Annotated in this window: 116 protein-coding genes and 2 pseudogenes (2 of these 118 only partly in view); 77 read left to right on the top strand and 41 right to left on the bottom strand. The window is 49.1% G+C overall.

Annotation, left to right across the window (positions count from 1 at the left end; genetic code table 11):
- The 5 genes from ACU70B_RS13270 to ACU70B_RS13250 form a co-directional block, all read left to right on the top strand.
- Positions 1-74: the end of an enoyl-CoA hydratase/isomerase family protein gene (locus ACU70B_RS13270; protein WP_447183997.1), read on the top strand. The gene continues 913 nt to the left of window position 1, outside the view; 74 of the gene's 987 nt are visible here — the last part of the coding sequence; the start codon falls outside the window, past its left edge; it ends in the stop codon at positions 72-74.
- 328 nt (positions 75-402) lie between these two features.
- Entirely contained in the window at positions 403-1,407 is a 1,005-nt protein-coding gene (locus ACU70B_RS13265; protein WP_447183996.1) for an MBL fold metallo-hydrolase, read from the top strand.
- 284 nt (positions 1,408-1,691) lie between these two features.
- On the top strand, positions 1,692-2,336 hold the full coding sequence (locus tag ACU70B_RS13260; protein WP_447183995.1) for an adenylate kinase: 645 nt from the start codon (positions 1,692-1,694) through the stop codon (positions 2,334-2,336).
- Positions 2,337-2,380: 44 nt separating this feature from the next.
- A complete protein-coding gene (locus ACU70B_RS13255) occupies positions 2,381-3,553 on the top strand; it encodes a methyl-accepting chemotaxis protein (protein ID WP_447183994.1) in 1,173 nt (390 codons plus the stop codon).
- A gap of 101 nt (positions 3,554-3,654) precedes the next feature.
- Positions 3,655-4,629, top strand: coding sequence for a protease inhibitor I42 family protein (locus tag ACU70B_RS13250; protein WP_447183993.1), 975 nt, complete (start codon positions 3,655-3,657; stop codon positions 4,627-4,629).
- A gap of 35 nt (positions 4,630-4,664) precedes the next feature.
- Here the strand turns inward: ACU70B_RS13250 and ACU70B_RS13245 are convergent, their stop codons facing one another.
- A complete protein-coding gene (locus tag ACU70B_RS13245) occupies positions 4,665-5,315 on the bottom strand; it encodes a DUF1836 domain-containing protein (protein WP_447183992.1) in 651 nt (216 codons plus the stop codon).
- 163 nt (positions 5,316-5,478) lie between these two features.
- Here ACU70B_RS13245 and ACU70B_RS13240 point away from each other — a divergent pair, with 163 nt between their 5' ends.
- Positions 5,479-7,239 carry a B12-binding domain-containing radical SAM protein gene (locus ACU70B_RS13240; RefSeq protein ID WP_447183991.1) on the top strand — a complete coding sequence of 587 codons (1,761 nt, stop codon included), beginning with the start codon at positions 5,479-5,481 and terminating at the stop codon, positions 7,237-7,239.
- 50 nt (positions 7,240-7,289) lie between these two features.
- Here the strand turns inward: ACU70B_RS13240 and ACU70B_RS13235 are convergent, their stop codons facing one another.
- Complete coding sequence (locus ACU70B_RS13235; RefSeq protein ID WP_447183990.1) at positions 7,290-8,078, bottom strand: enoyl-CoA hydratase/isomerase family protein; 789 nt, start codon at positions 8,076-8,078, stop codon at positions 7,290-7,292.
- A gap of 78 nt (positions 8,079-8,156) precedes the next feature.
- On the opposite strand from ACU70B_RS13235, the gene ACU70B_RS13230 reads away from it, so the two are divergent.
- A complete protein-coding gene (locus tag ACU70B_RS13230) occupies positions 8,157-8,891 on the top strand; it encodes an endonuclease/exonuclease/phosphatase family protein (RefSeq protein ID WP_447183989.1) in 735 nt (244 codons plus the stop codon).
- Positions 8,892-9,120: 229 nt separating this feature from the next.
- Here ACU70B_RS13230 and ACU70B_RS13225 read toward each other — a convergent pair whose 3' ends face one another.
- Together ACU70B_RS13225 and ACU70B_RS13220 are read right to left on the bottom strand one after the other, a co-directional pair.
- A complete protein-coding gene (locus ACU70B_RS13225; RefSeq protein WP_447183988.1) occupies positions 9,121-9,399 on the bottom strand; it encodes a Spo0E family sporulation regulatory protein-aspartic acid phosphatase in 279 nt (92 codons plus the stop codon).
- A 77-nt stretch (positions 9,400-9,476) separates the two neighbouring features.
- Positions 9,477-9,692: a hypothetical protein gene (locus ACU70B_RS13220; protein WP_447183987.1), complete on the bottom strand. Its 216-nt coding sequence runs from the start codon at positions 9,690-9,692 to the stop codon at positions 9,477-9,479.
- A 206-nt stretch (positions 9,693-9,898) separates the two neighbouring features.
- On the opposite strand from ACU70B_RS13220, the gene ACU70B_RS13215 reads away from it, so the two are divergent.
- Positions 9,899-10,264, top strand: a complete 366-nt coding sequence (locus ACU70B_RS13215) for a hypothetical protein (protein WP_447183986.1) — start codon at positions 9,899-9,901, stop codon at positions 10,262-10,264.
- A 31-nt stretch (positions 10,265-10,295) separates the two neighbouring features.
- On the opposite strand, the gene ACU70B_RS13210 is transcribed toward ACU70B_RS13215, so the two are convergent.
- The 4 genes from ACU70B_RS13210 to ACU70B_RS13195 are packed head-to-tail and all read right to left on the bottom strand — an operon-like array spanning position 10,296 to position 15,117.
- Positions 10,296-11,351, bottom strand: coding sequence for an ABC transporter permease subunit (locus ACU70B_RS13210; protein WP_447183985.1), 1,056 nt, complete (start codon positions 11,349-11,351; stop codon positions 10,296-10,298).
- Complete coding sequence (locus ACU70B_RS13205; protein ID WP_447183984.1) at positions 11,338-12,375, bottom strand: ABC transporter permease subunit; 1,038 nt, start codon at positions 12,373-12,375, stop codon at positions 11,338-11,340. Before ACU70B_RS13205 ends, ACU70B_RS13210 begins: the two co-directional genes overlap by 14 nt.
- A complete protein-coding gene (locus ACU70B_RS13200) occupies positions 12,366-13,940 on the bottom strand; it encodes a sugar ABC transporter ATP-binding protein (protein WP_447183983.1) in 1,575 nt (524 codons plus the stop codon). The genes ACU70B_RS13205 and ACU70B_RS13200 overlap by 10 nt, the downstream gene beginning before the upstream one ends.
- A gap of 37 nt (positions 13,941-13,977) precedes the next feature.
- On the bottom strand, positions 13,978-15,117 hold the full coding sequence (locus tag ACU70B_RS13195; protein WP_447183982.1) for a DUF3798 domain-containing protein: 1,140 nt from the start codon (positions 15,115-15,117) through the stop codon (positions 13,978-13,980).
- Positions 15,118-15,530: 413 nt separating this feature from the next.
- On the opposite strand from ACU70B_RS13195, the gene prxU reads away from it, so the two are divergent.
- Positions 15,531-16,124 (top strand): thioredoxin-dependent peroxiredoxin, encoded by a 594-nt coding sequence (gene prxU, locus ACU70B_RS13190; protein ID WP_447183981.1) that lies wholly within the window; start codon positions 15,531-15,533, stop codon positions 16,122-16,124.
- An 84-nt stretch (positions 16,125-16,208) separates the two neighbouring features.
- Here prxU and ACU70B_RS13185 read toward each other — a convergent pair whose 3' ends face one another.
- The 3 genes from ACU70B_RS13185 to ACU70B_RS13175 all read right to left on the bottom strand — a co-directional run bounded on the left by ACU70B_RS13185 (position 16,209) and on the right by ACU70B_RS13175 (position 19,563).
- Positions 16,209-17,747, bottom strand: coding sequence for a DHA2 family efflux MFS transporter permease subunit (locus ACU70B_RS13185; protein WP_447183980.1), 1,539 nt, complete (start codon positions 17,745-17,747; stop codon positions 16,209-16,211).
- 13 nt (positions 17,748-17,760) lie between these two features.
- Positions 17,761-18,861 (bottom strand): HlyD family secretion protein, encoded by a 1,101-nt coding sequence (locus ACU70B_RS13180; protein WP_447183979.1) that lies wholly within the window; start codon positions 18,859-18,861, stop codon positions 17,761-17,763.
- A gap of 72 nt (positions 18,862-18,933) precedes the next feature.
- Positions 18,934-19,563: a TetR/AcrR family transcriptional regulator gene (locus tag ACU70B_RS13175; protein ID WP_447183978.1), complete on the bottom strand. Its 630-nt coding sequence runs from the start codon at positions 19,561-19,563 to the stop codon at positions 18,934-18,936.
- Positions 19,564-19,882: 319 nt separating this feature from the next.
- Here ACU70B_RS13175 and ACU70B_RS13170 point away from each other — a divergent pair, with 319 nt between their 5' ends.
- The 6 genes from ACU70B_RS13170 to ACU70B_RS13145 all read left to right on the top strand — a co-directional run bounded on the left by ACU70B_RS13170 (position 19,883) and on the right by ACU70B_RS13145 (position 24,541).
- Positions 19,883-20,713 carry a DUF2889 domain-containing protein gene (locus ACU70B_RS13170; RefSeq protein WP_447183977.1) on the top strand — a complete coding sequence of 277 codons (831 nt, stop codon included), beginning with the start codon at positions 19,883-19,885 and terminating at the stop codon, positions 20,711-20,713.
- Positions 20,714-21,030: 317 nt separating this feature from the next.
- On the top strand, positions 21,031-21,423 hold the full coding sequence (locus ACU70B_RS13165; RefSeq protein ID WP_447183976.1) for a GntR family transcriptional regulator: 393 nt from the start codon (positions 21,031-21,033) through the stop codon (positions 21,421-21,423).
- Positions 21,424-21,425: 2 nt separating this feature from the next.
- On the top strand, positions 21,426-22,337 hold the full coding sequence (locus tag ACU70B_RS13160) for an ABC transporter ATP-binding protein (protein ID WP_447183975.1): 912 nt from the start codon (positions 21,426-21,428) through the stop codon (positions 22,335-22,337).
- An 89-nt stretch (positions 22,338-22,426) separates the two neighbouring features.
- Complete coding sequence (locus tag ACU70B_RS13155; protein WP_447183974.1) at positions 22,427-23,437, top strand: ABC transporter permease subunit; 1,011 nt, start codon at positions 22,427-22,429, stop codon at positions 23,435-23,437.
- 39 nt (positions 23,438-23,476) lie between these two features.
- Positions 23,477-23,707, top strand: coding sequence for a hypothetical protein (locus ACU70B_RS13150; RefSeq protein ID WP_447183973.1), 231 nt, complete (start codon positions 23,477-23,479; stop codon positions 23,705-23,707).
- Between the two features lie 102 nt (positions 23,708-23,809).
- Positions 23,810-24,541, top strand: coding sequence for a peptidoglycan-binding domain-containing protein (locus ACU70B_RS13145; protein ID WP_447183972.1), 732 nt, complete (start codon positions 23,810-23,812; stop codon positions 24,539-24,541).
- A gap of 116 nt (positions 24,542-24,657) precedes the next feature.
- On the opposite strand, the gene ACU70B_RS13140 is transcribed toward ACU70B_RS13145, so the two are convergent.
- Positions 24,658-25,176, bottom strand: coding sequence for a nitroreductase family protein (locus ACU70B_RS13140; RefSeq protein ID WP_447183971.1), 519 nt, complete (start codon positions 25,174-25,176; stop codon positions 24,658-24,660).
- Positions 25,177-25,285: 109 nt separating this feature from the next.
- Positions 25,286-26,290, bottom strand: a complete 1,005-nt coding sequence (locus ACU70B_RS13135) for a hypothetical protein (RefSeq protein WP_447183970.1) — start codon at positions 26,288-26,290, stop codon at positions 25,286-25,288.
- 179 nt (positions 26,291-26,469) lie between these two features.
- Here ACU70B_RS13135 and ACU70B_RS13130 point away from each other — a divergent pair, with 179 nt between their 5' ends.
- Positions 26,470-27,570, top strand: coding sequence for a sigma-54 interaction domain-containing protein (locus ACU70B_RS13130; RefSeq protein ID WP_447183969.1), 1,101 nt, complete (start codon positions 26,470-26,472; stop codon positions 27,568-27,570).
- A 288-nt stretch (positions 27,571-27,858) separates the two neighbouring features.
- The gene (locus ACU70B_RS13125; protein ID WP_447183968.1) at positions 27,859-29,589 is read left to right on the top strand and encodes a methyl-accepting chemotaxis protein; all 1,731 of its coding nucleotides are present in this window, start codon (positions 27,859-27,861) and stop codon (positions 29,587-29,589) included.
- A 49-nt stretch (positions 29,590-29,638) separates the two neighbouring features.
- Here the strand turns inward: ACU70B_RS13125 and ACU70B_RS13120 are convergent, their stop codons facing one another.
- The 4 genes from ACU70B_RS13120 to ACU70B_RS13105 form a co-directional block, all read right to left on the bottom strand.
- On the bottom strand, positions 29,639-30,199 hold the full coding sequence (locus tag ACU70B_RS13120; RefSeq protein WP_447183967.1) for a DUF502 domain-containing protein: 561 nt from the start codon (positions 30,197-30,199) through the stop codon (positions 29,639-29,641).
- A 40-nt stretch (positions 30,200-30,239) separates the two neighbouring features.
- Complete coding sequence (locus ACU70B_RS13115; RefSeq protein WP_447183966.1) at positions 30,240-30,395, bottom strand: hypothetical protein; 156 nt, start codon at positions 30,393-30,395, stop codon at positions 30,240-30,242.
- Between the two features lie 105 nt (positions 30,396-30,500).
- Positions 30,501-32,765, bottom strand: a complete 2,265-nt coding sequence (locus ACU70B_RS13110; protein ID WP_447183965.1) for a PAS domain S-box protein — start codon at positions 32,763-32,765, stop codon at positions 30,501-30,503.
- A 140-nt stretch (positions 32,766-32,905) separates the two neighbouring features.
- Positions 32,906-35,254: a sensor domain-containing diguanylate cyclase gene (locus tag ACU70B_RS13105; protein ID WP_447183964.1), complete on the bottom strand. Its 2,349-nt coding sequence runs from the start codon at positions 35,252-35,254 to the stop codon at positions 32,906-32,908.
- Between the two features lie 232 nt (positions 35,255-35,486).
- Between ACU70B_RS13105 and ACU70B_RS13100 the strand changes: the two genes are divergently transcribed.
- Both ACU70B_RS13100 and ACU70B_RS13095 read left to right on the top strand, forming a co-directional pair.
- Positions 35,487-36,095 (top strand): queuosine precursor transporter, encoded by a 609-nt coding sequence (locus ACU70B_RS13100; RefSeq protein WP_447183963.1) that lies wholly within the window; start codon positions 35,487-35,489, stop codon positions 36,093-36,095.
- On the top strand, positions 36,077-36,271 hold the full coding sequence (locus tag ACU70B_RS13095; protein ID WP_447183962.1) for a helix-turn-helix domain-containing protein: 195 nt from the start codon (positions 36,077-36,079) through the stop codon (positions 36,269-36,271). The genes ACU70B_RS13100 and ACU70B_RS13095 overlap by 19 nt, the downstream gene beginning before the upstream one ends.
- Here ACU70B_RS13095 and ACU70B_RS13090 read toward each other — a convergent pair.
- The 4 genes from ACU70B_RS13090 to ACU70B_RS13075 all read right to left on the bottom strand — a co-directional run bounded on the left by ACU70B_RS13090 (position 36,221) and on the right by ACU70B_RS13075 (position 37,198).
- Positions 36,221-36,349 (bottom strand): hypothetical protein, encoded by a 129-nt coding sequence (locus ACU70B_RS13090; RefSeq protein ID WP_447185797.1) that lies wholly within the window; start codon positions 36,347-36,349, stop codon positions 36,221-36,223. The two genes, ACU70B_RS13095 and ACU70B_RS13090, sit on opposite strands and share 51 nt — an antisense overlap.
- Before the next feature lie 36 nt (positions 36,350-36,385).
- Positions 36,386-36,616 carry a YvrJ family protein gene (locus ACU70B_RS13085; RefSeq protein WP_447183961.1) on the bottom strand — a complete coding sequence of 77 codons (231 nt, stop codon included), beginning with the start codon at positions 36,614-36,616 and terminating at the stop codon, positions 36,386-36,388.
- Positions 36,617-36,708: 92 nt separating this feature from the next.
- Positions 36,709-36,933: a DUF2922 domain-containing protein gene (locus ACU70B_RS13080; protein WP_447183960.1), complete on the bottom strand. Its 225-nt coding sequence runs from the start codon at positions 36,931-36,933 to the stop codon at positions 36,709-36,711.
- 40 nt (positions 36,934-36,973) lie between these two features.
- Positions 36,974-37,198 (bottom strand): DUF1659 domain-containing protein, encoded by a 225-nt coding sequence (locus tag ACU70B_RS13075; RefSeq protein ID WP_447183959.1) that lies wholly within the window; start codon positions 37,196-37,198, stop codon positions 36,974-36,976.
- Between the two features lie 305 nt (positions 37,199-37,503).
- On the opposite strand from ACU70B_RS13075, the gene ACU70B_RS13070 reads away from it, so the two are divergent.
- Entirely contained in the window at positions 37,504-38,259 is a 756-nt protein-coding gene (locus tag ACU70B_RS13070; protein ID WP_447183958.1) for an SIR2 family NAD-dependent protein deacylase, read from the top strand.
- Between the two features lie 92 nt (positions 38,260-38,351).
- Entirely contained in the window at positions 38,352-38,882 is a 531-nt protein-coding gene (locus ACU70B_RS13065) for a hypothetical protein (RefSeq protein ID WP_447183957.1), read from the top strand.
- A 119-nt stretch (positions 38,883-39,001) separates the two neighbouring features.
- Here ACU70B_RS13065 and ACU70B_RS13060 read toward each other — a convergent pair whose 3' ends face one another.
- The 6 genes from ACU70B_RS13060 to ACU70B_RS13035 all read right to left on the bottom strand — a co-directional run bounded on the left by ACU70B_RS13060 (position 39,002) and on the right by ACU70B_RS13035 (position 45,658).
- Positions 39,002-40,999, bottom strand: coding sequence for a methyl-accepting chemotaxis protein (locus ACU70B_RS13060; protein ID WP_447183956.1), 1,998 nt, complete (start codon positions 40,997-40,999; stop codon positions 39,002-39,004).
- 306 nt (positions 41,000-41,305) lie between these two features.
- Complete coding sequence (locus ACU70B_RS13055; RefSeq protein ID WP_447183955.1) at positions 41,306-42,352, bottom strand: glycosyltransferase; 1,047 nt, start codon at positions 42,350-42,352, stop codon at positions 41,306-41,308.
- Positions 42,353-42,368: 16 nt separating this feature from the next.
- The gene (locus tag ACU70B_RS13050) at positions 42,369-43,031 is read right to left on the bottom strand and encodes a PIG-L deacetylase family protein (protein WP_447183954.1); all 663 of its coding nucleotides are present in this window, start codon (positions 43,029-43,031) and stop codon (positions 42,369-42,371) included.
- A gap of 164 nt (positions 43,032-43,195) precedes the next feature.
- Positions 43,196-43,975 (bottom strand): enoyl-CoA hydratase/isomerase family protein, encoded by a 780-nt coding sequence (locus tag ACU70B_RS13045; protein ID WP_447183953.1) that lies wholly within the window; start codon positions 43,973-43,975, stop codon positions 43,196-43,198.
- A 147-nt stretch (positions 43,976-44,122) separates the two neighbouring features.
- Complete coding sequence (locus ACU70B_RS13040; protein WP_447183952.1) at positions 44,123-44,284, bottom strand: hypothetical protein; 162 nt, start codon at positions 44,282-44,284, stop codon at positions 44,123-44,125.
- A 288-nt stretch (positions 44,285-44,572) separates the two neighbouring features.
- Positions 44,573-45,658, bottom strand: a complete 1,086-nt coding sequence (locus ACU70B_RS13035) for an HD-GYP domain-containing protein (RefSeq protein WP_447185780.1) — start codon at positions 45,656-45,658, stop codon at positions 44,573-44,575.
- A gap of 229 nt (positions 45,659-45,887) precedes the next feature.
- On the opposite strand from ACU70B_RS13035, the gene ACU70B_RS13030 reads away from it, so the two are divergent.
- The 11 genes from ACU70B_RS13030 to ACU70B_RS12980 all read left to right on the top strand — a co-directional run bounded on the left by ACU70B_RS13030 (position 45,888) and on the right by ACU70B_RS12980 (position 60,209).
- Positions 45,888-47,888, top strand: coding sequence for a hypothetical protein (locus ACU70B_RS13030; RefSeq protein ID WP_447183951.1), 2,001 nt, complete (start codon positions 45,888-45,890; stop codon positions 47,886-47,888).
- A 396-nt stretch (positions 47,889-48,284) separates the two neighbouring features.
- Positions 48,285-49,172: a branched-chain-amino-acid transaminase gene (gene ilvE, locus ACU70B_RS13025; protein ID WP_447183950.1), complete on the top strand. Its 888-nt coding sequence runs from the start codon at positions 48,285-48,287 to the stop codon at positions 49,170-49,172.
- A gap of 162 nt (positions 49,173-49,334) precedes the next feature.
- Entirely contained in the window at positions 49,335-50,996 is a 1,662-nt protein-coding gene (gene ilvD, locus ACU70B_RS13020; protein WP_447183949.1) for a dihydroxy-acid dehydratase, read from the top strand.
- A gap of 101 nt (positions 50,997-51,097) precedes the next feature.
- Positions 51,098-52,786 (top strand): biosynthetic-type acetolactate synthase large subunit, encoded by a 1,689-nt coding sequence (gene ilvB, locus ACU70B_RS13015; RefSeq protein ID WP_447183948.1) that lies wholly within the window; start codon positions 51,098-51,100, stop codon positions 52,784-52,786.
- Positions 52,783-53,268 (top strand): acetolactate synthase small subunit, encoded by a 486-nt coding sequence (gene ilvN, locus ACU70B_RS13010; RefSeq protein WP_447183947.1) that lies wholly within the window; start codon positions 52,783-52,785, stop codon positions 53,266-53,268. Before ilvB ends, ilvN begins: the two co-directional genes overlap by 4 nt.
- A 51-nt stretch (positions 53,269-53,319) precedes the next feature.
- Entirely contained in the window at positions 53,320-54,333 is a 1,014-nt protein-coding gene (gene ilvC, locus ACU70B_RS13005; protein WP_447183946.1) for a ketol-acid reductoisomerase, read from the top strand.
- Between the two features lie 197 nt (positions 54,334-54,530).
- Positions 54,531-55,790, top strand: coding sequence for a 3-isopropylmalate dehydratase large subunit (leuC, locus tag ACU70B_RS13000; RefSeq protein WP_447183945.1), 1,260 nt, complete (start codon positions 54,531-54,533; stop codon positions 55,788-55,790).
- Positions 55,791-55,822: 32 nt separating this feature from the next.
- Entirely contained in the window at positions 55,823-56,332 is a 510-nt protein-coding gene (leuD, locus tag ACU70B_RS12995) for a 3-isopropylmalate dehydratase small subunit (protein ID WP_447183944.1), read from the top strand.
- Positions 56,325-57,395 (top strand): 3-isopropylmalate dehydrogenase, encoded by a 1,071-nt coding sequence (leuB, locus tag ACU70B_RS12990; protein ID WP_447183943.1) that lies wholly within the window; start codon positions 56,325-56,327, stop codon positions 57,393-57,395. The genes leuD and leuB overlap by 8 nt, the downstream gene beginning before the upstream one ends.
- A gap of 38 nt (positions 57,396-57,433) precedes the next feature.
- Positions 57,434-58,996, top strand: coding sequence for a citramalate synthase (gene cimA, locus ACU70B_RS12985; protein ID WP_447185779.1), 1,563 nt, complete (start codon positions 57,434-57,436; stop codon positions 58,994-58,996).
- 139 nt (positions 58,997-59,135) lie between these two features.
- On the top strand, positions 59,136-60,209 hold the full coding sequence (locus tag ACU70B_RS12980; RefSeq protein WP_447183942.1) for a nucleotidyltransferase family protein: 1,074 nt from the start codon (positions 59,136-59,138) through the stop codon (positions 60,207-60,209).
- Positions 60,210-60,286: 77 nt separating this feature from the next.
- On the opposite strand, the gene ACU70B_RS12975 is transcribed toward ACU70B_RS12980, so the two are convergent.
- The gene (locus ACU70B_RS12975) at positions 60,287-60,841 is read right to left on the bottom strand and encodes a hypothetical protein (RefSeq protein ID WP_447183941.1); all 555 of its coding nucleotides are present in this window, start codon (positions 60,839-60,841) and stop codon (positions 60,287-60,289) included.
- Positions 60,842-61,031: 190 nt separating this feature from the next.
- Between ACU70B_RS12975 and ACU70B_RS12970 the strand changes: the two genes are divergently transcribed.
- From ACU70B_RS12970 to ACU70B_RS12890, 17 genes are all read left to right on the top strand, one after another.
- Positions 61,032-62,273, top strand: a complete 1,242-nt coding sequence (locus ACU70B_RS12970) for a BaiN/RdsA family NAD(P)/FAD-dependent oxidoreductase (RefSeq protein ID WP_447183940.1) — start codon at positions 61,032-61,034, stop codon at positions 62,271-62,273.
- A gap of 113 nt (positions 62,274-62,386) precedes the next feature.
- On the top strand, positions 62,387-63,289 hold the full coding sequence (locus tag ACU70B_RS12965) for an AAA family ATPase (protein ID WP_447183939.1): 903 nt from the start codon (positions 62,387-62,389) through the stop codon (positions 63,287-63,289).
- 65 nt (positions 63,290-63,354) lie between these two features.
- Complete coding sequence (locus tag ACU70B_RS12960; RefSeq protein WP_447183938.1) at positions 63,355-64,566, top strand: vWA domain-containing protein; 1,212 nt, start codon at positions 63,355-63,357, stop codon at positions 64,564-64,566.
- A gap of 37 nt (positions 64,567-64,603) precedes the next feature.
- Positions 64,604-65,284 carry a phosphoribosylaminoimidazolesuccinocarboxamide synthase gene (locus tag ACU70B_RS12955; protein WP_447183937.1) on the top strand — a complete coding sequence of 227 codons (681 nt, stop codon included), beginning with the start codon at positions 64,604-64,606 and terminating at the stop codon, positions 65,282-65,284.
- A gap of 195 nt (positions 65,285-65,479) precedes the next feature.
- Entirely contained in the window at positions 65,480-66,622 is a 1,143-nt protein-coding gene (locus ACU70B_RS12950) for an acyl-CoA dehydrogenase family protein (protein WP_447183936.1), read from the top strand.
- Between the two features lie 62 nt (positions 66,623-66,684).
- Positions 66,685-67,971 carry an FAD-dependent oxidoreductase gene (locus ACU70B_RS12945; protein ID WP_447183935.1) on the top strand — a complete coding sequence of 429 codons (1,287 nt, stop codon included), beginning with the start codon at positions 66,685-66,687 and terminating at the stop codon, positions 67,969-67,971.
- Positions 67,968-68,252, top strand: a complete 285-nt coding sequence (locus ACU70B_RS12940; RefSeq protein WP_447183934.1) for a ferredoxin family protein — start codon at positions 67,968-67,970, stop codon at positions 68,250-68,252. Before ACU70B_RS12945 ends, ACU70B_RS12940 begins: the two co-directional genes overlap by 4 nt.
- Positions 68,253-68,434: 182 nt before the next feature.
- Positions 68,435-69,193 (top strand): electron transfer flavoprotein subunit beta/FixA family protein, encoded by a 759-nt coding sequence (locus tag ACU70B_RS12935; protein ID WP_447183933.1) that lies wholly within the window; start codon positions 68,435-68,437, stop codon positions 69,191-69,193.
- A gap of 5 nt (positions 69,194-69,198) precedes the next feature.
- On the top strand, positions 69,199-70,125 hold the full coding sequence (locus tag ACU70B_RS12930) for an electron transfer flavoprotein subunit alpha/FixB family protein (RefSeq protein WP_447183932.1): 927 nt from the start codon (positions 69,199-69,201) through the stop codon (positions 70,123-70,125).
- A 193-nt stretch (positions 70,126-70,318) separates the two neighbouring features.
- Complete coding sequence (locus tag ACU70B_RS12925) at positions 70,319-72,244, top strand: serine protein kinase (protein ID WP_447183931.1); 1,926 nt, start codon at positions 70,319-70,321, stop codon at positions 72,242-72,244.
- 93 nt (positions 72,245-72,337) lie between these two features.
- Entirely contained in the window at positions 72,338-73,510 is a 1,173-nt protein-coding gene (gene yhbH / locus ACU70B_RS12920) for a sporulation protein YhbH (RefSeq protein WP_447183930.1), read from the top strand.
- A 1-nt stretch (position 73,511) separates the two neighbouring features.
- A complete protein-coding gene (locus tag ACU70B_RS12915; RefSeq protein ID WP_447183929.1) occupies positions 73,512-74,864 on the top strand; it encodes a SpoVR family protein in 1,353 nt (450 codons plus the stop codon).
- Positions 74,865-74,960: 96 nt separating this feature from the next.
- The gene (locus ACU70B_RS12910; protein ID WP_447183928.1) at positions 74,961-75,611 is read left to right on the top strand and encodes a deoxynucleoside kinase; all 651 of its coding nucleotides are present in this window, start codon (positions 74,961-74,963) and stop codon (positions 75,609-75,611) included.
- A gap of 127 nt (positions 75,612-75,738) precedes the next feature.
- The gene (locus ACU70B_RS12905; protein ID WP_447183927.1) at positions 75,739-76,179 is read left to right on the top strand and encodes a hypothetical protein; all 441 of its coding nucleotides are present in this window, start codon (positions 75,739-75,741) and stop codon (positions 76,177-76,179) included.
- A 104-nt stretch (positions 76,180-76,283) separates the two neighbouring features.
- Positions 76,284-77,861 (top strand): spore germination protein, encoded by a 1,578-nt coding sequence (locus tag ACU70B_RS12900; protein ID WP_447183926.1) that lies wholly within the window; start codon positions 76,284-76,286, stop codon positions 77,859-77,861.
- A complete protein-coding gene (locus ACU70B_RS12895) occupies positions 77,851-78,945 on the top strand; it encodes a GerAB/ArcD/ProY family transporter (RefSeq protein ID WP_447183925.1) in 1,095 nt (364 codons plus the stop codon). Before ACU70B_RS12900 ends, ACU70B_RS12895 begins: the two co-directional genes overlap by 11 nt.
- Entirely contained in the window at positions 78,938-80,071 is a 1,134-nt protein-coding gene (locus ACU70B_RS12890; RefSeq protein WP_447183924.1) for a Ger(x)C family spore germination protein, read from the top strand. Before ACU70B_RS12895 ends, ACU70B_RS12890 begins: the two co-directional genes overlap by 8 nt.
- Before the next feature lie 35 nt (positions 80,072-80,106).
- On the opposite strand, the gene ACU70B_RS12885 is transcribed toward ACU70B_RS12890, so the two are convergent.
- On the bottom strand, positions 80,107-80,583 hold the full coding sequence (locus ACU70B_RS12885) for a hypothetical protein (protein ID WP_447183923.1): 477 nt from the start codon (positions 80,581-80,583) through the stop codon (positions 80,107-80,109).
- Positions 80,584-80,775: 192 nt separating this feature from the next.
- Here ACU70B_RS12885 and ACU70B_RS12880 point away from each other — a divergent pair, with 192 nt between their 5' ends.
- From ACU70B_RS12880 to ACU70B_RS12830, 11 genes are all read left to right on the top strand, one after another.
- Positions 80,776-81,492, top strand: a complete 717-nt coding sequence (locus tag ACU70B_RS12880; RefSeq protein ID WP_447183922.1) for a CPBP family intramembrane glutamic endopeptidase — start codon at positions 80,776-80,778, stop codon at positions 81,490-81,492.
- A 177-nt stretch (positions 81,493-81,669) separates the two neighbouring features.
- Positions 81,670-81,972 carry an FmdB family zinc ribbon protein gene (locus ACU70B_RS12875; RefSeq protein WP_447183921.1) on the top strand — a complete coding sequence of 101 codons (303 nt, stop codon included), beginning with the start codon at positions 81,670-81,672 and terminating at the stop codon, positions 81,970-81,972.
- Between the two features lie 150 nt (positions 81,973-82,122).
- Positions 82,123-82,395, top strand: coding sequence for a late competence development ComFB family protein (locus tag ACU70B_RS12870; RefSeq protein ID WP_447183920.1), 273 nt, complete (start codon positions 82,123-82,125; stop codon positions 82,393-82,395).
- 7 nt (positions 82,396-82,402) lie between these two features.
- Positions 82,403-82,897: a ribonuclease HI gene (gene rnhA, locus ACU70B_RS12865; RefSeq protein WP_447183919.1), complete on the top strand. Its 495-nt coding sequence runs from the start codon at positions 82,403-82,405 to the stop codon at positions 82,895-82,897.
- Positions 82,898-82,939: 42 nt separating this feature from the next.
- A complete protein-coding gene (locus ACU70B_RS12860) occupies positions 82,940-83,470 on the top strand; it encodes an acyltransferase (RefSeq protein ID WP_447183918.1) in 531 nt (176 codons plus the stop codon).
- Positions 83,461-84,108: a YkgJ family cysteine cluster protein gene (locus tag ACU70B_RS12855; RefSeq protein WP_447183917.1), complete on the top strand. Its 648-nt coding sequence runs from the start codon at positions 83,461-83,463 to the stop codon at positions 84,106-84,108. The genes ACU70B_RS12860 and ACU70B_RS12855 overlap by 10 nt, the downstream gene beginning before the upstream one ends.
- Positions 84,109-84,296: 188 nt before the next feature.
- The gene (locus ACU70B_RS12850; protein ID WP_447183916.1) at positions 84,297-85,484 is read left to right on the top strand and encodes an ABC transporter substrate-binding protein; all 1,188 of its coding nucleotides are present in this window, start codon (positions 84,297-84,299) and stop codon (positions 85,482-85,484) included.
- Between the two features lie 133 nt (positions 85,485-85,617).
- Positions 85,618-86,493 carry a branched-chain amino acid ABC transporter permease gene (locus tag ACU70B_RS12845; RefSeq protein ID WP_447183915.1) on the top strand — a complete coding sequence of 292 codons (876 nt, stop codon included), beginning with the start codon at positions 85,618-85,620 and terminating at the stop codon, positions 86,491-86,493.
- A gap of 12 nt (positions 86,494-86,505) precedes the next feature.
- Positions 86,506-87,399, top strand: coding sequence for a branched-chain amino acid ABC transporter permease (locus tag ACU70B_RS12840; RefSeq protein ID WP_447183914.1), 894 nt, complete (start codon positions 86,506-86,508; stop codon positions 87,397-87,399).
- Positions 87,381-88,145, top strand: coding sequence for an ABC transporter ATP-binding protein (locus tag ACU70B_RS12835; RefSeq protein ID WP_447183913.1), 765 nt, complete (start codon positions 87,381-87,383; stop codon positions 88,143-88,145). Before ACU70B_RS12840 ends, ACU70B_RS12835 begins: the two co-directional genes overlap by 19 nt.
- Entirely contained in the window at positions 88,142-89,020 is an 879-nt protein-coding gene (locus ACU70B_RS12830) for a DMT family transporter (RefSeq protein ID WP_447183912.1), read from the top strand. Before ACU70B_RS12835 ends, ACU70B_RS12830 begins: the two co-directional genes overlap by 4 nt.
- A 164-nt stretch (positions 89,021-89,184) precedes the next feature.
- On the opposite strand, the gene ACU70B_RS12825 is transcribed toward ACU70B_RS12830, so the two are convergent.
- A complete protein-coding gene (locus tag ACU70B_RS12825) occupies positions 89,185-90,153 on the bottom strand; it encodes a SpoIID/LytB domain-containing protein (RefSeq protein WP_447183911.1) in 969 nt (322 codons plus the stop codon).
- 316 nt (positions 90,154-90,469) lie between these two features.
- Between ACU70B_RS12825 and ACU70B_RS12820 the strand changes: the two genes are divergently transcribed.
- The 3 genes from ACU70B_RS12820 (at position 90,470) to ACU70B_RS12810 (ending at position 94,601) form a co-directional block, all read left to right on the top strand.
- Positions 90,470-90,928, top strand: a complete 459-nt coding sequence (locus ACU70B_RS12820) for a tRNA (cytidine(34)-2'-O)-methyltransferase (RefSeq protein WP_447183910.1) — start codon at positions 90,470-90,472, stop codon at positions 90,926-90,928.
- A gap of 80 nt (positions 90,929-91,008) precedes the next feature.
- Entirely contained in the window at positions 91,009-93,309 is a 2,301-nt protein-coding gene (locus ACU70B_RS12815; RefSeq protein ID WP_447183909.1) for an ATP-binding protein, read from the top strand.
- Positions 93,310-93,701: 392 nt separating this feature from the next.
- Complete coding sequence (locus ACU70B_RS12810) at positions 93,702-94,601, top strand: GGDEF domain-containing protein (protein WP_447183908.1); 900 nt, start codon at positions 93,702-93,704, stop codon at positions 94,599-94,601.
- 62 nt (positions 94,602-94,663) lie between these two features.
- Here the strand turns inward: ACU70B_RS12810 and fdxA are convergent, their stop codons facing one another.
- Positions 94,664-94,837 (bottom strand): 4Fe-4S ferredoxin, encoded by a 174-nt coding sequence (fdxA, locus tag ACU70B_RS12805; RefSeq protein ID WP_447183907.1) that lies wholly within the window; start codon positions 94,835-94,837, stop codon positions 94,664-94,666.
- Between the two features lie 290 nt (positions 94,838-95,127).
- Here fdxA and ACU70B_RS12800 point away from each other — a divergent pair, with 290 nt between their 5' ends.
- The 9 genes from ACU70B_RS12800 (at position 95,128) to ACU70B_RS12760 (ending at position 106,004) form a co-directional block, all read left to right on the top strand.
- On the top strand, positions 95,128-95,772 hold the full coding sequence (locus ACU70B_RS12800; RefSeq protein WP_447183906.1) for a thiamine diphosphokinase: 645 nt from the start codon (positions 95,128-95,130) through the stop codon (positions 95,770-95,772).
- Positions 95,773-95,880: 108 nt separating this feature from the next.
- Complete coding sequence (gene cdaA / locus ACU70B_RS12795) at positions 95,881-96,708, top strand: diadenylate cyclase CdaA (RefSeq protein WP_447183905.1); 828 nt, start codon at positions 95,881-95,883, stop codon at positions 96,706-96,708.
- The gene (locus ACU70B_RS12790; RefSeq protein WP_447183904.1) at positions 96,705-97,685 is read left to right on the top strand and encodes a CdaR family protein; all 981 of its coding nucleotides are present in this window, start codon (positions 96,705-96,707) and stop codon (positions 97,683-97,685) included. Before cdaA ends, ACU70B_RS12790 begins: the two co-directional genes overlap by 4 nt.
- Positions 97,642-99,294: an NAD(P)/FAD-dependent oxidoreductase gene (locus ACU70B_RS12785; RefSeq protein WP_447183903.1), complete on the top strand. Its 1,653-nt coding sequence runs from the start codon at positions 97,642-97,644 to the stop codon at positions 99,292-99,294. Before ACU70B_RS12790 ends, ACU70B_RS12785 begins: the two co-directional genes overlap by 44 nt.
- Before the next feature lie 40 nt (positions 99,295-99,334).
- Positions 99,335-100,687, top strand: a complete 1,353-nt coding sequence (glmM, locus tag ACU70B_RS12780; RefSeq protein ID WP_447183902.1) for a phosphoglucosamine mutase — start codon at positions 99,335-99,337, stop codon at positions 100,685-100,687.
- Between the two features lie 401 nt (positions 100,688-101,088).
- A complete protein-coding gene (gene glmS / locus ACU70B_RS12775) occupies positions 101,089-102,906 on the top strand; it encodes a glutamine--fructose-6-phosphate transaminase (isomerizing) (RefSeq protein WP_447183901.1) in 1,818 nt (605 codons plus the stop codon).
- A gap of 288 nt (positions 102,907-103,194) precedes the next feature.
- Positions 103,195-103,980, top strand: a complete 786-nt coding sequence (locus ACU70B_RS12770; protein ID WP_447183900.1) for a TetR/AcrR family transcriptional regulator — start codon at positions 103,195-103,197, stop codon at positions 103,978-103,980.
- Positions 103,981-104,071: 91 nt separating this feature from the next.
- Complete coding sequence (locus ACU70B_RS12765) at positions 104,072-104,428, top strand: PaaI family thioesterase (protein ID WP_447183899.1); 357 nt, start codon at positions 104,072-104,074, stop codon at positions 104,426-104,428.
- A 112-nt stretch (positions 104,429-104,540) separates the two neighbouring features.
- A complete protein-coding gene (locus tag ACU70B_RS12760; RefSeq protein WP_447183898.1) occupies positions 104,541-106,004 on the top strand; it encodes a potassium/proton antiporter in 1,464 nt (487 codons plus the stop codon).
- A 673-nt stretch (positions 106,005-106,677) separates the two neighbouring features.
- Here the strand turns inward: ACU70B_RS12760 and ACU70B_RS12755 are convergent.
- From ACU70B_RS12755 to ACU70B_RS12725, 7 genes and pseudogenes are all read right to left on the bottom strand, one after another.
- Positions 106,678-107,004: a hypothetical protein gene (locus ACU70B_RS12755; protein ID WP_447183897.1), complete on the bottom strand. Its 327-nt coding sequence runs from the start codon at positions 107,002-107,004 to the stop codon at positions 106,678-106,680.
- A 96-nt stretch (positions 107,005-107,100) separates the two neighbouring features.
- Positions 107,101-107,458 (bottom strand): annotated as a pseudogene (locus tag ACU70B_RS12750) (DUF3849 domain-containing protein).
- Complete coding sequence (locus tag ACU70B_RS12745) at positions 107,397-107,558, bottom strand: hypothetical protein (protein ID WP_447185796.1); 162 nt, start codon at positions 107,556-107,558, stop codon at positions 107,397-107,399. The pseudogene ACU70B_RS12750 and the gene ACU70B_RS12745 overlap by 62 nt, the downstream one beginning before the upstream one ends.
- A gap of 89 nt (positions 107,559-107,647) precedes the next feature.
- Positions 107,648-108,085: a PIN domain-containing protein gene (locus tag ACU70B_RS12740; protein WP_447183896.1), complete on the bottom strand. Its 438-nt coding sequence runs from the start codon at positions 108,083-108,085 to the stop codon at positions 107,648-107,650.
- Positions 108,082-108,297 (bottom strand): type II toxin-antitoxin system Phd/YefM family antitoxin, encoded by a 216-nt coding sequence (locus ACU70B_RS12735; protein WP_447183895.1) that lies wholly within the window; start codon positions 108,295-108,297, stop codon positions 108,082-108,084. The genes ACU70B_RS12740 and ACU70B_RS12735 overlap by 4 nt, the downstream gene beginning before the upstream one ends.
- An 89-nt stretch (positions 108,298-108,386) precedes the next feature.
- Positions 108,387-108,584 carry a hypothetical protein gene (locus ACU70B_RS12730; RefSeq protein ID WP_447183894.1) on the bottom strand — a complete coding sequence of 66 codons (198 nt, stop codon included), beginning with the start codon at positions 108,582-108,584 and terminating at the stop codon, positions 108,387-108,389.
- Positions 108,581-108,817: a hypothetical protein gene (locus tag ACU70B_RS12725; protein WP_447183893.1), complete on the bottom strand. Its 237-nt coding sequence runs from the start codon at positions 108,815-108,817 to the stop codon at positions 108,581-108,583. The genes ACU70B_RS12730 and ACU70B_RS12725 overlap by 4 nt, the downstream gene beginning before the upstream one ends.
- Before the next feature lie 105 nt (positions 108,818-108,922).
- Here ACU70B_RS12725 and ACU70B_RS12720 point away from each other — a divergent pair, with 105 nt between their 5' ends.
- The 4 genes and pseudogenes from ACU70B_RS12720 to ACU70B_RS12705 all read left to right on the top strand — a co-directional run.
- Positions 108,923-109,069, top strand: a complete 147-nt coding sequence (locus tag ACU70B_RS12720) for a hypothetical protein (protein WP_447183892.1) — start codon at positions 108,923-108,925, stop codon at positions 109,067-109,069.
- Entirely contained in the window at positions 109,020-109,766 is a 747-nt protein-coding gene (locus ACU70B_RS12715) for an SLC13 family permease (protein ID WP_447183891.1), read from the top strand. The genes ACU70B_RS12720 and ACU70B_RS12715 overlap by 50 nt, the downstream gene beginning before the upstream one ends.
- 83 nt (positions 109,767-109,849) lie before the next feature.
- Positions 109,850-110,833 carry a porphobilinogen synthase gene (gene hemB / locus ACU70B_RS12710; protein WP_447183890.1) on the top strand — a complete coding sequence of 328 codons (984 nt, stop codon included), beginning with the start codon at positions 109,850-109,852 and terminating at the stop codon, positions 110,831-110,833.
- Positions 110,834-110,886: 53 nt separating this feature from the next.
- Positions 110,887-111,499, top strand: a pseudogene (locus tag ACU70B_RS12705) (aminotransferase class III-fold pyridoxal phosphate-dependent enzyme); the annotation flags it as partial.
- A gap of 301 nt (positions 111,500-111,800) precedes the next feature.
- On the opposite strand, the gene ACU70B_RS12700 reads toward ACU70B_RS12705, so the two are convergent.
- Together ACU70B_RS12700 and ACU70B_RS12695 are read right to left on the bottom strand one after the other, a co-directional pair.
- The gene (locus ACU70B_RS12700; RefSeq protein ID WP_447183889.1) at positions 111,801-112,463 is read right to left on the bottom strand and encodes a poly-gamma-glutamate hydrolase family protein; all 663 of its coding nucleotides are present in this window, start codon (positions 112,461-112,463) and stop codon (positions 111,801-111,803) included.
- A 253-nt stretch (positions 112,464-112,716) separates the two neighbouring features.
- Complete coding sequence (locus ACU70B_RS12695; protein WP_447183888.1) at positions 112,717-112,893, bottom strand: hypothetical protein; 177 nt, start codon at positions 112,891-112,893, stop codon at positions 112,717-112,719.
- Between the two features lie 377 nt (positions 112,894-113,270).
- On the opposite strand from ACU70B_RS12695, the gene ACU70B_RS12690 reads away from it, so the two are divergent.
- Complete coding sequence (locus tag ACU70B_RS12690) at positions 113,271-114,836, top strand: class I adenylate-forming enzyme family protein (protein WP_447183887.1); 1,566 nt, start codon at positions 113,271-113,273, stop codon at positions 114,834-114,836.
- A 278-nt stretch (positions 114,837-115,114) separates the two neighbouring features.
- Here the strand turns inward: ACU70B_RS12690 and ACU70B_RS12685 are convergent, their stop codons facing one another.
- Positions 115,115-115,343, bottom strand: the end of a protein-coding gene (locus ACU70B_RS12685) for a class I SAM-dependent methyltransferase (protein WP_447183886.1). The gene runs 1,427 nt beyond the window's last position; the window shows 229 of its 1,656 coding nt (coding positions 1,428-1,656); its start codon lies beyond the right edge, outside the window — the gene reads right to left on this strand; it ends in the stop codon at positions 115,115-115,117.

The following is a 115,343-nucleotide window of genomic DNA, read 5'->3' as shown; positions in this document are numbered from 1 at the left end:
GCTTGCTCGGCCAGGCTAAAACCCAGGCTCGGATGGCCCACATACTTAAGACGGGTAAAGCCTTGCGTAACTAGAACAAGGCAGGCTTAGTTTTGCCTTTGTCCAGGCAGCCAATGCTTAATCATTTTAGATCGGGTTAGAAAAATATAGATAGGGCAGATGGGCCAGTTGCTTGTGATTGCATAACTTCTGTTTAGGAGGTTGGCATGGTATTGTGATTGGCCCAGCCTAATATAAAGTTAGCTGAAAGATTTTAGATCGTCATAAAGCTTTCGGCTTTGCCTGAAGTATCCCGAACCGGAATATATCCAGAGACGTGTGAAGTGTCGGTTGATTGAACGAGTTTCGAATTAATCAGGGTAGGGTATGGCGATATATACCGATAAGAGGAGAAGGTTCAAAATGAGTATGGTAAAGCAGGTATTCTCTAATATATACCGATTGGAAATACCACTGCCGGATAGTCCATTGCGTTCACTTAATTCCTATGTAATTACGGGGTCTCATAGAAATCTGATTATTGATACAGGTTTAAACCGGCCAGAATGTAAACAGGCTATGGAAGAAGGTTTGCAGCAACTAGGTATAGATTTAAACGTAACCGATATTTTTTTGACTCATTTCCATGCTGATCATTCCGGCCTGATTTCTTATTTTGCTTCTCCGAATTCTGTCGTATATGGCAGCCTGGAGGACACAAACGTAATCAAGGGAATAATGGAGAGTAAAGGGCAATCTTATTGGCAGAATTATGTTCGTTTTGCTGAAATAAATGGCTTCCTTGATGCCGGTTCGGTTGTGGCCAGCCATCCTGGTATTAAGTATATGAAAGATAATGATTCCTCTGCCATCAACTGGTTGGCTGTTAAAGATGGGGATGAAATAAATATAGGTGATTACCATTTTACCTGCCTGGCTACTCCCGGACATACAGCCGGACATTTTTGCCTTTATGAAAAAGAATTTAAGTTGTTATTTGCGGGTGATCACATAATGTCCAAGATAAGTCCTAATATAGAACTGTTTGCGGATGACATCAACCCACTATGGGATTACCTGGAGAGCCTGCAGATAGTTCGCAACCTGGATATTGATGTTGTTTTTCCCGCACATCGTTTCACTATCTATAACCACCGATATAGAATTGATGAGTTAATTCAGCACCACCGGGAACGTGGTGAGGAGATATTAAGTATTATGCAAAATCTGCCCCAACAAACCGCTGATGCATTCCGGATTGCCTCTTTTATTAAATGGGATATCAAATATGACGATTGGGATGATTTCCCCCCCGCTCAAAAGTGGTTTGCTACCGGGGAATGTATTGCCCATCTGAGGTATTTGGAGCAAAACGGTCAGTTGAAGAAAATCTGCAACAATGATGCAATCAAGTATTCTTTACCATAAATAGAAGAAGAGCCGTGCTCAAATCCAAAGGTGCTCCCATTAATCGGCCTTCTCCCCGGAGGTAACCAGAAGGGGATTACATTATACCCATTTAGGGTTTATATAAAAGTTCCTTCTTGAAACGCAGCTAGAAGGCTCTCTGCGCCTTCTAGCTGCTCCTCCCCTATATAATTGCCAGACTGTTTTGGACAAGGGTAAGCAGGTAGTTGGCATCAGCGGTGATCATAAAATGGTTGGAAAGTAACCCCGGGCTATCAAAATATTAATTTAGGAGATGGAAATAAATGAATATTATCCTTATGGGACCACCGGGTGCAGGTAAAGGGACACAGGCAGCAATGATGGTTAAGCGCTTCGAAATTCCGCATATTTCCACCGGTGATATGTTTCGGCAGGCGATAAGACAGGGAACAGAGCTAGGGTTAAAGGCCAAGGCTTTTATGGAAGAAGGTCAACTGGTTACTGACGAGGTAACTATCGGTATTGTACAGGAGCGATTAGCAGCTGATGATTGTAAGGCGGGGTTTTTATTGGATGGATTCCCTCGAACCGTTGCCCAGGCGGATGCTCTGGCGGAAATAATTAATACTCTGGGAATGAAGCTGGATGCTGTAGTTAATATTGAAGTACCGGATGAGATTCTGTTCTTTCGGATGACAGGCCGCAGGGTCTGTAGTCAGTGCGGGGCTACCTATCACCTGGAATTTAATTCTCCCCGGAATGAAGGTTGTTGTGACCGGTGCCAGGGTAGCCTGTATCAGCGTGATGATGACAGTGAAGCGACGGTATCGAATCGATTGGCAGTATACTCCAGCCAAACCGAACCCCTGGTTAGATATTACTGGCATCTGGGATTGCTCAAAACGATTAACGGCAATCAGGAGATGGAAGAGGTATTTGCCGACATTTGTAAAGGTCTGGAACGATAATCGTTTAATTGGCTACGCGCTCTTCTGCAGAAAGGAGATTGGTAATGCGGGACAGAATCACCTTATCAGACCTGGAAGCAATAAAACACCTGGCCCCATATTTACTGGAGAGTTATGAACAGGGAGCCATTATTCTGACCTCTGACAGGGAGGTAATCAATGCCAATTACAGCTCCGAAAAATTGAATATATCGGCATTTCAAAAAAATGAAGCGGTCAGCAAGTACGAATGGATTGTGGAGTGTCTTAACACCGGTAAAACGATTAGGCGAGATATATCAAGGTCAACTTATGGTACCCGACTGCAAATTAACGTTTTCCCCGTTTTTATTGATAACAATCAACCTGAGTTGGTAGGAACCCTAAGTGTAATATTACCCATGGAGCCGGTATTAGCCCGGGCTTTTCCTGATTTTGCCCCTATGTTGGCGGAAATGTTTCCTGAAGGTGCCTTTATTTACATAACTGGTCGCAATCATGTCAGCCACCGGCAATCATCAGCTAGATTTGATTTGCCTGATTTGCAATTACGGGCACCCATAAGGGAAGGCGACATCGCCAGTGAAACTTTAAAATCGGGCAAACCGGTAGTAAGAGAGTTAGATGCATCTACTTATGGAGTACCAGTGATGATGTTAAGCTATCCGATTGTCGAACCTCGAGGTAATGGGAGAATAAAAATAACCGGTACCTTTGGTATTGCATTGCCCAAAGTAGCTTCTTATAAACTTAGGGATATGGCTGAGCGACTTGACTTTGCTATGCAGCAAATAGGCCAGGTGGTTCAGCAACTGGCTGAGTTGGCGACAGAGGTATCTACGAATTCGCAAAAAACCAATCAGGATATGAAGGATATTTATGTCATATCAGAGAGAATCAATGAAGTACTGAGCCTGATAAAAAACATTGCTGATGAGACCAAGATGCTGGGTTTAAATGCTGCAATTGAAGCAGCGCGGGCTGGTGATTCGGGTCGGGGCTTTGGGGTAGTGGCGGCAGAAATCCGCAAGCTCTCGGACGAATCTCGACAGACCGTTTTGGAGATTAAAGCTTTGACCCAGAAGATAGAAGAAAAATTGAACGAAGGGACTGTTTCAGCATCCGTTCTTCTTCAGTCAAGTGAGGAGCAGGCGGCAGGCGCCCAACAGCTTAACGCATCAGTGCAACAAATCCTGGCTCTAATTCAAGAGATTGAAAGTATTTCCCGTATAGTTTAACCGGTTATAATGGATGATCCCGTTTCCATACTCTAAATGTGAAAGTGGAACGAATCCCCTTTCGTAATAAGAGAAAAGAAGGAAGGGAGGCGATCGACGCTTTGAAACGAATTATTTGCTGCTTTTTGGTTTTGCTGTTGGTTATGCTGGGTGCTTCACCCGCCCTGGCCCAGCTACCGGGTGATTTTGTAGACGTACAGGGGCACTGGGCCGAGAAAGATATTGCCGTAATGAGTAATTTAGGACTGATGAGTGGCATTGGTGAAGATGGTCGGGAAAACAAAGTTTTTGCTCCGGGTAATACAGTAAATAGGGCGCAGCTGGCATCGGTACTGCAGCGTATATTAGAACTGGACTTCGGCAAGCTGCGCTTTGCCAAGCAACCCCAGGCCGGCGATTATTACCGGGATGTAGACAACCAGGCCTGGTATGCAGATGCGGTAATGCTTTGCGCGATAAATCAGGTGTTCGATAGTGGCGATAATTTCTATCCTGAACGGGCGGTAACCCGAATAGAGGTTGCCCGGGCCGTCTATCGCGGGATTAACGCCAAAGGCCTTAATATACCCATGATTATGCTTATGCCCTGTTACCAGGATATGAAGGGATTGTCGCAGGAAGACACCAATGCCCTGGTATTTACCAGCAACACCGGTCTAATGAAAGGAGATAACCAGTATTGGAGGCCCCATGATACGGTTACCAGGGCGGAACTGGCCCGGGTAATGCATGGGTTAATCAGGCTTATCGCGGTTACTGAAAGCAATAACGGCCGGGAATATAGCCTGGCTCCCGGCCACACCCTGAACCTGATGCTTAACAGCAATCCCACTACCGGCTACCGCTGGACCGCATCTTATGATGAAGAGATGTTGGCCCTGGTGGGCAAAGACTACCAGACCGATACCCAATCAGGCAATCTCGTAGGGCAGGGGGGCCGTGACTTCTGGAGGTTCAAGGCGCTCAAAGCTGGAAGCACGGAGATTAAAATGACCTATGCCCGGTCCTGGGAGAGCGTGCAGCCCTTAAAAACCTTTACCCTGAAAGTGATGATCACCCCTGAACAGGTTAAATAGGGAATAATTAAGGCCTCCGCCATGGAGGCCTTTTTTTAAGGATTTTCGTTTGCAGATCTGGTGTTGGATTTACCCTTAGCGGGGGCATCATTCTTAAAATGACGGTCAATAATAGTTTCAGCCAGCCGCTTCTGCAAGGCAGCCTGGGAGACCAAAAACATGGCCATCAAAAACCACTCGGTCAACTCCCTGGTTTCGTCATTCATACCGCCGGTTTTCTCCCGGATGATATCCCCCTGCTTCTCACATGTCTGCTTTAGCTGCTCAGCCTGCTCGTTATTTATCTCTTGCACCAGGGTATAGACTAAATCGATCCAGATATTGGAGCCGGCATCCTCTGCTTCATTATGTTTATCAACCGGCTTGCGGAGAATACTAAATAGTAAGGAAATATCATTGATGGATAAAACCTGTTTGGAATTATAGAGCAGCAACAATAATGCGATATGCTGGCGGGAGTATTTTTTTCGCCGGGGTGGTATCAGTATTCCCGCTTTGGCATAATTATTGATCATGGTTTTGGTCAGCAATTTATCTTTGCTGTGCCTTTTTTGCAGAGAAAGCTTTTTCTCGAAAAAGTCGGTTACCTGGTCTATGTAAAGCTCAATATCCGGTATATCATTAAGGGAAACAGGTTGATCGGGAATTATTTCGTCAATCAGGGAATACAGCTCTTCCTTTTGCAAAGGATGACCTCCGTTCTAATTTTTATCTATTTATATTTAAACAAATATAATAAAACATTGCAATTGAAAACCGTGTGATATAGTATATAAACATATAATATATAGTTTTAAATACTAGGTCATACCATTAAGATAACTACGATGACGGACGGGAGGTCTGAATATGAAAATTACCCTTATTGAACCCAAGGCTCCGGGAAAACACGTTTACAGTAATGTCAACATGCCTCGTCTGGGATTGCCTATACTGGGAACCCTGTTAAAACAGGCCGGACATGAGGTAAAGCTTATATTGGGCTCGCGCCGGGATATACATTTATCTGATATTACCAGTGCCGACTTGGTTTGCCTATCGACCACTACTTCCACGGTAATAGAAGCCTATCACCTGGCGGACTTTGCCCGCGACCGGGGCAAGCCGGTAGTGATGGGCGGCGCCCATGTGAGTTTTATGGCGGAAGAAGCTCTTAAGCACTGTGACTATGTTTGCCGGGGTGAAGCCGATCTGACTTTTATCCCCTTAATATCCTGTATCGAGCGGGGTGAACCGCCCGCAGACATTCCCGGGGTGTCTTTTCGCCGGGAGGGAAGCGTCGTACATAATCCGGCGGCAGACTGGGTGGATATGAACCGGGTGCCCTTTCCTGACCTGAGCCTCTTTGACGGGCTTAAAATGTCCACTTACCCGGTAATGACTTCCCGGGGTTGCCCGTTCGATTGCACTTTCTGCAGTGTCACCCAGATGTTCGGCCGCAAATACCGCTGCCGGGAAACGTCGGCGCTGCTGGAGGAGCTCAAGCAATACCGGGGCAAGCAGGTATTTTTCATTGATGACAACTTTACCGCCAATCCCCGCCGTACCAAAGAGCTGCTTCGGGAGATGATAAAACACGACGTCAAGCCATCCTGGTGGTGCACCCAGGTAAGAACCGATGCAGTTCGGGATAACGAACTGCTTCAGCTTATGCATGACAGCAACTGCCGTATGGTTTTTGTGGGGATGGAATCGGTCAATCCGGAAACACTGAAGAGCTACAATAAAAAGCAGGAAGTGGAGGACATTGTCTACTGTGTTCAGCGTTTTCATGAGCTGGGCATTATGGTCCACGGGATGTTTGTTTTCGGGGCCGACGAGGACAGCCTGGAGACTATCCGGGAAACCCTGGACTTCGCTCTGCAAAACCGTATCGATACGGTGCAGTTTCTTATCCTAACGCCTTTACCCGGCACCAGGACTTTTACGGAACTGGAACAGGGAGAGAGATTGTTGACCCGCGATTGGAATCTCTATGATGCCCATCATGTGGTGTTTCAACCTGCGCAAATGTCACCTTATGAACTACAGAAGGCAACCATTCGAGCTTTTAAAAATTTCTATTCAATATCTAATATCTTCCGTAACCTCTTTACGACTGGATTTCGTTCGGTGGCATTTCGGGCACTGGGGTACTGGATGGTGCGGAGCTGGGAGAGAGAAAACCGCTGGTACTACCGGTTTTTGCAGGCAATTTCTAACCCGCAGCCCGCAGCCACTTGGGGAAGCCGGATTTCAAAAAGCATTGAAAGATTCAGGCTGCGTAAATTAAAGTATATTTGCAGCGAGAGATTCATGGAAATAGAGGTAGCCCAGGAACAGGGACATTATAGGGTGGACTTGAAGGGGTATTTAAATGATTTTTCACTGGCGGAGACCTTCAGAACCATCTCCGGGCAGATACCGCGGCTATATCAGAATATCACCATTAATCTGGACGAGGTCTGCTTTGCTTCGGAAAAAACGGTGATAAAGTTTATTGACAAACTCAACGAACTGACCAGCCGCGCCCGGAATATCGAGGTTATAGTTGCCCCTGGGAACAAGTACCTGGTGCAGGTTCTGCAAAAATATGATTTGCAGATTCCCCAGTTCAGCATTTCGGGATAATGCTGACAGCAGGGGAGAGGCCTTCACTGATGGCACTCCCCTGTTTTGATTCAGCAGCCTTTAAAAACCGGGGGCCTTTTTTCCCGGGCTGCGGCTACCCCTTCTTTCATATCCGCGGTGGAAGCGCATAACATCTGGGAGAAGGATTCGAGGGCCAGGGCGCTGTCCAGGTCGGCGTCCAGGTTGCGGTAAATGGAGCGCTTGATCAGGCGGGCGGCAATTGGCGGATTATGGGCGATGCGGCGGGCAAAGTCCAGAGAAAAATCCTGCAGCTTTTCCGGGGCAACTACATGGTTAAGGAGACCGATGCGCAGAGCTTCATCGGCGCCGATGGGCTCTCCCAGCAGGCAGAGTTCCAGGGCCTTGGCTGTTCCCACCAGCCGGGGCAGGGTATAGGTTCCGCCCATTCCCGGATGAATGCCGATTTTTATAAATGACATGGACATTCTGGTATCACTGCTGGCTATGCGCATATCGCAAGCCATGGCCAGACACAGGCCGGCCCCGATGGTATGTCCCTTTATAACAGCAATCGTGGGGATTTCAAGGCTGGACAGAGAGAGGAAAGACTTGTAAAAATTGATCACCGTAGGCTGGGCCTGAGCCGGGGGTTTATTAAACATCTCAAAAGTGTCCTGCAAATCTCCTCCCGAACAAAAGGATTTTCCCTGCCCGGCTACGATCAGTACCCTGACATCAGGGTCTTTCTGCACTATGGCGGCAGCTGCGGCGAATTCCACCGCCATTTGCGGTGTCATGGCGTTTATGATCCGGGGCTGGTCAAGGGTCAAAATAGCAACATGCTCTTTCTTCTCCAAGAGCAGGGTTTCAAACTGCAAGTCGCTCAACTCCTAACTGACAAGAATAAAGGTTAAATCCTGCAATATAATTTCAATAAAGACCGGGCAAAAACCTTTTTGGGGGTCAAGAAGATAAAGACGGGAACCAGTATTTCTGCCGTTACTTATAATATCCAGCATGGGCGGGGGATAGACGGGCATTTAGATTTGGAGCGCGCGGCTTATGTTCTGGCAGTGCTTAGTCCGGATATAGCGCTGCTGCAGGAAGTGGATTACCGGCGTCCGGCCACCCGCATGAGCTGCCAGGCCAGAGAGCTGGCTCGGCAGCTCAATATGGATTATGCCTATGGAGCGGTGAAGCGCTATCGGCCAGGATCTTACGGCAATGCCATTCTGTCCCGCTATCCTATCCGCAGCATAAAGAATCACGTTCTCCCAGGTGAGGACGACCAACGCTGCTGTCTGGAGGTAAGGATAAAAACCCCTCAATATAATTTTACCTGCTTTAATCTTCATCTGGGATTGAAGTCAGCCGAACGCTGTCACCACCTGGAAGAGGTGGTCTTGCCCCGGCTGCAGGCTGTAAACGGGCCGGTTGTGCTGGGCGGGGATTTCAACTCCCGGCCTGAGTCTGCAGAAATAAGCTTGCTCAAGGGCTGTTTGCTGGATTCTTTTCAGGCCAATTCCGGGGAATACCGGTTCACCTTTCCAGCCGACCAGCCCCGCAGCCGCATAGATTACATATTTCTAAACCGCCGCTGGCAAATAGACGACTACCGGATAATTCCTCATACCCTGGCCTCCGACCACTTGCCGGTTATAGTCAAGGCTACCTGCAAGTTATTTGCCTGAAAGGGCAAATAGTTATTCGGGTTGACGGAGTTAACCGGCATCGGAAGGCCAACAACCTGTTCTGATTGTATCCTCTTATAGCTCGGCACGAAACGAACAGTATTCAGGCAAGTCGGCGAGGAAACCGGAAAGCGGCCGATAACCTGTCCAGCCGGGGCCTACCCAGGCTTAATCGGGGCAAACCGGGGTATGAGTTCTTGCCGGATAAACGGATATTACATTTACCATCCTATTTCTTATAATTCACGAAATAAATTCGGTATAACTCATTAAGAGCCTCGTCCAGGGCCTGGCTGGCTGCCAGAACCTCAGGGTCGGTAAAGCTTTCTTTCAGGGTCACGAGGTTTTCCAGGCGTTCACGCAGTGACTCCACCAGGTTTATGATTGCGGTGTAGTCTGGCCAAAGGCTTTTCTGCTCCTTAATTATTTCAGCCAAGATTTGATTGATTTTGTTGATATCGTCTTCCCAAGGACTTATTTGTTCTGCTTTCGCCGGTGATGATACCATTCTCCCACATTCTCCCCTCACGCTTAAACCTAAAAGCCTTCACAAGCCTTAATAAACTGGAAACGCCAGCGGCAGGATTACTTATCATCCATGAAAAGATAATCTTCTACTGCCAGTCCTTCCTGCTTACATAAGGAATAGATTCCACTCCATAACTTGGCTCCGCCTTGTTTTTCACCTCGCATAATTCGAAACAAATAGGAATAGTCAACTCCCAAATGGCGAGCCAGTTCGGGAATAGTCCAGTTCTTGGTTTCTGCCAGCTGCTGTAAAGCAGAACAGTTTGCCCTCATAATCACCAGCCCCAATTTTGTTTACTGACAATATTTAATCAAGTTTATCATGCCTGCAGACAACAGTCAACCATTTATGGCACTTTTTAACACAAATCGCTCAGAGCAAATTGTCTGCAGGCAATATATGGGGTAGAATTATAGAAAGATTTTAGGGGGAATTAGAACTGGATTTCGACAAGGAGCAATTTGCTGGTTTACTTAATATGGCAAAAGGTGATAGATCTATTAACAGATATGGAAGTGATTCCGGAGTGGACCCGGGCTACATATCGCGACTGCTGCGCGCTATGGTGGAAAACGCCCCCAGCGCAGTGATTATTAAAAAGCTGGCCGACGCAGCTTTCAACGGTGTTGGGGTTCAGGATCTGCTGGCCGCAGCGGGATATCTTGACCTTTTGCCGGGTGGAACCGATAGCGACCATAATCATTTCTCCGGGTCTGAACAGCATCAACAATGGGAAAGGGTAATCGAGGAAGCAGCTCGATACGATATTTCACCGGAAGAAGCTTTGGATTTTATCAGCTCATTGGGCAAATCAATGGCTCGAATCAGGAAAAAGGAAGGTTAAAACCAGATGCTGATGCTGCAAGAGGTCCGTTCTACCGGTCAACTGGAAAAGGAGGACGAACAGTAGAGCCTGCTCTATTTTGGTTTAGAACCAGGGCCAGGGCTATGGTGCCATAGGCTATAAAACTGCGGAAGTATTCGCCCAGAGCTGCATTGCCAAACAGGTTCTGACCAGCCTGGGGCGAAACAATAAATAACGAATGGAAAAGGAAGATTCCCAGAATCACATGCCGCACCCGGGCCTGCTTGATGCTGGCCCCACCGGCCAGCAGAGCGGCAGCGGCGAAGATATCGCTTTGCCGGTGGGCGGTATAAACATTCAGCATGCCCATGTTCTGTAAAAATAGGATCTGCCCCAGGCAGGCCAGCACGGTCGACACCATCATGGCCTGAATTCTAACGGCATCCACATCTATTCCCAGAGCAGCCGCTTTAGCCATATCTTCACCCACCAGCCGGAACTTCTGACCGGTACGGGTATTCATAAAACAGGCCACTGTCAGACAGAGAAAGAGGACCAGACAAATCATAAACCAGGGTAGTTTTATACTGCCGATCGAGCAGAGCCATATTTGCTCCATCAGATTGCGAAAGGCAATGAGGTCTACCATATTGCGGATACCGATGCCGCGGGAGAGCAATATTTCCTGATTAATCGGTTTGATCAGGGTTCCGTACCCCAGCAGGAATATCAACTGGTAGAGGCCGTTAGCCAGGAAGCCGATGATAATAGTGGTAATCATCTCTTTACCTTTGACCCGGTTGAGTATCCGGCCCAGCAAATAGCCAAGCAGGATGGCGATAATTAAAGCCATCAGGCTGCCCAGCAGCAGCCCGGGCATACCGGGGATCTGCAGTATGATGACAGCAAGTATGCCTATTTGGGCGCTGATAGCTCCGATACTAATGGCAAAATTAATGCCCATACCGGCAGTGATGGGAACCAGCAGGGCCAGAACCAGTACCCCGTCACGAATAAAGCGGGTGATGGTTTCATTAATCACAAATACGCCGCTCATCCCGGAGCAATACCAGCCGGTAATGGCCAGGCAAAGAAAGATCAGGGGCATGGGGTTAATCCTGCGCATGGCTCCTCCTTTCCCCCTGGTAAAGCAGAGCATAAAGGATTATACCGTTGGCGATGATTACCCGCATGATCTCTGATACTTCGGGAATCAGCAGGTTATTGGCAATGGGACCGGTAAAAACATAAACGGCGTGAAAAAGGAAGGTGCCGATAATAGCCTGGGCAATGGAAGCGCGCCCGCTCAGGCTGCCTCCCAGCAGGACTGCGGAAGCGGCAGGGAAGGCCATCATCAACGGCGCTTCATAAAGCTCGATAAAGCCATAACTCTGGGCGTAAAAACATATACCCAGGGCGGCCAGGACCGTAGACATAATAATGGCCAGGCTGCGGATACGGTTGACCCGGATGCCGTTAAGGGCGCAGAATTTTTCGTTTTCGCCCACGGCGGCAAGAGCCAGTCCGGTTCTGGTTTTAAAAAAGTAGCCCAGCAGCAGGGCTATCAGAATGAAGCAGGCCAGAAACCCAAATGGTATAACCATTGGTCCCCAGTGAATAACTCCCATACCATTTAAAATACGGGCAAAGTAAGCGGTAAGGCCAATGGTGGGCCGCATGCCCTGTCCGCCGATGGGCCAGAGCATAGCCGGATTGCGGAAAGGGGCGGTCGCCCAGAAGAAATTCATTACCATTACTACCGAGAAACCGATAAATACCCCGGCAACTTCCTCCCGCCCCCGCACCCGGTTTAGAATGAGGGCATAGAGATAACCGAAAACAATAGCAGTTAATGAGGCTGCCAGGAGGGCTGCACAAAATCCGCCGAATCCGGAGAAACGGTAATTAACGGCCAGGCACATTCCGATTAGACCGGCTTCGATACCGACCGGAAGGCCATAGTTGATACCTACCCCGGCTTTCAGCATGGGTAAAAGGGATAATACCAGTATGCCGTTCATAGCCAGCCGAACCATGGAGTCACTCAGCAACCCGGTAACCGGGATATCGGCATAGATAGCCAGAACCACCAGCAGGGCTAAAAACAGGATTATGATTAGCTGGGGGAAAGTCGGGCGATTTAACAACATGACGATTTACTCCACTCCCCGGAAAAGGCCAGAGCAAAGTCCAAATCACTGGAACTGGGTGATAAAATGGCTTCGGCCCTGCCTTCATATAAAACCAGAATGCGGTCACAGATCCGCTTTAATTCACCCAGCTCGCTGGATGCTATGACTATGGTGGTGCCCAGTTCCCGGTTTACGGTTAACAGATATTCCAGTATCAGTTCTTTGGCGCCAATATCTATACCCCGGGTGGGTTCAGCCACCAGCAGCAGTTTCGGTTCCAGCGCCAGGGCCCGGGCCAGGCATACCTTTTGCTGATTCCCCCCGCTCAGCCAGCCTGCTGGTTGAAAAATACTGCGGCAGCGAATATCTAATACTTCTGTCATTTCCTCAGCATAGGCCCGGGCTTCTTTCCGGTTTACCCGGCTTAAGGCCGAACAGAATTTGTGAACCAGAAACCGTTTTCCGGTTTGCAGAGCGGTAAAGATTATATTATCCATAACCGAATGCTGCAGGAGCAAACCGGTTTCGCGCCTTTCTTCCGATAAAAAAGAAATCCCCCGGGCAATAACCTCGTGGGTCAGGGCCGGGTCAAGCGGCTGGCCGTCAAACTGCAGACAGCCGGAAGCCGGGTACAACCCCATCAAGCCGTTACCGAAGGCCAGTTTGCCATTACCCGATAAACCTGCCAGACCCAGGATTTCACCCTGGTATATATCCAGATTCAAGTTGTGTAACGGTTCACCCGGCATGGATACGCTGAAATCCCGGCAACCCAGGAGAGGGTGGGGGGTGATATGCCGTCCCCCGGTTTTTACCGGGCTAACCACCCGCCCCACAATGCTCGCCGCAATATCGGCAACCCTGTAGTTTTCTGGTTCGTAACGAGCCACGATCTCACCGTCACGGAGCACCGATATACGGTGGCAGATATTCATGACCTCCTCGAGACGATGGGACACGAAAATCACGCAGGTACCTCTTTGGGACATTTCCTCAACGGCCTGGAGCAGGCGGGCAGCATCATCCGTTCCCAGGGCGGCCGTAGGTTCGTCCAGGATTAATACCCGCAGAGATTCCTTGCTTATTTCCCGTGCCAGCTCTATGAACTGGCGGCTGTTAACCGAAAGCTCTCCGACCTTTAGCCTGCTGTCGATATTCATGCCCAGGCGCTGCAGAATCTGCTCGGCCCGGGCATGGGTGCGCCGCCAGTCAATCAAGGCCAGGGCTGAGCCCTTAAGTTTACGGGCTACCGGGAATACCGCTTCTCTCCCGGGAAAAATATTTTCGGCTACGGTCAGGGACGGGAACAGGGCAAACTCCTGGTGAACCATCCCTATACCCAGATTTATGGCATCGGTGGGGCAAGTAATATCGACCCTGCGGCCGTCCAGCCGGACTTCACCCTGGAATCCGCCCGACTTGTGGATACTGGCTGCGCCCATAATAATATGCAAAAGGGTGCTTTTCCCGGCCCCGTTTTCGCCTACCAGGCCATGGATTTCTCCCGTCTGTACTTCCAAATTGACCGCTTTTAATACCGGGTAATCATTATATAATTTAGTGATATTGTGCAGTTTCAACATAGCAAGGTAGAACCGCCTTATGTTTGTGCGCGCTGGTTTAATAGATGATAGAATCCATGATGATCAGGTAGTAATTTTTGAGTTCAGGTTTCATCTGGTTAAAGGCGACATTTACCCCGGCTACCTCATGGGCCACGGTCTTAAGCTTTTCCACATCGATATGGTCTTTATCCATATCACCGGCTATCATGGCCCGGGCAATCTCTACCGAAAACTCGGGGAAGAAGACCCCTACCGGAACCGGCCAGGTGGATAGGCGTCCGGAGACACCGGCGGCAGCAGCCTTATCCTTTATCATCTGGTTAATCTTATCAAAGTTACCGGCATCATTGCCGCTGATTTCCAGCCCCATAGCGGCGGGAAAACCCTGGGTGGGAGTGGGGCAGCATTGTTCAGCCATGATGAACCCCAACTTGAGGGCCTGGGCAATGATAACATCCTGCATGGGGCAATTGCTTCCAAAAATACAGGTGTCTTTGCCGTATTTGGCGATTTGACGGGGGATATCTTCCTGCAGGAACTGCAGCATGGGGCTGGGGCCGGCACCGGTCTGCGGGTCCGGGGTGCTGATGTCGACAAAGGTCATTCCCAGTTTTTCGCTGGTTTCCTTCATCTTGTCCCTGCGGCTGGCCAATAGTTCTTTGGCCATGTGGGTGGGAAATGAATAGTGGATAAAGGTTTTGGCCCCCATCTTGTGAGCTTTGGCGGGGATACTTTCACCCCGGGCCAGCCAATCGGTATCCAGGCAGAGGTCTATATACTTTGCCATCATGTCGGGGTCATCCCATATGGGGGCAGTTATAACAATCAAATCCGGCCGGTTTTCCTTTAGCTTTTGAATAGCAGGCAGGATTCCGGAATAACCGGCACAGATTATAACCGCCTTAATATCTTTGTCATTACCCAGGCTGGTAATCTGGGAAACAGCAGTTTCCTGCTCGGCGGAGAAATTCTCCGGTAATACAATATGCTTTATCATACCGGGGTATTTTTCCATGGTCCTTTGGGCGCCGCGAAACTCATCTTCACTGGCTGAAAGTGTCGGGGTGACCATCCCTATCCTGTACTCCGCAGTTGGGCCTGATTTACCGCCGGTTGATTTGGTACCCGAACTGCAGCCGGTCAAGCTTAATATAAGCATCACGGATATTAAAAACATGGATATCCTTTTTTCCAAAACTATCTCTCCTCCCCGATTAAGAAGTTTTTTCCCGCAAAACTGTTAACCATGGCCCCCTTCCCGGATGCTTTTTTGAAAAAGCACAATGTCAGATGGTGCTGCTAGTATTATATTATAGCATTAATAGTATTAAATAATATTATTGAATATATTTCTCCGTTATTACGGCCAATTAACTGCAAAAAAAAGAATTTCCCAGCTCTTGGAGAGGTATTGACAAAAATCTTTTGGCTGTTGAAAACAGACGGCAATCAATATATTAGCCGTTGTGGATTCATTACTTTCGCTAATTATTATACCTGCCTGCGTTTATACCCGACCGGGGGGCGGATTTTTGGTTCTTCACCTGTGTTAATATAAGCATAATAAATAGCTGGCTTAATCAGGCTGGCAGCAAGGGAGGTATGTGTATGTTAGTCACGAGGCAGGCTCCTGATTTTACTGCCGAAGCATTTCACCAGGGCAAAATCAAAAAGGCAAGTTTATCTGATTATAAAGGCAAGTGGGTAGTGCTTTGCTTTTATCCCGGAGACTTCACCTTCGTTTGACCGACCGAACTGTCACACATAGCAGTTGGCTATGACGAACTCAAGCAACTTGAGGTTGAGGTTCTGGCAATGAGTGTTGACAGCCCCTTTTCCCACAAGGTATGGAATGAAACCGAGCTCAGTAAAATGGTGGATGGAGGGATTCCCTTCCCCATGCTCAGTGACCGGGGAGGAAAGATTGGGACCTTATATGGCGTATACGATGAGCAAGCAGGAGTAGATATCCGCGGCCGCTTCCTGATAGACCCCGACGGCATAATTCAGGCGGCAGAAATTTTAGCTCCGCCAGTCGGAAGAAATCCGGGAGAGCTTAAGAGGCAGATAAAGGCTTTCCAGCATAACCGGACCACTGGTGAAGTGATGCCATCCGGATGGCATCCGGGAGGACAAACCCTAAAGCCTTCAACGGCACTGGCAGGCCGGGTATGGGAAGCCTGGCAGCCGCCTAAAGAATAGAAACAAAATGTAAGGGGCTCGTCAAGGGCCCCTTATTTAGTATTGATGCCTGTACCTGCTTAAAGGCGACAGCACCAGCTTGGCTTATTTTGCTTGGCGGCCTTTAAAGAAACAGGCTAAAATCAAGGCGATGACGCACATGGCGGTGGCGACCAGGAAGCAGTCGCCCATAGCCGTGACCATGGATTCCTTAACCGCCTGACGGACGATCATGTTGCCGGTCAGGGCTGGTACGGACTGAAGCGGCATGCCCAGGCCGATAGCCAGGGACTGCATCTCCGCCTGCAGGTGCAGGAACTCATTGCTGTTCAGATTGATAGCCGGGGCCAGGTTAACCAGATACACGGCCTGGCGGTTTTGCAGGATGGCGGCGAACATGGCGATACCGAAGGCCGAGGCGACCTGGCGGATAACGTTATTAAGGGCCGAGGCCCGGCCTACCAGATGCGGGGGGACGGTATTCATACCGGCGGTGGTGGAGGGCATGAAGCAGAACCCCATACCGAAGCCGCGAATGACCAGCCAGAAAATCATAACGGCAAAGGGAGTCAGGGCATTAAAATTGTGCAGCATGTAGGTGGTTACTACCAGAATCGCCAGTCCTCCGGTTACCAGCGCCCGCGCTCCGTAGCGGTCGAAAAGCCTCCCGCTGAAAGGCATAACCGCACCGGAGGCCAGAGCGGCCGGGAAGAGAATAAGGCCGGTGCGCATGGCGGTTTGCCCCAGTATGCTCTGCAAAAGCAGAGGCATAAGAAATATTACGGCATACATGCCGATGGAAATAAGCGAACCTACAACGATGGCAATAGCGAAGATGTAATTCTTAAACAGCCGCAAATCCAATACGGGTTCATCATGGTGCAGCTCATTATATATAAATATGGTCAGGGAAAAGGCGGACAGGAAAAGCAGGAACACTATGTAAGGAGAGGTCCAGCCGTATTTATTGCCCTGACTGAGCGCCAATAACAGACAGAAGAAGCCGACAGTGGAGGTTAAGATGCCGATAAAGTCAAAACTATGTCCTTTTATCAGGGGAGTCTCTTTTAAACGGGCAGCGGCCAGGAAGAGGTTTAATATGCCTACCGGTACATTAACGTAGAAAATGAAACGCCAGGAGATATAATCTACCAGGTAGCCCCCCAGGGTAGGCCCCACTGCCGGTGCGGCCATAACGGCGATTCCCCAGACGCCCAGTACCATTCCCATCCTTTCCCGGGGATAGTTCTGATAGAGGATGGCCATGCCCAGGGGCTGCATAATGCCTCCCCCCAGTGCCTGAAAGACCCGAAAGACGATCAGGCTGTTGACACTCCAGGCTATACCGCACAAAAACGAACCTATGACAAAGAGGGAGAGGGCGGCAAAATAAATGCGCTTGTAGCCGAAACGGTCTCCCAGGTAGCCGGAAACCGGCATGATGATGCCCAGAGTGAGCATGTAAGCGGTTACTATCCATTGGGCCTGGGCCGGAGATGAGTTGAAAACGCTGATCATTTTGGGCAGGCTGACATTGACTATGGTACCGTCCAGTATGGCCATAAAGGTACCGATTACTATGACGGTAAGGACAGAAAAATTAAGCTTTTCCTCCGCCCCCGTTCCGACTGCTGCTTTATCCATAGGAGATACTCCTTTAATCTGCGGTGTAAATCTTGACTACGGCTGAGGTACCGGGTTTTAAGACCAGCCCCTGGCTGTTAACGCTTATTTTAACCGGAATCCGCTGGCTGACCTTGGTAAAGTTGCCGGAGGCGTTTTCCCCGGAGAAAAGTGCGAAAGTGCTCTGGGAAACTTCCCCTACGGTTTTAACCTTGCCGGTAAAGACTTTTCCGGGATAGGCGTCGATACGAATTTCCACCCGCTGTCCCTTTTGCAAGCGGCTGATTTTTTTCTCTTCAATATTGGCGGTGACCCAGATATTGCCGGGGCGGGCCAGGGAAAGCACTGTCTGCCCGGGGGAAAGGGTTTCACCGGGCTGGGCCGCGGTGCGCACTACCAGACCGGTAAGCGGGGCTTGCAGTACCGAATTGTGGTAATTAAAAGCGGCAGCCTCATAAGCGGCCTGAGCCTGGCGGATTCCGGCCAGCATAACCGGTTCCTGGGTTTTACCTGCAGCAGCCTGCTGCTGCTCGCTGTCCCGCAGGCCGGTCTGGGAGGACTGCAGGCTTAGACGTGCGCTTTGCAGTGCCGTTTCCGCTTTTTGATAATTGGAACGCGAGGCATTGAGGGTTTCTTCAGCAATGGCTCCGTTTTTAAAAAGTTCCTCATTTTTGCTCAGAATCCGCTGTGCGTCTTCCCGGGAGATTTCTGCGGTCTTGACTGCGGTAGCGGCGATGGCCACCTGGTCACGGGCTTTTTCCACCAGGATAGATTTGGACTGCAGGTCATAGGGTAGACGCGCATAATTGGCCTGAGCTGTATCCAGAGCAGCCCGGGCCTGTTCCGTGGCGATGCGGTACTGCTCATTGTCCAGGCGGGCCAGCACCTGGCCTTTTTTAACCTGATCGCCCTCATCTACCAGCAGCGCATCCAGCCGTCCCCCCACCCGGAAGCTGATGTCACTAATATCAGTGGTTACTTTGGCGTTATCGGTGCTTATAGTGGTTTGCAGCAGGTGCCACCAGTAAAACCCTGCTCCGGCAGCCGCCAGGCAGACGAGAAGCATTATCACCATAAACTTGCGTTTTTTTGGTGCATCCTGGGTTATATCTGCGACCGGCTTATCCTCTTCCATGTAAATACCTCCCCTTGCATCCTGATTAGCAGTCTTTCATTAAGTAATACGCTCCGCTCCCTGATTAAAAAATTACCCCTTATCCGGCAGGCGGCATGGCTCAATTAATCCTTCCCACAGCAGGGCTTTAATCAACGTCAGGTCAAATTCCCGGTCATTGCTCATTGACTGGCTTTCGATATGGTTAATCATCAGACCTTTCATCATGCTTTCCAAGGCGCGGATAAACTCCCGGTTTTCTACCCGGAACAACAAACCGCTATCCCTGGCCTTGTCGATTATCTTCGCCACCAGTTGGTTGCGGTGCTGGTGCTTCTCTCTAATCTGGTTTAAAAAGGCGTTATTAAGATCACCGTCGCTCTGGCGAAAGAGCAGAGCCAGCACCAGATTGCTGTAATCGGTATAGAAGTCATACTCCAGTTCTATCAAGTGTTCCAGAGCTTGGAAAGAATCTCTGCAACCCATGCATTGTTCCTGTAAATCACTGCAAAGCTGGTCTATGCCCCGGCAGATGATATAAACCAGAATCTCCTCCTTGCCGCTGAACAGCTTATAGAGGGTGCCCTTGCCAAACTCGGCTTTCCGGGCTATTTCGTCCATACTGACCCGGTCAAAGGAATGGTGGGCAAAAAGCTCGTAGGCTGCATTGCCGACGAAATCCTTTTTAAAATTCTTTTCAATCTCTTTACGAGACAACTTCATAATCGGACCTCCAAAGTTCAAAAAAATGACTTATAAGTATTAGTATAATACTTAAATTACAATATTAAAACTGCTTATCTGGTTTTTAATCAGAAATGAGCAGAATCACCAAAATACTGCCAAATCAGGCAGGGCATAGCAGCTATTTTAATCTATCATATAGCCAAGATCGGAAGGCTGGGATAAAGTAAAGGGTGAACCATTTAAAGAACAGCGGGTATCAGGGGGGAAGAATCTGAAGGGCGTGGCTAATATTTATGAAGCCTTTCACCAGGTTTATTATGGATAAATGGAACAATGATGAAAGGAGCGGGAGGTAATGGACTTTCTTATACAGCGTTTCTGGCATACCTCAGTCCTTCGGGATGATGAACATTACTTAACAGCTAAAACCAGCTATATGGATTCTCTAATGGAACGCCTGGCGGTGATGCGGTTGGAAGTCAGCACTTTTATGATAAGTGAGGCCTGGCTGGGGCGTTTGGGTGGGCCTGGAGATATGGGCGAAAAACGTGAATATATTGACAGCATGAAGGGCGTAAAAGCCTACCTGGGCAGCGGCTCACAGTTAAGGCGGGCTCTGCATGGAATTAAGGATGAGCACGAGCGGTCACTGTTCAATGATTCGGTTATAGGGGTGGTACAGGCTGAGACCTTTCTTTACCGGGAAAGGGGTTATGATAATGCCGCCAAGTACAACCAGGCCTGGGAAGATTTTTACGTCGGCTCTTGCCGATATTATAGCAACCTGCATAGAATCAGTACTTCCTGGGGAGATTATATAGGTTTCCCGGGGAGGGAGGAAAACCTCTTTGACCGCTGCAAGAGCCAGCAATTATACCGGGATGATGAGGGCTCTTACGTAATAAACGGCAGCCTGATCGATTCTTTTCATCAGGTTAACACCAGCTTAAAACTGGATAACGGCATGAAAGTCATCGCAGCCCGCAGCGAGTTACTGAAGGTTCCCGACGAGGTATGCCGGGAGTCAGCCGACCAGATGGCGAATGTTACGGGGCTGCTGCTGCCGGGAATAGCAAAGAAAGAATTGGCCGGCTTACTTGGGGCGGGGCAAGGATGTGTGCATTTAATTGATTTGCTTTACGACAGCGTAAAAACCCTGGAACTATATTTAAAACAATCATCTTGATCCGCTCCGTCAGGCTAAACCTTTGCAGGCACATAGGGCCAACTGATTGATTCCGGCCGCATATGCTGACTGGTTTGCCTGTAACCGGGTCAACGGTTCTCGGAAAGATTACCCGCAGTAAGTATTGGCCGAGGCAGGGCATGCAGGAAACGGCAGAACAATTCGCTCCCACCGTTATAAACATCTGTTTTAAAATGGCTAAAGCATAACGCTTGAGCGGTATAGCAAAATAAACCGGCGATGTAGCCTTGACGCAGGAGAACCCAATTGTTATATTTGTACTATATCAAGTAGTACAAACGAGAGAAGGTGGTCGCTTGTGGCTTGACCTAAACCCACGTTCCAGTACTCCCATTTACCAGCAGCTGGTGGATGGCATAAAGGAAATCGTGGCCCGGGGAATAATGGTTCCCGGGGAGCGAATGCCCACGGTTCGTGAACTGGCTTCCGAGCTGTCCATAAATCCTAATACCATTGCCAAAGCTTATCAGAAATTGGAACAGGAAGGGATAATCGAAACCATGCGTTCCCGGGGAACTTTTGTGGCGGGACGTTCGACTGTCCGCGATAAAGGAATGGTCAAGAAGCAAGTGTCCGCTCTGGTGGAAAAGGTGTTGGTGGAAGCTTATCATCTGGGATTAAATCGAGAAGACATTATACAACTTTTTAAAGCCTGCCTGGATGACTGGGAAAGAAGGGGAGGAGAATAATCATGGATCTGGCTATAGAAACACAGGCTTTAAGCAAATCCTTTGATGGACTTAAGGCGATTGATGAACTCTATCTGGCGGTTCCCGCCGGGTCCATTTTCGGACTGATTGGTCCCAATGGAGCAGGCAAATCAACTTTGATTCAGATGCTGACCGGCATAATCCGCCCGGATAGCGGAGAAGGGTTTATCCTGGGGCAGAGTATCCGGAAAAAGGATGGCGGCATAAGAAACCGGGTGGGTTATGTGCCTGATGTACCGGTGATGTATCCCGGTTTTACGGTGGCGGAGATTTACCGCCTGGGCAGTAAACTATACCCGTTCTGGGATTGGGAGCGCTGCCGGGAACTGCACCGGAGCTTCCGTTTGTCTGAAGGCCAGCGTATACGTAATCTCTCCCGGGGCCAGAAAGTGCAGGTGGCTTTGATCATGGCCCTGGCTCTGCGGCCTCACCTGCTGCTGTTGGATGAACCTACCGCCGGCCTTGATCCGGTAGTACGACGCGCTTTTCTGCAAACCGTTATTGAAGAAGTTGCCAGCCAAGGAACTACTGTGTTTTATTCTTCCCACAATCTGAGCGACCTGGAGCAGAGTGCGGATCACATCGCCACCCTCTACCGGGGACGGGTGTTGTTCAGCCGTACTCTCGATGAGTTGAAGGAATCGGTGCATCGTCTGCAGTTGATTTTTACCGGGGAACCTCCGGAAGAGGCGATTAAAACACTGCCGGGGATAGTGGATTGCCAGAGAAGCGGGAGGGTTATGACCATCACCATAACCGGTCACCTGGATAGTATTTGCCCCGGGTTGGCGGTATTGGAGCCGGAACTGGTCAAGGAATTAAATCTCGACCTGGAAAGTATTTTTATAGCTTTCATGAAATCAGAGGGGTACTATTTGGGAAGTGAGAAATAGAGAAGTGAGGGGCGGCCAGTGAAAGTAGCAGATGATGGGCTCAAAAGTAAGCGGCCCGTATTCGCAAATAACTGCGGGGAGGCGGTGAGATGAGGATAATGCGAGGTCTGTTGTGGAAAGAGTGGCGGCAATACGGCTGGATTTTCGGGCTGGCTTTTATAGTTATCAGCCTGGAGCCGGTTTTGGTTCCGATAAGCTACTGGATATACCGGGTGGGAGACCGGGCAGATGCCTGGTCATACGGGATCAAGGCTATCTTGGCGCCAGGCCTTTCGACTACCGAAACTACAGCTATGATTGTGGCGGTGCTCTTGGCAGCGCTGATGCTGGCCGGGGAGCGGGGCGGCGGGCTTAATTACCTGGCAAGCACCCCGGTAAGCCGGCGGCAAATCATAGAGGCCAAGTTTATCAGCGGCAGTCTGGCCCTCGCGGCCATTATGGCTGCCATAAGCCTGTTTCTGCTGATCGCGGGTCATCTGTTGCCGGCCCAGTACAGTACCCGGGAGGTATTGCTATGGTCGGTCCTGACTACTGCTGCTCTGCTTTGCCTGTTCAGCCTGGCCCTGCTGGTGGCCTCGTTTTCCCGGGGAGTTCTGTCATCGGCTCTTTTTACCGCCGTTATCATGGCTGCACCCTGGATGCTGGCCAGCCAAATACTGTACATGATTCGGCTGTTTTGCCAGGTATCCGCTGTTCTGGAGCTTAAAGCCCGCTATATAGCAACCTATCTTTTTATTCCTGACTACATAAGCCGGGACGGCCGTTATATCTGGAACAGCAACCCGGTTATAGACCGGGTTGCACCCGATTATCCGCTGGAAGTTGTCATTCTGCTGTTGGCTGCACTGCTTTTCCTGGGGCTGGCAATAAAAATATTCGAAAAGAATCCCCTGGAGCGCCAGGGCGAGCTATTGCTTTTCGGCAATTTCAAGCAAATCGGGCTGCTGTTTTTCTCATTCCTGGGAGCCATGGGATGGGCCGGGGAAGTGGGTACGTCACTATTATCATTTTTAGCCTATTTCTTTGTCATGTGGCTGGGAATATACCTGGCTATGGTTCTTATAGTGCGGATAATGGCCTGGGTGCTTCAGAATCGCTGAAAGTGCTGCCGAAGGTTACCGGATATGGAGGTAGCCGCAGTGATTTTTGAAAGGGCTTCCCTGCAGACGGGCGGCCTGGTTTTTGCCGCCAGCCCGGCACGCAAGATCGGAATTGCCATCGTAGCCTTGTATATCTCCTGCTTGCCGGTATTTACCCGGGTCGGGACACTGTTGATATTTGCCTTTTGTTTTACATTGCTGGCCGGGTTTATTTATATAGATTTCGAGTATCTGCGGCGTTTTCTGCATCACGGCCGGCAATTACCGTGAAAAAAGATAACTGGTCAAGAGTTTTGCAAAATATTAATTTAATATAACCATAACAGTCCTGATTTCATAAGCTATAACAAGGACTATTATGGAGGTGAACCTATGGCTGACGATTTTGTTCTGGGAAGCCGGATTTTGAGGCGGGGCGACACCGGCAGCGATGTTGAATTGACCCAGAACTTTCTCAAGGTACTGCCTGAGCCCATCGGCACCCAGATTAGTATGGCGGAGAAGGGGACGTTTGGCCGGGAAACAGATATGGCAGTGAAGAAGTTTCAAAAATATTTCGGTCTGACGGTTGATGGCGTGGTAGGGAAAAATACCTTTCTTTTTTTAGGGGTGCCGACCGGATCTTATCTTCCTCCGGGCGCTCCCTTGTTCGGAGCTCGCACTCTGCAGCGCGGCTCCTTCGGTTATGATGTCTGGGTCTTGCAAAACCGCCTGGCCACAACCGCTAAAAAATTTACCCAGGCCCTGGGCGGACCGGCAGACAAAAGCTTTGGCTCCAGAACCGAGGCGGCGGTAAAAATGTTTCAACGGGATGTACACTTAATGGCCGACGGGGTCGTTGGCCCCAAAACTTTCTTCCAGTTATATAATTTTGCCGGTATGGGAGCAAGGATACTGCAGAGAAATCGCGGGGATCGTAATCGGGGTTATGATGTTTACTGGCTGCAGCGCAGTCTTAAGGATCAGGGTTATTATGAAGGCAAACTGGATGCCATCTTTGGCCCGGCTACGGAAGAGGCGATAAAACAGCTGCAGGCGGCGGTGGGGATAAAAGCGGATGGGATTGTTGGTGCCCAGACCTTTTACCATCTGGCCAGCTTCTGAATGTTGACCGGGAGCCTTTAATGAGCTGAGGACATGAAAAATCGCGGTTACTGAATAGGTAGCCGCGATTTCTTCAAAAAATACGGATTTGAATAGGCGCCTGGTTAATCATGGTTTTACCATTTATCCCAGCGCACTATCTCTTCCAGAGGACGGCGGGGAGGTAATGACGGATTTTCTGCAGCCTTGCCTAATGGTACCAGGGAAACGACCCGGAAAGCATCAGGAAGACCAAGCACTTCCCTTACGGCAGAGTCCTTAAAGCCCCCCACCCAGCAACTGCCATAGCCTAGGGCAAAGGCAGCCAGAAGCATATTCTGGGTAGCATTGGCGGCATCCAGACGACTGTAGTAATTGCGGCCCGCATCTCCGTAATGAGATGAGCGCTCCGGGTCAACGCAGACGGCAATAACCACTGGTGCCTGGGCTATCAAATCCTGACCCAGGGCAGCCTGATGCAACCGTGACTTTACCTCCGGGTCTCTAACCACAATAAAATAGCAGGGCTGTAGGTTCCCGGCCGAGGGAGCCATCCGTCCCGCCTCCAATATTTTCATAATATCCGCATCATTTACCGGGTCGCTTCTATAATTCCTTACACTGCGTCTTTGGCTAATAACTTCAAAACAATCCAATCTGTATCCCTCCTGGTCAAATATACTTAAACCCAATCCTGGCTAAATTATATCAGGATTTTGATTAATTGTTATAGCATTAAGCAACCTGGAGGAAAGGAATCAGAGGTTACTGTGAACCAGAGGGGGAGCGGCTTTGGGACAGCTTTTTTTCCAGGGCTTTAAAGTTATTCATGGCAATTTCACCCTTGATAGCTACCAGGTTCATCTCTTGGCTGCTTATAGCAGATTTTAAATCCCGCAGGGAAAAATCCACCCGCTGGGCCAGCATTTTATCCTGCTTGCCCACCCGGGGCAGCAGCATCGACCAGGGATCTTCGGTGGCATCGATTTTTTCACGGGCAGTGTCCCATTTTTCACGGCTGGCCTCAGCCATCGCTGCCATAACTCCATATTGTACCTGATAAAATTCGACGGGTTGGGGTATGGCATAAATCCGGGCCAGTTCCCCGTACTGTCCGTAGAGTTCTATAGCAGCCGTAAGGCTTTCTTCCAAGCGCCGGCTGCTGACAGCAAGGGTTAAATTGTCCAGAGTTCGTTCAAAACCATCCCGTGAGCTCGGGGACAACCCTGCTTCGGCGGCTTGCGGTTCCAGCATGTTCCAATTGCTATGCAGGTTTTTAAGGCTTTGCATTTCCTTCTGCCATGAGGCCATTCCCTTTTGCCCTCCACCCTGGGACGGCTGCTGGCCGCCGCTTTTCGAGGAACTGCTGCTCTTACCGCTCTGGGAGCCGCCGCTCTGGCTGCCTTGTCCTCCCTTGGAGCTCCCTGCGCCCTGGCTCATTTGCCCGCTTTGCCCCCCATCCTGAGAAGCCTGCTCCAGGCCAGGAACCTTCTGTAGTTTAGTTTTGCGGTCTAGTTCTGCAATAATCGCGGTAACGTCCTTAAGAATATCCTCAGCCGCAGCAGGAGCTTTTGGTTTTTGGCCGGTATCGGAAGACTGGGGTTTCTGGGAAGCGGACTGTTTCTTTCCACAGCCGACAGGTATCAGTATAATAATCAACAGTATGACCAGCAGGGTAAAAGTAGCTTTTCTCCCGGGCAACTCAATCACCTCAATCTTACTTACTGCAATGGTTAAGATGCGTAATACAAAGATACGAACATGCTTCAAGTTTATGGTTTCCTTAAAAGCCCTTTTGCATGCGGCTTGCCGATAAAAATACATTCCTTGGGCTGTTTGCCTGGCAGACTATGGACATATTAATACATATTGGCTACAGGTATTTAGGAGGCGGATGTATAATAAATCTACTCGTTACAACAAATTACGACCGCTTGGGAGGGTTTGGAATGAAAAATGGAGTAAAATACCAGGAAGGATTAAGAGCCGCAGAGGAAAATTGGTCTGCGGATATTCAGATAAACAATTCGCATCCGAAGGAACTTCGGAATTTTCATGTCCGATTGGGTTCGGAAGAGGTGGTTATTAACTCTAAGGCGATGCAACAGGTTTTCAACTATGCGTCCAAATTGCATGAGGACAGAGGTATTCCCGTTTTTATAGAAGGGGAGACCGGAACCGGTAAGGATATAGTGGCCCGATACATACATTTGGGAGGCGTCAGTATATCCGCCCAACCATTTGTTGCAGTTAATTGTGCCGCCTTGACCCATAGCATCTTTGAAAGTGAATTGTTTGGTTACGAACCTGGAGCATTTACCGGAGCCGTTGTTGGAGGGAGAAAAGGAAAACTGGATATGGCCGAGGGAGGGACCCTCTTCCTGGATGAGATTACCGAGATGCCGGTGAATACCCAGGCCAAGCTGCTTCGAGTACTGGAGGAAAAGAAGTATTACCGGGTAGGGGGAGTACAGCCCATTAACACCAATACAAGGATTATATGTGCCAGTAATCGTGATATAAAGAACAGTATCCAGCGGGGATTATTCCGCCAGGATTTATACTACCGCCTTGCGGTGGGGCATCTTTATATTCCCCCCTTAAGGGAGCGCTGCGAAGACATCATTCCTTTAACCTCACTATTTCTTCTGAAATTTGCTCGTGCAAAGGGAAAACGTTTTCAGAGTATTGCTGCGGAAGCCGCTGATGTCCTGGTGTCTTATAAATGGCCCGGGAATGTAAGGGAAATGCGTAATGTCATCGAATGGGCAGTATTGCTTTACGACGATATTGAGCTTAAGCCCAAGCATCTTAACCCTTTGTACAGGCACACCAAGTATAAGACTGTGGATGAAAACGCAGATCAAATGGTATTAAGCAGCCACGATTTTCTATTGCCGCAGGAAGGCTTCAATCTTCAAGAGTTTTGCACCACAGTCGTTATGAAGGCATTGGAAATGAACGGCGGAAACAAAACTACCACCGCAAAATACCTGGGCATTTCACGAAGCTCTCTTTATACCTGGCTAAGGAAAATAAATAGTATTTAATTCCTGTATAAAACAGGACAATTGTCTGATTTTCATGCACCAAATCTTACATTTAGTAGATCAAATCTTATTCAGCATCTCTTTTAGCCCGCGTGATAAGCCTGCTGCAGGCATCCTAGGCCTTTTGGCATGAAACTTGCTATTAAAACTGGGGCAGTACTATAAGATCATATTTCAGGACCAAGCTGACCCGGTGGCTGCCCATACCCTGTTAAGGGCAGCAAGGCTGGAAGCTGGGCAGGTTCGGAAGTACGGTTAAGTCAAATATATTATATGGGAGGTTTGGATATGTACCGGTTCGACAATATCAAAACTTTAGGCAAACTAATATTGGGCTTTTCACTTATTGCGGCATTGATCGTTGTGGTCGGTTATATGGGGATGCGTAATATGAAACTTATCAACATGGGAATGACAGGTATGTTCAATAACAACCTCGTTCCCATAGAATACCTGGGTGAAGCCAGAGGTAATCTGTTTTCTGTGCGGGGAGATTTGTGGAAAGCTATCGCTGGAACTACCGAACAAGATAAAAGTGAGGCCTTGCGGGAGACTAAACAGGACTTAGCCAAAGTTAAAGAGGCATTGAATAACTACAATACAACCGATTTAACCGCTAAAGAAAGGGATTTGTTGAAAAGCTTGAATGAAACGCTTGAGAGCTATGAGGCGAGAACCGTTGAACTGGAAACGATGATTATGAATGGTGCCGGGCAGAACGAATGTGCACAATTTCTTATGGTAAAGGCCAAGCCGGAAAGGGAAAAGAGTGAGGCTTGTATGGCTGAACTTGTTGATTTTAACAGAAAACTGGGCGAGAAGGCCAATAATGATGGTGATAATATCTATTCCAGGTCGGTCAAGGCCATGTATACGTTTATTGTAATGGCATTTTTGCTGGCTTTAGGTTTAGGGTTTATTATCGGCAAGCGTATTGCCATCCCGTTAAATGGCGCCACTAAGATTGCCGGAAAAATTGCTGGTGGTGACCTAACGGTGGTTATTCCGGAAAAAAGCCTGGGACGTAAGGATGAGATCGGACAATTGGCCAATGCCATGCAGGATATGATTAAACAACTGAGAACCGTGGTGACCGGGATAGGCGATCATTCCCGGGGCATTGCCGCCTCCGGCAGGCAGCTTGCTGCCGCAACCGAAAATATTTCGGTGGATATGCAGGAAGTTACGGCCTCAACTGAGGAAATTGCCGCAGGTATTGAGGAAGTATCAGCATCATCACAGGAGGTCAATGCTTCCACGGAAGAGGTGGTGGCTTCCTTAAATGAGCTGGCTGCTCAGTTGGGCATGGGCAACCGCAAAGCTATAGAAATTCAGGATCGAGCCTTGAAGCTGAGACAGGATACGGAAAATTCAAGTGAATCAACGCATGATATTTATCAAAAAATCGAGGGGCAGGTTAAAAAGGCGATTGAAGATGCTTATGTAGTAGAGCAAATTTCCGCAGTGGCAACCAATATTGCATCCATTGCCTCCCAGACCAATCTGCTGGCTCTAAACGCGGCCATTGAAGCAGCTCGGGCCGGAGAGCAGGGCCGCGGTTTTGCCGTGGTAGCCGAGGAAGTACGCAAGTTAGCTGAGGAGTCGTCACATGCAGTTGATAATATTCAGCACTTGACCAAGCAAGTAGAGCAGTCCATAAACAGCCTGATACTGCATACCAAAGAATTATTAACATTTATTGACAGCGATATAGCGATGGATTATCAATCTATGGTCGCTATGGCGGAAAAATACGGGGAAGACGCAGGGGCCTTTGAAACCATGACCGATACCGCCGACCAAATGGCCCGGAGGGTACTGGATGCGGCCGGTGAAATAAGCCGGGCCATTGAAACAGTAGCTTCCACCATGCAGCAGAGCAGTGCCGGAGCCCAAGATATTGCCCGGGGAGCCCAGAATACCAATCAGCTTATTGCCGAAACCAGCATTTCTGCCGAAAAGCTTTCCGAGACCGCCGCTCAGCTCAATGAAATAGTTCAACAATTTAAACTATCATAACCGTTAATTAATGAAGGGGGGATTCAAACTCCTCCCTTAAGTCCGGGTTCTAGACCCCGGCAACGCCACCGGATACAATGAAGGTCATAAGGTCTGCGCTGGCGGTGTCCAGAGGACGTACTTGATCCCGGGGAAAGACCAGCAGTTGTCCGGCAAAATTATATGACTGCGGTATATAGACCGATATGTATTCGTCAAGCCCGAACTTGCCCAGCGAGTCGCAGGTAATGAAACCCAGTACATGGGCGCTGCTGTCTGATCCCAGCTTGACCAGTACCGGACGGTTAAAGCTTTTCTTCTCACCCGCAAAGGCATTGAGCAGATCCTTGATCGAGCCATAGAGGAGTTTAACCAGCGGGAGACGGCTCATAAGGCGGTCAAACAGCAGCAACAGCTTTTTGGTCAGGAAGTTGGAAACCAGGAAACCGGTCAGCGTGATAATTATTACAGTAGCCAGAAATCCTACTCCGGGAATAATGCCGATTCCGGGAAGGGGGATTTTAAGCAGGCCGTCAATTTTGACAAAAAGAATGTAGACCACGTAAAGGGTTACCAGGATAGGAACCATGAAGAGCAGTCCGTTCAGGAAATAGTTGGCCAATCTTTTCATACCAAGTCCTCCTCAACTGCAGGTAAAAGGGTGAGAATTTTTAAAGCTTATCGGCGATGGAACTGAAAAGCCATACGGTTAAAATTCCGATTAACAGGAATCCTGTCCCTACTGCCAATCCAAGTTTATTGTCGGCCAAGAATGATTTTATTTTCTGCACCACATTATCACCCTGCATCATATCAAGATTATACACGCTACTAATTCTTCATATTCCAGAGTTATTCCTGCTAACTCATCGCCAGCCATGGGCAAAAACCTGGGATTTTTCGTTGTCAGTGCTGCCTGTATATTTTTCCTCTTATTTGCCGCGTTGGGAAGCAGAATGCTGGCAATTTATAAAAATTTGGGCCAACTCCGGGTCAAACTGGCTATTGGCACAGCGTGATATTTCCTCTAGGGCTTCTTCGTGGCTTATTCCTGATTGATAGGGCCGGCCATTTACCATAACGTCATAGGCGTCAGCGATACTGAGTATCCGGGCATTGAGCAGGATTTCCTTGCCTTTTTGCCCCAGCGGATAGCCGTGTCCGTCCCAGCGTTCATGATGCATTAAGATGGCCTCAGCTATAGGTGACAATTCAGGGGAAGAGAGGGCGATGCGGTATCCTATTTCGGGATGTTTTTTTATGGTCTCCCATTCATCAGGGGTAAGACGGTCAGGTTTATCCAGGATATTGTTGGGAATAGCGATCTTACCTATATCATGAAGAGCAGCGAGCAGAGTCAGGTTATCGAGCTCGTTTTGAGGCAGACCCAATACCCGCCCCATATTAACAACGATTCTTCTCAATCGGCGGGTATGTTCCCTGGTTTCGTGACTCTTCATCCAAAGGGTTTTTTCCAGTGAAACAATAAAGCTGCTGCGGTTGCTCTTGCTTTCCAAAAGTTTATTGCGGTACATTCTGTCTTCAGCTTCCTTAAGGACATCCAGGGTATTTTGCCAGGCGTGTTCTTTGGTAGCCACCCCCAGGGAAATGCTTATTTGCAGAGGATAACTCCCGGCTTTACGGCAACTGCTTTTAATGCGATAGTACAATTTGAGGGCATATTTTTCACTGGTTCGAGGAAGCAGGATGGCAAATTCATCTCCTCCCCAGCGCGAGATAATATCTTCTTCCCGGCAGGTATCTTTCAGAAGCCGGGCTACCTTGATCAGGAGTTCGTCCCCATCCTGGTGGCCAAAGGCGTCATTTACCAGCTTTAAACCGTTAACATCTCCGATAATTATACTCAAGGGCAACTGCCGGTCGGTGTCCAGGCGTTTTAATTCATCCTCGAAAAAGGCCCGGTTATAAAGGCCGGTCAATTTGTCATAAAAGCTTAGATAGCGAACTCTCTCCTGATCCTGTTTTTGCCGGGTAATATCCCGGACCGACTCGATAGCGCCTACTTTCTTACCCTCCTCGTCGTAAAGCGGAGACGCAATAGCATAGAGCATTGCCCCGTTATGACCAATAATCGGACAGAATGTTTCTGTAGCCAGGGTCTCCGCGCCGATCTGTTCCACCTGCTCATATCTTGGCCATAGTTTCTTATCCAGGGTCAATACCATATCAAGCAGAGTGGGACGTGCAAATCCGTAGAAGGGCACGGCATATTCATAACGTCCTTTTCCCAGCATGTCTGCAGCCTTTACTCCAGTTATATCCTCCATGGCCCGATTCCATGCAATTATTTTGCCATCCTGGTTTACTACGGCGGTGGGGTCGGGGAGAAAACTGACTATATTATCCAGCAATTGATAGGATTTACGCAGGGCCTCTTCCGCCTGTTTGCGCTCGGTGATATCATAGAGAACAGCCATAACCGCCGGTTTACCCTGATATTCAAAATAACTGGATGAATTATCTACCCATAGTTCGGGGTTCTTGGGAGTGCAAACCTTGAACTCGTAGCGGGATGGCGGGTTCAGGCCCTGCTGGCGCGCCCGGGTTCTTACCCGCACCATTTCCCGGAATTCAGGGTCAATCAAGTCCCAGCAATTCATACCCAGCAGTTGCTCCCGGGAAAATCCGCTGAGCCCCAGAAGGGTAGAATTTACCCACACCAGTTTATCATCCTGAAAGATATGAACCGAGGCAGGTACAGTTTCCGCCAGCTGACGGAAATTAAGCTCGCCCTGGCGGAGCACGTCTGCTTGCTTGCCGGTCTCGCGAGCTACCGAGAATACCAGCCTTTCCCCTCTATTATTGGTAACCGGCCGGCTGACAACTTGCAACCATAGGTAGGAGCCGTCATTCTTTAAAAACCTGAATAGGCTGCCGGCCTCTCTCCGGGGTAAGAGATTGACATGAGCCTGACGCATATTTTCTTGATCATGAGGGTGTATGAAGTCAAGCAAATTATAACCGAGTACCTCCTCTTTCTCATATCCCAGTATTTCTTCAGTCCTGGCGTTGATATAACAGCAGGTCATATCATCGGTCCGGTGAATGAGCACAATATCAGGGGCTTTTTCCACTATCAACTGAAAAATGGCTCTCTGGTCCAAGCTATTATCAAAATTACCGGAGAACGAAGATTTTCCCCGGTATCGTACCTTTTGTTTTTTACTGTTTTCCATATATTCACCCCGTTTAAAATCCTGAACCAAGAAGTACAGAGCGGCAGCCTTACTGGTAATCGTATAGTATGAATAAAATTCGCCATATTACAGCAATATCCTGCATAATTTGGGTAATTTTATAATTATACATAGCCAGGCTAAAAATCCTGACCTTTACGGTCTCTTTTATTGTCATACATTCTGGCATCAGCTATATTGATGGCTTCCAGCAAACGGGGGGAATCGAGCGGACAGGCAGCTGCTCCGAAATCGGCAAAAATATCAATATCTACTCCGGCGGGTCTTTGCCGGCTAATTTCCTGGTTAACCCGATAAAGCGCTTTTTTGGCCTGCTGCAGTGAGGTGTTGGGGAAGAGCACAATAAACTCGTCCCCTCCGTAACGTCCTACTGAGTCGACAGAGCGAATAGTCTTCAGTATGGCATTGGCCGTGGCTTTTAGTACCTCGTCACCAGCGGCATGACCGAAGCGGTCGTTTATCAGCTTGAAATTCCCTAAATCCAATATGGCTACACTGGCCTCGCCTCCGTAGCGTTTGATTTTTTCGTCTTCTTCTTCAATCCGCTTCATCAAATACCGGCGGTTCCAAACGCCGGTCAGCGGGTCGATCAGAGCCTCCCGCTCTATGCGGGTGATGAGGCTGTTTAGCTCCCAGAATACTGCCAGATAATTGCCGATAATGAGAGCAAACTCCACATCCTGGTTGGTAAATGGCTGATTCCGGGCCAGGCAAAATATGCCATAGAGTTCGTTGCGAAAACCTATAGGGGTGAGAAACTGGTGGCATCGTCCTGCTTCGGGCTCGACTATTTTCATGGTTTTTGCAGCTGCTGCCTGCTGCAGCAAATCAGGGCTAAATATTTCAATATCCGGTTCCGGTTCCTGATAATGATTCTGTACCAGCAGTTCAAAATCGCAGCCCTGCTCACCTTTGATGGTACGGTAAATAGCTGTGGAACAAAAATCCATTTCCGCCAGCATGTCGGTGATGAGATGGGAAATCATGCCGGCATCCCGCTCTAATAGACTCTTGTTAACCAGTTCATGCAGGGCCCGCAGACGGTTAGCTTCTTGGTTAAGTTTATTTTTGGCGTCCATTTCTTCCAGGTGCAGGGCAATATGTGAGGCCAGCATGTTCATCAGTTCAAAATCAAGTTGAGTAAAAGCGTTTTTTTCCATATGGTCTATAGCCACCAGTCCCCATTTGAAGTTCTTATAAATGACGGGAGCGATAATAATTGATTGGATTTCACTATGATAACGGTCAATAGCGTTTACTTCGGCTTGGACATTGCCGCTGTAGAACGGTTCGCCGGTGGATATGGCCTGCTCCAGTATGGTTCCTTTGCGGCTCAGCATAGATTCCAGATTACGGGAAGTAAGGTCTCCGGTAATCTCCTTGATGGTAAAGGATGGAGCCTCTTTGGACTCCCGCGCCGCAATCAGAAAATTACGATAGTTTATAATAAAAGGCAACGAGCGGCTTATTACCGTAAAATCATCGGCAAAAGACCAGGATTCGCTCAGGTAGCGGAATATATTGAATAAAGCCTTCTGACCGTTGGACAGCTTTTCCACTTTGGCCTTTTGCACCTGTTGCTCTTTATTGGCCGAACGGAGCTCGGCCAACAGTTGCTGAGCAGGCCGGTAAACGAAGAAATAGATCAAGAGCAGGGTAATCGTTAGGGACAGTACTATAATCAACATATTTTTAGCGGTACTGTTGCGAACCGATTTGTAGAGTATGGAATCGTCTATGGTAAGGAGCAGTATGGCATTGCTTTGAAGGATATCCCCATAAAAAGAAGTGTGATTATTATGGGTAATGAGTTGATGGTCTATTATTTCCTGCTGCCGGGGCTTAAATTCCGAGCGGGTTAAAATGCTGGCCTTGTAATCGGTAAGATTTAATTCCGCCATAACCTGGGAGGGGTCGTAGACCACCAGGTCGCAACCCAACAGCCGGTCTCCGTCCCGGAAGGGCGAATGGACTATAAGCAAAGGCTTGCCGTTGTATTTGATAAAGGATACTCCGGAGTAGGTTTTATCGGACAGATCCAGGCTGTTTATGAAATCATTATCGCCGTAGGTGTTAAGAATATGGTTATCTACCAGGCGGATGGCTAAAAGACAATTTTTAAGGTGGGAGGCTCCGGAGTTGTACTTTAACTGGGTGGAGGACTTGAGCTCGGTATAATTTATTTCACCGTTCATGTAGGCTATAATTTTGTCGCGCACCATGGAACGGCGACAGAGTCCTTCGGTGCCTTGAATACAGTTTTGTACGAAATTATTAAGGCTTATAAGGTACATTTGGGCTTCAGTTCGGAAATTAGACCGTTCGCTGTCAATCAGTTCATTCTGAACCGGAAAAACTACTGCCAGTAGTGACAAGGCCAATAACAGTACTGTTCCCGCCAGCGCCGCCTGAAACTTATTGAATAATTCTTTCAGAATTATATCCCTCCTGAAGGTTATTTTTCCCAAGGAGCCAATATACAGGCTTACTTAAAACGGAATTGATGTAAAAACCTTACCTTAATCTATTCTAAACTTGTGACATTTTTCCTGCCTGTTGGGGTAAAGTATACCGCAATCGTCAGCAGAATACCGGAGTCACTTCATTGGCCCATAGCCGTAAAAGCAAAAACAGAGTGGCAAAACAGGCTTTTTTAAGATAATCTCTTATAAGATTAACAGATGAGAAGGGATGAAACGATTGAGTAGACGAGAGATTATTTCCATTGCTTTTGTAGTAAGCCTGCTGGTCAGTAATATCCTGGCGGTAAAGCTAACCGCGATTGGCCCCTTGGTGCTGCCGGCCGCAGTTATCATTTATCCTTTCTGTTTCATGCTGGGTGATGTTATTACAGAAGTATGGGGTTATCATTATGCCCGCAAGGTGATAGTAATCGGCTTTGGCGCCAATTTGACCATGGTCTTTTTCACCTACCTCGGAGGATTACTGCCGGCGGCACTGGTATGGCCCCATCAGGATGCCTATATGTCCATATTTGCGATGGTGCCCCGAATAGTGGTTGCCAGTTTTATAGCTTATTTGCTGGGGGAGCTGGTTAACAGCTATACCTTGGAAAAGATTAAATCCCGGACCGGTACCCGCCTGCTCTTCGTAAGGACAATAGGCTCCTCGATAGTAGGACAGTTTCTTGATACGGCAGTATTTATAACGATTGCTTTCTATGGTGTTGTCCCGAACCGGGTACTGTTAATTATGCTCCTGAGCCAGTACTTCTTCAAGATAGGTCTGGAAGCCCTTGCCGGCACCCCGCTGGCTTACCTGATGGTAAAATGGGCCCGGGCTTGCTGATACCGATGTGCTGGGGGATTGGTGAGTCTATCCGGTGGTTGGGTATGTTAAGAAAAAACCGTAAAGATATTTTGCTGAACAAATATGGAGGTAATATCAGTCAAGTAGCGAAAACCATGAGAATTTCACGTAATACTGTCTATCGTAAGATGAAAAAGTATAAGTTTGGTCTGTAAAGGGAGCAAACAAGTGGGGACGGCGCCGGCGATATTAATATTCATATCGCCGGCGCCGTCCCCACGATATCCCGCCAAATAGTCCCTGGCCTCCTGATCCCACTTTGTGGCCCTCTATGCAGGTGGCGGATTGACAGTAAAAGATTCCGTATTCCTGTGGGAAGGGGTGACCGGTGTGGTTGGCGGCATACAGCAGTCTCGCATGGGCAGGGTAATTATAGCTTCGCGGAGTTGGGCGATTGCGTTAGTCAACTGTCCCAGTTTCGCCTCCACCCGGATTAAAAGGTAGGCCGAAACTGCAATCGGAAAGCCTGTGTTGCCGATAAGATTAAGCCAATCATCCACCGCTGGCACTTCCTTTCATATCATAAATGTCCTATCTGTTTGGATAAGGAAAAGCAGGCGGGCAGGATTCCTGCCCGCAGAGAAGACTGAATCTAAACCAGGTCGATTTCCTCAACATTTTTGGTTATTATCCTGGCTGCAGCTTTTCCGGTCAATGCCCCGCCGCTGCCGTTGAATATATTTTTAGCGATGATATTGCCCATGGCGGTAGAAATATCGGCGGCGTTAAGATCCTGACGGGCGTCATAGACCCGCAAACGCTGGGTGCGGTTAAGTTCGGTGGCAAAATCCATTTCGAGAGTTCTCTGAGTAGACATAGGGGTTCCTCCTTTCTATAAAATTTGATTTACCTGCGGCTTACTGGTTCTTAATTTCCACGATATCCCTACGCTGTACGGAAAGACCGGTTTTGTCCTGCAAACTGAGCAGATCCTGGGCTACTGCGAAGAGATCCGCGTTGGCTGCATCCGGTTTTACCTTGGTAAATGCCCGGTTTTTGCTGAGTTGCTGACCTGAGGCGCCAGTCCCGTTATCCATTACCAGAACCAGGTCAGTGGCGATGGTATTTGCGGTTATGGCCATGCTCCTACACCTCCTTTACTTTATTCCACCCGGGCTGAGCCGGGCTTCTGGACATAATTTTAGGCGGCAGTAAGGAAAAAGGGTAATAGCGGGAATTGGAGAAGTAGTGTTGAATTGCCGCAGGCAATAACAGAGCCGGCAGTTTGCCGGATTAGTTCCAAGAATAATTGCAGATAGGAGGGCAGGAGTTCAATAACCGATTATTAGTTCCTGAAGCCGGTGCTAAACCTTTAAGATAATAGGGGGAGGATTTTGACGCCTGCAAGTATAAGATAATGGCTAAGAAAAGCTTGGGAGGGATAGAGATGAATAATGATGTACTGGACAGGACCGTATCTGTGCTGGCCAACTCCAATAATACGGTAGTGGTAACCGGTGCCGGCATCAGCACTGAAGCAGGAATACCTGACTTTCGTGGGGAGAAAGGGATTTACCGAACCCTGGGTGAGGAGCGGGTAATGAGCATAATAAACATCAGTACCTTTCAAAGAACCCCGGAAAAATTCTATGAATTTTACCGCCAGTATTTCGTTTTTCCGCCGGTAGAGCCCAGTCTGGCCCATAAGGTACTGGCCGCCATGGAGAAAAAGGGAAGAGTTAAGGCGGTTGTCACCCAAAATATTGATGGTTTGCATGAGAAGGCAGGCAGTAAAAATGTTATCCCGGTACACGGTAATGCTGACCGCTTTGTCTGTACCCGAACCAGGTGCGGCAAATATTACAGCAGCGACCAGGTGCGGGAGATGAAGGAACCAGTTCCGGAATGCCCCCAATGCGGCGGGATACTAAAACCTGATGTAGTGCTTTTCGGGGAACCTATCCAAAACTACGTTGATGCCCGGGAACGGATAATGGCGGCCCGGGTACTGGTGGTAATCGGTTCCTCGCTGACGGTCTACCCTCTGGCCGGATTTGTTAAAGAATTCAGTACTTTCTACCAGGATCTGATTATTATCAATAAAGGCCCTACCCACATGGATCATGCCGCCTTGGTCAAGATTGAAGTAGGCAATGCCGGTACCGGTGAAATACTCCGGGAAATTGACCGGCGGATGGGTTAATGCAATTATCAAGAAATCTTAAGAGTTTCCTGAAATTTTTTTGAGCTTCTCCTGTTATAGTTTTACCGTAAACAAAAAAAGGAGGTTTTAGGATGAAGACTAAAAAGTATGTCCAAGCTAGTATTTTAGCGCTGTTGGCAGTCTTTGTGCTGGGAGTAGCCGTTCCAGCCATGGCTGGGGGAAATAACCCGGCTGCTGCCGGTGAATACGGTAAAGCTGGAGTAAGCAGAGGGGCAAGGACTATGGTTGCTGCCCTGGCCGAACTCGCGGGCAAGGATGTCAGTGATGTCCAGGCGCAGAGACACGGGGGCAAAACCATCTTGGATATAGCCAAAGACAATGGAATTGATGAACAGACGCTGGTGAACCAAATCAGCGCCAGGAATCAGGAAAGATTGAAGGCCAATCTCGATGCCGGCCGTATTACCCAGGAGCAGTATGACTCGTGTATGAACAATATGCAGCAGAACATCAAAGAGCGACTGGAAGGCCCGGAATCCGGCCGAGGCTGTTGCCGGGGGGCTGGCTTTAGAAACGGCGGAGCCGGTCAGGATGGCTGTAACGGTGGTCAGGGCATTTGCGGCAACCGCCCGATAATAAACAACGGCAGTTCCGCCCGATAAGGAATGCAGTACCCGGCCCCATAGGCCGGGTACTGCAGATGATATACGGTAAAAGCAGCCGCCATATACATAACGAATCTGTCAGTCTAGGCCTCCTGCTTGAGGCAACCCATCTGCTATCAAACCTGGAACCGCTCAACCAGTAGGTTGAGTTTTTCAGCGTTTTCAGCCATTCGTCGTGAAGCTTGACTGATTTCGATAGCTGAACGGGCTGCCATTTCACTGCTCCGGGCGATTTCCTGAGTACCGGCGGTGGACTGGGCTAATGTAGCCGTGGTTGATTCGATAGCTTTGCCGATTTCAATCATGGCCTGCATTATCTGGCGAATGTTGCTGCTTATATCCCGGGTTAAGGAACTGAGCATGTCTGCGTCATCTTTATACTGCTGGCCTATATTGAGCATACGGGAATAATCGCTTATAACCGCATGATTAATGAACTCTAGCAGTTCATTGGAGTTGTTGATGAGGTTGTTAATAGCTTCCTGTACCTGGGAAGTAAGGCTATGTATTTCACTAACTGTTGAAGCTGAATCTTCAGCCAGTTTTCTGACTTCCTCGGCAACGACGGCAAACCCCTTGCCCTGCTCACCTGCACGGGCAGCTTCAATGGCGGCATTCAGAGCCAGGAGATTGGTCTGGTCAGCGATGGCGGCAATGTTCTGTGCCAGTCCGGTGATTTGCTCTACGACTGCAGCATTGGCTATAGCCTGCAGGAGCTTCTGGCGAATACTATCGTAGATGTCCACTGCTGTTTTTTGCGCTTGTTCGGCCCCTTCCTGCACCTTTAGAGCCCGCTGTTCGATTTCCTGAGCATTGGCATGACCCAGTTTGGCTTTACGGTTTACCTCGGTGAGAGCGGCAGCCACTTCCTGGCCGGAAGCGTTGATCTCTTCAGCTGCCGCGGACACCTCCTGCATGCCGGCGGCTATTTCCTCAGTTGAGGCTGATACCTGCTGCATGCCGGCGGCTATGTCTTCACCGGAGGCTGCCAGTTGCTGGCTGGATGCCGCTACTTCCTGAGAATTAAGGTTGATATCGGTAATCATGCTCTTGAGGTTTTTGACCATGTAGTCCAATCCGCGGGACAGGTAACCGATTTCGTCCCGTTGCTGCAGGTATGCATCCTCAACCTCCACCGTGAGGTTGCCAGCCGCGATACTGCGGGAATGGTCGGCCACTGCTTTTATGGGCTTAGCCAGCCTGAAACCCAGAATACTGGCTACTGCTATACCCACCAGCAGAAAAATCACAGTAATCAGCAGCACAGTGATTTTCATTTTCTGCAAACCGGCCAGCACTTCCGAGCATGGTGCAGTGACTGCTACCGACCAACCGGTTCCTTGAACCGGGGCAAAGCCCATAAATTTTTGGCTGCCATCAGTCCATAGGTATTCACCGTAACCCCGCTCACCATCGACCATTTTCTGGGCCAGAGCTGTAAGGGGAAGCAATCCCGGGTCCTTTTCTGCCTCTTTAAACGGATTGTACTGATCTATGACCATATCGGTCTTGGGGTGGGCGATAACGTTTCCATCACGGTTCAGCATATAGGCATATCCGGTTTGAGCAAACTTAACCTCAGCCACCATCCTGCTCATAATGGAACTGTCTACTGCCGCCGCAAGTACGGCAATGACCCTGCCATCAGCAGCTTTGACGGGAGAGACCAGCATAACGATAACGCTTCCGTCTATTCTGCTTACTATGGGATCGGAAAAGGCCGATTGACCGTTAAGGGCTTTTTGAAAATAGTCCCGGTCAAACAAGTTGGCGCTGGAGCCGGCCGTTGTATGTACCTCTCCGGCAAGATTGGCTACCCCCATCATCGAATATCCCAGGCGTTTATTTTCGGCCTGCAATGCACGTATTTGCCGGTTCGCGTCCATGCTCTTGATCTCATCCATGGCGGCTATAGTTTCCATAACCATGATGCAGTTATTCAGCTCGCTGCTTATCAGTTTGGTGGTATCCTCGGCCCGGGCCACGACATTTTCTTCTATATTATTCATAAGGGCGGCTGACGCCCTGGTGTACGCAAAATAACCTAATCCGCCACAGAAGAGAATTACAACTGCACTAAAATATACAGTGAGTCTTAAAGCGATACTTTTCAATATAACCCCTCCCTTAAATGTCTGTCTGTTGGTTTCTCTGGCCCGGAAAAGCTTGCCTCACCTCCATATTTACCGGGTTATCAGGCGATTGAGCCGGTGGCAGCTACAGCGACAATGGCAGGATTATCGCGAAAGCGAATCATAGGGGTTGGTGTTCAAGGATTAGTGGTAAAGCATGCGGTTTGAGTGTGAATGATGTGATTTCTGGTCAATAAATAGTCGTATATATAAAAAAATTATACCTAAAAGTCCCAATTATAGCAATGATTTCGGGCAACACCGGGATTGCCCCCAAAGTAATGAAGGTCAATTCCCGGGTAAAAGCCTTTGGTATATGGCCTCATAACCACAGAGCTCTTTCTGCAGGGAATATTTTTTCTCCACCAGGCGACGTGCATTTTCCCCCATCTGCCGGCATAGCTGCCGGTTGGTTATCAGGATACGGGCAGCAGCAACCATATCCGCTTGGCTCTGGATATAATAACCTTCCCGGCCATTTACAATTATGTTTAAGTTACCCGGCACAGCTGTGAGCAGACAGGGCTTGCCCAGGCTCATAGCCTCCAGAGCCGCCTGGGGCTGTCCCTCGCCATAGGAAGTATTGAGCACTACATCGGCCAGCGACATCATGCCGTACATTTGGTCATGGGGAAATTCCCCCGGATATACTGTCCAAGGCAGGCTTCGGATACGCTTTTGAATGAACTCACTGTATTTCTGATCGATAACGGCGCCGAGAATAAGTAAGCGCAGGTTAGGGAATTCAGGATGCAGTTTTTCCAGGGCGTCAATAGCAAATTCCAGGTTTTTGACTGGCCTCAGACCGCTGGGCAGGAGGAACACAAAGTCATTTTCGTTCAATCCCAGTTCGTTACGGTCGGGACCTTTCCTTTTTTCCAGTGAAACTCCCTGGGGAATAGTAACCAATTTGGACGCGCTCTTCGGGTAGAACTGTTGAAAAATGGTTCTGAAGTAATCGTCAAAAACAACAATATACTTAACCGCATTTAAGGTTTCTGCTATTTCCGGTTTAAAGCTAGACTGGATGTCATAATTTAAATCGGTGCCGGTAGTAGTCAGGACCAGAGGGAGTTGAGCGATATCAGGAAAAACGGATAATACCCGGCTGAAATAAGTTATATTAAGTCCGTGAATCAATGAATAGCGCTTCTCTTTTAAAGCCCCGGACAGTATGCATTGCCAGTCATCTGACTCCAGAGACAGCAGGTCTATGGTCCATCCCCGCTTCTGCAGGCCGGTTTGCAGCCTTTCACTGGTAAGCTTGTTGCCCCGCGATTTTTTATGGAAAGGAGTTATCATAAGAATGGTGGAATTCATAAGGTGTGATGCCATGAACGAACTTTATCTCCTATGCTGAATATTTTATAAGCTGAAAGGCTTCGCAGTAATCGCCTTTTCCCGTCATTATCCCCCGGTAGCGATTAAGTCCTTTAACTGCTTCGTCATATCGGTAGTATTCCAATTGGGAATGGTGCTGCTGTATAGCTGCCAGCTTCCTGTCGATGAAATCGCTGATATCTTCGGCGTAAGACACTTCTTCGATGGGAGTCCAAACTTCATAACCAAGAATAGTCTCTACCGGCCATGGTTCCTTTCCGCATTCGGGGAAAAAAGGCTCTGCCGCCCTTTTACAAGCTTCCCGCAATAGATGGTGGGTTTCTTTATGATCGCGGCAGCCGTCGCGATCATGCGGAATGTATACCATGTGGGGTTTTATTGCCCGGATGAGGGTAGTAATCCGGATAAGGTTTTCTTTGTTAATTTCGATATAGCCGTCGGCCATTCTCAAAAAAAACAGGTTGTTTATCCCCAGCAAGGCAGCTGCCTGGCGGGCTTCCGCTTCTCTTATTGCAGCCAGTTCGTCCTTGCCGTATCGTATTCCCCCGGCATCACCTGAGGTTATATACATAATAGCAACCTGATTGCCGTTCTGGCAATGTTTGGCTATACTGCCGCCGCAGGCTATAATATCATCATCCGGATGGGGCGCTACAACCAGAATTTGCTTCATTTTAAGTACCTGCCTCCCTTTTTGGCTTTGTCTAAAATGTTAACATAAATCCCGGAGCCATAATAGAAGCTGATGGCCTTACTCTATATAATATCCCAGGGCCCAACAACGGTTCCAAGAAAAAAGCCCGAAGGCCGATAAGCCTCCGGGCCCGATTATTTTGTTTATCCTTTTTGTGCTGCTGCCAGCTGTAAATTGTGGGCGATAATAAAGGCCTGGTTGCGGTTTTCCATATGTATGGCAGCTTCCAGGCCGGCACAGTCTATGTTCTGATTAATGGCCTCTTTAGTCAGTTTGATAACCAGGGGATCTTTGCCGGCAATGACCCGGGCAATTTCCATTGCCGTTTCCATCAACTTTTCCTTTTCCACACAACGGGAGGCAAATCCAAGCTGCATGGCTTCGTCGGCCTTCATAAAACGGCCGGTAAGCATTAACTCGTAAGCTCTGCCGGCCCCAATCAGCCGGGGCAGAAAATAGCTGGAACCCATATCGGCTCCGCCGATGCCTACATTGATAAAGGCCGCATTGAATCTGGCATCAGGGGAAATGATGCGAATATCCGAGGCCAGGGCAAAGGACATACCCGCGCCGGCAGCAGCACCATGTACGACGCAGATAATCGGCTGGGGAATCTGGCGCATGGCTATTTCAATTTTACCCAGGTCATACTGGAAGTCATAAAGAACAGGAGCCTTCATCATATCCGGTTGAAAGACATCAGCTACGTCCATTCCGCCGCAGAACCCTTTTTCCCCCTCGGCTCTGAGTATCACCACCCTGGTTTCCAGATCATGCTGCAGTCTGGTCCAAAGGTCAACCAGATCCTTGACCATCTGACGATTCATGGCATTCAGTTTTTGGGGTCGGTTGAGACTGACCACCAGTATCCTTGAATCCAAACTCTCCGTTTTCAATGTCTCATAAGTATTGTAATCAACCATAATACACCCTCCCACTAATATTTGTTAATTTGATAATACCATAATATTATTACGTTAACGTTTATTATTTGACGAAAAATTTAAAACCAATAAAAAATGGTTTACCGGTCGGTAAACCATTGAAGATTAAAAAAGGAGGAAAAGCAATTAGTCCATGGGGCCGCCTTCCCAGTATTGTCTGATTTTACGAAGGGCATAACCACCGAAAAAAAGGCCGTTCAGAAAAGCCAATGGTATTGCCATGGCCCCGAAGTAGTGGAACTTTTGTTTTAAGTCTTCTTTACCGTCGCTAGTGCGATACCTGGTCATTTTTATCCCTCCTTCTATATTCTATTTTGAACATAAGCCCAGCTAAATATATCAGGATAACATTTCAATTTTTTTTCATCACGGAGGGGAAGACTTTTATAACCAATAAATAAATTAAAGTTCCGCCGATGGTTAAAATTAACATCAGGGTTAATATTTTTGTCAACATTTGCATCACCATTCATAGCTTGCGATGAGAAAACGAATTTTATTCAATTTGCTGTTCAGCTATTCTGCTGCCCGGCAGAGCCTCTGGAAGAATAACAACCTGAAAAGCAGAGCGAGTTGTCAGGACTTGCCCTTAAGACTTTCAATTTCGGCTTCGCCAAGGGACCTGGTAATCAAAACGGTGGAGAGCTTGGACAAATCTACCTCGTGCACATTGGTAAGCCTTTTTTTGCCGGCATTAAAAACTATCCTCACTACGGGCCGCGCAGGGTATTCACGGTTAACGTCGACTACTATGCCTATGTCACCGGTGTTTAGCTCCACAACGGTACCGACAGGATAGACGGCAACATTGGAGATGAGCGCTGTGACACAGGCCGGATCCAGATAAATCCCGGACATCCGTTTTAAAATAGTCAAGGTCTGGTTAAGTGAGTAGGATGGGCGGTAAGGCCGGTCAGCCAGCAAGGCATCATAAATATCAGCGACGGCAACTATCCGGGCATATTTGTGTATATCCTCACCGGCCAGGCTGCGGGGGTAGCCTTGGCCGTCCCAGCGCTCGTGATGTTGGAAGGCTATATGGGAAGATAAAAGCGAGACCTCGTTGTAGTCGCGCAGAATTTCGAAACCATATCGGGGATGTCGTTTTATTTCCATGAACTCTTCCCGGGTAAGGTCTCCCGGTTTATTCAGGATATCGATGCTGACTCTGATTTTCCCGATATCGTGCAAAAGAGATCCCAGACCCAGCTCGCTTAACTGTAGATGATTATAACCCATGGTGATTCCGGTCATCACGGAAAGAATGCATACGTTTACCGAATGGGCGAAGGTGTAATCATCAAAGGTACGTATGTCTGATAAATTAAGCATTATATTGCGGTTCATCAACAGTTCATCAATAATCCCGTCAACGGTCTGCTTTACTATTTGAATATTGAGACTGTGCTTTTTTTCCAATCTGGCAAAGCTGTCCCGCATCACCTTGGTAGTTTCAATCCGGGTTTCCTCCGAAACCACATCTTGAATATCAAAATCGCCGAATATTTCATCTCTTATATAAACTGAATTAACGCCTATTTGATCGAGCCTACCGATATAGTTAGCGGTTAAAACCATACCGCTGTGTAATAGAATCCTGCCGTCACTGGTGAATATAGCCCGTGCTACCACCATACCAGGTTGCAAATCTTTAACCAGCATGCGTTTCAAAAAAATCACCTTGCAATGTATGTATAGTCTTTTGCCGTTGTTCGTATAGATTCTGTATTTTTTGCCGATTTCCTGCAGATTTTTAAATTATCCTATCAGCGATATTTATACGGACGGGGTTTTTCAATCTTTATGACCGGCGATGGGTTCTATAATTGCTATATTAAGCTTAACATGATACATTAAAATCACAGTTAGAAATAGAATAGCGAGGAGCTATATGAAACGTAAAAAACCTTATATCCCGAGGCCGGTTTTGAAAAATCTGGCTGATGATATAAAAAAATCGGTGGTCAGCAGTGAGGGCTGTTTGTCCATTCTGGATATGGTTGAGGATATACCGTATGATATTCGTCCTCAGGTGGTAGATGGCCTATCTGCCTTTCACGAGCCGGCTATGGTAGCATTTTTTTATCTCCTTAAAGCGGAATATGGAGCTGAACTGGCTATAGTATGTGACCGGGTCCTGGAAAAATACCGCATGGCGGGAATGGATATCAGCCCGCCCGCTTTTTTCGAAGGGGAATTTATTAAGACTTATGCCAGCGCCAGCCGCCACACTGGCCGTATGACCCTTGATGTGGCCTGGGATACCGGAGGGTCAGGGATTCATATGGAATGTTTTTATCTCACTTTTAATCCTGACGGAATACACAGTTTTTTCATCATAGACAATATACCTTTAGAGCAATACGAACGAGACCGCAAAACCACTGCGGAAATGGTTGAACTCAACCTGGAAGAGACCTGCTATCTGCTGTATGAAGCTTTCAATCTTAATGTTACCCATATGAGCAGGCCTGCCCTGGGAAGATTTATGTATCAAAAATACCTGGATCAAAATATAAACCAGAGTTATGAATGGGTTAAAGAACTGATGAGGAAAGTGTCGGCCCGATTAACGCCGCGGCAGGTGATAAACAGCTTTTTTAATGCCCTCAGTCAAAATGATTTTGCCTATATTTTTTCTATAGTATCCGGACGCCAATTATCTCCATCCCTTTTTCTCGAACGCTTTGCCGAATTGCTAAATCCGGATGCAATGCTGCTGGAGGGGCAGGCCAATGAGGTACAGGGCTCCAGGCATACCGCCCGGGTCAAAGCCCAAACCGTAAGGGTAGAAAACCACAAATTCTATTACAGTGAGTATAGCTTTTATCTCTTATATGAACTGGGCTACTGGGCTATCGGGGATATTGAAAGGCATAGTTTTAACCTCGTTGATCCCTCTTCGGATCAATCCCCTCTGAGCAGGCAGGTCTTGTGCCGGGTATTTGAAATCGTTGATCTGGAAGCACTTTTTGAGGTTCTGGATCGGGTGGACAATATCCGGGAAGTTGAAGAATTGCCCTGCGGCACCCATTTGCGCATCAGTTACTTCGATGATAATTTCAACCACGGCATATCCTTTATGAGCGGTGTTATAGCCGATGTGGTTATAAACGGCGACGAGCTCATAGTTATTTCCCAGAACCGGGCGACCATAGCTGATATTCATGATTTTCTGAACTCGGAGCCGGATTCCGCGGTTGTGGTTCGGGGTGACTATGAGATAAGCCTGATGACGGCCTACACCTATCTCGGAGGGCAGTATATGAGTTTTGAGGATTTGCTGTTCAGCCCGGAGGAGCAAAATATTTATGATGATGGCATGCGTTTTGTAACCACCAGGTATTTAATAAAAGATCGCAGCCGGGTATTGGAACGCTTGGATGTCTTAAAGACTCTTAAGATTAAGCTGAACCAGGAGTGCACGGTTTATTATCAGATAGTAAAAGAAAGCGGCGGCAATAATTTCCTGGCCGAATACCTGCTGGGGCCCAACTGGGTTAACGTATCTACTTTCGGGGAGAGGGATATGAGCCTGGCCCGGCAGGAGTTCGAGGAACAGATGTATGAGTATTTGGAGTTCGATGGGATGGAAGTGAGCAATGAAGGCTTTTTTGATGTGTTAACCAGCGATGTGAAAAAAGAGCATCCGGGATTGGAACCGGCTTTAAAGGATATATATCTGGACAAATGGTATCATAGCCACTTGCTCCCCTTAAGTGGCATGAGCCCTTTTGAGGCTTGTCAGACCGAAGAAGGGAGCAGGCTGTTGTGGGCCATGTTTAAAAATCTTAAACAAAAGAGTAAAACTCCCTGCCTCCAGTACAGGAAAAATATCGACCTTAAGGAGTATATTCGTAAAGTGGAGCAAAAAAAAGAAGGCAAACAATAAAAGAGTGTATTGACAGCACCTCATCCTTTAAATATACTTTATAGATAACTAAGCAAAGCGAAATATTGAATCGGCTATGAAGGGAACTGACACATGAGGTCACTTGATAACAGAGAGCCGGATAAGCTGAGAACCGGTATCAAAATTGCATGTGGTGATCACCCCCGAGCCGCTATCTGAAAGACTGAAGGTTAAGTAGGTGGTGCCGGACGAAAAAAGTCCGTTAGCAAGTTAGCATTAGTGAAAAAGTCTGTGCTGCAAGAGGTCGCAAAAACAGCGACAAGCAGGGTGGTACCGCGGGAAATACCTCTCGTCCCTGAACCGGGCGGGAGGTTTTTTTATATCCTTTTTTAACTGGCAGAATGGATTATTGAGGAAAAATAAGGAGTGGTATGGATGGGACTGAGAATTTATTTGGATGGCAGATTTGTTGACGAGCAGGATGCCAGGGTATCAGTTTTTGACCACGGATTTCTTTACGGTGACGGGGTTTTTGAAGGCATCAGGGCTTACCATAACAGCGTATTTCGCCTCAGGGATCATGTTAGCCGCTTTTTCGATTCGGCCAAGGCAATTAGTTTGCCGCTGCCCGTAACCCGTGCCCAGATGGGTGAAATTATCGTTGAGACCTGCCGCCTGAACGGGCTGGAAGATGCCTATATCCGGGTGGTGGCATCCCGAGGCCGGGGCGACCTGGGGCTGGATCCCAGAAAATGTCCGGTGCCGACCTTGGTTTGCATCGCGTCTTCCATTAACCTTTATCCGGATGAATTTTATGAAAAGGGATTAACGGTTATAACGGTGCCTACACGTCGTAATGGACCCGAAGGAGTAAACCCGAGGATCAAATCACTAAACTATTTGAATAATATAATGGCCAAACTGGAGGCCAATATCGCCGGAGCTGAGGAAGCCATTCTGCTCAATCAGGAAGGCTATGTAGCCGAGTGTTCCGGTGACAATATATTCATAGTCAAGAATGGCGTAATTAAGACTCCGGCTTTACACGTAGGCATGCTGGAAGGAGTAACCCGCAACGAAGTTATTAAATTGGCCCGGACTCAGGGCATGGAGCTGGAAGAAACCGTTTTTACCCGCTATGACCTCTTTGTTGCCGACGAGGTTTTCCTAACCGGGACGGCAGCCGAATTAATCCCGGTAACCAATATAGATTCCAGGGTGATCGGCGACGGTAAACCAGGTCCGTTTTTCAATAAGCTCCTGACCGCATTCAGGGAACTGGTTAAAGAGCCCGAAGGCCCGGAAGCAATTATATTTAAATAATGCTTGATCAGCCTTTGTGCCGTAAGGGGTATATTAGCCGCAGCCCCTCCCATAGGGTACACGGGCAAGCAGTAGGCAGGACCCTATAAGACAAAAATCAGTGTTAATCGGTGGTTTTATTTTACTGATTTTAACGCATCCCAAGTATCAGGAGGTAACAACATGCGCAGCGATTTGGCCAAAAAGGGCCTGGAAAAGGCTCCCCACCGCTCTTTATTTAAAGCCCTGGGGCTTACCGATGAAGAGATGTCCCGGCCCCTGGTGGGAATCGTAAATTCCAAAAACGATATTATACCCGGTCATATTAACCTGGATAAGATTGCCGAAGCGGTTAAGGCAGGGGTTCGCATAGCCGGGGGGACTCCGTTGGAGTTTAACACCATCGGGGTTTGTGATGGCATCGCCATGAACCATACCGGCATGAAGTATTCTTTGGGCAGCCGCGAATTGATTGCTGATTCGGTCGAGATTATGGCCACCGCTCACGCCTTGGATGCACTGGTGTTTATTCCCAATTGTGATAAGATAGTGCCAGGTATGCTTATGGCAGCAGCCCGACTAAATCTGCCTTCCATATTTATTAGCGGCGGCCCCATGCTGGCCGGACGGGTTCAGGGCAAAGCCGTAAGCCTGACCCAGGTTTTCGAAGGTGTAGGCGCTGCCGCCGCCGGCCGGATGAACCCGGATGAACTGGCCGAGCTTGAGGAAAATGCCTGCCCCACCTGCGGCTCCTGTTCCGGTATGTTTACTGCCAACTCCATGAACTGTTTGACCGAAGCATTGGGAATGGCTTTGGCGGGAAACGGCACCGTCCCGGCAGTCTATTCGGAAAGAATAAGGCTGGCCAAGCGGACCGGCATGCAGGTAATGCGGCTCTGGGAAAAAGACATCAAGGCCCTGGATATAATGACTGCCGATGCCTTCCATAATGCTATGCGCCTGGACATGGCCATTGGCTGTTCCAGCAACTCGGTTCTGCATCTGTTGGCCATTGCCCGCGAGGCTGGGGTCAATATCGACCTCGACCGGTTTAACGAGGTAAGTTCTACTACTCCCCACCTGTGCAAACTCAGTCCGGCAGGCGCACACCACATGGAGGATTTATACCGGGCCGGCGGAATTCCGGCCATGTTCAATGAGCTTAACCGGAATAATTTGGTTAATAGCGATTGTCTGACCGTAAGCGGCCGGACGGTGGGTGAAAACATTATTTCCACCCCGGTGCGTGACCACACCGTTATCAGGCCGATTGACAATCCCTACAGCCCTACGGGCGGTCTGGCCATACTATTCGGTAACCTGGCTCCCGAGGGAGCTGTGGTGAAAAAAAGTGCGGTAGCCGAGGAAATGATGCTGCACCAGGGTCCGGCCCGGGTATTCGATTCGGAGGAAGCGGCAGTTGCAGCTATACTGGGAGGGAGAATTATAGCGGGCGATGTTATTGTCATACGCTATGAGGGTCCTGCCGGAGGGCCGGGCATGAGAGAGATGCTTACTCCCACTTCGGCTATAGCAGGAATAGGTTTGGATAAAGAAGTAGCCCTTATCACCGACGGGCGCTTCTCCGGGGCTACCCGGGGAGCATCCATAGGACACGTGTCCCCTGAAGCTGCAGCCGGTGGACTGATTGCTCTGGTCGAGGAAGGCGACCTCATACGAATAGATATTCCGGCCGGCAGGCTGGACCTTATGGTAGACGAAGAGATACTTGCCGGGAGAAAAGCCCTCTGGGAGGTGCCGGAGCCCAAGATTAAAAGCGGATATATGAAAAGATATGCTGAGATGGTACAGTCAGCCAGCACCGGCGCAATCTTCAGAAAATAGAACGGCCGGAGGTAAAATAAGCGGGCCATCAAAAGCCCGCTATTTTTGTTAATATTATGCTTTAGCAATGCTTCAATATAATTAATTTGGAGGTGATGCAGGTGCAGTTAAAGGGAGCAGATATTTTACTGCGGTGCTTGCAGGAAGAGGGAGTTGATACGGTATTCGGCTATCCGGGGGGGGCGGTTCTTCCTATTTATGACGCGCTGTTCGAATCCAGTATCCGCCATATTCTGGCTCGCCATGAACAGGGGGTGGCACATGCGGCCGATGGTTATGCGCGGGCAACAGGGAAAGTGGGGGTTTGTATCGCTACGTCCGGCCCGGGAGCTACCAATCTGGTAACCGGGATTGCTACCGCTAACATGGATTCCATTCCTCTGGTCTGTTTTACAGGTCAGGTGGGGACCCCTTTGATTGGCCGGGATGCTTTTCAAGAAGCTGATATAACCGGAATCACTCTGCCGATAACCAAGCACAATTATCTGGTGGAGCGAACCGAAGATGTGGCCCGAACGGTGAAAGAGGCCTTTTATATAGCCCGGACCAACCGTCCCGGCCCGGTGGTAGTAGATTTGCCCAAAGATGTCATGGAAAGAAGCATAGACTATAAAGCCGGAGATGCCGAGGTAAATCTGCGCGGGTATCGGGTTATGAAGGGATACAACTCGGGGCAGGTAATAGCCGCGGTAGATTTGATAAAAAATGCTAAAAGACCGGTTATTTATGCCGGAGGAGGAGTGATATCCTCTGATGCTGCCGGCGAATTAAGAGAACTGGCCCAAAAACGCAAAATACCAGTAACGACTACCTTGATGGGCATGGGCGCCATACCCGGCAACAGCTATCTTAATCTCGGCATGCTGGGCATGCACGGTACCCGCTATGCCAATTATGCAATCGGTGAAGCCGACCTGCTTATTGCGGCGGGGGTACGTTTTGACGACCGGGTCACAGGAAAAATCGAAACCTTTGCACCCCATGCCCGGGTAATTCATATTGACATAGATGCGGCCGAGATTGGGAAAAATGTGGATGTGGATGTTCCGATCGTGGGTCAGGTAAAAGAGGTGCTGCAGGCAATCAATCAGCGTTTGGAAGCAGTGGAACAATACTGGGAATGGCACCAGACTATTGATCGCTGGAAAGAAGAATTTCCGCTGCGCTACGGTTCCTCCTGTGAAGGCCGGATAATGCCGCAAAGTGTTATTGAGAAGATATGCGACCTGACTCAAGGCGATGCCATTATCACCACTGAAGTGGGGCAGAACCAGATGTGGGCCGCCCAGTACTATAAGTTTAAACACGCTCGCACCTTTCTTACCTCCGGTGGATTGGGCACCATGGGTTATGGCTTCCCGGCCGCTATCGGAGCCAAAATCGGCCGCCCGGATCTGCCGGTAATAGACATAGCCGGAGACGGCAGCATCCAGATGAACATACAGGAATTAGCCACAGCGGTACAATACCGTCTGCCTATTATTATATGTATCCTCAACAATCAGTTTCTGGGAATGGTGCGGCAGTGGCAAGGCCTCTTTTATGGAGGACGCTATTCCTACACCGATATAAGCCACCAGCCTGATTTCGTCAAGCTGGCCGAAGCTTACGGGGCGGTTGGCATCAGAGTAACCCGGGAAGAGGAACTGGGGGCAGCCCTGCAGCAAGCTCTGCGGGAAACTGACCGCCCGGTGGTTCTGGATATCCTGGTGGAAAGGGAAGCTGATGTATATCCCATGGTACCTCCGGGAGGTTCTCTCTCCCATATGCTGGGGGGTGACGAGATATGAGAAAACATACCTTGGCGGTGACGGTCGAGAATCGGCCGGGTGTGCTTACCCGGGTAACCACGCTGTTCCGCCGGCGGGGATATAATATTGAAAGCCTGGCGGTGGGGGAAACTGAAAATCCCGGTATTTCCCGTATAACCATAGTGGTCATGGGAGACGGGAAAATCCTGGAACAGGTGACCAAACAGCTATACAAGCTGGTTGAAGTTATAAAGATCGTCGATATAACGGAAGAGCGCTCGGTGGAAAGGGAATTGGTCCTGATAAAGGTCAGGGCCGACAACAATGTGCGGGCTGACATAGTCCAGATTGTAGACATATTCCGGGCCCGGATAGTGGATATCGGCAAAAATTCCCTGATCATAGAGGTTACCGGTGACAGTGGCAAGATTGACGCCATAGTGGAATCGCTTAAACCGTTTGGAGTTATGGAACTGGTACGTACCGGGATTATAGCCATGGTACGCGGGGAAATCAAATAGCATGCAGCCGGGTATTGCCTGGTGCTGATAGATTTTAAGGAGGTATTTATAATGGCAAAAATGTATTATGACGCAGATGCCAATCTGAATCTTTTAAAGGGGAAAACCATTGCGGTTATGGGCTTCGGCTCTCAGGGGCATGCTCAGGCGCAGAATCTAAAGGAAAGCGGGCTTACGGTGGTGGTAGGCTTGAGGAAGCCCTTTGATGAAACCAGTGAAAAGGAATGGAATGCAGTTATCGCAGCGGGGATTCAGCCCATGACCGTAGCCGAAGCAGCCCAGGCCGGGGATGTTATTCAAATCCTGTTGCCGGATGAGGTTCAGGCCCGGGTTTATGACAGTGAAATCAGGCCCTACCTTAAAGAAGGTGATGCCTTGGGCTTTTCTCATGGCTTTAATATTCATTTTGGTCAGATAGTGCCGCCGGCCTTTGTTGATGTTTTTATGGTTGCTCCCAAAAGCCCCGGCCATCTGGTAAGACGCATGTATGTCAAGGGTGCCGGCGTGCCGGGATTAGTGGCGGTACAGCAGGATTACAGCGGGCAGGCCAAGGATATTGGTCTGGCTTATGCCTGCGGCATAGGCTGCACCCGGGCAGGAGTTATCGAGACCAGCTTCAAAGAAGAAACCGAGACCGACCTTTTCGGCGAGCAGTGCGTACTCTGCGGTGGGGTTACCCAACTGGTAAAGACCGGCTTTGAGACCCTGGTTAATGCCGGTTACCAGCCGGAGATAGCCTATTTCGAGTGTTTCCACGAACTGAAATTGATCGTTGACCTCATGTATGAAGGCGGCATGGGTTATATGCGCTATTCCATCAGTGACACGGCGGAATGGGGTGATTACACTAAAGGGCCGGACGTAATCGGAGAAGAGGCTCGTTGGGCCATGGAAGAGGCTTTAAAGGATATCCAGGAAGGAAAGTTTGCCAAGGATTGGCTGCTGGAAAACCAGGTAGGAAGACCCCAGTTTAATGCCTTGAAGCGCCAGAACCGGGAGCATCTGATAGAGCGGGTAGGGGCTGACCTCCGGGCCATGATGCCTTGGTTAAAGGAAAGCAAATAATAATTTTTTTATGATCATGAATTTTGAATTGAGGAAGGAAAAGCTTGGCTTTTCCAACCTTAGTTTAAAATCTGGAATTCACAAACATGATTACAAGCTCAATGCCGTCAATAAATATTATTTTGAACAGCAACGGTAACCGCGAGGCGCAAAGCGCTGTTTGCGGTCGCATGAATCTTTGAAGGATGTGTAAAACAATGGGAATGACAGTGAGCCAGAAGATTATTGCCAGTCATGCGGGGAAAGATTTTGTAGCTCCGGGCGAACTGGTGAACTGCAAGCTGGATGTAGTGCTGGGCAATGATGTTACTGCACCGGTAGCTATAGCTGAATTTGCCAAACTGGAAATGGACCGGGTCTTTGACGTGGAAAAGATTGTCCTGGTACCGGATCATTTTACGCCCAATAAGGATATAAAATCAGCCGAGCAGAGCAAAATTATGCGTGACTTCGCCCGCAAGTTCGGTATAAAGAATTATTTTGAGATCGGCTGCATGGGGATAGAACACTGTCTGCTGCCTGAGCAGGGCCTGGCGCTTCCCGGCGACATGATTATCGGGGCTGATTCCCATACCTGTACTTACGGGGCACTGGGGGCTTTTGCTACTGGTGTGGGCTCTACTGATATGGCAGCCGGTATGGCTACCGGTGAGGTCTGGTTCAAGGTACCGGAAAGCATCAGATTTGTATATTATGGAGCAATGCCGGAGTGGGTCAGCGGCAAGGATTTGATACTTCATACCATAGGAGATATCGGGGTTGACGGCGCCCGTTACATGTCCATGGAATTTACCGGGGAAGCTATCGCCCGGCTGTCGATGGACAACCGTTTTACCATGGCCAATATGGCTATTGAAGCGGGAGGCAAGAACGGTATTTTTGCTGCCGATGACATAACCCGCCGATATGTGGAAAAGAGAGCGCGGCGGCCCTACCAGGTTTATCAATCTGATGCCGATGCCGGCTATTTTGAGATTCGGGAATATGATGTATCGAAAATGGAACCGGTGGTGGCTTTCCCCCACCTTCCGGAAAATACCCGGCCGGTCAGCGCAGCCGGTGAAGTAAGCTTGGATCAAGTGGTGATAGGCTCCTGTACTAACGGCAGGCTGGAGGATCTGCAGATTGCCGCCTCCCTGCTCAAGGGCAGGAAGGTGCACCCGGAAATACGTCTGATAGTGTTCCCGGGCACCCAGCAGATTTACCTGGAAGCGTTGCGCCGGGGTTATATTGAAACCTTTATTGAGGCCGGAGCGGCAGTCAGCACACCGACCTGCGGTCCCTGTCTGGGAGGGCATATGGGCATCCTGGCCAAGGGAGAGAGGGCCCTGGCCACGACCAACCGCAATTTCGTAGGCCGCATGGGCCATCCGGAAAGCGAGGTCTACCTGTCCAGTCCGGCGGTAGCCGCCGCCAGCGCCATAAAAGGACGCATAACTCCTCCCTGGGAGGTATAGTTCCGCCGCAGCATGTTTTAAGGAGGATATTTATGAAGTTTAGCGGTAAGGTGCATAAATTTGGCGCCGATGTTGATACTGATGCCATTATACCGGCACGCTATCTGAATACCTTTGACCCCGTCGAGCTGGCCCGGCACTGTATGGAAGATGCCGATGCTGATTTTCCCGGCAAAGTTAAGGCAGGCGATATTATAGTTGCGGATAAGAATTTTGGCTGCGGCAGCTCTCGTGAGCATGCCCCGATAGCCATCAAGGGAGCGGGAATATCCTGTGTCATCGCCCGTTCCTTTGCCCGGATTTTTTATCGCAATGCTATAAACATAGGGCTTCCCATCCTCGAGTGTGATGAGGCTATAGATGCTGTTAACGAGGGGGATGAAGTGGAAGTGGATCTCGGCCGGGGGCAGGTGCGCAATCTCAGAACCGGTGAAGTGTTTGCGGCCGCGCCTTTCCCCGGATTTATGCAGGAGATTATGGCTAAAGGCGGCCTGATCAATTACATTAAATGGAAAAGACGAAAGGGTGGAATTCATGTATAAGATTGCTGTTCTTCCCGGAGATGGAATAGGAGTCGAAATAGTACCCGAAGCAGTTAAGGTTTTAAGGGCGGTAGGTAAAAAATTCGGTATGGAGTTTGAATTCACCGAAGCCCCGGTGGGCGGGGCAGCTTATGATATCTGCGGGTATCCCCTGCCGGATGCCACCCTGGATCTGTGCCGCCGTTCGGATGCGGTGCTGCTGGGAGCCATAGGCGGACCCAAGTGGGATAATCTGCCGGTGCACCTGCGCCCGGAATTAGGGGCCTTGCTGCCTCTGCGCAAAGAGCTTGAGCTTTATGCCAACCTGCGCCCGTGCATACTTTTCCCGGGCTTGTTAAATGCCTCCACCCTCAAAGAGGAAGTCGTCTCGGGGGTGGATATCCTCGTAATCCGGGAGCTCACCGGGGGCATTTATTTCGGCGAGAAAAAGCGGGAGAAAACTCCCGATGGAGAGAAAGCCACCGATACACTTAGTTATTCGACCTATGAAATAGAAAGGATTGTCCGCTTTGCCTATCAGGCGGCCCGCAAGAGGAGAGGCACGCTGTGTTCGGTGGACAAAGCCAATGTATTGGAAAGCTCGCGTCTATGGAGGGAGACAGTCAAGCGGCTGGCTGGTGAGTATCCCGATGTGGAAACTACTTATATGTATGTAGACAATTGTTCTATGCAGCTGATTCGCAATCCCGGCCAGTTTGATGTGATTGTCACGGAGAATATGTTCGGCGATATATTGACCGACGAAGCCTCCATGCTGACCGGTTCCATAGGCATGCTGGCCAGCGCTTCTATCGGCGGCCGGGTAGGGCTCTATGAGCCGGCTCACGGCAGCGCTCCGGATATCGCCGGACAAAACAAGGCCAACCCGCTGGCGACCATCTTATCGGCAGCGATGATGCTAAGATTTTCTTTTGACCGGGAAGAGGAAGCGGTTGCGATAGAGAAGGCGGTTCGCCGGGTACTGGCCGAAGGCTACCGTACCCCCGACCTTATGGAAGAAGGCAAAAAGCTGCTGGGCACGATAGAAATGGGAGACCTGGTGGTGGAGTATATTAATACTTAATTCTTATAGCGGAGGTTAGATGCGTTGGGGATAAGAAGCTGGATGTTCTGATTTATGATACTACCCTGCGGGATGGATCGCAGGGAGAGGGAATCTCCTTTTCCCTGGACGATAAGATCAAGATAGCCCAGAAACTTGGCTGGTTGGGAGTCTCTTATATAGAGGGCGGATGGCCCGGCAGCAATCCTAAAGACCTGGAGTTCTTTAAACTGGCCCAGCGCCTGGATTTGAGCCATACCAGGGTCGCTGCCTTTGGCTCCACCCGCAGACCCAATACCCCGGTAACCCGGGATGGCAATGTCAGAGCCCTGCTGGAGTCCGGGGCCCGGACTATTACATTGGTGGGCAAAACCTGGGATTTCCATGTCCTGCGGGCTCTGGAAACCACTTTGGAAGAAAATCTGAGCATGATTCGGGAGACTATAAGCTACTTTAAGGACCAAGACCGGGAAGTAATTTTTGATGCCGAGCATTTTTTTGATGGCTGCAAGCATAACCGGGATTATGCCCTGCAGGTCCTGGAGGCTGCGGCCCAGGCCGGGGCGGACTGGCTGATTCTCTGTGATACCAACGGCGGAAGCATGCCCTGGGAGATCGGAGATATTGTCCGGCAGGTGAAAAAACAGGTAAAAATCCCGCTGGGGATACATGCCCACAATGATTCCGGCTGCGCGGTCGGTAACTCCCTGGCAGCAGTCAAAGAAGGATGTACTCAGGTTCAGGGAACTATCAACGGTTATGGCGAGCGCTGCGGTAATAGCGACATCTGTTCCGTTATCCCTAATCTGGAACTTAAAATGGGATTCAGCTGCCTGCCGGCGGGGAATCTGAAAAACTTAAGTGAAGCGGCCCATTACGTGGGCGAGATTGCCAATATGCCCCATTACAGCAACCAACCGTTTGTCGGGCACGGGGCTTTTGCTCATAAGGGAGGCATACACGTGAGTGCGCTGTTGAAAGACCCGCTTACCTATGAGCACATTGACCCGGAAGAAGTGGGGAATCACAGAAGGGTACTGGTTTCCGAACTTTCCGGCCTTTCCAATCTGCTCTATAAGGCCCGGGAGCTGAACATTGATGTCAATGCCTATGATGCCGAGACCAAGCGTTTGATTAAGGAAATCAAGGAACTGGAGAATCAGGGATTCCAGTTTGAAGGCGCCGACGCTTCGCTGGAACTTTTCCTGCGCAAGGCCTTCGCCCAGTATGAGGAATTTTTCCAGCTTAAGAATCTCAAGATAATTCTGGAGAAGAACGAAGAAGACGATATAACCGCCGAGGCCATGATCAAGGTGCAGATCGGCGACCATACTTTCCACACCGCAGCCGAGGGCGACGGTCCGGTCAATGCCCTGGACAATTCTCTGCGCAAGGCCCTTAACGAAGTTTACCCGGAGGTAGCCGAGATGCACCTCAGCGACTACAAGGTCAGGGTCTTGGATGGCAACAACGGTACGGCCGCCAAGGTCAGGGTCCTGATTGACTCCGCTAACCAGAGTGATAAGTGGAGTACGGTAGGGGTTTCCGAGAACATCATTGAAGCTTCCTGGCAGGCCCTGGTGGACAGTATAAACTACCTGCTCCTGAAAAAACGCATGTAAAGGCCGGCAATACCGGAAGCGGGGATAAGAGAGACGGTTCGTTTTTAATATGGACCGTCTCCTTCCATGATAAGCAATTGCTGTCATTTGCCATTTTGGTGTATATTTATAACAGCAATACTGGCAGGGGGTAGTATACATGAAGGCAATGATAATGGCAGCCGGGGTAGGATCGAGATTAATGCCCCTGACTACTCAAATACCCAAGCCCATGATACCGATGGCCAATGTCCCTTTGATGGAAAGCATAGTAACCCTGCTCCATACTCATGGGTTTGATGACCTGATCTGCAATCTGCATTACCATGCCGGCAATATCAGCTCCTATTTTGGCGATGGGGGCAGATTCGGGGTAAAAATGCAGTACTCACCGGAAGATGAGCTTATGGGTACGGCCGGCGGAGTTAAAAACTGTGAGTGGTTTTTGAACGATACCTTTGTAGTAATCAGCGGGGATGCCCTGACCGATATTAATCTGGGAGCACTGCTTGAGGCTCATCACCAGAAGGGGGCGTTGGCCACCATAGCTTTAAAAGAAGTGCAGCAGGTCGAGCATTTTGGGGTGGTTATAACTGATGACCAGGGGAAAATTGAAAGATTTCAGGAAAAGCCCCGGGCCGAGGAGGCTTTAAGCCACCTGGCCAACACCGGCATCTATGTTTTTGAGCCCGAAATATTCAAATATATACCGGCCCGGCAGTTTTATGATTTCGGCAAACAGGTTTTTCCCCATCTGGTCAAGATAGGGGCGCCTTTTTATGGCCGGCCGGTGCAGGCTTACTGGTGCGATGTGGGCAATATTTCCACCTATTGTCAGGCTCATGCGGATATACTGCAGCAGCGGGTTAAAACCGCTGCGTCGGGCAAGATAATCAATACGGCTGAAGGGGCGCGGGTACTCCTGGGGGAGGGAGCTGTTTGCGGCCAGAATGTCAGGTTTGAGGGCAGTGTGGTTATCGGTTCCGGGTGCAGGATCGGCAACAATGCATACATAAGCAATTCGATAATCTGGAATAATACCGTCATTAATGATAAATCCATCATTAAAGAAGCCGTAGTGGGGTTTGATTGTATACTGGGGCAGGGAGTCAAGCTTAATTCTGGTGCCGTGGTGGCTGGAGGCTGTACCCTGCAGGATGAGGTTGAGGTGCCGTCCCGAGGCAAGGTTTTTTATACCGTAGGAGATGAATTGCATCTGGAGGTTTCGGGATAAAGCCTGGTCAGAGGGTCAATCGCCATGGGAAGCAACAATGCCCCGGATTCAGCCTGAGCCGGGGCATTAATTTTACCTTATCGGCCCAGCATGGCTTTGAAGCTTTGTTCCAGGTCGGAAATATCCTGGCCGTTCAACTGCTGTAATTGTTCCTGGTTTACCGGCATCATTTTTAAAATATACATGCGTTTTTTTTCCTTTAATAAGAGAGCCATTTCCATACCGGCCGACTTGTCCTTTTCCTTGAATTCATAGGCCACCAGGGCAGTGTTTTCCGCGCGCTGGGTATATTGGGGCAGGATCTTGATGCTCATACCGGCGGGCAGCTTGGTTCCGGTCTCCACCCGGGATATAAAATCGCCCATTTTCTTCTCGATGGCAGGTCGATCCTCGATTAATTCCCGGGGACTCATAAGCATATATTCGGGCATAAACTGAACCCCCCAGAAAACACTGAGGTTTTGGGCTACGGTTTCATAGTCCTTCTGAAAATAAGCATTATAAAAATTCCTGACCGCTACTTCGGGGTTGGAATAATCTCTGTAGGCGGCATAATAATACATGGCGGCCAGTATCAAGATTATAAGTACCAATAGAACCTTGGGGACACCGCGTTCGACCGGTTTATCCAATATACAATTACCTCTCTTTCTCTTACTATGTTATAAATAAGATTGTAACAGATGAATCCGGTGTTAACAATTGACACCTGCACTGCATCTTCGACAGCATTAAGGAGGACAAGGCAATGTTTCCCGATATCCGCATGAGGGGGGCGAAGAAGCGTTCCCTTTCAACCGCCCTGCTATGGGAGGGCAAAAAATGCAAAGAATAATCGTGGCTGGCGGCGGGCCGGCAGGTATGATGGCGGCGGCGGCGGCAGCCGAGAATGGAGGTCGGGTTACTCTGCTGGAAAAAAAAGAAAGACCCGGCAAAAAACTGAAACTGACCGGAAAGGGCCGCTGCAATATTACTTCCGCCCGGGAGCGGGAAAACTTCCTTGCCGGCTATGCCGGCAACGGCCGTTTTCTTTACAGTGCCCTCAATGAATTTTCCAACCTGGATGTGATCGCATTCTTAAACCGGCATGGGCTGGCAACGGTGGTGGAGCGTGGCCAAAGGGTCTTTCCCGCCAGCAATCGAGCCGAAGATGTAGTCGCCGTGCTCTATGAAAACATGTTGGCCCATGGTGTGGAGGTTATCTGTTCTCGCCGGGTTGAAGGCATAAAAGTCGCGGACTCCCGGGTAGTGGGAGTAAAGGCGGAAGGGGAGCTGATGCCCTGCCAGGCAGTGATCGTTGCTACCGGAGGTATGTCCTACCCGGGTACCGGCTCGACCGGAGACGGATATGCCTGGGCCCGGGCGGCCGGGCATCATTTGGTAGAGCCGCGCCCGGGATTGGTGCCGCTGGTGGTTAAAGAGGAATGGGTGAAGAGGCTCCAGGGCTTGAGCCTTAAGAATGTCAGGGTTCATGCCTGCCGGTTAAACGGCAGCAGGGTTAACGAAGATTTTGGGGAAATGCTGTTTACCCATTTCGGGGTATCCGGTCCTATTATTTTAAGCATGAGCCGGGATATCGGTGAAGTGCTGTACCAGCGAAAGGAAGCAGTGCATTTATCAATCGATTTAAAACCGGCCTTAAGCGAAGAAAAGCTTGACGAACGCCTGCAGCGGGACCTTTATAAATATTCCCGGCGGCAGTTTAAGAACTCGCTTAATGATTTGCTGCCCCGGAAACTTATCCCTGTAATAACAGAGCTGAGCGGTATTGACGGCGACAAGGAAAGCAATCAGGTAAACCGGGCGGAACGAAGAAAACTGCTGAAGCTGCTGAAGGGAATTGAACTGACCGTTACCGGTACCCGGCCCATAGCCGAAGCCATAGTTACTGCCGGAGGGGTAGACGTTAAGGAGATCAACCCTAAAACCATGGAGTCAAGGCTGGTAAAGGGCCTGCATTTTGCCGGGGAAATCATTGATGTAGACGGGTATACCGGAGGCTTTAATCTGCAGGCGGCTTTTTCCACCGGTTATCTGGCGGGAAAGTCCGCAGCCGGCGGATAAAATCGGTTCCCTGGGATCAGACGCTGCGGTGCGGGTACGATTGACGAGGGTGGGGATTTCTGCTAGTATTCGAGATAATAATGAAATAACCATATTATTGGGGGAATTGTAAGATGGCTAAGAAAGCAGGAGGCTACGATGCTGGTGACGGCTACCAGGGATCAGCAGATTATATAGTATCGGATGATTTGAGAAATTGCGTTAATATTGCTATTGCTTTGCAAAAGCCGCTGCTTATAAAGGGGGAGCCCGGGACCGGCAAGACCATGCTGGCGCAAAGCATTGCCAACTCGCTGGGGAAAGAGCTTATTATCTGGAATATCAAGTCTACTACTAAAGCCCAGGAGGGCCTCTATGTCTATGATACGGTACAGCGGCTATATGACAGCCAGTTTGGCGAAGGTGATGTCGCCAACATCAAAAAGTACATAAAACTGGGTAAACTGGGGGAAGCCTTCACATCCCCGGAACCGGTGGTATTATTGATTGATGAGATAGACAAGGCCGACCTGGAATTTCCCAACGACCTGCTCTGGGAATTGGATCAGATGAGCTTCTATATACCTGAAACCCGGGAAAGCATTGGAGCCGTACATCGACCCATCGTAGTCATAACCAGCAATGCGGAGAAAGAATTGCCGGACGCTTTCCTGCGCCGCTGCATATTTCACTATATCGAATTTCCCGACCCTGAGGGGATGGAGAGGATTATCAAAGTGCATCACCCCAACCTGGAGAGAAAGCTGCTGGATCAGGCGATGGAAACTTTCTATATGTTGCGCAATGTTCCCAACGTTCAAAAAAGGCCTAGTACCAGCGAGCTGATAGACTGGCTGCAAGCACTGGTGGTGGGGGGCATCAGTCCCAACCGCATTAAACAAGAGCTTCCTTTTCTGGGCGTATTGCTTAAGAAAAATGAGGATCTCGATACCCTGCTTACCCAGCTGCACGGCAAGGCTCAGGGCCGCAATCCCAATGTGGTCGGTAATTCGTCTTTGAACCGTTACCGCTACTAATAAACCCAGCAGGCGCTTTCAGGGCGCCTCTTTGATTTCTGGTGAAATAACCGGGAGGAAGGTTCGTGTTTACAAAATTCTTTTACACCCTTAAAAACTTCGGTATCCCCGTTTCTATGAATGAATGGCAGGCCTTATTGGAGGCTCTGGAAGATGGAATGGCTGGAGCCAGCCTAACCGGCTTCTATTACCTTTGCCGGGCCGTACTGGTTAAGACGGAGGCTCATTACGACCGGTTTGACATGGCGTTTGCCGCTTTTTTCGGTGACATTGAGACCCCGGAAGGACTGCCGGACAAGATATGGGAATGGTTGAACAAGGAACTGCCCGAACTGGAGATAACTGACGAGATGAGGCGCAACCACCGCCAGTTGGATTTGGATGAATTAAAGCGCATGCTGGAGGAAAGACTGGCCGAGCAGAACGAAGAACATCACGGGGGCAACCGCTGGATCGGTACGGGCGGAACTTCGCCTTTTGGTCATTCCGGCTATCATCCGGGCGGTATCCGGATCGGGGGAGAGTCCCGCAACCTGTCTGCGGTCAAGGTGGCGGGCCTGCGCCGTTTTCAGGAGTTTCGCACTGATGAAACTCTGGGGATAAGACAGTTTCAGGTGGCATTGCGTAAACTGCGTCAGTTTACCAGCCGTCTGGAAGGAGCCCGAACCGAGCTGGATCTGGATGCGACCGTTGATAAAACCTGTGATAACGCCGGCCGCCTCGAGTTGGTCTGGGAAAGGCCCCGGGATAATGCGATAAAGGTACTGCTGCTAATGGATGCGGGTGGCTCCATGTTAACCTACAGCCGATTGTGCAATCAGCTTTTCACTGCGGTTAACCGTTCCAATCATTTTAAGGATTTGCAGGTTTTCTATTTCCACAATTGCGTTTATGACTGGCTTTACCATAGTTCTGCCTGCATGCAGAGCGAGTATACCGACACTGAATATATTCTGCGAACATATAGCTCCGATTATCGGGTAATAATAGTGGGAGATGCCAGTATGGCTCCTTATGAGCTGATGCGGACCGGAGGCATAATAGACTGGGATCTGCATAATGACAGGCCGGGAATAGAGTGGCTCAGGCGCGTGCGCCAGCACTTTGAGTACTCGGTGTGGTTAAATCCTATCCCTCGGAATTACTGGGATTGGATGGACGGAGCTTTTACCATAAGAAAGATAGCCGAAATTTTCCCCATGGAACCGCTCACGGTTGACGGTCTGGAAAAAGCCATCACCGCTCTTCGGAGCAAGCAGGCCGCAGCTGGTAAATAAACTTAATAATTTCATATTTGCTATGGAGGATTGGTATATGAGACACGTATATGAAGGCAAGACTAAAAGTGTTTATGAGCTCGAGGATGGCAATTATTTACTGAAATTAAAGGACGATGTTACCGGAGAGAACGGGCAGATAGACCCGGGCGCCAATTCTATAATGGGTGAGCTGGAGGGAATGGGCAAAGCCTCGCTTTTAATGTCCCGCTATTATTTCGAACTGCTCAAAAAAGCAGGTATCCCAACTCATTATATAGACTCCGATGTGGAAGAGAATACCATGACGGTACTGCCCGCCCAGACCTTTGGCGAAGGTTTGGAAATCATCTGCCGTTTTAAGGTGTATGGCAGCTTCCTGCGCCGCTATGGTAAATATGCCCAGAAGGAGCAGCCTCTTAATAGTTTGGTGGAAATCACTTTGAAGGACGATGACCGGGGGGACCCGCTGATTGGGGACGAGGCTCTGGAGCAACTGGGATTGTTGTCCTTGCAGGAATGCGCGGTGCTAAAAGAAATGACCAGAAAAATTGCCGGCATAATCAAGGATGATTTGGCTGCCCGCGGGCTGGAACTGTATGATATAAAATTTGAATTTGGCCGGGTAAATGGACAAATCATCCTGATAGATGATATCTCGGGAGGCAATATGAGGGTGTTTAAAGATGGCCGGCAGATTGACCCCCTGGATCTTTCCCGCATGATTGTCGGTCAATAAAGTGAATCAGGAGAGAGGGCTGAGGCCCTCTTTTTTATTTAAATAGAGGGGAATTACTTCAAAGCAAAATACTTGTTGTTGAAATAATTCCGTTGCTAAAAGTCTGCAGTAAAAATATAATATTAATAAGAATTATTACTTTAACTTAAAATTTATTGTTGAAGTAATTTCATAAAAAGCATGGGGGGCATTTTAATGGATTTTAACTTAAGTAAAGAGCAGCTTTTAATTCAGAAAATGGCTCGAGACTTTGCTGAGAAATACATTGAGCCAGTTGCAGAACAGATTGACCGGGAGAACAAAATTCCCGAGGCAATTCTCGAGGGGTTGGCTGAACTGGATCTTTTCGGTATTCCTTTCCCGGAGGAATATGGCGGAGCCGGTGGTGGTTATGACGGTTACGTCCTGGCCATGGAACAGATCGGTAAGGCTTCAGGGGGAATAGCCATGACCATATCAGCTCATTCCCTGGGATTGAGTGCTATTTCCGTATTCGGAACCGAGGAGCAAAAGCAGAAATACATGGTGCCGGGATGCAAGGGCAAACATATCGTTTCTTTTGCCTTCACGGAGCCGGCAACCGGGTCCGATCCCAAACAGATAACGACCACAGCGGTAAAAGACGGTGAGCATTATATCATTAATGGCACCAAGCGCTTTATCTCCAACGCCAACTGGCCGGGTGCCATAATTCTTTTTGCCCGTGACAGTGAGAGCGGCAAACCAACAGGTTTTATTGTGGACAAATTATGTGAAGGCTACTCCATATCCGAGCCCTGGGATAAAATCGGCATGCATGGCGGCATGCTGCTGGATGTCTATCTCAAAGATGTAAAGGTTCCGGCGGAAAATATTCTGGCCGGGCCGGGTATGGGTTATCCCATTTTGCAGCTGGGCATATCCTTCGGTAAGGTGGGGGTAAGTTCCACTGCCCTGGGTGGAATGCTGGCGGCCTATGAAGAAGGTCTTAAATATGCAAAAGAAAAAACTCACCGTGATGCACCTATTGCCAAATTCCAGGCAGTTCAGCTGAAGATAGCCGATATGGCCATCAAGTATGAAGCTGCCCGCTGGTTGACCTATCGTCTGGGCTGTCTGGCCAATAAGGTCAAAGACCCGAGGCAGTTTGCCAAAGAGGCGGCTTTAACCAAGACTTTTGTCTGTGAAACCGCAACCGAGGTAATACGGCTGGCCATGGATATTCACGGCTCTTATGGCCTGATGAACGATTACAAAATAGCCCGCCTCTACAAAGACACCATTATCGGGCCTCAGATTGAGGGGGTGGCCGATATGCAGAAAATGATAGTGGCCGGGATAACCCTGGCTGACAGATAGGCCCATACCGGAAACCGGGTGGTTTCCTCCTTTTACGCTAGATGAAAGAGGTGCAAAAAGGGATGGAGAAGTTTGATGTAATTGTTGCGGGAGCAGGTCTGGCAGGTCTGGCGGCAGCCTACACCCTGGCCCAGGAAGGGGTGGAGGTGCTGCTGATTGAGAAAGGCGATTATCCCGGAGCCAAAAATGTTAGCGGAGGCCGCCTCTATATCAATCCGGTACGCGAACTTTTCCCCGAACTGTGGAAAAAAGCACCTTGGGAAAGGTTTATTGCCCGGGAAGGCGTAAGCATTATGGCGGGCGAACGTTCACTGAGTGTTGAGTATTGCGGCAGCGAGCTCAACCGGGAGCCTCATCAGAGTTACAGCATACTGCGGGCCAAATTCGACCGCTGGCTGGCCAAGCAGGCCGAGCGCAAGGGGGCTATGCTGGTAAGCAAAAGCCGGGTTGATGGCGTGATTATCGAAAATGACAAGGTGGTCGGCGTTTGGGCCGGGGGGGATGAGCTCAGGGCCGATGTGGTCATGGCCTGCGACGGGGCCATGTCTTTGCTGGCGGAAAAGGCCGGTTTGCGTAAACCGTGCAATCCCCGGGATTATGCCGTAGGTTTGAAGGAAGTGATCGAACTGGAATCCGCCCTGATAGAAGAACGGTTTGGGCTGGAGGGCAATGAAGGCGCTGCCCGCCTGTTTATGGGCGAGGTTACCCGGGGAAAATTTGGCGGCGGCTTTCTCTATACCAATAAGGACAGTCTGAGCCTGGGTATAGTGGTGGGCATTCAGGATCTTATGGATGGTTCCCCGGCGGTGCAGGCTCCGGTACTGCTGGATGAGTTTAAACGGCGCCCGGAAATTGCCAGGCTGATAAAAGGCGGGGAAAGCGTTGAATATTCCGCTCATGTTATTCCCGAAGGAGGCTTAAAAGCCTTGGGCAAATTATATGGCAACGGCATTCTGGTAGCCGGTGATGCCGCCGGGCTGGCTATGAATATCGGCGTCACGGTCAGAGGCATGGAATATGCCCTGGCTTCCGGTTATTATGCGGCCCAGGCCGTACTGCAAGCCCGGGAAAAGGAGGATTACACCGCCAGCAGCCTTTCCGTATATGAAAAACTGCTCAACGACAGCTTTGTCATGAAGGATTTCGCGGCTTTCAAGGAGGCTCCTGCAGTACTGGACAGCCCCAGGTTCTTCAAGCATTATCCCGAACTGGTAGGGAACATGATGAGAGACGTCTATGGGGTGCCGGCAGGCCCGAAAGACCGGCTCTACCCCACTATAAGAAAATACCTGACGTTTAAAGAAATGTGGGCGATGGCCGGTGATATGAGGAAGGTGATGAAGATATGAGCGCTCTGAGCGGATTGAAGGCCAAACTGGGACTGGATGTATTCAAACCCGACGGCGAACCTCACATCAGGATCAAACCAGGTATGGAAAGAGATCCCCGCCTCAAAAGAGCGGTGCTGGTTTGCCCGGCCGGTTTGTATGGGGAAAATGCCAGCGGTGAAGTGGAACTGACCATAGACGGCTGCCTCGAGTGCGGCACCTGCCGCATAGCCTGCGGTACCGAGGTTCTGGAATGGAACTGCCCCTCCGGCGGAGCCGGTGTTCAATTCCGCTTCGGGTAAATACCAATAGCCGCAGAATTTACAGGCTTTGAATAATTGCTCGGAAATGCCGCCTTTACTATTGGCCGCCTGCATTCCAAGGGATGAGGCGGCGGAATCAGGTTTATTAATCTTTAAATCCATTATGAATATCCGCGGGAGTCCGTGTCCTTAATTTTTAATCGTCAAGGGAGGTTGGGCAAATGAATATCGTGGTAGCTATGAAACAGATACCCGATCTGCAGCAAATCAGGATCAGGAACCGGCAGCCGGTGTTTGACGATGTACCCCTGACCCTGGGAAGCATAGAAAAAAACGCCCTGGAAGCCGGGGTGGTCCTCCGGGACGAACTGGGGGGCAAAATCACTATTCTTTCGGCCGGCAATGAAAACGTAGAAGACACTATTAAAGAAGCCTTGGCGGCAGGTGCTGACGAAGCCTTGCTGGTAATAGACGACAGCTTGGATAGGGCGGAAAGCAGCATAATAGCAAATGTTCTGGCTGCCTCAATTAAACAGATGGAAGAACAACCGGAGCTGATTTTATTTGGTGAAGGCAGTGGAGACAATTATTCCGGCCAGGTGGGTTCAAGGGTAGCCCAGATTCTAGATCTGCCCCAGGTATCATTTGCCGGCAGCATTGCAGTCAAGGGAGGCAAGGCTATCGTAACCCGTTCCCTGGAGGAGGGCGAGGAGGTAGTAGAAACCGCATTGCCAGCCGTAATCGCGGTATTGGCTGACATCAACGAGCCCCGCATCCCCTCAGTGACCCAGATACTTAAGGCGGGCAAAAAGCCCAGAGCAGTTCTGGAATTGGGTGAACTGGAGGTAGTAGCTGCAGATAAGGCCCGGGTAGTTACGCTGAATAACCTGGCTCCGGAGACTGAACGCAAGCGAATGGTAGTGAAGAGTGCGGATGAACTGATCCAGGCCTTGACGGCCGAAGGCTATGTAGGGAGGTAGTGAGAGTGGCGGGAATACTCATCTTTAGTGAAAATAATGGGCTGGCCCTGGAACTGGTAACCGCTGCCAGGAGCCTGTCTGCTTCTTTGCTGGCCGCAGTTGCGATTAATAATGATGATCAGGCCCGGATGCTGGCCGAGGCCGGGGCTCAGGTCTACATGGTGAAGAATGACGATATTGTACCGGCTGATGTTGGTGCTGTGGCTGCAGCGGTAACCCAGGCCGCTGAGAAAGCCGGGGCAGATACAGTATTGCTGGCCTCCAACCGAAGAGGCAAGGAACTGGCCGGAAGGCTGGCCCAGGCTATGGGGGCGGGATGTATCACGGATGTTTCGGTTATCAAACTGGAGGGCGATAAGATCGAGTGCCAGCGTAATGCTCTGGGCGGGGCCACGGTGGCTACCCAGTATATAGATGCTGTTAAAAAGGTTATCGCTATCCGCCCCCGCACCTTTGAAGCCGCAGGCCGGGAAGGAACAGGGAAGATGGAAGAGTTAACGGTGGAGATTAAAAAATCCGGGATTAAAGTACTGGAATTCAAATCCCGGGCCGGTGACAGTGTCGATATCGAAGCGGCGGAAGTGCTGGTAGCGGTTGGTCAGGGACTCAACAGCCGGGATGATTTGCCGGCGGTGGAAGCGCTGGCTCAGAAACTGGGGGGCGAAGTAGCCTGCTCCAAGCCGGTGGCTACCGATAAAAAATGGCTGTCGGAGGAAAGAATCATTGGCCTGTCGGGCAAGAAATGCAAGCCCCGACTGGCGGTATTGCTGGGCATATCCGGGCAGGTGCAGTTTACCGTTGGCATTCGCGACGCAAAAACCATTGTGGCCGTAAACAGCGATGAAAACGCCAGCATTAACCAGATGGCCGATTATATAATAACGGCTGATTTACATGGGGTAGTGGCAGAGATGAATAAAAAACTGGAATAACAATAGAGCGCCGCAACGGCAGTGTTTTAAGTGTCCAAGATTTTTACAGGGGAGCGGGAGCTCCCTTTTTTCTTTAACCTCCTTCATTATAACCAATTATTGTTAACTGTCTCGGCATCAAGATATTCACCCCCTCGCATATATATAGATATAAACGGTTTGCTCTTTTGCGGTTTCTGGAAGGAGGTTTTCCATGACCTATGATTTTGATGCACTAATCCGAAATGACAGAGAGAGCAGGAGGGAGAAAGCGTTCGCTACTAACTTCCTGGAATACCTGGAAATAGTCCGGGAGAATCCTGCGATTGCGATTCTGGCCCATGAACGGATGCACCAGATTATCATGGAGCCAGGTGCGGAACTGATTAAAACCGAGGACTATCCACGCCTTAGAAGGATTTACGGAAATGATACCATACGTAAATATAAATTTTTCGAGGATGAGTTTTACGGCATAGATAAAACCATTATGGAAATTGTGAGGTATCTTCATTCCGCCGCCATGCGGGGTGAAGAATCCAGGCAGGTTCTTTATCTGGTGGGACCGGTGGGGTCGGGTAAGTCATCTTTAATGGAAAGCCTGAAAAAAGCACTTGAAAGCAGTCCTTCCATATATGCACTGCAGGGGTGTCCCATGCGGGAGGAACCCCTGCATCTTATACCCAAGCACCTTAGGTCTCGTTTTGAAGAGCTGCTGAAGGTGAAAATCGAAGGTGACCTGTGCCCGATTTGCCGCTACCGTCTGGCTAATGATTACCAGGGCAGGTATGAAGAGTTTGGGGTGGTCAGTACTGATTTTTCCATCCGCTCACGAAAAGGTATTGCCGTGGTGCCTCCGGTCGACCCCAATAATCAGGATGCTTCAGTTCTGGTGGGATCGGTGGACATATCCAAGATGGACCTTTATCCTGAGGATGATCCCCGGGTACTGTCGTTAAATGGTGCTTTTAATGCCGGCAACCGTGGGATCGTAGAATTTATAGAAATTTTTAAAAATGACGTTGAATACCTGCACACCATTCTCACTGCCACCCAGGAGAAGTCGATCCCGTCGCCGGGCAAGGGGTCGATGATTTACTTTGACGGTATAATTCTGGCTCATTCCAACGAAGCGGAATGGAATAAATTCAAGTCCGATCATACCAACGAGGCCATTCTGGATCGTATCGTTAAAATAGAAGTACCGTACTGTCTGGAACTGGACCAGGAGGTTAAGATTTACCGGAAGATACTTAAGAAAAGCAATTTCAAGGCTCATATAGCTCCCCATACTCTGGAGATTGCCTCCATGTTTGCCATCATCAGCCGCCTCACCCCATCATCCAAGGTAGATATGATTACCAAGATGCGTATCTATAATGGAGAAGAAATCGTACAGAAGGATACCACCAAAAAGGTTGATATCCTGGAACTCAGGGATGAAGCGGCAAGAGAGGGCTTCAGCGGTATATCCACCCGCTTCATAATGAAAGCCGTCGATAACACCCTGTCGGAATCAGAACACAACTGCATCAATCCCATTACTGTGCTGGAGTCGCTGATAAAAGCGGTAAAATCCACAGACAGCAGCGATGATGAGAAAAAGCAGTTGCTCGCCTATCTGCAGGACACCATTAAGAAAGAATACCACCGTATTTTGGAGAAAGAGGTCACCAGAGCCTTTATTCATGGTTACCGGGAACAGGCGGAAACCTTGTTCAATAATTACATCGACCATGCCGAGGCTTATGTGAACAAAGTGAAATTGAAAGACTCCAATACCGGGGAAGAACTGGAGCCTGATGAGGCTTTCATGGAATCGATTGAAGCCGGTATCGGCCTGAACGGAAGCGCCGCCAAAGGATTCCGCCACGATGTTACCGCCTACATGTTCTCCCTGCTGCGCAATAACCGCAAGATTGAATACGACAGCTATGAGCCTTTGCGGGAAGCGATTGAGAAAAAGTTGATTGCTTCGGTCAAAGAGCTGTCCCGGGTAGTTACCCAGGCCCGGGTGCGCGATGACGAACAGACCCAGAAATATAACACCATGGTGGAAGAAATGAAACGCAACGGCTACTGCAACCACTGCTGCAATGTTATCCTGCGCTACGCCGCCAATAATTTATGGAAAGACTGATGATGATTATAAATTACAATTTTACACGGGCTCGCCTTGTTCGCATGCGGATGGGAAAGATTAATGAACCGGCGATCCGGAGGAGGAATGGCTTTGGCAATTTTTCGTGAATATGACAGTGGGGGGCGGGATCGCAGCGCCGAGGACCGGCGGCGGCACCGCCAGCTGTTGGAAGAGTCCATCAAGAAGAACCTGGGCAGTATAATTGCCGAGGAGAGCATAATCGGCAAGAGCAAGGATAAGACCGTAAAGATACCGGTACGGGGAATCAAGGAATATCAATTTATTTATGGTGATAACCATGAACAGGCGGCATCGGGCAGCGGCCAGGAAAAGCGAGGCGACAAGATATCCCCCGGCAAAGGCGAACAAAACGCTCCTGGCAGCGGTGAAGGGGCAGGCAATGCCGAAGGCGAAGACTACTATGAAACTGATGTTACTCTGGAAGAACTGGTGCAGTACCTGTTTGAAGACCTGGATCTGCCCTTTATGGAAAGAAAGAAATTTTCTTATATTATGAGCGAGGAAAGTCACAGGCGCCGGGGGATACAGAGGAAGGGCATACCTCCCCGGCTGGCCAAAAAGCGTTCCATGGTGGAAAGGATAAAGCGCAGGAGATCAATGGAAAAAACCTTGAAAGACTTGGAACAGGATAGTGAAATAGAAAGATTCCCTTTCCGGGAGGAGGATCTGCGTTATCAGCGTGTCCGGGAGGAAATGCGTCCCGAGTCCAATGCGGTAGTGATCTGTATTATGGATAATTCGGGTTCCATGTACCTCAATAAGAAGTATCTGGCCCGCAGTTTTTTTTTCCTGCTCTACCAGTTTGTCAACTACCGCTACATTAACGTTGATCTGGTGTTCATCAATCATACCACTACCGCCCTGGAGGTAAATGAGGATGATTTCTTTCACCGGGGGGAATCAGGCGGGACTATGATCAGCAGCGGCTACGACAAGGCCCTGGAGATCATTGCGGAGCGTTATAATCCCGAGGTATGGAATATCTATGCCTTCCACTGCAGTGACGGCGACAATTGGCCGGAAGATATTGAGAAAGCCGTAGGAAAGGCCCGGGAGCTGTGCGAAGTTTGCAACCTGTTTGGCTACGGAGAGATAAAATCCTCCTGGAAAGCGGACAGCACCATGGCGGATGAATTTGAAGCGATTAAGGCGGAAAATTTCGTATCCGTTACCATCGACAGCAAGGAAGACGTTTGGCCTGCGTTCAGAAGGCTGTTGAAAGTAGCCGAGAAGGAGGTGTAGCGTGGGAAGCGACTATAGCCTGAAAGACCTCTTGCACTACAATGCCCGCATTGAAGCTTTAGCCGCCGAGGCGGGCCTGGACACCTATCCCCAGGAGTATGAAATCTGCAGCTATGAGGACATGCTGGGATATGAGGCCTATGCCGGGATGCCGGTTCGCTACCCCCACTGGAGCTTTGGCAAGGCCTATGAGCGTAAAAAAACCTTTTACCGCTACAATCTCAGCGGTTTGCCCTATGAGATGGTTATAAACTCCAATCCCTGCCTGGCTTATCTGATGAAGGATAATACCCTGCTGCTGCAGATACTGACTATGGCTCATGTCTGCGGACACAATGATTTTTTCAAGAACAACCGCCTGTTTAAAACCGGTACCAGGGCCGAATATACCCTGGAAATGTTTAAATCCCATGCCCGGCGTATAAGTGATTACATAAAAGACCCCAGCATAGGATATGCCAGGGTGGAGCGGGTGCTGAATGCTGCTCATGCCCTGCGCTTTCAGATACATCGAACCGTAGGCGAGAAACATCTGACCCCGGAAGAAGTTAAAGACAGAATCATAGACCGCTGCAGCCTTCGAGCTTCCGGCGCACATCCCCTGCTGGATGAAAAAACAGAGAAGCCGCTGCCGGATCTCAGCCGTATACCCTTGGAAGCGGAAGAGGATTTGCTCCTTTTTATCACCCGTTACGGGTCTTTAAGCGAATGGGAAAAAGACATTGTCACTATTGTCCGGGAGGAGAGCCAGTATTTTTTACCCCAGATTGAAACCAAGATTATGAACGAAGGCTGGGCCAGCTACTGGCACTATAAAATATTGAATAGTCTGCAACTGCCCCAGGAACTGCATCTGGAGTTCCTGAAGCGCCATAATCAAGTGGTTTGCCCCTTTGAGGGCTCGCTAAACCCTTATCATCTGGGATTCAAGCTATTTGAGAAACTGGAGCAGGGCGATCAAGACATCTTTGCCATACGGGAGCAGGAAAGGGACGCTTCCTTTTTGCGGCGCTATTTGGATGAGGACGTCTGCCGTGAGTTTAACCTGTTCTCCTTTATGAAAAAAGGACGGGACTATTATGTAAAAGAGATCGCGGATGAAGAAGGATGGAAGGAAGTCCGTAATGCCTTGGCCCTTAATGTGGGCATGCAGGCGCTGCCGGTCATTAAGGCAGTGGAGGTAGGAGGGAAGAACAGCCTGCTTATGCTGGATCATGAGTGGGATGGGCGGGAACTGCAACTGGAATACGCGCATCAGACCCTGAAACACCTGGCCCAGCTCTGGGGAGCAAAGGTTCGTCTGCGCACCGTAGTCCGGTCATCATATCAAATCCTGGAGACGGACGGAGAGTAGCTGAATAAATAAAATTTACCGGTAGGAATTTTTGTATAAAACTAGAAGTAGTGAATATAAGTATAAGGATGCTTTTTTCAGAAAGGAGAAAGAGAAGTGGATGAGGCCAAAGGGGTGGAAGTAGTCGTAGACGGAGTTACTGGAGTCGGCAAGTCAAGCTTGGTTAAGATCGTCTGCGACGAATTTAACCTGAAACCATTCAGCGAAATGTTTGAGGACGAGAACCGCTTGTTGAATAAGTTTTTCCATGATCGTGCCAAATGGGCTTTTCCCATGCAAACTAATTTTCTGACCAATCGCTTCAAACAATACCGCCAGGCCATGAAAGTGGGCAAAGCAGTAATGGACCGTTCCATATATTCCGACCGCATTTTCGCCCGCATGTATCTGGAATATGGCTACCTTAAGCCGGAGGAATATGCAGTCTACAACAATCTTCTGGAGACTATGCTGGAACATGTAATACCGCCCAGGCTTTTAGTCTATTTGAAGGTTGATACCGATGAAGCCATCCGCCGTATCCGTAAACGGGGACGACCGGACGAAGTAGAAGTGGAGAGGGAGTATTGGGATCATCTGAATACCTTTTATGAGTCTAACTATCGCGATTACGCTCTGGGAGGGGAGTTGCTCGTAATCAGGGTGGACAACCTGGATTATGTGCACCGCCCCGAGGATAAGGCATTTATGATAAATGAGATAAAAAAGGCCCGCCAGGTAATGGAGATAAAAAAAGCCAGCAGCTAACTCCCCGGGCTTGCTGGTCAGCAATAAGCATATGTTCATGTGCTTATTGCTGGGGGTAGCTAGTCCCGCAACTTGTTTGCACAACTTTGCGATTGTGATATATTGTTAGAGAATCAGTCGAAAGGTTGTGAACGGCTTGACCGCAGCCCTGGGTTTAATTGCCGGAACTTTAATATTCCTCTATTCATTTTATTTTATCAGGATAATCAAAGGGGAGCCGGAAGGTTTTGAACTGGAACTGTTGCAAGCCTTGGCCGACTGGATGATACAAAAGGGTGCCAGCAGCCGCGGCCAGCTATGGTTGATGCTGCTGCTTGCTTTTCTCCTGGAGCTGCTGTACTTCCTGCTGGTTTTTTCGGTAGTCAAGAATCTGTTTTTATTGATGTTTACCGGTTTTTTCATCGCCGTCGAATCGTATCACCTGATAAGCTTTGGGTATTCCCTGGGACGATTTTTCCGCGGGGATATCAAGCTTAAACATCTGTTTAACTGGCGCTGGGAGCGCTTCAGTGCTATTCTCTTCTTCACTCATTCCCTGCTGGTGCTGATCCACATTATCGTTTATTAAACAAAGCCTTACGCATATCATCTCTGAGCCGACCTGATTCAGAGGATAAAAAAGCGTGGTATGGTAAAAAATATACCCTAGTATTTTTTGTCAGGAGCAATACCATGCGCAAGATATCACGTCAGGCTGGCCCAAGCCGGTATCAGGGCGGTCATGATAGCAAAGAAATACCGGATAGCAAATTACCGCCGGGCTATGAGGAAAAACTGGCCCTGTTGCAGCCCTACGTTGAAAAAAATCACGACCTTATTGCCCGGCCTTTCTATCTGGACAGTGATATGAAGCTGCAGGCCTGTGCATTTTATTTCAACGGCATAGCGGATGACAAGAAACTGAATGAGCATGTGCTCAAACCCCTGATGATGCATAGCGGGGGCTGGGAGTCAGGTGATCCTGCTGACGACCGGGTGGATTTGATTATACGTACTTCCATCAGCGTGGGACAGTTGCGTAAGAGCGACAGCTCCGCGGTGATGGTGCATAGCCTGTTTGACGGCATGCTGGTGCTGATCTTTGAGACCATACCGGAAGCGGTTGTCATTGACATCCACGGAGGGGTGTTTCGGGCGGTGGAGGAACCTCCGTCGGAAAAGGCTATAGCCGGCCCCCGGGAAGGCTTTATTGAGAATCTTGACCTTAATCTTTCTATGATAAGGCGCCATCTGCGTACTCCCCGCCTGGTGATAAAGAAGACGGTTGTTGGGAGGCGAACCCGGACTCCGGTGGCAGTGGTCTATATTGATGATATAGCTGATCCCGGGCTGGTAGAGCAGGTAAACCAGAGGTTGGCCCGTATTGATATAGATGCGGTTTTAGGCTCAGGTAACCTAATCCAGTTCATCGAAGATAAGCCCTATTCGCTGTTTCCCCAGATATGGACCAGCGAGCGTCCTGATAAAACCGTTGCCGAGCTCCTGGAGGGGAGGATAGCCGTCATGGTGGATGGAACCCCTACCGCCATTTTTCTTCCGGCTCTTTTTGTGGAATTTTTTCAGGCCTCCGAGGATTACCTGGAGCGTGCCTTCCTGGGTTCATATCTCAGGTTTATACGCTTCATAGCCTTTTTTATTGCCGTGTCCCTTCCTGCCCTCTACATTGGTCTTATGAGTTTTACACCGGAACTGGTTCCGTTAAACCTGGTGATAACTATCGCCCAGGCCCGTAAAGAGGTTCCCTTTCCGGTTTTGATAGAAACTTTGCTGCAGGAATTCATAATCCAGATGGTAATCGAGGCCGGGCTTCGCCTGCCCGGTCCGGTAGGGCAGACGGCCGGAGTGGTTTCGGGCATTGTTTTGGGACAGGCCGCCATTTCCGCCAAGCTGGCCAGCCCGGCTGTGATTATAATTATCTCCATTACTACTATTTGCACCTTTGTCCTGCCTTCAGGTCCTTTGGTACAGGCTACCCGCATCCTGCGCCTGCCTTTAATATTTCTGACTGCCGGTTTTGGGCTTTTTGGTTTTTCCCTGGGCTGGTTAATCATGCTCACCCATCTGAGCAGTCTGGAGAGCCTGGGGGTACCGTATTTTGCCCCCTTTGCCCCCATGCGCTACGCGGACTTGAAAGACAGCGTCGTTCGCACCTTTCTCTGGAAGATGAATAAGAGGCCCCTGTCCATACCCAGCCAGCAGAAACAGCGCCAGGGGGACAGTGGGCGGAAGGAAAACCGGGATGAACGATAGGGATACTATTACCAGTAAACAACTGGTATTTATCATTATCGGCGCCCAAGTTGCCACCGGTGTTTTTAGCCTGCCTCACCTGGCCAGCACCGAGGCGGGGCAGGATGCATGGCTGGCCGTACTCCTGGGAGCCATGACTCCCTTGCTGGCATTGCTGGTCATCGAACGCTTGGGGCGCCGTATGCCGGAGGCAGGGTTCGTGGGCATGAACTATCTCCTGTTCGGGCGGTGGCTGGGGGCGGTGATGGTTTTTCTGTTTACGGTCTATGCAGTGTTTTTTCAGGCGGTGGTGGTACGCATATTTGCAGAGATTACCAACATTTTCTTACTGCCGCGTACTCCACTGCCGGTTATTGTCCTGCTGGTATTAATCGGAGCCGTTTATGTGATTAATAAAGGAGCCCGGGTAGTGGCCCGGGTAAATGAAATTCTCTTCTGGGTAGTTTTGCCTTTGCTTTTTCTGCTGATGATCCCTCTGGTAAACGCCGACTACACCAATCTGCTGCCGGTAGGGGAAGCAGGGCTGGCCGGTATAGCCCGGGGAGCCCTGACCAGCAGCTATTCCTATGCCGGGATAGAAATCCTGCTGGTATTTTATTTTCTGGTAGGCCGCAAGGAGGAGATAATCAAGGCGGGGTTACTGGGTTTGGGCTTTACTGCGACGGCTTATCTGGTTGTGACTCTGGTCTGTTTACTGGTCTGGGGCCAAGAACTCCTGCAGATAATCAACTGGCCTGTGCTCCGGGTATTAAAAACCATAAAATTTGCCTTGCTGGAGAGGCCTGAGTTCTTCATGCTGGCAGTGTGGATGGGACTGGGTGTGCGTCCCACCATGAACATGGGATTTGCCGTATCATATGCCCTGAGTGTAATCCTTCACGTAGACCGGAGCAAGTATTTTCACTTGGTTGTGTTGTCTATTGCCCTGCTGATTTATATTACAGCCTTGCTGCCTGCGGACATAATTGTGGCTTTCAAGTGGTCCGACTACGCCGGTTATAGCTTCTGGCTGGCAGGCTTGTTCTATCCTCTGATTATGCTGGTGGCTGCAATTATTCGGGGGAAGAAGGCCCAAAATGAATAGGAAGCTGCGCCTGCCCATCCTCGGTATGCTTCTTATCCTTCTTTCGGGATGTTGGGATTCCCGCGATCTCGAAGAGCTTTCTTTTCCCCTGGCTGCGGCCTATGACCTGCACCGGCCTGGCAGTGCCGACCCTACCGATCCGCCCGCACCGGCAGGCAAAAAGCTGCTGGATTTGACCACTGTTGTCCCCAACCTTACTCCTAAAGCTCCGACGCCGGTAAACGTTGAAACCCTGTCAGGCGTCAACATAGGCGATGTTCGCCAGAGGAGGGGGCTGACAGATGCCGATACCTATGTAACCGGCATGAACCGAGTGATAGTGCTGGGTGAAGAGCTGGCCCGGCAGGGGTTAAATCCCTATATGGATGTATTATGGCGGGGTTCCACTATTTCCGGCACCATGTACATGGCGGTGGCTGCCGGCCGAGGGGAGGATATCATTAAAACTCCAATAAAGACCTTCAACAACATAGGCAACTATCTGATTGCTTTTTTCAATGGTATGAATAAGAGGACCTTTATACCGGTTACTAATATAAACCAGTTCCATATCAACCAGGCCGCAGGCAAGAACCCGGTGCTCCCTATAATGGAGCGTAAAGACGATCGGGTGGTGATAACCGGGGTAGCCTTGTTCAAAAAAGACCGGATGGTAAGCAAGTTGGGGATTGAAGAAGCCCACGACCTGGTGTTGCTGCGCGGTTTAAAGGAGAGAAGCTACCTCCCTTTTTTTGCAGAGACGGATGGAATACTTCACCGGGGGACGGTGCTGGTGGATAACAGCAGGAAAGTACAATACAGCAGGAGTAATCAAGGGCACCGTTTTGTTATTACTATAAAACTGCAGGGCACATTAGAGGAACACAGCCACCAGATCCCCGTAGATGAAACCCACCTGCAGGAAATCGAAAGGACGATAGAAAAACAGGTTGCGGCTCAGTGTGAAAGGTTTATTGACATGATGCAAAACGAGCTGAAGCTGGACTGCATCGATATAAGCAAATATGCCCTGGCCAAAGAACGCAAAACCCTGTCCCGACAGATCGATAACCCCGATTTTATCAAAAATGCAGATATCAGGGTAAAGGTTAAAGTTCATCTGAAAAATACGGGAGAAATGCGCTAAACAGAGTAACCCGATAAAAATCCCTGGTCCCTGTCCTACAGTTTATCGGAGATGATCAGGGGAGTGTAATTATTGCCGGTAATACCCAGACTTGCGCAGCAGCCCGGTTCCGCCTTAGCTTCCCAGTCATAACTGCCGATCGGCTTTTTAACCGGGACATCCGGGAGATTAAGGTTTGTTCCGCCCTGGTGTATACGCAATATCAGTTCCCTGCCTTGGGCTCTGCTGCCAAGCTGTTTTAATATTTTCTGCCACTTGCCCGGGCTTATACGCCAGTAAGCCCGCAAATGCCCGGAGTCAGTTGCGAGAAGCTTGATGCTGTCAGCAGGCAGGTAGAATTCTTCCGTTTCCAGGTATTTGAATAATTCCTGGGCTGACTCCCAGGAGAACATATCCCGGTGCGGTATTTTAAACCGGAGGCGGCGTTCCTTCGGGCCGGTGGCGGACAAGACCCAATAAAGCATGATAAACAAGACTGCACAGAGCAGGATAATATATAGCAATGGCGGCATACGGGCAACCCTCCGTTTTTTGCGTCTGAAACTAGTATTTCCCGTTATCGGTATAATAAAAGCATTAATTTCGCCTTTTCTGCCTTACCCGGCTCCACTTCCTTTCCGCCGGTTCCTTCCGGGAATCTTGATGGTTTTCCCAAGTCTTCTGGATCTGATGTATAATTAAAAGGACTAAGGAGGACAACGTATATGGAACAGATGGCAGAACCGCGCTGGGGTTTGCTGGAGATCGCGGCGGTTTATATAGGTATAATTGCGGCGGGGTTGATTTTCGGCCGCTTTTCCGGTGGTATAAAAGCCTGGCTGGCAGGGACTGGAGCCGGCGATACGACCCTGGCTTTTTTTACTATCGCTTATATTTTCCAGGTTGCAGTTACGGTATTGCTGGTACTGGTGTTTACCCTGGTTTTAAATCGGGCTCGGCTCAGTGACCTGGGGGTAAGAAACGTCAGGGGCGGGAATTATATTCGCTATGGGCTTCTGGGCGGATTTTTGCTTATGATTTTTGTTATCGGTCTGGGCTTGATTGTTAACCAGTTTAACCCGGATGTGAAACCCCAGCTTTTCGAGGAGATGCTGCGCTCGGCTGGCAATTGGGGGGATTTTATAATTTTGCTGATAATGGGATCGGTGCTGGCGCCGGTTTCGGAAGAGCTCTATTACCGGGGGATGATTTACCCGGTATTTAAATCGCATCTGGGAACCTTTTGGGGAGCGATATTGGCCGGCCTGCTTTTCGGAGCGGTGCACTGGGATTTATGGAGAGCTGTTCCACTGGCGGCAGGGGGCGTAGTCCTCTGCTATATATATGAAAAAAGCGGAAGTATATTGGTTTCAGCTCTGGCTCATGGAGTGTGGAATGGGATAATGGCCTTTATCGTTTACTTCAGCATAATGAACGTATAATTATGATACTGTTTTTAATTTATTGGTTAACTGGTGTATAATTATTCAGGATAAAATTCAGCCGGATTTATAATAACCGCCCTCTGCAGGGATATGATCCCGTCATGTGTAATCAAGGAAGCAGATATTATGTTTTTTAGGTATCCTGTAAGTATAAACGCTTAGGAGTTGAGGACTGTGCCTATCTATGAGTACCGGTGTGAGAATTGCGGGGAGTTTGAAAAACTGCAGAAGATTAGCGAAACCCCGCTCGAAATCTGCCCCACCTGCGGTGGTAAAGCTGAGAGGATTATCAGCAAGAACGTAGGGGTCGTCTTTAAAGGGTCGGGCTTCTATAGCACTGACAGCAAGCAGATCAAGGAGCGGGCCAGAGCCCTTAATAAAGAAAGGCAAAAGGATAACCAGGCCCTTTTGGATGGTGATGTGGGTGGTTATATTAAACAAGCGGACAGTACCGATAAAAAGGTTTCCGAAGCCTGATTAATCCCCGCAAGGGGATTTTTCAGTATAGAATTTTTTTAAAATGAAGGATTTTTTTCCCTTTTTGCAGTATTTAACTTATATTCAGCATTATTGAAACATGTCCGGGTGTCGTAGAATTAATTTTTTGAATGTGTGGTGCCAGCTGTGTTGAAAATAACCAATGTAGTGGAAACAATGGTATGGGAAGTAATGGAATCCATGCTAGACCAGCAACCGGACATGTGCCGTTGCGACTGCTGTCGCGCGGACATGGCAGCCTATGCCTTAAACCGGCTAAGCCCTCATTATGCAGCCACTAAAAAGGGTGAGGTCTTGATAAAAGCCGGTTCCCTGGACCGAGGTATGAATGTTGCTTTACTGGTGGCTTTAACCGAGGCCATGGAAATAGTTAAAGCCAATCCCCGCCATGAGAAGGAGTAGACAATTGATGAAAGAAATAACCATATATACTGATGGAGCATGCTCCGGAAATCCGGGACCAGGCGGATGGGGGGCTGTTCTTTTTTATGGGGATAAAATGAAGGAGATTTCCGGGGGGGAGGAAAAAACCACCAACCAGCGCATGGAGCTCACAGCCGTGGTACAGGCTCTAAGTTCGCTTAAGGTCAGTGGCTGGAACGTAGTCGTATATTCGGACAGCGCCTATATAGTCAATGCTTTCCGCCAGGATTGGATAGGCAAGTGGACAAAAAACGGGTGGAAAAACAGCAAAAAAGAGGAGGTTGCCAATCAGGATCTGTGGAAAGCCTTACTTGACCAGATGCAAAGGAATCGGGTAAGAATAGAGAAAGTTAAAGGCCATTCGGGTGACCGCTGGAACGAGCGCTGTGACGACCTCGCTCGGAACGCGATTAAGATGCTTAAGCAGAATCAGCAGCATACGGGTAGAGGAGAAGCTTGGGGGAATAGTTCCAACCTCTAACTTCTCACTTACCGCTTCTCAAACAAGGGGGTTGGTTGGGGGATGTTTGATAATCTTCGCGATCGTTACACTACCTGGCTGGTTAAACGGAAATTAACCAGTTGCGGCAACAACTTCCGCGGACGCAATCCGGGTTATTTTTTTCTGGGTGAGGGCGCCGAAGTGCATGTTGGTGACAATGTGCTGATTGAACGCAGGGTGCGTATTTCTACCGGTGAAAAGGCCCGGGTGTATATTGGTGATAATACCTATCTGGGTGATGGCACCAATATCCTGGCGGTAAGGGAAGTTCGGATTGGTCAGGGCTGTGCCATCAGCTGGCATGTGCTTTTTATGGATACTTCTTCTCATCCCTTTGCTGTCCGGGGGGAAGAACCGCGTACCCTGATAGCTCCTATCACGGTTAATGATCATGTCTGGATTGGCTGCCGGGCCGTCATTCTTAAAGGGGTTACGGTAGGCGCGGGAGCAGTAATAGCCAATAATGCGATAGTAACCCGGGATGTGCCGCCCCGTACCCTGGTGGGGGGAAATCCGGCCCGGGTTATTAAAGAGGATGTAATATGGGAATAAGCAAAGTTGAGATATGCTGCGGCGAAAAGGATGAAACCCATGGCATAAAGGTCCATATAAATGACGATAATGCTACTCTGCAGGATTTGCTCGATGCCTGGCAGCCCCTATGCGATGACGAAAAACTCCGCAAGCTTTATGCTGAAGGCCAGCACCATGCCTGCCGGGCCTGTAAGGTAAACTGCTGCAATACCGCCTATGTGATTCCCGACCTGATTGCTTTCAAAAAAATGGCGGCTTTGAACCGCCTCGACTATCCTCAGTTTGTTGCCCGCTATTTTCAGCAAGAAAAGCTCAAGGCAGGTTTGCTGCGGATGCAGCCTAATCCCTGTATTTTTTTGCAGAACAACCTATGTACCGTCTACCCGGTGCGCTCACTTATATGCCGGTTTTACCTGTGCTGCAAATTGGCAGGCGAGACCGAACAGCTTATCTATTCCCTCAGTTGGACAGGCGCCGCTGCTACCCAGCTTTTCGCCGAAGAAAGGGGACTGCTGCAAACGTCTCCTGAATATGGTCTTACCAGCTTCGATCTGATGTTCAAGGAATTAATTGAGGATTATCGCCATGACCCCAATGTTCAGCTCTTCATGCAGGCCGGGGAATACAGTGATATACCCCTGGCTCCCTTTATATAACCAGGGAGATTGCCTCTCACGTATTCCAGTCCCGACATTCATTCCCGGTTTAGCAGTTTTTTTATTATATTGAAGGATTTTATGCTGTAAAAAGGAATATATAAACTGTTATACTTTACTATGACTGGGGGTGTCTTTCACATAAGGTCTTAGTATATTTATCAGATAGGTAAGGGAGGATAAGCATTTTGAAATTTCGCGGTAAAACTAAATGGGCACTACTGGTGTGCCTTTTGATGGTTTTTTCTGTGGCTGCGGGTTGTGGGGGCAATAGTTCTTCTGATAAGGCCAAGGACGAGAATGTTATCAAGCTGGGATTTCTGGGGGCTACGACCGGCTCAGTAGCCAACTACGGCATCCCCGGCCAAAAAGGTATGGAAATGGCTATTGAAGAACTAAATGCCGGCGGCGGCGTACTGGGCAAAGAAGTTAAGGGGATTTACCTGGATAATAAGGGCGATTCTTCTGAGATAGCCCTCATAGCTGACAAATATGTTAACCGGGATAAAGTTGTAGCCATGGTGGGCGACCCTTGTACCGGTTTAACCAAAATTGCTGCCGAGATTGCTCAGAAGAATAAAACGGTTATATTCTCCGCCGGCGCCACGGGAACTGATGTGGTAGAGATCGGTGATTATGTATTCCGCAATACCCTGTTGGATACGCTGGCGGTACCTCTGGTAGTCGATTGGATGATGAACACCAAAGGGTGGAAAAGCTTCGCAGTGGTTACCTCGCTTAATAACGGTTACAGCACGGCATTGACCCCCGTTTTCAAAGGAGAGATAGAAAAGCAGGGCGGAAAGATTGTCATTGAAGAAAGCATTAATGACGAGGAAATGGACTTCACCGCCCAGATTACCAACATAAAGAAAGCCAAACCGGATGTTCTGGTATTTACCGGGTATTACCGGGAAGCGGCCCTTTTGATGAGTGAAGCCAAGAAGCAGGGCCTGGATATTAATCTGGTCGGCGGCGACGGCCTCTATGGTCAGGATCTGGCCAAACTGGGCGGCAAGGCCGTGGAAGAAAAGGTTATTTTCTATTGCGGTTTCAGTTTCAGCGGCGACGGGTCCAACCCGAAAACGGAAAAATTCGTGGAAACTTATCGGGCCAAGTATAAAGATGAGCCGGATATGTTCTCAGCCCAGTATTATGATGCCGTTATGATTCTGGCCAAGGCTATGAAAGACACCAACAGTACCGACCCCTCGGTCTTTAAAAGCGAACTGGCCAAGCTTAAGGATTATCCTGGAGTATCAGGCAATACCACCTTCCGCTCCAACCGTGAACCAATCAAGAGCCCGGTTTGCCTGATTACAGTAAAAGATGGCAAATTGACATTGCTGGACAAGATTCCGGTAAACATTCAGTAGCAATATGTTTTATACTATAAGCGATGGCCCGTCCGTTTGAGGTCGGGCCATTGTCAGGATTATACAGAGTTTAAGGCAGAAGTTTTCCTGTCTTAAACTCTGTATAGTTCAAATTCGGCACGGGAGGAAATTTATGATCTGGCAACAATTGCTCAATGGGCTGACCCTGGGCAGTACCTACGCCCTGATAGCCCTCGGTTATACTATGGTTTATGGCATCATCCAGCTGATTAACTTCGCCCACGGGGAAATATATATGGTCGGAGCCTTTGTGGGGCTGTTTCTGGTGGTCAATACCGGTCTTAATATCGGGGTGGCGTTGCTGGGGGCCATGGCTTTCTGTATGGTACTGGGTATGCTGGTGGAGATAGTAGCCTACCGCCCCCTGCGGGGAAAATCGTCCCGTCTGTCGGCTCTTATCAGTGCTATCGGGGTTTCCATCTTTTTATCCACGCTGATGGTCTTGATAGCCCAGACCAATACCCGCCGCTATCCTGAGATTATCAATATAGAGACTTTTCAACTGGGATCGTTGCAGGTTTCATCATTGCAGATCATAATTCTGGCAGTGGCCGCTCTATTGATGGTGGGGTTGCAGGTGATGGTGCAGAAAACCCGGATTGGTAAAGCCATGCGGGCCTGCTCCCAGGATCTGGATGCCTCTTATCTGATGGGCATAAATGTTAACCGGATTATTTCCTTTACCTTTGCGGTAGGTTCCGCTCTGGCTGCTGCCGGCGGAGTAATGGTAGGCATATATTACAATGCGGTGTGGCCTTACATGGGAACCATGGCCGGACTCAAGGCCTTTGCCGCTGCAGTTTTGGGCGGTATCGGTTCCATACCCGGGGCCATGATCGGAGGGCTTACCCTGGGAGTGCTGGAAATAATGGGAGTAGCCTATCTTTCATCCTCCTATAAAGATGCCATAGCCTTTGGCATTCTGATTCTGGTTTTAATTATCCGTCCGCAAGGCATAATGGGACAAAAGATTTCGAAAAAGGTGTAGGTGAGGTTTGGTATGGACGCATTCTTATCACAGTATATAGACCCTTATTACCTGCGTATCCTGATGCTGATCGGTATAAATATAATTCTGGCCTTGGGCCTTAATCTGATTACGGGTGTCACTGGGCAGTTGTCCATGGGACATGCCGGGTTTATGAGTCTGGGTGCTTACACGTCAGCCATTTTCTCCATACAGTTGGGCAGCCCCTTTTTCTTTTCACTGCTGGCCGGTGCAGTAGTGGCAGCACTTTTCGGCTTTCTCATCGGAATACCTACCCTGCGCCTGGAAGGCGACTACCTGGCCATGGTTACCATTGGTTTTGCCGAAATCATACGGGTATTCTTCCTAAACTTCGAGCCCGGGGGGAAGGCGGTGGGACTGTCCGGCATCCCTCAGAACACCACTTTCGTTCTGGTCTGGTCAATAGTCGTCATAGTAATTATACTCAACGCCAAGCTGCTCAACTCCCGTATAGGAAGGGCGTTTTATGCTATCAAGGAGAATGAAATAGCGGCCGAAGCCAGCGGGATCAACACCACCCGCCTGAAGGTGCTGGCCTTTACCGCCGGTTCGTTCCTGGCTGGTCTGGGAGGAGGACTGTATGCCCACTATATGTATTTTATCCGCCCCCAGGACTTTGGCTTTATGAAGTCCATCGAACTGCTCAATATGGTGGTCCTGGGCGGGATGGGAAGCATTCCGGGCACGGTCCTGGGTTCTGTCATTCTTACCCTCCTGCCGGAGATGTTAAGAGTGGTAGCGGAATACCGGCTCCTCTTTTACGGAGCCTTGCTGGTAATATTGATGATTTTCCGGCCCAACGGCCTGTTGGGCGATGTCAGGGTTTATGATATCAGGAAAAAGCTACAGAGAAAGAAGGTGGGCTCATGGCAGTCCTCCAATTAGAAGATATAACCCAGGAGTTTGGCGGCCTGCGGGCTTTGGACCTGGTCAATCTGGCAGTGGAGGAACAGCAGATTTTCGGCATTATTGGCCCTAACGGCGCCGGCAAGACCACGCTTTTTAATATTATAACCGGGATATACCGGCCTACCGGCGGAAAGGTGATCTTTAAAGGCCATCTGCTCAATAATATGCCCCCCTGGAATGTGGCGCGTATAGGCATCGGCCGTACTTTTCAAAACATTCGCCTGTTTAACAAGCTATCGGTGCTGGACAATGTTCGGGTGGGCAGCCATGGTATCAGCAAGAGCGGATTTTTTGGGTGCATGCTGGGCCTGCCCGGTGAGCGCCGGGAAGAAAGGGCTATAATTGAGCAGACTGAAAGGCTGCTGGACTTGGTCGGCCTCTATGATAAAAAATGGGAATATGCCGACAACCTGGCTTATGGTGAGCAGAGGCGGCTGGAAATAGCCCGGGCTATGGCCTTAAAGCCTTCCCTGCTGCTGCTGGACGAACCGGCGGCGGGAATGAATTCCACTGAAAAAACCGAATTGATGGATTTGATATGGAAAATCAGGAAGGACATGAATCTTACCATATTGCTGGTGGAGCACGATATGAACCTGGTTATGAATATATGTGAGAAAATTGCGGTGCTGGACTATGGCCGTAAAATAGCCGACGGCAGCCCGGAAGAAGTTAAAAACGACGAGAGGGTTATCCAGTCTTATCTGGGCGCGGAAGCATGAGGCTCTCTTTTATATATCTGTCCATATTCCTGGCTGTCCTGGCTATGTCCACTTCTTCCATTATGATCAGGTACTGCACTGCACCGGCTCTGGTAATCGCTTTTTATCGGGTCTCTTTCACCTCGCTGCTGGCAGGCGGGGTCAGGGGCGGCAAGCTAAAAAGCAGTATAGCTGGTATAGGCCGGCGCGAATTTGGTTTTATAATCGGAGCGGGTTTTTTCCTGGCTCTGCATTTTGCTTTCTGGATAAGTTCACTGGCTTATACCAGCATCTCCAGCTCAGTACTCTTTACTAACCTGCAGGTTGTATTTGTATTTCTGTTTTCTATATTTTTTCTGCGCGAAAAATTATCCTATCCCGTTATGGGAGGAATATTTCTGGCTCTGGCCGGCAGTCTCCTGATTGCTCACGGTGACCTGCGCTGCGGCAAATTGTTGGGCGACATGCTGGCCCTGGCCAGCGGCCTATTTGTGGCTATTTATTTTATAATCGGGCGCAGGATGCGAACCTGTATAGATGCTATGGGTTATACCTTTATAGTGTCGGCAATAGCATCATTGGTTCTGCTTCCCGTTTGCCTTGTGGGCGGTCTGAGCTTAAGCGGGTACCCGCTGCTTGATTGGGGGCTTTTTATCCTTCTGGCTCTGGGTCCGGGTTTGGCCGGTCACGGAATTCTCAACTGGGCTTTAAAATATGTAAAGGCCCCCGTAGTCGCCGTATCTATTCTGGGCGAATCCGTGGGGGCAACTGTACTGGCTTATTTATTTTTCCGGGAAGTCCTGCAATGGTATCAGATTTTAGGCGGTCTGCTCATCCTCACCGGCATCTACATTGCCGCTGCCAATGAAGGCAAAGATACCAAACCGGTTTTTTAACCTCCTCTACGAGGACACCCCTTTTGGGTCCGATGCTTTGACCGCAGGCAGTTTTTAATTGTTGCTTTAATCTGTTCCGTCTGCGATTGCCCGCCTGCTTGCCTGTGCCTTATGGGTATGCCCTTGAGGGTATCCCTAAGGGTTTCCGTGCATGGAAAAGGGCGTTATTTGTACAACCTAATCCAGGCCGTCTTGGGAAAGTAGTGTTCCACTATCTGACGGGCGGTTTTGCCTTGCTTGGCCATGGCGTAGGCTCCCCATTGTTCCATACCTACCCCGTGCCCCCAGCCTGAACCTTTGAAAACAATATAGTTGCCCTGGGGTTTTACGCTGCTCCAGATAGTCGAGTACAGGCGATCGGGTCCGATTTCTTTGCGCAGATCGACAGCTTTGATGGAAGCGTTACCAGCGGTGACGACCGTAGCCCTTCCTGACGGTCCCCGTTTACTAACCCGGAGATCATCAAGATTACCGGATTTACTGCCCATAAGATTTTTAATTTCCCAGCGGGGTATTTTCACCGTCCAGGATTTGTATTTAGCTGGGGCATATTTTACGCCGTTGGTGCTGACCGGTACCAGGTATCCGGCCTTCTTGGCCAGGTTGGGGAAGCCTTCGGCCATACTGGCAGTCTTATCTTTGGACAGGGAGTGGAACATGGCATAGGCAAACTTACCCTGATAAGTCAGAACCTGCCCTCTGGTCTCATCAACAGCCCGTGAAATTTTATCGGTAATCTGCTTCTCGTTGTATTGCTGAAATTCCAGGTGATTATCACTGGCATCAGTTCCGTGTTTTGCCCGAGTGCCGTTTTCATATTCCAGCAGGGCCAGGGTCATGGTACGGGCAACTATGGCCTGTGCCTTCAATGCTTCCAGAGGAAACTTATTGCTCATTTCCGCAGCCAGAACCCCTTTCAGATATTCTTCCATTTTCAACTGTTCTTTGGCGCCGTTGGCAGTGCGGTATAGGCTTATGCTGGGTTCGGCACCATACTTTTTTACCTCGGCAGATAATCGGGCCGGTTTGGCCGGTGGCTTTTTGGCCTGCTGCTGACAGCCGGACAGGGTAAAAAGAAAAACGCTCATCAGTACTAAGCAAAAAGTTCTGGCAAGTATTTTCGGCTGAAACACATTTATTGCTCCTTCCCTTTTTGGCTTAGTATTTCCTGTCGGTTGTTTGTTATGTTCTATGAAGTCAGGTATAATTTGGGCGAAATAAAAATGAGAAATAAAGGTAAGAAACTGCAGATTAATACGGATTTATTCAGAGTTGTTTTTTAATTAACACCGTGCCCTTCAGAATCTGCTATAAGGCTTGCCGGGCACATAGCGGAAGGATATGCCGCAGGATATACCCGTGGGCGCAAGCAGGCACGGATGAAAAATGGGCCAATGCGGGATCAGCGTTAATCTGTGATTAGTATCAACCATAGTGGAGGTCGATTGTATGCATATTGTTCTGGTCAACCCCGAAATACCCCAGAACACAGGTAACATAGCCCGAACCTGTGCTCTCACCCGCTCAACCTTGCACCTGGTAAAACCGCTGGGCTTCTCCGTTGAAGACCGGTATCTCAAAAGAGCGGGCTTGGATTATTGGGATAGAGTGGAAGTAAAATTATGGGACAATTTTAGGGAACTGGAGGAACATTATAGGAATATAAGGATGTACTTGGCTACCACCAAAGCAAGCCGGACCTGCTATGAAGCAGAGTATAGTCTTGGCGATATGCTGGTTTTCGGTTGCGAGACCCGGGGTCTGCCGGAAGAGATATTGAAACGTTATAGCGAGCACCAGGTTAGAATTCCCATGTTGGATATCGGCAGATCCTTAAACCTTAGCAATTCGGCAGCGATAATACTGTACGAAGCTTTGCGCCAGAATAAATTTCCAGGCTTGAAATAGGGTTAGAACTTAAAAGAAAAGCAGGAATAATGTAAAAAAATATCGAAATAGACCTGTAACTAGAAAAGGCGGTGCCATGAATGAAGATAAAAACCAGATTATACGTCATTATGGCAATGCTGGCGGTGGTAATGGTGGGAGATATTCTTCTGACCGTAAACCTGCTGACTATACCTATGCAAAAGAAGGATATTATTGACAAGGCCTGGGACAGCGCTTATATCCTGCAACAGGTTGCTCCCCTGCTCAGCAAGGAAGAAACCCAGGCGCTGGCAGTCGCCATGGTCAGACTGGATCCTAAGATCAGCTATCTGCTTATATTGGATCGTGATGGACAAGCCATAGTTCACAGCGATCCCCAGCGGATAGGCATGAGCTTCAATGATTCGGGCAGGCTGTCATGTGCGCGCTACGGCCATAGCTTGCAGCAAGTTTACATCCGCGACCAGGATATACCTGATTCTCCCCATCATGGAGAACAAGTCATTGATATCCTGGTTCCCAACTATGACCGCGAAGGCAGGCAGGTGGGGGCAATAGATGCCGGGGTTTCCCTGAATAATCTCGATCATGTGGCCCAAATCCATTACAAAATACTATTTATCGGTGTGGTTGTGCTTATTATCGTATTTTATATTACTACCCACAGGCTGTATAAAGATATAATTTCCCCCTTGAAAAAGACGGTTTATGCCATAAGGAGAGTCAGGGAAGGCAATTATCATGAAATTGACTTGGAAGAGAGAAATGATGAACTGGGTTTATTAGTGCGGGAATTTAACAGCATGGCTTGCAGGATATCAGGCTTGATGGCCGATTTGAAAGAGGCCCATGAAGAGCTGGAAAACAGGGTTAAACAGAGGACAAACGAATTGGCGGCGGAGAAAGAACGCTTGGCAGTAACCCTTGGCAGCATAGGCGAAGGGGTGATCAGCACTGATCTGAATGGAGTTATCGTTCTCAGCAATGATATGGTTGCGAAAATATTGGATAGAGATGCTGCCGATCTGCCGGGCAAGAACCTGGAGGAAGTATTGCAGGTTCCCCCGCCGGAGGGAGGGGGCGAAGCCAGATTGAAAGAGAATGCCGTAGTGGAAGTGCGCAATCATATTCTGGTGACAGGTGAAGGCAAAGAGCGCCTCGTTGATATTGTAGGTTCACCGATAAGGGATGAGTCGGATAAGTATGAAGGCATGGTTTGGGTATTACATGATATTACGGAAAAACAGCGTTTTGAAGAAGAATTAATCAAGGCCAGCAAGCTGGAATCACTGGGGATACTGGCCAGCGGGCTGGCCCATGATTTTAATAATTTGCTTACCGTTATTGCCGGCAATATCAGTTTGGCCCGCATGGTAACCGAAGGTTCACGAAGCGACCCCACCAGCGAATTTTTGGAGGAGGCGGAAAAGGGCACATTACAAGCCCGCGGGTTGGCCCAGCAATTGCTGGCATTTTCCCGGGGTGGAGAACCTATAATAAAAACGGTATCAACCAGTAATCTTCTGCGCAATTCAGTTAAATTTGCCCTGAGTGGCTCCAATGTCAGTTGCGAGTTCTTTATCCCGGAAAAATTATGGAATGTTGAAATAGATGAGGGACAGATAAGTCAAGTACTGAATAATCTGGTTTTAAACGCTATTCAGGCTATGCCTGACGGGGGCATAATCCGGATATCCGCCCAAAACCTGAGCCTGAGGGAGACCAATAAGGTTCTTCCTTTGCCGCCGGGCAAGTATGTGTTATTATCGATAGCTGATCAGGGTAAAGGTATACCGGAAAAATACCGTGCCCGTATTTTTGAACCCTATTTCACTACCAAAGAGTCCGGAACCGGATTGGGGCTGGCTACCTCCCAGTCTATCATAAGAAAACATGGTGGGTATTTAACCTTTGATTCCCGTCTTAATGCGGGAACAACCTTTTGTGTCTACCTGCCGGTGAGCGAATGTGAGCGGGAAGACCGGAATGCCTTGACCTATCCTCCTGCCAAAGGGCAGGGGCGGGTTCTGGTGACGGATAATGATGCGACGGTACGAACCGTGGTTGTTGAAATGCTCGTTTCCCTGGGTTATGAAGCCGAAAGCGCTGAAAACGATGGACAGGCTGCTGAATTTTACCGGAATGCGCTGCAGGAAGGCAGAAAATTTGATGCTGTAATAATAGATCTTGCCGCCCCGAATGGAATGACGGGCAGGGAGGTAGTACAGGCGCTGTTGTCCTTAGACCCTGAAGCCGTAGTGATATTAAGCAGTGCTTCCTCCACCGAGGAGCTGGCATTGAATTATAGGGAGATGGGCTTTGCCGCTTTTATTGCCAAGCCCTATGGGATTACCGAGCTGAGCGAGCTCTTGCATACTGTCCCCTCCCCAAGAAGCTAGATCTTTGTCCAGCTAAGCCTGGACAGGGTTTGTAGGAGACTCTTTGATTTGCGGCTTAGTCACTGATGCGCGGGGCTGTTTATCCGGCAAGTAAGACCACGCGCCTGGAGACACTCCGATCCCCTCCGGTTACAGCATTATGCAGCCCCTTTCCTGATATTGTTCTCGCTTCATTTGAACTTAGATCCTGCCTGGTTCCGCATAGGCTTTCCCCAAGACTGAATAATAACAATAAAATAACAAAAAAGGTTAATAATATAGGCGCACATTGTAGTATTATAAAACAATAATATTAATTACGGACTTAACTCCTAACAACTTGAGACTCCAGTCCTTTATCATGGAGAGTTAAGCGAAAAATGAGAAGTAAACGTGGGTAAGGAGCTGAGTTAATGAAGGTTCTCATCGCCGATGATGATGCACTTTCCAGAAAGATACTGCAAGATGCCCTGCTTGAATGGGGATATGATATGGTGGTAGCCCAAAACGGTAAAGAAGCCTGGGCTATTCTGGAAAGGGCGGATCGTCCCAATATGGCCGTTCTGGACTGGATGATGCCCGGAATGGACGGGGTTGAGATATGCAGCAGGTTGCGGGCTCTGAATTTAGCAAATTACGTCTACGTTATACTCCTTACCGCGAAAAACAAGCGAGAGGATATTATAAAAGGCCTGGAATCAGGTGCAGATGACTATGTAATAAAACCCTTCAACTATGAGGAGTTAAAGTTAAGATTAAAGATAGGGCGGAGAATTATAGAACTGGAACAGAATATTCTGCGTTTAGCCAGTACCGACTACCTGACCGGCTTATTGAACCGGCGTGCTTTTTTGGAGCGCATGACCCGGGAACTAAACCGCTGCCAACGGGAAAGGTCCCACTTGGGTATCATTATTATGGATATAGACCATTTTAAACAGGTCAATGATAAATACGGGCATCAGGTCGGGGACTTGGTCTTGCAGGAATTATCGACTGCCTTGGTCAAATGCTGCCGGGTTTACGATTTCTCCGGCCGATATGGCGGCGAAGAGTTTATCCTGTGTTTACCCGGCGCAGATAAATGGAGCACCTGTCAAATTGCCGAACGCATGCGTTCCTCCATAGAATGCCGGAAAGTATTCCTGCCCGGTCAAAAGAGCTTTGTTAGTGTTACCGCCAGCTTTGGCGTTGCCTCAATGCTGCCGGGTCAGCCCAAAAGCTCGGACGAATTAATTAAGCAAGCTGATGATGCCCTTTATCAGGCCAAGAACGAAGGGCGTAACCGGGTGGTTATGTGTACCCAAAACTAAACAGCCTAAAGAAAAAAGCCCCGTAAGGGGGCTTCTTTGCCGATATTCTATTATAAAGAATATTATTCAGCGGGTATAGGTGCTTCTACCGGACAGACATCGGCACAGGAGCCACAGTCTGTGCACAGTTCGGGGTCGATCTCGTACTTTTCCTCACCCTCGGTAATTGCCCCAACCGGGCATTCATCTGCACATACACCGCAAGAAATGCATTCATCGGTAATAACGTAGGCCATTGTGTTCCCTCCTTTGCTACAATAAAACTAATAGCATTATAATTAACGTGATTTTTTTTGTCAATTTACTGAGATAAAGTCGAAAAAGATTTTACATGTCCATATTATACAGCTCTCCAGAGTTTTTTGGCCGACATTAAGGGAAAATAATCACAGCTATAATCCTGTCTCCTGGCGGACTATTGGGGAAAGGGCTATGAATGGCTGGTTTGCTATTAGTTTTTTTTGCTTTCTGGTAGAATTAATAAGCGTGGTACTTGCGTATAAACAATAGAATAGGTGATTTGCATATGAAATGTATTATTATGGCTAATGGGGATTATGGCGATATTCAGAATTACCGCTGGCTGCTGGATGAAGCGGACATTATCCTGTGTGCCGACGGGGGCGCAAACTATGCTTACCAGATGGGGGTGTTGCCTGCCTACATAGTAGGGGATATGGACTCTATAAAACCTCAGGTGCGAGCATACTATGAAGGGCATAAAATACCTTTTAAAAAATATCCGCAACGTAAAGACTTTACTGACACCCAGCTTATTCTGGAACTGGCGGAGGAACTGGGGGCAAGCGAGATAATCTTCGTCGGGTCGCTGGGCAAAAGGCTGGATCATACGCTCTCCAACCTTTATTGCGGGGCCGAGCTGGCTCTAAGAGGCAAGAAAATATGGCATTACTCATCAGACTGCTCGGCTTATCTGGTCAACACGGAATTTACAGTCGAAGGAGAAATCGGAGATAAAGTATCAGTACTGGCGCTGAGTGATATGGCCCGAGGGGTATATGAGGAAGGTTTTGAATACCCCTTAGAGAATGTTATCCTGGAAAAATGGAATCCCTATGCCATATCCAATGTACTAAGAGAAAAGCGGGGTGTCATCAGAGTGCAAGATGGCCTTTTATTAGTGCTGCACTACCGTGGCAGATCACTCTAATCTTATGTTGAAGCCGTAAAAGCTCACTTTTTAGCCTATAGCGGATAATAGTATACTATTACTAAACAATTGTATTGTATCAAACTGCACTTCGGGAGGATAGAGAGCTTGGATTTTTCGTTCTTATCGGGCGTTTTTGCCAGCCCCTGGGACATTATTCGCAGTTTAATGGATATCGGAATAGTAGCCTATGTATTCTACCGTTTACTGGGTTTGATCAGAGGAACCCGGGCGGAACAACTGCTTAAGGGTCTGGTCTTATTGCTGGTTTTTACCGTTATAGCCAGCTATCTCAAGCTGGACATGGTTAACTGGCTGGTGGAAAAACTATGGATTCTTTTTGCTATCACCCTGCCTATTGTTTTTCAGCCAGAGATCAGGCGTTTCCTGGAGCAATTGGGGCGGGGCAGCTTCTTTACTTCCCGCCGCCACCTATCCCTGATGGAAGAGTATGAAAATATTATTACCGAAGTAAGTGAAGCTGCCCGCATACTCTCACGTAACCGGGTGGGGGCGCTGATAGTGCTGACCCGGGAGACGGGTATCGCGGAATACCTGGAAAGCGGGGTTAAAATGGATGCTCTGGTATCGTCCGGGTTGCTGGTTAATATTTTTGTTCCCAACACTCCCCTGCATGACGGGGCGGTAGTTATCAGCGAGGGACGGGTAGACCGGGCCGCATGCTTTCTGCCCCTAAGTGATAATCCTGCTTTGGACAAGGAACTAGGCACCCGCCACCGCGCGGCCTTGGGCATAACTGAAGTATCAGACGCTTTAGTGGTCATTGTCTCTGAGGAAACGGGGACCATTTCCATGTCCCGGGAAGGACAGCTTCAGCGTTACCTGGATGGGGACAGCCTCAAAGAATTACTAATGCAAGAGCTGCTAACCGGTGGCCGATCAACTGAATCCCTGTTCAGGAGGTGGTCCCAGTGAAAGCCGCGAATCCCAAAAAGAAAAGTACAGTCGGACTTAAGCTGATATCGGTAATCCTGGCTGTTTTACTATGGATTTATATAGGCAACCAAGGTGGAAATACGCCCCGTCAGAATACGGTGCAGGCTGATCTGCAGTACGTACACCTGGGAGATGGTCTCAGTGTAAAACAAGCTCCGCAGAAGGTAAGTGTAACCATGTGGGGTAACTACGGGGGAAGCAGCAACGTTATGGCTTATGTGGACTTGGGCGGATTGAGCGCCGGTACCCACCTGGTACCGGTCAACTTGGAGCCGGTTCCGGGAGCCATGTTTACCCGGGTAAATCCTAAAGAAGTTGAGGTGGTTTTGACTCGGCCGCAGCAGCGTGAATTCAGGGTGGAATACCAGATAAACGGCGAGCCGCCCGCTGGCTACGAACTGCTGGACACGGTAATAACCCCTGACAAATGCATCGTAAGCGGGGAAGATAATATTTTAAGTCGGGTAAGCCGGGTGGTTTGTCCGGTCGACCTTGCCAACAGCACTGGGGTTGACTCCTTGCGGCTTCGCCCCCAGGCTCGTGATGCCAAAGGCAATGCAATCAATGAAGGCCTCCGCATAGTCCCGGAAACAGTTATAGTTCATACTGCTGTCAGTCAGAAAATGACCAGTAGAGAATTGATGGTTAAGGCGCAGTTTAAGGGTATTGTAGCGGAAGGCTACCGGGTAAAGGAAGTAGCTATCGAACCAGTTAAGGCCAGCATAATCAGCAAACAGGAACTGCCTGCCGAGCAGGGCGAGCTCGTTACTGCCGAAATAGACCTGGCAGGTAAAAAACAGTCCTTCAGCCAGGAGGTGGCCTTGCAGATTCCGTCAGGGGCGAAGGTATATCCAGCCCAGGTATTGGTTGAAGTCAGCATAGAAAAAATACCAGCAGAAGAGGGCGATCAAAATGAGGATTCGCGTACGCGACGTCAGACTACCCCTGGAACATAATGATGCTGAGCTTTGCCTGGCTGCAGCCCGCAGATTAGGCATTAAGGCCGGGGACATAGTGAACTTCAGTCTGGTTCGCAAGGCGGTAGACGCCCGGCGCCAGGCAGCATACTTCAGCTATACCCTGGATTTGGAATTAAGGTCGGGGATAAACATCGGGCCTGATATCCTGGCATCCCCGGCTGCAAAGCTCCTAAAGCCTGTAGAGCAGGAGCCCCCCCAGCCTGGTAACACCAACCTGCCCCATGCGCCGCTGGTAGTGGGTTCTGGTCCAGCCGGGCTTTTTTGTGCCCTGTGCCTGGCCCGTAATGGCTATAAACCGGTGGTTATCGAACGAGGTCAGGACGTGGACCGCCGGGTAAAAGCGGTAGAGCAGTTCTGGAGTAAAGGCCTGCTCAATCCGGAGGCCAATACCCAATTTGGGGAAGGGGGGGCAGGAACCTTTTCCGACGGCAAGCTGACTACCCGTATTGAAGATGCCCGCATTGATTATGTCCTGCAAACATTCGTAGACTGCGGAGCCGATAAAGAGATTCTTTATTTAAAAAAGCCTCATGTGGGAACTGATGTGATCCGGCAGGTGGTTAAAAAAATACGGCAGGCTATAATAGCTATGGGTGGCGAATTCTATTTCGATGCCTGTATGACAGACATGAATATTAACCAAAGGCGCCTAAAAAGCATAGTAATAAATAACGAACTGGAGATTCCGGTTTCAGTGCTGATTTTGGCGGTGGGCAACAGTGCCCGTGACGTATACCGTTTATTGCTGAAAAAAGAAATTAGCCTGGTACCGAAAGCCTTTGCCCTAGGGCTCAGAGTGGAGCACCCGCAGGAGTTGATAGACCGCATTCAATATGGCAGCTATGCCGGTCACCCCTGTCTAGGGGCGGCTGATTACCATTTGACTTATCAAGACCGGGCCAGCGGCAGGTCTATGTATACCTTTTGCATGTGTCCGGGCGGCTGCGTAATAGGCGCAGCCTCCGAGGAAGATCAGCTAGTGACCAATGGCATGAGCTACTTCGCCCGTGATACCGGGATAGCCAATAGTGCTCTGGTGGTAACTGTCGGCCCGGGTGACTGGGGCAACAGTATCCTGGGGGGGATGCAACTGCAGGAGAGGCTGGAAAATCAGGCATTTATGCTGGGAGGGAGCAGCTACCGGGCTCCGGCCCAATATCTAACCGAATTTTTGGAAGAGGGAGCGGCTACTTCTCTGGAAAGCTCACTGGCTACCTTTAATCCAGGGGTAACCCCAGCCCGATTGGGAGAGCTGCTGCCCCGGGAGATAAGCCAGGTACTTAAGCGGGGTATTCGTTACTGGGAGGGAAGAATGAAAGGCTTTATAGACCGGCGGGCGGTTCTCACCGGGGTAGAGACCAGAACTTCGGCGCCTCTGCGGATAGTAAGAGATGAGAACCTTTGCTCCGTCAACGCAGCCCATATCTATCCCTGCGGTGAAGGTGCGGGCTATGCTGGTGGTATAATGAGTTCGGCGGTTGACGGTCTGAAAGTGGCGGAAAAAATAATCGCCGCCTATAAACCACCGGAAGAAAGAATTACCCTGAGCGGTTCCGGTATTACCAACGCCCGGAATCTGAAATAAATCGGATAAACACAAAAGCTTAATCTGGAGGGAGAATACTGTGGGAATTCTTTTTGGAACTGATGGAGTACGGGGAACAGCTAATATTGAGCTGACACCCGAAATGGCATTTGACCTGGGACGGGCTGGAAGTTATGCCCTGGCCAAGCAAGAGGCTGGCACCCGCCCACGGATATTGGTGGGGAAAGATACCCGCATATCCGGCGATATGTTGGAAGCTGCCCTGCAAGCCGGTATATGCTCTACCGGAGCCGATGTCCTCAAGGTAGGTATAATACCTACTCCGGCCATAGCTTATCTCACCCGCTATTATCAAGCTTCCTGCGGTATAGTAATATCCGCGTCCCATAATCCGGTAGCCGATAACGGCATTAAATTCTTTGGCCCCAGCGGCTATAAATTGCCCGATGAAGTGGAGGCAGAGATCGAGCAGCTGGTGCTGAGTGGAACCAGAGAGCTTACCCGTCCCCGGGGTGCCGATGTAGGGCGGGTTTATGACGTAAAGGAAGCTGAAAACAACTACCTGAGATACCTTACGGACTGCTACAGCCTGAAGGAAGACCTCTATGGCCTCCGGGTAGTTATGGACTGCGCCAATGGAGCTGCATATAATGTAGGACCAGAACTGTGGCATCGGCTGGGCGCGCGGGTTATTGCCATAAATGATAAGCCCAATGGTGTAAATATTAACGAACGCTGCGGCTCTACCTATACAGATACCTTGCGTAAAGAAGTGATCGAGCAACAGGCTGATCTGGGCGTAGCTTATGATGGCGATGCTGACCGCTGTATTATCGTAGATGAGCGCGGCAATGAACTTGACGGTGACTACATCATGCTGATTTGCGCCCTGGATGCGTATCGTCAGGGCAAACTTGACCCGCCCAGCATCGTTGCTACGGTTATGAGCAATATTGGCTTGGAGATAGCACTGAGGCGGGAGAATATCAGGATTGAAAGCTGCAAGGTGGGGGATCGCTATGTCCTGGAAAAGATGCAGGAAACCGGTTCGCTGCTGGGGGGAGAACAATCCGGGCATATAATCTTTTCCCGCTATGCCACTACCGGTGATGGTCTCTTGACCTCCATTAAAGTGGCGGAAGTGCTTAAGCGCAGTGGCATAAGCCTGTCCGAATTGGCCCGGGAAATGGAAAAACAACCTCAGTTACTGGTTAATGTCAGCCTGGAGAATAAAGATGAGATTCTGGGCCATGAACTGGTCGTTGCTTCCCTTAAGGAGGCGGAACGACGTCTGGGTGAATGGGGTAAGCTGGTAGTAAGGCCGTCCGGTACTGAACCTTTGGTTAGAATCATGGCCCAGGGCTCCGACCGTTACCTGCTGGAGGAAGTTATTGACAGCATTAAGAAGGCAATTGCCACCGCCCAGAATTGATAGTAAAATAGCGCATGTGCGTATAGAAGTTAGGAGATTAACACCTGAAGGCACTAACCACATGGAAGGGGGGTGAATGCAAGGCTAACCGGCCGACATAAATAAAAGGAGGTGAAATCAGGGGAAAGACCATGCAAGGCTATTTAAGCGCCTGACCCGGCAAAACCGGGTGACGAGGAGGGGGTTATCGAGTCATCGGCGGGTTCCCCCCGGCTGCCACAGCCGTTAGCGCAGTTAACAAAACCGGACAGCAATGCCCGGCACAAAACCTGCAAAGTGGAAAATGGTTGAACATGCAGTATAAGGTGAATTATTCCTTTCTAACCGCGTGACGAAAACTCCCAGCTATAGATTTGCTAATCCGCGGAACCTGCATCTAATTATATAACCGGAGGTCAAATATGTGTGGAATCATGGGATATACCGGCAAGGGCAATGCTGCGCCGGTAATTATAGACGGACTGTCCAAACTAGAATACCGGGGTTACGACTCTGCCGGCATTGCTGTTTGCCAGGAAGGGAAATTGGAAATAACCAAGAAAAAGGGGCGCCTGGCCGATATGGTAACTGCCTTGGGGGAACTGCCGGAAAGCCCGCTGGGAATCGGACATACCCGCTGGGCTACTCACGGCATACCCAGCGACAACAATGCCCATCCCCATTATGATTGTCAGGGCCGCATTGCCTTGGTTCATAACGGCATTATTGAAAATTATGCCAACCTGCGTAAAGACCTGATGCTGGAGGGGCATGATTTTGTCTCTGAAACCGATACCGAAGTAGTAGCCCATCTGGTAGAAAAATACTATAACGGCTCCTTGGAGCAAGCCGTAAGGAAAGCGTTATCCTGCTTGCAGGGTTCTTTTGCCCTGGCCGTAATCAGCCGCGACGAACCCCATACCATTATTGCCGCCAAGAAAGACAGCCCCCTGATAGTTGGCCTGGGTGAGGGGGAGAATTATATCGCTTCCGACATTCCGGCTATACTGGGGCGCACCGCCAGGGTATATATACTGGAAGACGATGAGTTTGTGGTGGTAACTCCGGAGCAGGTGACAGTCACCGACTTAAGCGGCAATCTGGTGGAGAAGAGCGTATTTGACGTGGACTGGGACCCGATAGCAGCAGAAAAAGGGGGCTATGAGCATTTCATGCTTAAGGAAATCCACGAGCAGCCGGAAGCCGTTCGCAAAACTATGAGCGGGCGCATTCATGATGGCCGGGTGGATTTTTCTGACCTGCAATTTGACGAAGTGTTCCAGAACACCCGCAAGATATTTATAGTGGCCTGCGGTACCGCCTACCATGCCGGCATGGTGGGACGCCTGGCTATCGAAAAACTGGCCCGTATCCCGGTGGAAACCGACATCGCTTCCGAATTCCGCTACCGGGACGTACTCTGGCAGCCTGATGATTTAATGATAGTCATCAGCCAGTCAGGAGAAACCGCCGACACCCTGGCTGCCCTGAGGGAAGCCAAACGCAACGGCATCAAGGTGCTGGCTGTGACCAATGTGGTAGGGAGCGCGGTAGCCCGCGAAGCCGACCGGGTCATATACACCCATGCCGGCCCCGAAATAGCTGTAGCCTCCACCAAAGCCTACTCTACACAACTGGTGGTCATGTATCTGCTGGCCCTTTACCTGGCTGAGATCAGGCATAGTTATGATCCGGTAAAACTGTCCGGTATGGTGCGCGATATGCTCTATATGGATACCATGGTGGAACAGGTGTTAAAGGAGCAGGATAAAATCAAGGCCTTGGCCGAAAAGTACCGCAGTGTGCAGAGCACTTTCTTCCTGGGGCGGGGTATGGACTATGCCGTAGCCATGGAAGGGGCCTTGAAGCTTAAGGAAATATCCTATGTGCATGCCGAGGCCTATGCTGCCGGAGAACTTAAGCACGGCCCCCTGGCTCTGATTGATGAGGGCGTACCCGTTCTGGCTCTGATTAGTCAGGATAAGCTGGTGGATAAAGCCATGTCCAATATAAAGGAAGTAAAGGCGCGGGGCGCAGTGGTAGTAGCGATATGTAAAGAAAACCTGCAGGAAGACTGCCAGGAATGCGATGAGCAAATCCTCCTGCCCCGGGTCAACCCTCTGCTGGCCCCGGTAGTTTCAGTAGTACCTCTGCAGATATTCGCCTACTACATGGCCGTCTTCCGCGGCGCCGACGTCGATAAGCCCAGGAATCTCGCCAAGAGCGTGACGGTAGAGTAGGGAGGCAGTTTTGCCGATAGAAGTTGTCAAGAAATAATAAAGCTCGGACTTGATAATAAAGTTGGAAACTGAATAATTAAGATGCGTACTGAAAATCGTAGCCCCTCTTGATTAGTCGGGAGGGGCTATCAATCTGAAATATTTAAACCAGGTCTGGTTCAAAAGAAAAGCTTAACCTAGCTGCAGCTTCCGTCAGGTAAGTATTGGATTCAGAAATCGCGTTCGAAATCTCCTGAGTAATGTCGTGGGTGTCATGAAATATTTCTACAACATTTGCCGGGATCCCGGATGAATAACTGCTGGCTGGGAATGACAGAGGAACAAATAAGCATATTATACAAACAGAGTAACTTGTCTGTTGTCAATTTAAAATCCGAAGTCTTTTGGACGCGGTCAGCCAATGCTTATTTACTTTTTTTTACAAAGCAATATGAAATTGAAATGAACGAACGTACACTCGGGGGAAGCGGGATGCCATTATCAAAAGAGAAGCAAAATAAAGAAAGACGCCAGAGATTACTGCAATGCTCGGTTGATCTTTTCATTGAGAAGGGTTATTTCAATACGTCAATTCGCGACATTATCCTTCGGTCAGAAGTTGGGACCGGTACTTTCTATAATTATTTCATTGACAAGGAAGATATACTGAAGGCACTGCTTGAAGATTTTGCCGAGGAGATCATCACGGGTATAAGCCAATATTACACAGTGGAGAAGGATCTGTATAAGAGATTTGTGGAGACCAAGCAATTGACTATGGATGTTTTTGCTCAAAATGAAGCTTTATCGGAGATATATAGTCGGGTTACCGGCACAAGTGCTCCTATTGACCAATGCTTACAACAATTTGAAGATCGACTGATTCAATTTTACTCAAAGAATATTGAATACGGTATTAAAAAAGGCGTCTTCAGAAATGTCTCCATCCCTCCTGTTGCGCACTCCATTCTGGCCATGGAAAAATTCTTGTTGTACAAATGGATTGTTCTCAAGGCCATAACCAAAGAGGAAATGATAGAGATGGTTGTTTCTTTCCATGAAACATTGTCTGCCGGTTTATTAATGAAACAGTAGACTATGGTTATTATCGGCGATAAGAACGTACGTTCGTTCAACGTTATTTGGCCCTTTATTTGATTTCATTCTATGAGGAGGTAATTTTGGCATGCGAAGGCTAAATCCTGAGCACATGAAATCCGTTATTGATCTGGTAAACCAAGGGCCTTACTTCCGACTGCTCTCCATGGAGGTTTGTGAGTTGGACTTAGGTTATTCCAAGGTTATGGTAGATCTGGAGAGAAAACACCTTAACCCGTTCGGAGGCATTCATGGCGGTGTTTTTTCCTCACTGATCGACACTGCCGCTTACTGGGCGGTTTATTGTGATGTTGAAGAAAATGCCGGACTTATATCTCTTGATATTAAAGTCGATAATTTAGCTCCGATAACAGAAGGGCGTCTTGCGGTTGAAGGAAAGCGGATAAAGGCAGGAAGGAGTGTAAATTCTTCCACCCCTGCTTGAGCATAATCAGTCCCAATTATCATAAATTAGCTGGTAGCCTGACCCGCTAAAATATATTAGTATTTATATAAAGGTTGGCAAAACATCTATAATACTGCTTAAGGAGGAATTGATGGGCGCACTATTGACTACAGCAATAATTTTTCTGGTCTGTGCATTATCAAGCAAAGTCTTGTATCGTTATGGTATACCCACACTTCTTATTTTTCTAACTATCGGCATGCTATTGGGCTCTGACGGCCCAGGCGGAATTTATTTTGACAATTCAGAGCTGGCTAAAAGCGTCTGCAACTTAGGACTTCTATTTATAATGTTTTCCGGAGGATTCGACACCAATTGGAAGACGGCGAGGCCGGTTGCGTTAAGTGCCGGAATTCTGGCTACCCTGGGGGTTGCAGTAACTGCCGCTGTTATAGGAGCTTTTGCCCATATGGTACTGGGCTTTAGCTGGTTGGAAGGCATGCTGCTGGGTTCGATTATCTCATCGACCGATGCTGCTTCTGTATTCTCCATCCTGCGGTCGCAGAAGCTCAATCTTAAAAATAACCTGGCGCCGTTGCTGGAAATGGAAAGCGGTTCCAATGACCCGATGGCTTATTTGCTGACTACCATATTCCTGGGGCTTATAGTCGGCGACGGGCAGAATATAGGACTATTGCTTTTGGGGCAGATAATCATCGGGGCTATGGTGGGTGTTTTAGTCGGCAAAGGCGCGGTATGGCTTATAAATCATATTAACCTGGATATTGAGGGCCTGTATTCCATTCTTGTTATTGGGCTTGCCCTGCTGTCTTATGCAGGCGCCGGTCTGCTGGCGGGAAACGGCTTTCTGGCGGTTTATATCAGCGGACTGATAATGGGAAACAGCAAACTGGCATATAAAATAAGCCTGGTTCGGTACTTTGACGGATTATCCTGGCTGATGCAGATATTCCTCTTCCTCACCCTGGGCTTGCTGGTTTTTCCTTCGGAATTAGCCGGTATAGCCCTTGCGGGAATGGGTACCGCGGCCTTTATTACTTTTATTGCCCGTCCTCTGGCGGTATTTTTGATACTTACATTTTTTAAAAGACCGTTCAAGGAGCAATTACTTGTGTCTTGGGTAGGTTTTCGCGGGGCTGCTTCCATCGTTTTTGCGACCTATCCTTTAACAGCGGGGCTGGAGGTTGCCGGCGAAATATTCAACATAGTATTTTTTGTGGCCCTGGTATCGGTTTTAGTCCAGGGAACCCTGTTTACTCCTATAGCGCGCAAACTTGGTTTGGTGGGACCGGAAGAAACCGTATTGAAAACCTTTACGGATTACTCAGGTGAGATACAAACTGATTTATTGGAATTGAACATCCCCGAGGGGAGCCCAATGGCGGATAAGGCCATAATGGACCTGGATCTTTTGCCAGGGATATTGATCGTAATGATAAGGCGGGATGGCAGGATGATCACACCGGTTGGCACAACAGTGCTTAAGGTGAACGACACCCTTATGCTGTCGGGAGAAAACAAGGTTTTGATGGAAGCTAATGCCAGAGCCAGAAAACGCCAAAAAGGTTTGGCGGCAGAAAGCCCGTGGGAGTAAGACCGATAAATCCGAAACTGTTGCCGCCCAATAGAGTATTATACCGCTAGAAGCAAACCGGTATTGTATGAATCGGGAGTAGTTGTGCCGGGAATATGCTGTTCCAACCCTCATCACCTCTTATCTGTCCTGTTGCTGCGCGAGCCCTGATATATGGCTCAAGGAATGGATAATATTTCTACTCAGGTGTTTTGCAATATCTGTGCCCGGTGACAAGTGCATGGGCTGCAGGGATGGGGGTTAATAAGAAAATAATCATCCGCAAGCATGTGGTGTATATGGAGTATATTAAAAAGGGATTTTAAGGAAAATTGTCGAATTAAAGAATTAATAGGGAATGAACCGTACACAATACAGCTAGCCAGAATAAAAATACAGATTGCTCCCAAGTTCAAAAAATATGGGGAAACTTGCACCTTGAAAAAGGTGTGCTTCCCTGTGCAAGACAACCCCGCCATCTACCGTTTTCACCATAGCGAAAATTGTTGTTAGGGAGGCAAAACTATGGGAAAACCCAATGAAGGGTTACTGCTGTTGGATAAGTCCTTACATGTCAAAACGGGAAACAAATGGGCGGCAAGGCATTTGCAACGACCGCTTGGTTCACTGATCGGAAAACATGTCCGGGAGCTATTGCCATCCGAATACGGGGGAGGTTCTCTGGCTAAAGAGGTCAAGCTTGTAATATCCAGTTTTTGGGTTTCCGGTGGAGGTCCCGCATGGCGCTGAAATGAACGCAGGTGTACCGCTGCTCTATGCTGGCCGCCGGAGAGAGGACGAGAATAGGGACATCGCGGACGGATCGGAGCGCAGCTATATTATCTTGCGAAATATTATCAGCCTTAATGGTGATACAAACATACTCTATCTCCAACAGCTTTTGCACAGCCAGATTTACTTCATCCACAAAATCAAATGTGATGCCGTACTCACGCCAATAAATTTTTTCTACATCGTATTCCTGCGGTGAATATCCAATAGCCAAAACAAGATGTCCCATTGTAATTCCTCCTTCCTCGTTTTATCTTTTCTGAGTTGATGACAGAGCTTTGAACTTATTTAAGCAGTTTGATATTCCCGATAAACGGGATCGGCTTCATTTCGCCCTTGGCGGCATGGATGATGCCAATAACGGCCAGAACTGTGATGCCACAAACAGGTCGCTCAGGCCGGGGTGACTGTCTACTACAAAAGCAGAACTTCGGTCATCCCCGAAACTGTTCTTGTCCTCAGAGACCGGGATGGTGGTCGCCCACGCCTTGTTGTCGCGGGAGATGCGCCTTCTGCCGGACGGTGTTGGCGAGGACGTAGAGGGTGCGGTCAAATCCAAACTGCTCCGCCACCTGACGGACGGCCTCCGGGCCGAGGCGGTAATGCTCCGAGATGGCCGTCTCAATGGCCTCCTTGCAGGCGATGTTTGCCTTGCCGGTCTTTTCCGAGTAGAGGCCGGTCATCTTTGCCTTCCAAATATCCCTTCCGGTGCTGTTTCACGCCAAGGGCGGCAGCAATGCTCTGGGCGACGGAGGGTTTCTCGCAAACAATCAGTCTATACATTTTTTGGTCTCCTTTTGAAAATGGAAAAGCAGCCTGTTTTTTGAACAGACTGCTTTTCGTTTGGTTGTATTTTGTTGTCGGTTGGTTCTCTACTCTAATTCTTCATCGGAAGAAAAGAGGGCGTCTAAAAACTCAGCAGGGGTACATACAGGAACGGCAGCTTTGTCATAGTCTTTTATGTTCCGCGTTACAATACAGTCAGCACCTATGCGCTTTGCCGTTTCAGCCATAACCGCATCCTCAAAATCCGAGATCCCGGATGCCAATGCCTGGAACACATCAATGGCTGCGCTATCCGCCATACTGATGATCGTGAGCAGGGAACGGAGCTTTTTTCTGGATTCCGCATCACTGTGAGTAGCCTTGTGGTCAATGTAGTAGATGTCGGTGGCGGATTTTGCCGTGATATAGCCTGCAAACAGCTCGCTGGCCGCCGCACGGAAAAAGCGCAGGGCATCGTCCGCAAAAGGCTCCCGCTTTTGCAAAAAGTCAATGACGATACAGGTGTCTATCAAAACTTTTTTCATATTTTGCTTAACCTCTCGTCTCTGGCTTCTTCCAGTGTCATTGTCGCGGGGATGCTCCCGAACAACGAATCCACAGTGTTCAGTTTGTCCTGAAACGGCGAGGTAAGCCGCGCCACTACTTTCCCGTTGCGGGTGATGTAAACATCCTCAGACGCTGCAAGGGTCAGGTATTTCCCAAGATTTGCTTTCAATTCTGTTGCGGTAATCGACATACAAGCATCTCCTTTCATAGTTTGCTGTATGATTATTATACTCCACATTGTACGATTTAGTCAACAAAATCGTCCGTTTCCTGAAAAATTTACAATTCAGCCTCATCCCGTTTCCCTGCCGTATCCGGCAGCCTGTCCCGATAGCAGGGCAGGACGCAAGGTTCCCCATAGCGCCCGCAGCCATAGCAGCGGTGGCCTTTGGGGGCGGCGGGGATTTCCTGCTCCTGCTGCGGTTTCGGTGTCTGCATCATCATCCGCTCCAGCGGATTGCGGGTGAAATGCTTCATGCGTCCTCATCCTCCAGATCGTCCTCCGGCTCACCTTCAGCCTCATAGTCCTCGTCCTCACCGTAGTCATAGCCCACATACTTCTCCGCCTCCGTGATAATGGCGGCAAAGGTCTCATCCGAGGGCAGCGCCGGGGGTACCTCGTATTCCTCCGGGGGATCATTGATGTACTTGTCCACATACTCCGAACCGGGGAACAGCTCCGGGCGGTTGCCCAGGGTGGACATATACACCGCGTACATATGTTTTGTTGCAAAAACAGTGTACCAAAGGGGATGGCAGGTCCTCAATTTTCATTTAAGTTTACAAAACGTTAATAATATAAAGGAGGAGAAAACATGAAATCAGCGCTAAAGGGTGGAATTTTGATTGACGGTACCGGAAAAGACCCGGTCCAGGATTCGCTGGTGCTGATTGATGACAAGAAGATTGTCTATGCAGGTCCGGCTAGTCGTAATATTTGCCGTTACTATATTTTTGCTTAAAATAATATATAAAGACCAGCTTATAACCAGTGGAGAAAACAAGGCAAAAATAAGGTCCCTGAATCCTGTTGACGCTATAAAAGATACCATAATACTAAAGAAATCTCTGAGCGTTATCGGTCTGGTGATTATCGGCTTTGTCACCCGCCAGTACCTGGGGCTGGAATCGGCCACCGTTGCCTTGGCCGGAACTGCTTTATTATTGCTTTTGACCCGGGAAGACCCGGACGAAATTCTGCACACGGTTGAATGGACAACCTTGTTCTTTTTCATCGGTCTTTTTATCTTGGTAGGAGGATTGGAAAAGGTAGGCATAATTGAGAACATGGCACGGCAGGCGGTAGCCCTTACTCATGGCAACCTGACCGCTACCACTGTTCTTATCCTGTGGTTCTCAGCCATAGCTTTGGCTTTTGTGGATAACATTCCCTTTGTGGCTACCTTTATTCCACTGATCAAGGAAATTGGAGCAATCAGTCACATGTCGATTGCCCCGTTATGGTGGGCTTTATCCCTGGGAGCCTGCCTGGGTGGAAACGGCACCATTGTAGGTGCATCAGCCAATGTAATAGTTTCCGGCATGTCTGCACGGGAAGGGCATCCTATAACCTTCCTGGGCTATATGAAGGTGGCTTTTCCGCTGATGCTGGTATCTATTGCTATTTCCACAGTATACTTGCTGGTGTTTTTCCTGTAGGCCGGAAAATAACGCATGTGGGGGATAGCCTTAAGGGCCGATTCCCGCTTGCGTGATTTTAAGATAAGAAGGAGGCACATATTATGGAGCTTAAAAGACGTCCACGCCGCTTACGGGCCAATGAAACCATACGGAGCATGGTGCGGGAAAACCATGTAAGGGTTGAAGATTTGATTTACCCCATGTTTGTTATGCCGGGTGAGAAGAATAAGATCGAGGTTCCATCCATGCCCGGCGTTTACAATCTTTCCCTGGATGAATTTGTTCTTGCGCTTCAGGAAGTAGTGGAATTGGGGATACCGTCAATCTTGCTCTTTGGAATTCCCGAGAGCAAGGATAGTGTGGGGTCAGGGGCTTATCATGAGCACGGGATTGTTCAGGAGGCGGTACGCCTGGCCAAAAAGCATTTCCCTGAACTATATGTCATTACCGATGTATGTCTGTGCGAATATACCGATCACGGGCATTGCGGGCTGATAAGCAGCGGTGAAATTCTGAACGATCCGTCCCTTGAATTGCTTGCCCGGACCGCACTTTCCCATGCGCGTGCCGGTGCGGATATGGTTGCCCCTTCGGATATGATGGATGGGAGAATTGCTGCCATCAGGGAACGGTTGGATAAGGAAGGATATCCTCATATCCCCATTATGGCGTATGCAGCCAAATATGCCTCTGGATTCTACGGACCTTTCCGGGAAGCAGCGGGCTCTGCCCCACAATTCGGCGACCGCAGGACCTATCAAATGGACCCTCCCAACGGCAACGAGGCGATGCTGGAGGTTAGACTGGATATTGAAGAAGGGGCCGATATTATCCTGGCCAAGCCGGCTCTGGCCTATGGAGATATAATTTACCGCACCAAAGAGGCGTTCAAACTTCCGGTTGCCGCCTATAATGTCAGCGGGGAATATGCGATGGTGAAAGCGGCCGCAGCCAATGGCTGGATAGACGAAAAGCGCATTGTCATGGAATCTCTGGTGGGTATGAAACGAGCCGGAGCAGATTTACTGATAACGTATCATGCCCTGAACGTCGCCCGCTGGCTTAGAGAGGAAGCAGGATTATAAAAATATAAATTGGTTTCGCGTCTGAGAATACCAACTGGAAAGGGGGCATACACTTGTCTTTGGCAGATGAAAAAAGCCGCCAGGCTTTTGTCAGGGCCCAAAAAGTTATTCCCGGTGGCGTAAATTCGCCGGTAAGAGCCTTTGGCTCGTTGGGCGCAATCCGGTATTTATAAACAGGGGTGAAGGTGCCTATATCTGGGATATCGACGGTAACCGTTACCTCGACCTGGTTGGCTCCTGGGGGCCGATCATTGTTGGACATGCCTTGCGGCGATTAAAAGGACTGCAGAGCAGGGAACCAGATGGTCAACTCCGGAACGGAGGCCACCATGAGTGCTTTACGTTTAGCCCGCGGTGTAACTGGCAGGCCCAAATCGTCAAGTTTGAGGGCTGCTACCATGGGCACTCAGACTAGCTTCTGATAAAAGCGGGGAGCGTGCGCTGACTCTGGGTGTTCCCACCTCGCCCGGTGTTCCAACTGCAATTGCGGCTACTACTATTTCCGCTCGTTTTAATGATTTGGAAGGGTTAAGACAAATCTTTGAGCGCGAAGGGGAAGAAATCGCGTGTGTGATTCTCGAACCGGTGGCGGGAAATATGGGGGTGGTATTGCCCGAAGATGGATTCTTACCGGGTGTTCGGCGTTTAACCGAAGAGTACGGGGCAGGAACAATTTGCCCGGTATCATCGGGGAATGTTGGAACGGGGCGTTTACCGGGCCCCCAGTCAGTTTGAATCCGTCCTGCTATCGACAGCTCATACAGATTCAGACATTGGCCACATCCTGGAACAGGCTCGGGCAGTCTTCAAAATAATTCGGGAATGAGCGAATGTTTGACAGCCGTAAATAAAATAGGGCTGGAGAAGCAATGATAAATAACCTGGCAATACTTCTCCAGCTATACGGGATTTAAACTACCGGCCGAAGCCAAGCTTAAATCAACAACCCCATTGTCCTGGCCACGGGTTATTGTAATAGTGCTTTACTCACTGCATTGGCGTAGCGATAAAAGGCGTCGGTTGGCTGTGAGCCGGAGAAAAACCGTTTTCTGAGCGGCAGGGTTAATTCCAGTTGCACCCCTTTGCCGGCAGCGTTTTTATTGCAGATATTTTTAGGATTTTTGCCATCGAGGCGTTTCGGTGGTTTGACTACTTTGAAGCCAGCCTCCCGGAGGTTGGATGCCATTTTTTTTCCCAGGTCGGTGTCTCGGCCGCCAACATAGGTTACAGCCCGTTTCCCTTTACAGCCATGGATGGACAAGGTTTTATCGGATTGGGAAACCAGATTGCGGGCTATCGGCTCGTTGAAGCGGGTGGAAGTAATATGTAAAATACCATTGCGCCTGGCCTTGGTTCCCTCAAAGGTGTAGAGATCGCTTCCTGTCCGATTTGCAACTTTAGAGGCGAGTTCGCTGGTATGGATTTCAATTTTTCCCCCATGGATGGCGATAACAGCTGTTTTGGATGGGCCGTTATAGCGGGTTATCCGGTAGTCGTCGCCTGCTGTCTGGTGTTTCCTCAACTTGGAGAAACTGCTGTATACGTCTTTGGCTTGAGCTTGCTCTGGATTTACCAGTATGGGAAGGATAGCCACTGCCAATACTAAGATAAAGGTAAATAACTTCTTCATAAATTTCCTTCTTTCTGTAATTAATCGGAGAATAATAAGATGAGTTGGTTCATTTTTACACTAAATTATTGAAACCTGTCAAAGTTAAGTTATGCTATTTTAAGAAAAATCATGGCTTGGATTTAGCCCCGGCCAGCATGTGGGTTCTATACCTGGGAAGGGCTGCTTAAAGGATTGGCCGAAATATATAAAATTAAGCCAGGTGGTAGATTTGCTACCACCTGGAGGTTTTTAAAAGGCTGGTTTTTAAAATCTAGCGGTCGTTGCGCAGGTTGTTCCTGCCGCTGTTCTCTATGCGGTCGTTGCGGTTGTCATTGCGATTGCTGCGGCTGTTATCAATGCGGTCGTCGCGGTTATCGTTGCGGTTGTTATTATCGCGATTGTTCTCAATCCGGTCATCACGGCGATTGTCCTGGCGGTTCCTATCCATTATCACACCTCCTTTCTCGATTAGTATGCCCGCAGATTTTCTATTTAGTAGGATCGTCCAGGCAGCAAGGGTGCGAGTCTTGCATAGAGTATCCTCCTTCCCGGGAGTTTATGGGCGGCAGCGGCATAAAATCCATAACTTGCAGTGATTTGGGCGGGATGGTTCAGAGAAGATTTTTGCAAATGATATATTCCAAAATTCGCAGCATATAGTTATAATATTAGTAGTATGGTTTTACGGTTTTAAATTACAATGCAGGATGGGAGAACGGTAGTATAATGGCATGTTTCAGGGTTCGACTTTTCTGCGGGAAGTTGAACCTTTTGTTTTATATAGCCCAAAAGCCGTTCCTATAGCAGCAAGGAGGATTTATACCTATGCCGATAACAGAAATGCTTTCCCGCAATGCAAGGACTTTTAGTGACGATATCAGTTTGATCGAGCGCGACCCGGGAGTGGGAATACGCCGGGAAATTACCTGGAAGCAGTTTGATGAGATGGCCAATAGCTTTGCCAACGAATTGCTGGCTCGGGGAATCAAAAAAGGGGATAAAGTAGCTCTGTTGATGATGAATTGCCTGGAATGGCTGCCCGTTTATTTTGGCGTGCTTAAAACCGGAGCTCTGGCAGTCCCGCTTAATTTTCGTTATACGGCTGATGAAATCAAAAAATGCCTGGATACCGCTGAAGCCTCGGTACTGGTATATGGCCCCGAGTTTATAGATCGGGTTGATTCCGTCAGGGAGCATTTATCCGAGGTGAAGAGCTATATTTTCGTCGGTGAAAATTGCCCGGCCGAGGCTGAAAGCTTTGCCTGCTTGATAGAAGAATCTTCCACTCATGACCCGGGCATTGCTATCAGTGACAGTGACGATGCCGCTCTTTACTTTACGTCTGGAACCACGGGCACACCCAAGGCAATTATTCATCCTCATTCCAATCTGGTGTCGGCCTGTATTACCGAAAGCCGCCATCACCTGCAGAACCGGGAGGACAACTTCCTGTGCATTCCGCCCCTCTATCACACCGGAGCCAAGATGCACTGGTTTGGCAGCCTTATCGTCGGCTCCCGGGCCGTCCTCCTGCGCGGAGTAAGGCCTGACTGGATACTGGAGGCGGTATCGGAAGAAAAGGTAAGCATAGTATGGCTGTTGGTGCCCTGGGCCCAGGATATACTGGATGCTATTGAGAGCGGTGAAGTGCACCTGAAGGATTACCAGTTGAAACAGTGGCGTTTAATGCATATCGGGGCTCAGCCGGTTCCCCCCAGTTTGATTCAGCGGTGGAAGAAATACTTTCCCAGTCAGCTCTATGACACTAATTACGGTCTGAGCGAGTCTACCGGCCCCGGATGTGTGCATTTGGGAATCGACAATATTCATAAAGTGGGGGCCATTGGAGTACCCGGCTTTAACTGGGAAGCGGTAATTGTGGATGAGCAGGGCAGGCCTGTTCCCCGCGGCAAGGTAGGGGAACTGACCGTTAGAGGCCCCGGGGTTATGAAGGGTTATTACAACAACCCGGAAGCTTCGGCGGCAGTACTTAAAAACGGCTGGCTTTTTACCGGAGATATGGCCCGCATGGACAAAGATGGTTTTATTTACCTGGTAGACCGCAAAAAAGACGTGGTTATATCCGGGGGAGAAAATATTTACCCGGTTGAAATCGAGGAATTCCTCCGCAGCCATGATGATATTAAAGATGCGGCAGTGATTGGCCTGCCCGATCGGCGCCTGGGGGAAATTGCAGTGGCGGTAATAGAGCTCAAGCCCGACCGGGAAAGCAGCGAAGAAGCTATACTGACTTTTTGCGAAGCTTTACCCCGCTACAAAAGGCCCCGTATGGTAATTTTCGATAAGGTGCCGCGCAACCCCACCGGCAAAATCGAAAAACCCAAGTTGCGTGAAAGATACTGCCGCGAAAGCGTGGCTCAGGTGGTTTAATCCCAATACTCGGCTGGCGGCAGGCTGAAGGCAGAACGGAATAAGCAGCACGGCTGGCGAAACAAAAACCACCTGCTATGCGGGGGGTGACAAAAAGCTATACAAAAAATACGCTTTTTCGTTAAAGCAGAGTTGTTCAAGGTTATAAGCCGGATACCTCTTGAATTGGCGAGCCGGGCCGGAGACCTGGCTCTGCCGGCGCGGTTATGGCTATCCCCGCGTTTAAGAATATGCGCCTGCGGCCTTTATTGGAACAATTTATCTGACATGGGCTGCAGTTATTTGCAGGCTACCAGCATCGTGGAGGCGGAGCCGTCAACAAAATGGACTGCTTCGATATTGAAGCCCAGATTGATAAGCATGGATTTCATTTCTTCCTGGGTCGGAACATGGGCGTCGGGGTTTCCTAGCCTGGATTGCAGGGCAAACAGGGCGGCCCGTTCAGGTCGGGTACGGGTCCGGTCAAGGAGCCAGTGCCGGGTGAAGAGATACCCTCCCGGCTTAAGG

The organism is Syntrophomonas curvata, from assembly GCF_052976825.1.
Note: the sequence above shows the minus strand (reverse complement) of the source record. Positions and strands in the feature narration are given on the sequence as shown.

Coding starts and splice junctions, on each gene's coding strand:
- ACU70B_RS12815 (WP_447183909.1), top strand. CDS start 91,009: ATGAAGATAAAAACCAGATTATACGTCATTATGGCAATGCTGGCGGTG.
- ACU70B_RS13210 (WP_447183985.1), bottom strand. CDS start 11,351: ATGCGCAGGATTAACCCCATGCCCCTGATCTTTCTTTGCCTGGCCATT.
- ACU70B_RS13080 (WP_447183960.1), bottom strand. CDS start 36,933: ATGTCTACTCAGAGAACTCTCGAAATGGATTTTGCCACCGAACTTAAC.
- ACU70B_RS12810 (WP_447183908.1), top strand. CDS start 93,702: ATGAAGGTTCTCATCGCCGATGATGATGCACTTTCCAGAAAGATACTG.
- ACU70B_RS13180 (WP_447183979.1), bottom strand. CDS start 18,861: ATGGAAGAGGATAAGCCGGTCGCAGATATAACCCAGGATGCACCAAAA.
- rnhA (WP_447183919.1), top strand. CDS start 82,403: ATGAAAGAAATAACCATATATACTGATGGAGCATGCTCCGGAAATCCG.
- ACU70B_RS13130 (WP_447183969.1), top strand. CDS start 26,470: ATGAAAAATGGAGTAAAATACCAGGAAGGATTAAGAGCCGCAGAGGAA.
- hemB (WP_447183890.1), top strand. CDS start 109,850: ATGGAGCTTAAAAGACGTCCACGCCGCTTACGGGCCAATGAAACCATA.
- ACU70B_RS12820 (WP_447183910.1), top strand. CDS start 90,470: ATGCATATTGTTCTGGTCAACCCCGAAATACCCCAGAACACAGGTAAC.
- ACU70B_RS12970 (WP_447183940.1), top strand. CDS start 61,032: ATGCAAAGAATAATCGTGGCTGGCGGCGGGCCGGCAGGTATGATGGCG.
- ilvE (WP_447183950.1), top strand. CDS start 48,285: ATGGGACTGAGAATTTATTTGGATGGCAGATTTGTTGACGAGCAGGAT.
- ACU70B_RS12785 (WP_447183903.1), top strand. CDS start 97,642: ATGAGGATTCGCGTACGCGACGTCAGACTACCCCTGGAACATAATGAT.
- ACU70B_RS12830 (WP_447183912.1), top strand. CDS start 88,142: ATGAGGCTCTCTTTTATATATCTGTCCATATTCCTGGCTGTCCTGGCT.
- ACU70B_RS13050 (WP_447183954.1), bottom strand. CDS start 43,031: ATGAAGCAAATTCTGGTTGTAGCGCCCCATCCGGATGATGATATTATA.
- ACU70B_RS12700 (WP_447183889.1), bottom strand. CDS start 112,463: ATGAAGAAGTTATTTACCTTTATCTTAGTATTGGCAGTGGCTATCCTT.
- ACU70B_RS12745 (WP_447185796.1), bottom strand. CDS start 107,558: ATGTATAGACTGATTGTTTGCGAGAAACCCTCCGTCGCCCAGAGCATT.
- ACU70B_RS12715 (WP_447183891.1), top strand. CDS start 109,020: ATGCAGGTCCGGCTAGTCGTAATATTTGCCGTTACTATATTTTTGCTT.
- ACU70B_RS13220 (WP_447183987.1), bottom strand. CDS start 9,692: ATGAGGGCAAACTGTTCTGCTTTACAGCAGCTGGCAGAAACCAAGAAC.
- ACU70B_RS13120 (WP_447183967.1), bottom strand. CDS start 30,199: ATGAAAAGATTGGCCAACTATTTCCTGAACGGACTGCTCTTCATGGTT.
- ACU70B_RS12690 (WP_447183887.1), top strand. CDS start 113,271: ATGCCGATAACAGAAATGCTTTCCCGCAATGCAAGGACTTTTAGTGAC.
- leuC (WP_447183945.1), top strand. CDS start 54,531: ATGGGAATGACAGTGAGCCAGAAGATTATTGCCAGTCATGCGGGGAAA.
- ACU70B_RS12770 (WP_447183900.1), top strand. CDS start 103,195: ATGAATAACTGCTGGCTGGGAATGACAGAGGAACAAATAAGCATATTA.
- ACU70B_RS13035 (WP_447185780.1), bottom strand. CDS start 45,658: ATGCTGGTTAAAGATTTGCAACCTGGTATGGTGGTAGCACGGGCTATA.
- ACU70B_RS12955 (WP_447183937.1), top strand. CDS start 64,604: ATGAGACACGTATATGAAGGCAAGACTAAAAGTGTTTATGAGCTCGAG.
- ACU70B_RS12735 (WP_447183895.1), bottom strand. CDS start 108,297: ATGTCGATTACCGCAACAGAATTGAAAGCAAATCTTGGGAAATACCTG.
- ACU70B_RS13265 (WP_447183996.1), top strand. CDS start 403: ATGAGTATGGTAAAGCAGGTATTCTCTAATATATACCGATTGGAAATA.
- ACU70B_RS13170 (WP_447183977.1), top strand. CDS start 19,883: ATGGACTTTCTTATACAGCGTTTCTGGCATACCTCAGTCCTTCGGGAT.
- ACU70B_RS13240 (WP_447183991.1), top strand. CDS start 5,479: ATGAAAATTACCCTTATTGAACCCAAGGCTCCGGGAAAACACGTTTAC.
- ACU70B_RS13055 (WP_447183955.1), bottom strand. CDS start 42,352: ATGGCATCACACCTTATGAATTCCACCATTCTTATGATAACTCCTTTC.
- ACU70B_RS12885 (WP_447183923.1), bottom strand. CDS start 80,583: ATGCCGCCATTGCTATATATTATCCTGCTCTGTGCAGTCTTGTTTATC.
- ACU70B_RS12755 (WP_447183897.1), bottom strand. CDS start 107,004: ATGGGACATCTTGTTTTGGCTATTGGATATTCACCGCAGGAATACGAT.
- ACU70B_RS12840 (WP_447183914.1), top strand. CDS start 86,506: ATGGACGCATTCTTATCACAGTATATAGACCCTTATTACCTGCGTATC.
- ACU70B_RS12890 (WP_447183924.1), top strand. CDS start 78,938: ATGAATAGGAAGCTGCGCCTGCCCATCCTCGGTATGCTTCTTATCCTT.
- ACU70B_RS13205 (WP_447183984.1), bottom strand. CDS start 12,375: ATGTTGTTAAATCGCCCGACTTTCCCCCAGCTAATCATAATCCTGTTT.
- ACU70B_RS12925 (WP_447183931.1), top strand. CDS start 70,319: ATGACCTATGATTTTGATGCACTAATCCGAAATGACAGAGAGAGCAGG.
- ACU70B_RS13225 (WP_447183988.1), bottom strand. CDS start 9,399: ATGGTATCATCACCGGCGAAAGCAGAACAAATAAGTCCTTGGGAAGAC.
- ACU70B_RS13260 (WP_447183995.1), top strand. CDS start 1,692: ATGAATATTATCCTTATGGGACCACCGGGTGCAGGTAAAGGGACACAG.
- ACU70B_RS13075 (WP_447183959.1), bottom strand. CDS start 37,198: ATGGCCATAACCGCAAATACCATCGCCACTGACCTGGTTCTGGTAATG.
- ACU70B_RS12965 (WP_447183939.1), top strand. CDS start 62,387: ATGGCTAAGAAAGCAGGAGGCTACGATGCTGGTGACGGCTACCAGGGA.
- ACU70B_RS13045 (WP_447183953.1), bottom strand. CDS start 43,975: ATGGTTGATTACAATACTTATGAGACATTGAAAACGGAGAGTTTGGAT.
- ACU70B_RS13255 (WP_447183994.1), top strand. CDS start 2,381: ATGCGGGACAGAATCACCTTATCAGACCTGGAAGCAATAAAACACCTG.
- ACU70B_RS12900 (WP_447183926.1), top strand. CDS start 76,284: ATGCGCAAGATATCACGTCAGGCTGGCCCAAGCCGGTATCAGGGCGGT.
- ACU70B_RS12950 (WP_447183936.1), top strand. CDS start 65,480: ATGGATTTTAACTTAAGTAAAGAGCAGCTTTTAATTCAGAAAATGGCT.
- ilvN (WP_447183947.1), top strand. CDS start 52,783: ATGAGAAAACATACCTTGGCGGTGACGGTCGAGAATCGGCCGGGTGTG.
- ACU70B_RS13175 (WP_447183978.1), bottom strand. CDS start 19,563: ATGAAGTTGTCTCGTAAAGAGATTGAAAAGAATTTTAAAAAGGATTTC.
- ACU70B_RS13040 (WP_447183952.1), bottom strand. CDS start 44,284: ATGACCAGGTATCGCACTAGCGACGGTAAAGAAGACTTAAAACAAAAG.
- ilvC (WP_447183946.1), top strand. CDS start 53,320: ATGGCAAAAATGTATTATGACGCAGATGCCAATCTGAATCTTTTAAAG.
- leuD (WP_447183944.1), top strand. CDS start 55,823: ATGAAGTTTAGCGGTAAGGTGCATAAATTTGGCGCCGATGTTGATACT.
- ACU70B_RS13185 (WP_447183980.1), bottom strand. CDS start 17,747: ATGGATAAAGCAGCAGTCGGAACGGGGGCGGAGGAAAAGCTTAATTTT.
- ACU70B_RS13110 (WP_447183965.1), bottom strand. CDS start 32,765: ATGGAAAACAGTAAAAAACAAAAGGTACGATACCGGGGAAAATCTTCG.
- ACU70B_RS13065 (WP_447183957.1), top strand. CDS start 38,352: ATGAAGACTAAAAAGTATGTCCAAGCTAGTATTTTAGCGCTGTTGGCA.
- ACU70B_RS13145 (WP_447183972.1), top strand. CDS start 23,810: ATGGCTGACGATTTTGTTCTGGGAAGCCGGATTTTGAGGCGGGGCGAC.
- ACU70B_RS12895 (WP_447183925.1), top strand. CDS start 77,851: ATGAACGATAGGGATACTATTACCAGTAAACAACTGGTATTTATCATT.
- leuB (WP_447183943.1), top strand. CDS start 56,325: ATGTATAAGATTGCTGTTCTTCCCGGAGATGGAATAGGAGTCGAAATA.
- ACU70B_RS13160 (WP_447183975.1), top strand. CDS start 21,426: ATGGATCTGGCTATAGAAACACAGGCTTTAAGCAAATCCTTTGATGGA.
- ACU70B_RS12855 (WP_447183917.1), top strand. CDS start 83,461: ATGGGAATAAGCAAAGTTGAGATATGCTGCGGCGAAAAGGATGAAACC.
- ACU70B_RS13095 (WP_447183962.1), top strand. CDS start 36,077: ATGGGCCCGGGCTTGCTGATACCGATGTGCTGGGGGATTGGTGAGTCT.
- ACU70B_RS12765 (WP_447183899.1), top strand. CDS start 104,072: ATGCGAAGGCTAAATCCTGAGCACATGAAATCCGTTATTGATCTGGTA.
- ACU70B_RS13215 (WP_447183986.1), top strand. CDS start 9,899: ATGGCAAAAGGTGATAGATCTATTAACAGATATGGAAGTGATTCCGGA.
- ACU70B_RS13030 (WP_447183951.1), top strand. CDS start 45,888: ATGAAACGTAAAAAACCTTATATCCCGAGGCCGGTTTTGAAAAATCTG.
- ACU70B_RS12695 (WP_447183888.1), bottom strand. CDS start 112,893: ATGGATAGGAACCGCCAGGACAATCGCCGTGATGACCGGATTGAGAAC.
- glmS (WP_447183901.1), top strand. CDS start 101,089: ATGTGTGGAATCATGGGATATACCGGCAAGGGCAATGCTGCGCCGGTA.
- ACU70B_RS12945 (WP_447183935.1), top strand. CDS start 66,685: ATGGAGAAGTTTGATGTAATTGTTGCGGGAGCAGGTCTGGCAGGTCTG.
- ACU70B_RS13155 (WP_447183974.1), top strand. CDS start 22,427: ATGAGGATAATGCGAGGTCTGTTGTGGAAAGAGTGGCGGCAATACGGC.
- ACU70B_RS12740 (WP_447183896.1), bottom strand. CDS start 108,085: ATGAAAAAAGTTTTGATAGACACCTGTATCGTCATTGACTTTTTGCAA.
- ACU70B_RS13070 (WP_447183958.1), top strand. CDS start 37,504: ATGAATAATGATGTACTGGACAGGACCGTATCTGTGCTGGCCAACTCC.
- ilvD (WP_447183949.1), top strand. CDS start 49,335: ATGCGCAGCGATTTGGCCAAAAAGGGCCTGGAAAAGGCTCCCCACCGC.
- ACU70B_RS12935 (WP_447183933.1), top strand. CDS start 68,435: ATGAATATCGTGGTAGCTATGAAACAGATACCCGATCTGCAGCAAATC.
- ACU70B_RS12940 (WP_447183934.1), top strand. CDS start 67,968: ATGAGCGCTCTGAGCGGATTGAAGGCCAAACTGGGACTGGATGTATTC.
- fdxA (WP_447183907.1), bottom strand. CDS start 94,837: ATGGCCTACGTTATTACCGATGAATGCATTTCTTGCGGTGTATGTGCA.
- ACU70B_RS12835 (WP_447183913.1), top strand. CDS start 87,381: ATGGCAGTCCTCCAATTAGAAGATATAACCCAGGAGTTTGGCGGCCTG.
- ACU70B_RS13200 (WP_447183983.1), bottom strand. CDS start 13,940: ATGTTGAAACTGCACAATATCACTAAATTATATAATGATTACCCGGTA.
- ACU70B_RS12845 (WP_447183915.1), top strand. CDS start 85,618: ATGATCTGGCAACAATTGCTCAATGGGCTGACCCTGGGCAGTACCTAC.
- ACU70B_RS12760 (WP_447183898.1), top strand. CDS start 104,541: ATGGGCGCACTATTGACTACAGCAATAATTTTTCTGGTCTGTGCATTA.
- ACU70B_RS12880 (WP_447183922.1), top strand. CDS start 80,776: ATGGAACAGATGGCAGAACCGCGCTGGGGTTTGCTGGAGATCGCGGCG.
- ACU70B_RS13125 (WP_447183968.1), top strand. CDS start 27,859: ATGTACCGGTTCGACAATATCAAAACTTTAGGCAAACTAATATTGGGC.
- ACU70B_RS12720 (WP_447183892.1), top strand. CDS start 108,923: ATGAAATCAGCGCTAAAGGGTGGAATTTTGATTGACGGTACCGGAAAA.
- ACU70B_RS12860 (WP_447183918.1), top strand. CDS start 82,940: ATGTTTGATAATCTTCGCGATCGTTACACTACCTGGCTGGTTAAACGG.
- ACU70B_RS12730 (WP_447183894.1), bottom strand. CDS start 108,584: ATGAAGCATTTCACCCGCAATCCGCTGGAGCGGATGATGATGCAGACA.
- ACU70B_RS12800 (WP_447183906.1), top strand. CDS start 95,128: ATGAAATGTATTATTATGGCTAATGGGGATTATGGCGATATTCAGAAT.
- ACU70B_RS12980 (WP_447183942.1), top strand. CDS start 59,136: ATGAAGGCAATGATAATGGCAGCCGGGGTAGGATCGAGATTAATGCCC.